At 38.5% G+C, this 115343-nt stretch carries 111 protein-coding genes, 1 tRNA gene, 1 other RNA gene, 1 pseudogene, 1 riboswitch and 2 other annotated features (1 of these 117 only partly in view); of the genes and pseudogenes, 91 read left to right on the top strand and 23 right to left on the bottom strand.

The genetic code is table 11. The annotated features are described in order from the left end of the window. The first annotated feature begins 36 nt into the window (after positions 1-36). Positions 37-1599, top strand: coding sequence for a ribonuclease Y (gene rny, locus AC3B5B_RS01190; protein ID WP_489769102.1), 1563 nt, complete (start codon positions 37-39; stop codon positions 1597-1599). Between the two features lie 98 nt (positions 1600-1697). Next, positions 1698-2831: a glycosyltransferase family 4 protein gene (locus AC3B5B_RS01185; RefSeq protein WP_489757357.1), complete on the top strand. Its 1134-nt coding sequence runs from the start codon at positions 1698-1700 to the stop codon at positions 2829-2831. On the opposite strand, the gene AC3B5B_RS01180 is transcribed toward AC3B5B_RS01185, so the two are convergent. Beyond that, a complete protein-coding gene (locus AC3B5B_RS01180) occupies positions 2800-3426 on the bottom strand; it encodes a YigZ family protein (RefSeq protein ID WP_489769101.1) in 627 nt (208 codons plus the stop codon). The genes AC3B5B_RS01185 and AC3B5B_RS01180 overlap by 32 nt on opposite strands. A gap of 44 nt (positions 3427-3470) precedes the next feature. Here AC3B5B_RS01180 and AC3B5B_RS01175 point away from each other — a divergent pair, with 44 nt between their 5' ends. The 7 genes from AC3B5B_RS01175 to AC3B5B_RS01145 all read left to right on the top strand — a co-directional run bounded on the left by AC3B5B_RS01175 (position 3471) and on the right by AC3B5B_RS01145 (position 12222). After that, positions 3471-4751 (top strand): DEAD/DEAH box helicase family protein, encoded by a 1281-nt coding sequence (locus AC3B5B_RS01175; RefSeq protein WP_489769100.1) that lies wholly within the window; start codon positions 3471-3473, stop codon positions 4749-4751. Continuing rightward, positions 4744-5427, top strand: a complete 684-nt coding sequence (locus AC3B5B_RS01170) for a ComF family protein (protein ID WP_489769099.1) — start codon at positions 4744-4746, stop codon at positions 5425-5427. The genes AC3B5B_RS01175 and AC3B5B_RS01170 overlap by 8 nt, the downstream gene beginning before the upstream one ends. A gap of 80 nt (positions 5428-5507) precedes the next feature. Next, positions 5508-6056, top strand: coding sequence for a ribosome hibernation-promoting factor, HPF/YfiA family (gene hpf / locus AC3B5B_RS01165; RefSeq protein ID WP_489757361.1), 549 nt, complete (start codon positions 5508-5510; stop codon positions 6054-6056). Between the two features lie 154 nt (positions 6057-6210). Further along, the gene (gene secA / locus AC3B5B_RS01160; RefSeq protein ID WP_489757362.1) at positions 6211-8571 is read left to right on the top strand and encodes a preprotein translocase subunit SecA; all 2361 of its coding nucleotides are present in this window, start codon (positions 6211-6213) and stop codon (positions 8569-8571) included. 50 nt (positions 8572-8621) lie between these two features. Then, positions 8622-9750, top strand: a protein-coding gene (gene prfB, locus AC3B5B_RS01155; protein WP_489769098.1) for a peptide chain release factor 2 whose coding sequence is annotated in 2 segments (ribosomal slippage) — positions 8622-8693 and positions 8695-9750 — 1128 coding nt in all. Because the reading frame shifts where the segments join, the coding sequence is not laid out codon by codon here. 7 nt (positions 9751-9757) lie between these two features. Further along, a complete protein-coding gene (locus tag AC3B5B_RS01150; RefSeq protein ID WP_489757364.1) occupies positions 9758-10426 on the top strand; it encodes a response regulator transcription factor in 669 nt (222 codons plus the stop codon). 116 nt (positions 10427-10542) lie between these two features. After that, on the top strand, positions 10543-12222 hold the full coding sequence (locus AC3B5B_RS01145; RefSeq protein WP_489769097.1) for a sensor histidine kinase: 1680 nt from the start codon (positions 10543-10545) through the stop codon (positions 12220-12222). 86 nt (positions 12223-12308) lie between these two features. Here the strand turns inward: AC3B5B_RS01145 and AC3B5B_RS01140 are convergent, their stop codons facing one another. Further along, positions 12309-13151: an SPFH domain-containing protein gene (locus AC3B5B_RS01140; RefSeq protein ID WP_489757366.1), complete on the bottom strand. Its 843-nt coding sequence runs from the start codon at positions 13149-13151 to the stop codon at positions 12309-12311. A gap of 224 nt (positions 13152-13375) precedes the next feature. Between AC3B5B_RS01140 and glmS the strand changes: the two genes are divergently transcribed. The 12 genes from glmS (at position 13376) to ssrA (ending at position 22968) form a co-directional block, all read left to right on the top strand. Next, entirely contained in the window at positions 13376-15187 is a 1812-nt protein-coding gene (gene glmS, locus AC3B5B_RS01135) for a glutamine--fructose-6-phosphate transaminase (isomerizing) (RefSeq protein WP_489757367.1), read from the top strand. A 51-nt stretch (positions 15188-15238) separates the two neighbouring features. Beyond that, positions 15239-15748 carry a VanZ family protein gene (locus AC3B5B_RS01130; protein ID WP_489757368.1) on the top strand — a complete coding sequence of 170 codons (510 nt, stop codon included), beginning with the start codon at positions 15239-15241 and terminating at the stop codon, positions 15746-15748. Between the two features lie 73 nt (positions 15749-15821). After that, positions 15822-16550, top strand: coding sequence for a YebC/PmpR family DNA-binding transcriptional regulator (locus tag AC3B5B_RS01125; RefSeq protein ID WP_489757369.1), 729 nt, complete (start codon positions 15822-15824; stop codon positions 16548-16550). Between the two features lie 107 nt (positions 16551-16657). Further along, positions 16658-17629: a competence type IV pilus ATPase ComGA gene (gene comGA / locus AC3B5B_RS01120; protein WP_489757370.1), complete on the top strand. Its 972-nt coding sequence runs from the start codon at positions 16658-16660 to the stop codon at positions 17627-17629. Then, a complete protein-coding gene (locus tag AC3B5B_RS01115) occupies positions 17598-18596 on the top strand; it encodes a type II secretion system F family protein (protein ID WP_489757371.1) in 999 nt (332 codons plus the stop codon). The genes comGA and AC3B5B_RS01115 overlap by 32 nt, the downstream gene beginning before the upstream one ends. Positions 18597-18599: 3 nt before the next feature. Next, a complete protein-coding gene (comGC, locus tag AC3B5B_RS01110) occupies positions 18600-18911 on the top strand; it encodes a competence type IV pilus major pilin ComGC (RefSeq protein ID WP_489757372.1) in 312 nt (103 codons plus the stop codon). After that, complete coding sequence (locus AC3B5B_RS01105) at positions 18877-19344, top strand: hypothetical protein (RefSeq protein WP_489769096.1); 468 nt, start codon at positions 18877-18879, stop codon at positions 19342-19344. Before comGC ends, AC3B5B_RS01105 begins: the two co-directional genes overlap by 35 nt. Then, positions 19334-19645, top strand: a complete 312-nt coding sequence (locus tag AC3B5B_RS01100; protein WP_489769095.1) for a hypothetical protein — start codon at positions 19334-19336, stop codon at positions 19643-19645. Before AC3B5B_RS01105 ends, AC3B5B_RS01100 begins: the two co-directional genes overlap by 11 nt. After that, positions 19605-20042, top strand: a complete 438-nt coding sequence (locus tag AC3B5B_RS01095; protein ID WP_489757375.1) for a hypothetical protein — start codon at positions 19605-19607, stop codon at positions 20040-20042. The genes AC3B5B_RS01100 and AC3B5B_RS01095 overlap by 41 nt, the downstream gene beginning before the upstream one ends. A gap of 220 nt (positions 20043-20262) precedes the next feature. Beyond that, complete coding sequence (locus tag AC3B5B_RS01090; protein ID WP_489769094.1) at positions 20263-21291, top strand: class I SAM-dependent methyltransferase; 1029 nt, start codon at positions 20263-20265, stop codon at positions 21289-21291. A 4-nt stretch (positions 21292-21295) separates the two neighbouring features. Beyond that, on the top strand, positions 21296-22483 hold the full coding sequence (locus tag AC3B5B_RS01085; protein WP_489757377.1) for an acetate/propionate family kinase: 1188 nt from the start codon (positions 21296-21298) through the stop codon (positions 22481-22483). Positions 22484-22599: 116 nt separating this feature from the next. Then, positions 22600-22968, top strand: a transfer-messenger RNA (tmRNA) gene (gene ssrA, locus AC3B5B_RS01080). A gap of 236 nt (positions 22969-23204) precedes the next feature. On the opposite strand, the gene AC3B5B_RS01075 is transcribed toward ssrA, so the two are convergent. Continuing rightward, the gene (locus AC3B5B_RS01075) at positions 23205-23537 is read right to left on the bottom strand and encodes a helix-turn-helix domain-containing protein (protein WP_489757378.1); all 333 of its coding nucleotides are present in this window, start codon (positions 23535-23537) and stop codon (positions 23205-23207) included. A gap of 272 nt (positions 23538-23809) precedes the next feature. Then, positions 23810-24187 (bottom strand): helix-turn-helix domain-containing protein, encoded by a 378-nt coding sequence (locus tag AC3B5B_RS01070; RefSeq protein WP_489757379.1) that lies wholly within the window; start codon positions 24185-24187, stop codon positions 23810-23812. 190 nt (positions 24188-24377) lie between these two features. On the opposite strand from AC3B5B_RS01070, the gene AC3B5B_RS01065 reads away from it, so the two are divergent. The 5 genes from AC3B5B_RS01065 (at position 24378) to AC3B5B_RS01045 (ending at position 27393) form a co-directional block, all read left to right on the top strand. Further along, positions 24378-25070, top strand: coding sequence for a hypothetical protein (locus tag AC3B5B_RS01065; protein ID WP_489757380.1), 693 nt, complete (start codon positions 24378-24380; stop codon positions 25068-25070). A gap of 237 nt (positions 25071-25307) precedes the next feature. Beyond that, on the top strand, positions 25308-26126 hold the full coding sequence (srtB, locus tag AC3B5B_RS01060) for a class B sortase (RefSeq protein WP_489757381.1): 819 nt from the start codon (positions 25308-25310) through the stop codon (positions 26124-26126). Between the two features lie 142 nt (positions 26127-26268). Then, complete coding sequence (locus AC3B5B_RS01055) at positions 26269-26643, top strand: hypothetical protein (protein WP_489757382.1); 375 nt, start codon at positions 26269-26271, stop codon at positions 26641-26643. 153 nt (positions 26644-26796) lie between these two features. After that, positions 26797-27126, top strand: a complete 330-nt coding sequence (locus tag AC3B5B_RS01050; protein ID WP_489757383.1) for an IS3 family transposase — start codon at positions 26797-26799, stop codon at positions 27124-27126. A gap of 114 nt (positions 27127-27240) precedes the next feature. Continuing rightward, positions 27241-27393 (top strand): IS3 family transposase, encoded by a 153-nt coding sequence (locus tag AC3B5B_RS01045; RefSeq protein ID WP_489757384.1) that lies wholly within the window; start codon positions 27241-27243, stop codon positions 27391-27393. A gap of 63 nt (positions 27394-27456) precedes the next feature. Here AC3B5B_RS01045 and AC3B5B_RS01040 read toward each other — a convergent pair whose 3' ends face one another. After that, positions 27457-28233 (bottom strand): DUF1828 domain-containing protein, encoded by a 777-nt coding sequence (locus tag AC3B5B_RS01040; protein ID WP_489757385.1) that lies wholly within the window; start codon positions 28231-28233, stop codon positions 27457-27459. A 22-nt stretch (positions 28234-28255) separates the two neighbouring features. Next, positions 28256-28699: a DUF6978 family protein gene (locus AC3B5B_RS01035; protein ID WP_489757386.1), complete on the bottom strand. Its 444-nt coding sequence runs from the start codon at positions 28697-28699 to the stop codon at positions 28256-28258. 352 nt (positions 28700-29051) lie between these two features. Here AC3B5B_RS01035 and AC3B5B_RS01030 point away from each other — a divergent pair, with 352 nt between their 5' ends. From AC3B5B_RS01030 to AC3B5B_RS01020, 3 genes and pseudogenes are all read left to right on the top strand, one after another. After that, positions 29052-29999 carry a nucleoside hydrolase gene (locus AC3B5B_RS01030; RefSeq protein WP_489769093.1) on the top strand — a complete coding sequence of 316 codons (948 nt, stop codon included), beginning with the start codon at positions 29052-29054 and terminating at the stop codon, positions 29997-29999. A gap of 477 nt (positions 30000-30476) precedes the next feature. Beyond that, positions 30477-30806, top strand: a pseudogene (locus tag AC3B5B_RS01025) (C40 family peptidase); the annotation flags it as partial. Positions 30807-30813: 7 nt separating this feature from the next. After that, the gene (locus tag AC3B5B_RS01020) at positions 30814-31002 is read left to right on the top strand and encodes a hypothetical protein (protein WP_489757388.1); all 189 of its coding nucleotides are present in this window, start codon (positions 30814-30816) and stop codon (positions 31000-31002) included. An 89-nt stretch (positions 31003-31091) separates the two neighbouring features. Here AC3B5B_RS01020 and AC3B5B_RS01015 read toward each other — a convergent pair whose 3' ends face one another. Next, positions 31092-31565, bottom strand: a complete 474-nt coding sequence (locus tag AC3B5B_RS01015; protein WP_489757389.1) for a nucleoside 2-deoxyribosyltransferase — start codon at positions 31563-31565, stop codon at positions 31092-31094. A 160-nt stretch (positions 31566-31725) separates the two neighbouring features. Between AC3B5B_RS01015 and AC3B5B_RS01010 the strand changes: the two genes are divergently transcribed. The 5 genes from AC3B5B_RS01010 (at position 31726) to AC3B5B_RS00990 (ending at position 39074) form a co-directional block, all read left to right on the top strand. Beyond that, positions 31726-32742: a zinc-binding alcohol dehydrogenase family protein gene (locus AC3B5B_RS01010; protein ID WP_489769092.1), complete on the top strand. Its 1017-nt coding sequence runs from the start codon at positions 31726-31728 to the stop codon at positions 32740-32742. Between the two features lie 47 nt (positions 32743-32789). Further along, complete coding sequence (locus tag AC3B5B_RS01005) at positions 32790-33506, top strand: winged helix-turn-helix domain-containing protein (RefSeq protein ID WP_489769091.1); 717 nt, start codon at positions 32790-32792, stop codon at positions 33504-33506. Continuing rightward, on the top strand, positions 33503-34987 hold the full coding sequence (locus tag AC3B5B_RS01000) for an ATP-binding protein (RefSeq protein ID WP_489769090.1): 1485 nt from the start codon (positions 33503-33505) through the stop codon (positions 34985-34987). The genes AC3B5B_RS01005 and AC3B5B_RS01000 overlap by 4 nt, the downstream gene beginning before the upstream one ends. A 106-nt stretch (positions 34988-35093) precedes the next feature. Beyond that, complete coding sequence (locus tag AC3B5B_RS00995; protein ID WP_489769089.1) at positions 35094-37637, top strand: M1 family metallopeptidase; 2544 nt, start codon at positions 35094-35096, stop codon at positions 37635-37637. Positions 37638-37787: 150 nt separating this feature from the next. Next, positions 37788-39074 (top strand): NCS2 family permease, encoded by a 1287-nt coding sequence (locus AC3B5B_RS00990; RefSeq protein ID WP_489757394.1) that lies wholly within the window; start codon positions 37788-37790, stop codon positions 39072-39074. A gap of 91 nt (positions 39075-39165) precedes the next feature. Here the strand turns inward: AC3B5B_RS00990 and AC3B5B_RS00985 are convergent, their stop codons facing one another. Continuing rightward, positions 39166-41286 carry an LTA synthase family protein gene (locus AC3B5B_RS00985; RefSeq protein WP_489757395.1) on the bottom strand — a complete coding sequence of 707 codons (2121 nt, stop codon included), beginning with the start codon at positions 41284-41286 and terminating at the stop codon, positions 39166-39168. Between the two features lie 71 nt (positions 41287-41357). Between AC3B5B_RS00985 and AC3B5B_RS00980 the strand changes: the two genes are divergently transcribed. Beyond that, positions 41358-41963, top strand: a complete 606-nt coding sequence (locus AC3B5B_RS00980) for a VanZ family protein (RefSeq protein ID WP_489757396.1) — start codon at positions 41358-41360, stop codon at positions 41961-41963. 88 nt (positions 41964-42051) lie between these two features. Further along, the gene (locus AC3B5B_RS00975) at positions 42052-43392 is read left to right on the top strand and encodes a glucose-6-phosphate isomerase (RefSeq protein WP_489757397.1); all 1341 of its coding nucleotides are present in this window, start codon (positions 42052-42054) and stop codon (positions 43390-43392) included. A gap of 87 nt (positions 43393-43479) precedes the next feature. On the opposite strand, the gene AC3B5B_RS00970 is transcribed toward AC3B5B_RS00975, so the two are convergent. Then, positions 43480-44412 (bottom strand): glycosyltransferase family 2 protein, encoded by a 933-nt coding sequence (locus AC3B5B_RS00970; RefSeq protein ID WP_489757398.1) that lies wholly within the window; start codon positions 44410-44412, stop codon positions 43480-43482. A 93-nt stretch (positions 44413-44505) separates the two neighbouring features. Between AC3B5B_RS00970 and AC3B5B_RS00965 the strand changes: the two genes are divergently transcribed. From AC3B5B_RS00965 to AC3B5B_RS00955, 3 genes are all read left to right on the top strand, one after another. After that, positions 44506-44985, top strand: a complete 480-nt coding sequence (locus AC3B5B_RS00965) for a GNAT family N-acetyltransferase (RefSeq protein WP_489769088.1) — start codon at positions 44506-44508, stop codon at positions 44983-44985. A gap of 45 nt (positions 44986-45030) precedes the next feature. After that, positions 45031-46488: a multicopper oxidase family protein gene (locus AC3B5B_RS00960; protein ID WP_489769087.1), complete on the top strand. Its 1458-nt coding sequence runs from the start codon at positions 45031-45033 to the stop codon at positions 46486-46488. Positions 46489-46694: 206 nt separating this feature from the next. Next, complete coding sequence (locus AC3B5B_RS00955) at positions 46695-48134, top strand: APC family permease (RefSeq protein ID WP_489757401.1); 1440 nt, start codon at positions 46695-46697, stop codon at positions 48132-48134. 87 nt (positions 48135-48221) lie between these two features. Here AC3B5B_RS00955 and dapF read toward each other — a convergent pair whose 3' ends face one another. Together dapF and AC3B5B_RS00945 are read right to left on the bottom strand one after the other, a co-directional pair. Further along, the gene (dapF, locus tag AC3B5B_RS00950; protein ID WP_489769086.1) at positions 48222-49190 is read right to left on the bottom strand and encodes a diaminopimelate epimerase; all 969 of its coding nucleotides are present in this window, start codon (positions 49188-49190) and stop codon (positions 48222-48224) included. A gap of 11 nt (positions 49191-49201) precedes the next feature. Then, on the bottom strand, positions 49202-50554 hold the full coding sequence (locus tag AC3B5B_RS00945; RefSeq protein WP_489769085.1) for an aspartate kinase: 1353 nt from the start codon (positions 50552-50554) through the stop codon (positions 49202-49204). Positions 50555-50725: 171 nt separating this feature from the next. Then, positions 50726-50905, top strand: a riboswitch (Lysine riboswitch). 102 nt (positions 50906-51007) lie between these two features. Here AC3B5B_RS00945 and lysA point away from each other — a divergent pair. Genes lysA through AC3B5B_RS00910 form a run of 7 tightly spaced genes read left to right on the top strand, consistent with a single transcriptional unit; the run spans position 51008 to position 58139 of the window. Next, entirely contained in the window at positions 51008-52327 is a 1320-nt protein-coding gene (gene lysA, locus AC3B5B_RS00940; RefSeq protein ID WP_489769084.1) for a diaminopimelate decarboxylase, read from the top strand. 6 nt (positions 52328-52333) lie between these two features. Then, the gene (dapD, locus tag AC3B5B_RS00935; protein WP_489769083.1) at positions 52334-53035 is read left to right on the top strand and encodes a 2,3,4,5-tetrahydropyridine-2,6-dicarboxylate N-acetyltransferase; all 702 of its coding nucleotides are present in this window, start codon (positions 52334-52336) and stop codon (positions 53033-53035) included. A 5-nt stretch (positions 53036-53040) separates the two neighbouring features. Next, positions 53041-54186, top strand: a complete 1146-nt coding sequence (locus AC3B5B_RS00930; protein WP_489769082.1) for an N-acetyldiaminopimelate deacetylase — start codon at positions 53041-53043, stop codon at positions 54184-54186. An 11-nt stretch (positions 54187-54197) separates the two neighbouring features. Continuing rightward, the gene (dapA, locus tag AC3B5B_RS00925) at positions 54198-55112 is read left to right on the top strand and encodes a 4-hydroxy-tetrahydrodipicolinate synthase (RefSeq protein WP_489757407.1); all 915 of its coding nucleotides are present in this window, start codon (positions 54198-54200) and stop codon (positions 55110-55112) included. Continuing rightward, complete coding sequence (gene dapB / locus AC3B5B_RS00920) at positions 55112-55870, top strand: 4-hydroxy-tetrahydrodipicolinate reductase (RefSeq protein ID WP_489769081.1); 759 nt, start codon at positions 55112-55114, stop codon at positions 55868-55870. Before dapA ends, dapB begins: the two co-directional genes overlap by 1 nt. Before the next feature lie 14 nt (positions 55871-55884). Next, complete coding sequence (locus AC3B5B_RS00915; protein ID WP_489769080.1) at positions 55885-57066, top strand: aminotransferase class I/II-fold pyridoxal phosphate-dependent enzyme; 1182 nt, start codon at positions 55885-55887, stop codon at positions 57064-57066. Positions 57067-57089: 23 nt separating this feature from the next. Then, a complete protein-coding gene (locus AC3B5B_RS00910; RefSeq protein WP_489757410.1) occupies positions 57090-58139 on the top strand; it encodes an aspartate-semialdehyde dehydrogenase in 1050 nt (349 codons plus the stop codon). 112 nt (positions 58140-58251) lie between these two features. Here the strand turns inward: AC3B5B_RS00910 and AC3B5B_RS00905 are convergent, their stop codons facing one another. Both AC3B5B_RS00905 and AC3B5B_RS00900 read right to left on the bottom strand, forming a co-directional pair. Continuing rightward, on the bottom strand, positions 58252-59307 hold the full coding sequence (locus AC3B5B_RS00905) for a YdcF family protein (RefSeq protein ID WP_489757411.1): 1056 nt from the start codon (positions 59305-59307) through the stop codon (positions 58252-58254). A gap of 34 nt (positions 59308-59341) precedes the next feature. Next, positions 59342-61753 (bottom strand): Xaa-Pro dipeptidyl-peptidase, encoded by a 2412-nt coding sequence (locus AC3B5B_RS00900; protein WP_489769079.1) that lies wholly within the window; start codon positions 61751-61753, stop codon positions 59342-59344. 283 nt (positions 61754-62036) lie between these two features. Between AC3B5B_RS00900 and AC3B5B_RS00895 the strand changes: the two genes are divergently transcribed. Continuing rightward, a complete protein-coding gene (locus AC3B5B_RS00895; protein ID WP_489769078.1) occupies positions 62037-63419 on the top strand; it encodes an NAD(P)/FAD-dependent oxidoreductase in 1383 nt (460 codons plus the stop codon). 981 nt (positions 63420-64400) lie between these two features. Continuing rightward, a complete protein-coding gene (locus AC3B5B_RS00890) occupies positions 64401-65045 on the top strand; it encodes a hypothetical protein (protein ID WP_489769077.1) in 645 nt (214 codons plus the stop codon). A 469-nt stretch (positions 65046-65514) separates the two neighbouring features. Here the strand turns inward: AC3B5B_RS00890 and AC3B5B_RS00885 are convergent, their stop codons facing one another. Both AC3B5B_RS00885 and AC3B5B_RS00880 read right to left on the bottom strand, forming a co-directional pair. Next, positions 65515-66120, bottom strand: a complete 606-nt coding sequence (locus AC3B5B_RS00885) for a hypothetical protein (RefSeq protein WP_489769076.1) — start codon at positions 66118-66120, stop codon at positions 65515-65517. A 200-nt stretch (positions 66121-66320) separates the two neighbouring features. Continuing rightward, positions 66321-66393, bottom strand: a tRNA-Gln gene (locus AC3B5B_RS00880). Positions 66394-66547: 154 nt separating this feature from the next. Between AC3B5B_RS00880 and AC3B5B_RS00875 the strand changes: the two genes are divergently transcribed. After that, entirely contained in the window at positions 66548-67966 is a 1419-nt protein-coding gene (locus tag AC3B5B_RS00875) for a C69 family dipeptidase (protein WP_489769075.1), read from the top strand. A gap of 80 nt (positions 67967-68046) precedes the next feature. On the opposite strand, the gene glyA is transcribed toward AC3B5B_RS00875, so the two are convergent. Continuing rightward, complete coding sequence (gene glyA, locus AC3B5B_RS00870; protein ID WP_489769074.1) at positions 68047-69282, bottom strand: serine hydroxymethyltransferase; 1236 nt, start codon at positions 69280-69282, stop codon at positions 68047-68049. Positions 69283-69442: 160 nt separating this feature from the next. Here glyA and AC3B5B_RS00865 point away from each other — a divergent pair, with 160 nt between their 5' ends. Beyond that, positions 69443-70099 carry a sugar O-acetyltransferase gene (locus tag AC3B5B_RS00865; protein ID WP_489769073.1) on the top strand — a complete coding sequence of 219 codons (657 nt, stop codon included), beginning with the start codon at positions 69443-69445 and terminating at the stop codon, positions 70097-70099. After that, positions 70092-70898 carry a Cof-type HAD-IIB family hydrolase gene (locus AC3B5B_RS00860; protein WP_489757423.1) on the top strand — a complete coding sequence of 269 codons (807 nt, stop codon included), beginning with the start codon at positions 70092-70094 and terminating at the stop codon, positions 70896-70898. The genes AC3B5B_RS00865 and AC3B5B_RS00860 overlap by 8 nt, the downstream gene beginning before the upstream one ends. 87 nt (positions 70899-70985) lie before the next feature. On the opposite strand, the gene AC3B5B_RS00855 is transcribed toward AC3B5B_RS00860, so the two are convergent. Continuing rightward, positions 70986-71732 (bottom strand): tyrosine-protein phosphatase, encoded by a 747-nt coding sequence (locus AC3B5B_RS00855; RefSeq protein WP_489769072.1) that lies wholly within the window; start codon positions 71730-71732, stop codon positions 70986-70988. Between the two features lie 138 nt (positions 71733-71870). Between AC3B5B_RS00855 and AC3B5B_RS00850 the strand changes: the two genes are divergently transcribed. From AC3B5B_RS00850 to AC3B5B_RS00760, 19 genes are all read left to right on the top strand, one after another. Beyond that, on the top strand, positions 71871-72992 hold the full coding sequence (locus AC3B5B_RS00850) for a uroporphyrinogen decarboxylase/cobalamine-independent methonine synthase family protein (protein ID WP_489757425.1): 1122 nt from the start codon (positions 71871-71873) through the stop codon (positions 72990-72992). A 153-nt stretch (positions 72993-73145) separates the two neighbouring features. After that, the gene (locus tag AC3B5B_RS00845) at positions 73146-73871 is read left to right on the top strand and encodes an ABC transporter ATP-binding protein (RefSeq protein WP_489757426.1); all 726 of its coding nucleotides are present in this window, start codon (positions 73146-73148) and stop codon (positions 73869-73871) included. After that, positions 73868-74977, top strand: coding sequence for an ABC transporter permease (locus AC3B5B_RS00840; protein ID WP_489769071.1), 1110 nt, complete (start codon positions 73868-73870; stop codon positions 74975-74977). Before AC3B5B_RS00845 ends, AC3B5B_RS00840 begins: the two co-directional genes overlap by 4 nt. Before the next feature lie 6 nt (positions 74978-74983). Beyond that, complete coding sequence (locus AC3B5B_RS00835; RefSeq protein WP_489769070.1) at positions 74984-75628, top strand: TetR/AcrR family transcriptional regulator; 645 nt, start codon at positions 74984-74986, stop codon at positions 75626-75628. Between the two features lie 42 nt (positions 75629-75670). Continuing rightward, positions 75671-75780 (top strand) — a sequence feature (ribosomal protein L20 leader region). A 48-nt stretch (positions 75781-75828) separates the two neighbouring features. Then, positions 75829-76341, top strand: coding sequence for a translation initiation factor IF-3 (infC, locus tag AC3B5B_RS00830; RefSeq protein ID WP_489757429.1), 513 nt, complete (start codon positions 75829-75831; stop codon positions 76339-76341). 20 nt (positions 76342-76361) lie between these two features. After that, the gene (rpmI, locus tag AC3B5B_RS00825) at positions 76362-76562 is read left to right on the top strand and encodes a 50S ribosomal protein L35 (protein WP_489757430.1); all 201 of its coding nucleotides are present in this window, start codon (positions 76362-76364) and stop codon (positions 76560-76562) included. Positions 76563-76598: 36 nt separating this feature from the next. After that, a complete protein-coding gene (gene rplT, locus AC3B5B_RS00820) occupies positions 76599-76955 on the top strand; it encodes a 50S ribosomal protein L20 (RefSeq protein ID WP_489757431.1) in 357 nt (118 codons plus the stop codon). Positions 76956-77107: 152 nt separating this feature from the next. After that, on the top strand, positions 77108-77647 hold the full coding sequence (locus tag AC3B5B_RS00815; protein WP_489769069.1) for a YqeG family HAD IIIA-type phosphatase: 540 nt from the start codon (positions 77108-77110) through the stop codon (positions 77645-77647). Then, a complete protein-coding gene (yqeH, locus tag AC3B5B_RS00810) occupies positions 77640-78758 on the top strand; it encodes a ribosome biogenesis GTPase YqeH (RefSeq protein ID WP_489769068.1) in 1119 nt (372 codons plus the stop codon). Before AC3B5B_RS00815 ends, yqeH begins: the two co-directional genes overlap by 8 nt. A 12-nt stretch (positions 78759-78770) precedes the next feature. Continuing rightward, positions 78771-79088, top strand: coding sequence for a YhbY family RNA-binding protein (locus tag AC3B5B_RS00805; RefSeq protein WP_489769067.1), 318 nt, complete (start codon positions 78771-78773; stop codon positions 79086-79088). A 9-nt stretch (positions 79089-79097) separates the two neighbouring features. After that, positions 79098-79748, top strand: coding sequence for a nicotinate-nucleotide adenylyltransferase (locus tag AC3B5B_RS00800; protein ID WP_489769066.1), 651 nt, complete (start codon positions 79098-79100; stop codon positions 79746-79748). Then, positions 79732-80316 (top strand): bis(5'-nucleosyl)-tetraphosphatase (symmetrical) YqeK, encoded by a 585-nt coding sequence (gene yqeK, locus AC3B5B_RS00795; protein ID WP_489757436.1) that lies wholly within the window; start codon positions 79732-79734, stop codon positions 80314-80316. Before AC3B5B_RS00800 ends, yqeK begins: the two co-directional genes overlap by 17 nt. A gap of 9 nt (positions 80317-80325) precedes the next feature. Continuing rightward, on the top strand, positions 80326-80682 hold the full coding sequence (rsfS, locus tag AC3B5B_RS00790) for a ribosome silencing factor (protein WP_489757437.1): 357 nt from the start codon (positions 80326-80328) through the stop codon (positions 80680-80682). After that, positions 80682-81821: a nucleotidyltransferase gene (locus tag AC3B5B_RS00785; RefSeq protein WP_489769065.1), complete on the top strand. Its 1140-nt coding sequence runs from the start codon at positions 80682-80684 to the stop codon at positions 81819-81821. Before rsfS ends, AC3B5B_RS00785 begins: the two co-directional genes overlap by 1 nt. A gap of 9 nt (positions 81822-81830) precedes the next feature. Next, positions 81831-82388: a DUF177 domain-containing protein gene (locus AC3B5B_RS00780; RefSeq protein ID WP_489757439.1), complete on the top strand. Its 558-nt coding sequence runs from the start codon at positions 81831-81833 to the stop codon at positions 82386-82388. A gap of 76 nt (positions 82389-82464) precedes the next feature. Further along, positions 82465-83880 carry an NADP-dependent phosphogluconate dehydrogenase gene (gene gndA, locus AC3B5B_RS00775; protein ID WP_489769064.1) on the top strand — a complete coding sequence of 472 codons (1416 nt, stop codon included), beginning with the start codon at positions 82465-82467 and terminating at the stop codon, positions 83878-83880. A 375-nt stretch (positions 83881-84255) separates the two neighbouring features. Beyond that, the gene (locus tag AC3B5B_RS00770; protein WP_489757441.1) at positions 84256-84945 is read left to right on the top strand and encodes a response regulator transcription factor; all 690 of its coding nucleotides are present in this window, start codon (positions 84256-84258) and stop codon (positions 84943-84945) included. Beyond that, the gene (locus AC3B5B_RS00765) at positions 84942-86441 is read left to right on the top strand and encodes a HAMP domain-containing sensor histidine kinase (RefSeq protein WP_489769063.1); all 1500 of its coding nucleotides are present in this window, start codon (positions 84942-84944) and stop codon (positions 86439-86441) included. The genes AC3B5B_RS00770 and AC3B5B_RS00765 overlap by 4 nt, the downstream gene beginning before the upstream one ends. Positions 86442-86820: 379 nt before the next feature. Then, a complete protein-coding gene (locus AC3B5B_RS00760) occupies positions 86821-90264 on the top strand; it encodes a BspA family leucine-rich repeat surface protein (protein WP_489769062.1) in 3444 nt (1147 codons plus the stop codon). 137 nt (positions 90265-90401) lie between these two features. Here AC3B5B_RS00760 and yidC read toward each other — a convergent pair whose 3' ends face one another. Beyond that, on the bottom strand, positions 90402-91370 hold the full coding sequence (yidC, locus tag AC3B5B_RS00755) for a membrane protein insertase YidC (protein ID WP_489769061.1): 969 nt from the start codon (positions 91368-91370) through the stop codon (positions 90402-90404). A 16-nt stretch (positions 91371-91386) separates the two neighbouring features. After that, entirely contained in the window at positions 91387-91662 is a 276-nt protein-coding gene (locus AC3B5B_RS00750; RefSeq protein WP_489769060.1) for an acylphosphatase, read from the bottom strand. 151 nt (positions 91663-91813) lie between these two features. Between AC3B5B_RS00750 and AC3B5B_RS00745 the strand changes: the two genes are divergently transcribed. From AC3B5B_RS00745 to AC3B5B_RS00680, 14 genes are all read left to right on the top strand, one after another. After that, on the top strand, positions 91814-92581 hold the full coding sequence (locus AC3B5B_RS00745) for a TrmH family RNA methyltransferase (protein ID WP_489757446.1): 768 nt from the start codon (positions 91814-91816) through the stop codon (positions 92579-92581). 12 nt (positions 92582-92593) lie between these two features. Beyond that, positions 92594-93091: an HD domain-containing protein gene (locus tag AC3B5B_RS00740; protein ID WP_489757447.1), complete on the top strand. Its 498-nt coding sequence runs from the start codon at positions 92594-92596 to the stop codon at positions 93089-93091. A gap of 40 nt (positions 93092-93131) precedes the next feature. Beyond that, positions 93132-93342: a binding site (T-box leader), on the top strand. Between the two features lie 54 nt (positions 93343-93396). Continuing rightward, entirely contained in the window at positions 93397-94440 is a 1044-nt protein-coding gene (gene pheS / locus AC3B5B_RS00735) for a phenylalanine--tRNA ligase subunit alpha (protein ID WP_489769059.1), read from the top strand. A 4-nt stretch (positions 94441-94444) separates the two neighbouring features. Then, a complete protein-coding gene (gene pheT, locus AC3B5B_RS00730) occupies positions 94445-96865 on the top strand; it encodes a phenylalanine--tRNA ligase subunit beta (RefSeq protein WP_489769058.1) in 2421 nt (806 codons plus the stop codon). 68 nt (positions 96866-96933) lie between these two features. Continuing rightward, positions 96934-98091, top strand: coding sequence for an endolytic transglycosylase MltG (gene mltG, locus AC3B5B_RS00725; RefSeq protein ID WP_489769057.1), 1158 nt, complete (start codon positions 96934-96936; stop codon positions 98089-98091). 47 nt (positions 98092-98138) lie between these two features. Further along, on the top strand, positions 98139-98780 hold the full coding sequence (udk, locus tag AC3B5B_RS00720) for a uridine kinase (RefSeq protein WP_489757451.1): 642 nt from the start codon (positions 98139-98141) through the stop codon (positions 98778-98780). 38 nt (positions 98781-98818) lie between these two features. Beyond that, a complete protein-coding gene (greA, locus tag AC3B5B_RS00715) occupies positions 98819-99292 on the top strand; it encodes a transcription elongation factor GreA (RefSeq protein ID WP_489757452.1) in 474 nt (157 codons plus the stop codon). A gap of 49 nt (positions 99293-99341) precedes the next feature. Next, positions 99342-99638, top strand: coding sequence for a HesB/YadR/YfhF family protein (locus AC3B5B_RS00710; RefSeq protein ID WP_489769056.1), 297 nt, complete (start codon positions 99342-99344; stop codon positions 99636-99638). 88 nt (positions 99639-99726) lie between these two features. Continuing rightward, entirely contained in the window at positions 99727-101829 is a 2103-nt protein-coding gene (locus tag AC3B5B_RS00705) for a peptidoglycan D,D-transpeptidase FtsI family protein (protein WP_489757454.1), read from the top strand. Positions 101830-101907: 78 nt separating this feature from the next. Next, a complete protein-coding gene (gene rpmG, locus AC3B5B_RS00700) occupies positions 101908-102057 on the top strand; it encodes a 50S ribosomal protein L33 (protein ID WP_249514839.1) in 150 nt (49 codons plus the stop codon). Between the two features lie 134 nt (positions 102058-102191). Then, positions 102192-102866 carry a rhomboid family intramembrane serine protease gene (locus tag AC3B5B_RS00695; RefSeq protein WP_489769055.1) on the top strand — a complete coding sequence of 225 codons (675 nt, stop codon included), beginning with the start codon at positions 102192-102194 and terminating at the stop codon, positions 102864-102866. An 11-nt stretch (positions 102867-102877) separates the two neighbouring features. After that, positions 102878-103078: a YqgQ family protein gene (locus tag AC3B5B_RS00690; RefSeq protein WP_489769839.1), complete on the top strand. Its 201-nt coding sequence runs from the start codon at positions 102878-102880 to the stop codon at positions 103076-103078. Positions 103079-103082: 4 nt separating this feature from the next. Continuing rightward, a complete protein-coding gene (locus AC3B5B_RS00685; protein ID WP_489769838.1) occupies positions 103083-104045 on the top strand; it encodes an ROK family glucokinase in 963 nt (320 codons plus the stop codon). A gap of 67 nt (positions 104046-104112) precedes the next feature. After that, complete coding sequence (locus AC3B5B_RS00680; protein WP_489757456.1) at positions 104113-104514, top strand: rhodanese-like domain-containing protein; 402 nt, start codon at positions 104113-104115, stop codon at positions 104512-104514. 124 nt (positions 104515-104638) lie between these two features. Here AC3B5B_RS00680 and AC3B5B_RS00675 read toward each other — a convergent pair whose 3' ends face one another. Beyond that, positions 104639-104821, bottom strand: a complete 183-nt coding sequence (locus AC3B5B_RS00675; RefSeq protein WP_489757457.1) for a DUF3042 family protein — start codon at positions 104819-104821, stop codon at positions 104639-104641. 96 nt (positions 104822-104917) lie between these two features. Here AC3B5B_RS00675 and miaA point away from each other — a divergent pair, with 96 nt between their 5' ends. The 5 genes from miaA to AC3B5B_RS00650 all read left to right on the top strand — a co-directional run bounded on the left by miaA (position 104918) and on the right by AC3B5B_RS00650 (position 110107). Beyond that, entirely contained in the window at positions 104918-105844 is a 927-nt protein-coding gene (gene miaA / locus AC3B5B_RS00670; protein ID WP_489769054.1) for a tRNA (adenosine(37)-N6)-dimethylallyltransferase MiaA, read from the top strand. Positions 105845-105846: 2 nt separating this feature from the next. Then, on the top strand, positions 105847-107097 hold the full coding sequence (locus tag AC3B5B_RS00665) for a methionine gamma-lyase family protein (RefSeq protein WP_489769053.1): 1251 nt from the start codon (positions 105847-105849) through the stop codon (positions 107095-107097). Positions 107098-107188: 91 nt separating this feature from the next. Beyond that, complete coding sequence (locus AC3B5B_RS00660; RefSeq protein ID WP_489769052.1) at positions 107189-107557, top strand: MerR family transcriptional regulator; 369 nt, start codon at positions 107189-107191, stop codon at positions 107555-107557. A 20-nt stretch (positions 107558-107577) separates the two neighbouring features. Further along, on the top strand, positions 107578-108918 hold the full coding sequence (locus AC3B5B_RS00655) for a glutamine synthetase family protein (RefSeq protein WP_489757461.1): 1341 nt from the start codon (positions 107578-107580) through the stop codon (positions 108916-108918). Positions 108919-109066: 148 nt separating this feature from the next. After that, on the top strand, positions 109067-110107 hold the full coding sequence (locus AC3B5B_RS00650; protein ID WP_489769051.1) for a zinc-dependent alcohol dehydrogenase family protein: 1041 nt from the start codon (positions 109067-109069) through the stop codon (positions 110105-110107). 66 nt (positions 110108-110173) lie between these two features. Here the strand turns inward: AC3B5B_RS00650 and AC3B5B_RS00645 are convergent, their stop codons facing one another. Then, positions 110174-111052, bottom strand: a complete 879-nt coding sequence (locus AC3B5B_RS00645; RefSeq protein ID WP_489769050.1) for a MurR/RpiR family transcriptional regulator — start codon at positions 111050-111052, stop codon at positions 110174-110176. Positions 111053-111062: 10 nt separating this feature from the next. Next, the gene (murQ, locus tag AC3B5B_RS00640) at positions 111063-111959 is read right to left on the bottom strand and encodes an N-acetylmuramic acid 6-phosphate etherase (protein WP_489769049.1); all 897 of its coding nucleotides are present in this window, start codon (positions 111957-111959) and stop codon (positions 111063-111065) included. A 209-nt stretch (positions 111960-112168) separates the two neighbouring features. On the opposite strand from murQ, the gene AC3B5B_RS00635 reads away from it, so the two are divergent. Together AC3B5B_RS00635 and AC3B5B_RS00630 are read left to right on the top strand one after the other, a co-directional pair. Then, entirely contained in the window at positions 112169-113221 is a 1053-nt protein-coding gene (locus AC3B5B_RS00635; RefSeq protein WP_489769048.1) for a MupG family TIM beta-alpha barrel fold protein, read from the top strand. 19 nt (positions 113222-113240) lie between these two features. Further along, positions 113241-115238, top strand: a complete 1998-nt coding sequence (locus AC3B5B_RS00630; RefSeq protein WP_489757466.1) for a glucose PTS transporter subunit IIA — start codon at positions 113241-113243, stop codon at positions 115236-115238. A gap of 39 nt (positions 115239-115277) precedes the next feature. Here AC3B5B_RS00630 and AC3B5B_RS00625 read toward each other — a convergent pair whose 3' ends face one another. After that, positions 115278-115343, bottom strand: partial view of an ImmA/IrrE family metallo-endopeptidase gene (locus tag AC3B5B_RS00625; RefSeq protein WP_489769047.1) — the 3' end only. It continues 360 nt past the right edge of the window; only the last 66 of its 426 coding nucleotides appear in the window; its start codon lies off the right edge, out of view — the gene reads right to left on this strand; it ends in the stop codon at positions 115278-115280.

Here is a 115343-nt window from a genome sequence, read left to right as displayed (position 1 = left end):
GTCTCTGAAGTCATTAGTGTGGCTGGAGGGATTTAAATGGCAGTTTTAATCGCCCTAATAGTCGCGCTGGGGTTATTAGTTATTGGTACTGTAGTTGGTTTTTTGATTAGAAAAAATGTCTACGAAAAAAGTTTAGAGCAGGCAGGACAGTCGGCAGCACAAATTATTGTGGATGCTAAAAAAGCTGCTGCATCTGCCAAAAAAGAGGCATTGATCGAAGCACGTGAGGAAAGTCACAAGTATCGTCAGGAACAAGAAGATGATCTGCGTGATCGCCGTAAGGAATTACAACGGCAAGAAAATCGAATGTTGCAGCGAGAAGAAACTTTAGATCGCAAAGATAACTCGCTGGATCAACGTGAACATTCTTTAGAGAAACGTGAACAAAAGATTGATACTACAGAACAACAATTAGAACAACAGACAAAGCAAATTTCTTCTACCTTAACTCAGCAACAAAATAAATTAGAAGAAGTTGCGGCCATGACACATGAACAGGCCCGTAACTATCTTTTAAAACAAATTGATGAACATTTAGTTCAAGAAAAAGCCCGTTTGATTCGTAATAGTGAAGAAGCAGCCAAGCAAGATGCTGATAAGTGTGCTAAACAAATTATTGTTGATGCTATTCAGCAAAGTGCAGCGGATACTGTTTCTGAATCCACAGTTACAACTGTTTCTTTACCCAATGAAGAAATGAAGGGTCGAATCATTGGGCGTGAAGGTCGCAATATTCGTACTTTAGAATCTTTAACAGGAATTGATGTAATTATTGATGACACACCACAGGCGGTGGCTTTGAGTGGCTTTGATCCCATTCGGCGTGAAATTGCGCGGTTGTCATTGGAAAAATTAATTTCCGACGGACGAATTCATCCAGCTCGTATTGAAGAGATGGTTGATAAGTCACGTAAAGAAATGGATACACGTATTCGTGAATTAGGTGAGCAGACTGTTTACGATTTGGGAATTCATAGTGTTAATCCCGATTTAATTAAGATTATCGGACGATTGAATTTCCGGACTAGTTATGGTCAAAATGTCTTGAGTCATTCAATTGAAGTTGCAAAATTAGCAGGAACTATGGCTGCTGAATTAGGTGAAGATGAGACTTTGGCGCGGCGTGCAGGATTGCTACATGATATTGGCAAAGCATTAGATCATGAAATTGAAGGATCACATGTTGAAATTGGTGTCGATATTACAAGTAAGTACAAAGAACCCAAAGTGGTAGTTAATACGATTGCTTCGCATCATGGTGATGTTGAACCACAATCGATGATTGCAGTATTGGTGGCTGCGGCAGATGCAATTTCTGCTGCTCGTCCTGGAGCTCGTTCTGAATCAATGGAAAATTATATTCATCGATTGGAAAAGCTGGAAAATATTGCTAATAGTTATGATGGCGTTGATCATAGTTATGCAATTCAAGCAGGACGTGAGATTCGGATTATGGTAAAGCCAGAACAAATTTCCGATAATCAAGCAACAATTTTGTCGCGGAAAATTCGCAATCAAATTGAAAAAGAATTAGAATATCCGGGTCATATCAAAGTAACAGTGATTCGTGAAACTAGAAAAATTGCTTATGCTAAATAAGGCATAAGCTTTTTTTAAGTAAAAAATTAATAAAAGTTGTATTCAAGTAGAGCAAATATTATAATTTCCTTTGTATGTGAAAGGAGTCGCTACCAACGATGTTAAGTGTGATTGTAAAATTGGTTTTAACAATGATTATTGCAGCAGTAATAACTCCTTTTGTTCGTAAATTGGCCCTGGTATTGGGAGCTGTTGATAATCCTAATGCGCGGCGAGTTAATAAAAAGCCAATGCCCACACTGGGCGGTTTAGCTATTTTTTTAGCGTTTAATTTTTCGACTTTTGTCTTATTACGTGCCCAATTTCCCACACATGAATTGTTTAGTGTTTTTTTAGCAGAATGTATTATTTTATTGACGGGTTTAATTGACGATATTCGAGAATTAAAGCCGATGCAAAAAATGTTTGGAATTTTAATTGCAGCATTAGTAGTTTATTTCTTGGCCGGAATTAAAATGACTTATGTTGTCTTGCCTTTTGTAGGTTCTTTTCAATTAGGTTGGCTCGGTTTGCCAGTGACAGTGTTTTGGATTTTGGCAATTACGAATGCGGTTAACTTAATTGATGGATTGGATGGGTTGGCCACTGGCGTTTCGATCATTGCACTGTTTACCATGGGTGTAATTGGTTACTTTTTTTCATCTGTGGGTAATACTTATGTGACGATCTGGATTTTTGCGATGGTGGCTTCCTTAGTGGGCTTTTTGCCACATAATTTTCATCCGGCAAAAATTTTTTTGGGAGATACTGGTGCACTGTTTGTGGGCTTTATGATTGCTGTCTTTTCTTTAAAAGGATTAAAGAACGTCACTTTTATTTCTTTAGTCATTCCGATTGTGATTTTAGGAGTGCCAATTAGTGATACGGTCTATGCCATGTTAAGACGGTTTTTGAATAACAAGCCCATTTCTCAGGCGGACAGACATCACTTACACCATCGTTTGATGCAATTGGGTTTGAGCCATCGCCAAACAGTGTTAGTCATTTATGGTTTATCATTAGTCTTTTCTTTTATTGCCTTACTATATCCGGTTTCCTCTTTTTGGGGTAGTATTTTACTAACTATTGCTGTGTTAATCGGTTTGGAGCTCTTTGTGGAATCAATTGGTTTAGTTGGAGAGAATCGCCAACCTCTGTTACATGCAATTCAAAAATTAGTTAAACGTTTGGAAAAAGATGATCTGAAAAAAGATGATGAAGTTACTTTAAATAAGGAATCTCATGAAAAGTAGTAGGTCCCATTTGCACGGGGATTTGTGCGTGTAGTTGGTTATTAAGATCGGTGAGAAAATTCGGAGTCTGTTGTTGATCAAGTAGTAATGTTAGTTGGACTTGAGCGTCATAATTGGTATTAACTAGATTAACAGGTTGCTGTTTGAGCCAGTAATTGATCAGGTCTAGCTGTTTATAAGTTAAGGTAACAAGCAGCTGTTGTTGCAACACAATTTGCACACGTCCTGCTTGATTAATAGCATCTGCAACACTTTGACGATAAGCGCGAATCAAACCACCGCTACCGAGTTTAATTCCGCCAAAAAAACGGGTGACTACGGCTAGTGTATTTTGAACTTGCATAGCTTGTAAAGTTTCTAACATAGGTATTCCAGCAGTGCCTCGGGGCTCACCATCGTCACTGGCGTGTTGCTGTAAATTATCAATAATATAAGCACTACAATGATGACTAGCTTTGCTAGTCTTTTTTTTGATGTCTGTTAAAAAATTTTGCGCTTCATTAACGCTTTGCACGCGTTTCAGTGAAGTAATGAACCGAGATTTTTTAATAACTAGTTCATTCGTAAAGTCCTGTGCGATTGTAATTTTTGGCAAAAAAATTCTCCTTTTTATCGTAATTAATTTAAGGTGATTAATTGATGGATGTAAAACAATTATCTGGACGACTATTAGTTCTAGATTCACCGACAACTTATACTAAAGCTATTCCTGCACTATATAAACTTGATGGAAATCAATTTTGTTGTCGTCGGTGCCAGATGGTTAATGACTGGCGAGTTTATAGTTTGCCAGGTGATAATTTTTATTGTCCAGCCTGTCTAAGCTTAGGACGTTTAACTAATCATAATTATCTAATTGCGATTGCTGAGCAGAATCAATTTCCAGCAATTCAGCAACCGTTGACGTGGACTGGGCAATTAACAGCTGCTCAAACAATCATTTCGCACAAACTTTGTCAAATAGAACGAGCCAAACAGGATCATTTGGTGTGGGCAGTAACTGGTAGTGGTAAAACTGAAATGTTATTTAAAGTTTTACAGCAAGCGGTTATTCAGAAAGAACGGATTGCTTGGGTTGCTCCGCGAGTGGATGTTTGTAATGAAATCTATCCACGATTGCAAGCAGCTTTTCAACCAGTTAGTTTGGCACTATTACATGGACAAGGTGCTAGCCAATATTATTATTCACAAATCTTAGTTTGTACAGTCCATCAGCTATTAAAATTTTACCAAGCGTTTGATTTGATAGTTCTGGATGAATGTGATTCGTATCCATATGTTAATAATTTAATGTTGCATAATGCCGTTAAAAACGCTTTGAAGCCAAAGCATTCACTAATTTCTTTGTCTGCCACGCCTAGTTTAGAATATTTACAATTGATCAAGAAGCAAAAATTATCCTATAGCTTACTAAGCCGCCGATTTCATGGACATGATTTACCAGAACCTAAATATTGTTGGGTCAATCATATTTCGATGCGGCAACTTCATTGGCGCCTAAAACGGCAAATTCGTGAACTTTTGGACAAACAACAACGCTTTTTATTGTTTGTGGATAGTATTCGGCAAGCTGAACAATTATCACAGTTGTTACAGCAAACCTATCCTGACTTACAACAAACTTATGTGCACGCCAAAGATGCAATGCGACAAATCAAAGTGCAAAAGTTTCGCGCTGGTCAGTGGCAAGCACTGGTGACAACCACCGTTTTGGAACGAGGAGTAACGTTTGATAATATTGATGTCTTAGTTTGGCAGGCCGATTCCAAGCGCTTTACCCAACAAGCATTGGTTCAGATTGCTGGGAGAGCCGGGCGCAGTAGTAGTCATCCGGATAATCAAGTTTGGTTTTTTGGAACACATTATACAACTAATATTGCCCAGGCAATTCACCAAATTCGGCGGTTGAATTGTGCTTAAGCAATGTTTATTATGCCAAGAAGCGATTGTTTTTGAGCTGACACCGATGCAAGTTTTAGGAATTCAGCTAATTGATCCACCCGCGATTTGTCAGCGTTGTTTACAAGAATTTGCGCCAATTACGTCACCACATTGTCCGCAATGTTATAAAATGGGTTCCAGTAAACTGTGTTCAGATTGTCAATTATGGCAAAAACAAGGTTATCTAAATGTGCGCCATCGTGCTTTGTTTAAATATAATAATGCCATGCATGATTATTTTAAACGATATAAGCGCTATGGCGATTATGCTTTAAGGGCTTGCTTTCAAAGCCTAATCCACCAAAAATTACGGTCTTTTCAAGGCACAGTAGTTTATATTCCTAGTTCAACGGAGCATTTGCAGCAACGACATTTTGATCCAGTTGTCGGTCTTTTCAAGGAAGTAGTCGATTTAACACCAGCATTGATTAAGTTACCCACCCAGCAAGCACAAGCGCAAAAAAATCGCCGAGAAAGATTGCAAACGACTCAGTTTTTGCAATTTAATCATCAATATGATTCTATCTTATCAGTCAAACAAATCTTAGTGGTGGATGATATTTATACAACAGGGCGCACCATTTTGCACGCCTATGATTGTTTACGACAAGCGGGTTATCAGGGAGAAATTTCTTCGTTTTCTTTGGCCAGATGATTGGCTTTTTATTAATAAAATCATTATAATGTAAGTAGACCAATAGAAGTCTAATTGGCAAATGAAAAGGGGTGCTCTTCATGTTGACAATTAATGTTCGTGGAGAAAATATCGAAGTAACAGAGGCAATTAGAAGCTATATTGAGAAACGTTTAAATAATTTAAATAAGTATTTTAAAGATACTGATCATCCGATTGCTCATGTTAATTTAAAAGTTTATAGTAATAAAAATGCTAAGGTCGAAGTTACTATCCCATTGCCTTATTTGATTTTACGAGCCGAAAAAACGGATAAGGATATGTATAAAAGTATTGATGATGTTTTTGAAAAATTGGAACGACAAATTAGAAAATATAAAACTAGAATCAATCGGAAGTCGCGCGAAAAGGGGATTAAAGATTTTGATTTAACTGGTCCGAGCGATGAATCAGCTAATGATTCACAGGATTTGCCGATTGTCCGGACAAAGCGCGTTGCTTTAAAGCCGATGGATGCTCAAGAAGCAGTTTTGCAAATGGATATGTTAGGACATAACTTTTTTGTTTTTGAAGATGCTCAAACTAATGGAACAAGTATTGTCTATAAGCGAAATGATGGACGCTATGGTTTAATTGAAACTGATGAATGAGTTTGATTGAATTTTAATAATCGTTTTGATTGGTGGTCGGAATCTGAACTTCCGAGCACCTTTTTCGTTAATTAAGTTAGAGTTTAATTATTGCTACTAAAATGATAAGATATTATAGATGTACCAGATTGAAAGTACAGGAGAGATTTAATAAATGACGAATCCAATTAAAAAATGGGTAGAAAGTGACAAACGTGAAGTTAAGCGTATGGGCAAGATCGCGGATAAGGTAGAAGCCTACGCTGATGAATACGCGAAACTTTCGGATGAAGATTTACAGGCTAAAACTCCGGCTTTTCAAGAGCGATTAACCAAAGGTGAAACTTTAGATGATCTGTTGCCAGAAGCTTTTGCTACTGCACGAGAAGCTGCTAAACGCGTTTTAGGATTGTATCCATTTCGTGTACAAATTATTGGTGGTATTACCTTACATGAAGGTAATATTGCTGAAATGAAAACTGGTGAAGGAAAGACTTTAACCGCGACATTACCGGTTTACCTCAATGCTTTGACTGGTAAGGGTGTGCACGTTGTGACGGTTAACGAATATTTATCACAACGTGATGCTACAGAAATGGGGCAATTATATAATTGGCTGGGACTGAGCGTTGGTTTAAACTTAAATTCTAAAAGTGCAGAAGAAAAACGGGCTGCTTATAACTGTGATATTACGTACTCGACGAATAGTGAATTAGGTTTTGACTATTTGCGGGATAATATGGTTGTTTATAAAGAGCAAATGGTGCAACGGCCGTTAAATTACGCCATTGTCGATGAAGTGGACTCCATTTTAATTGATGAAGCGAGAACTCCATTGATTATTTCTGGACAAGCTGAGCAATCGACAGCACTTTATCTGCGAGCTGATCGGTTTGTCAAATCTTTGAATGAAGCTGATTATAAGATTGACTGGCCGACTAAGACCATTGGTTTAACTGAAAGTGGTATTAAAAAAGGTGAACAAACTTTTGCGTTAAAAAATCTTTATGATATTGATAACACTTTATTGAATCACCATATTGATCAAGCTTTACGAGCTAATTATATTATGGAATTAGATAAAGATTATGTGGTTAGTGATAAAAAGGTTATGATTGTTGATTCCTTTACTGGTCGGGTAATGGAAGGACGTCGGTTCTCAGATGGTTTGCACCAGGCTATTGAAGCCAAGGAAGGTGTCCCCATTCAAGATGAAACCAAGACCATGGCCAATATCACTTACCAAAACTTCTTTAGAATGTACGACAAGTTGTCGGGTATGACCGGAACAGCGAAAACTGAAGAAGAAGAATTTCGGGAAATTTATAACATGGAAGTTATTACAATTCCGACCAATAAACCAATTGCCCGGATTGATTATCCCGATGTGTTGTATCCAACACTCAAGAATAAATTCAAAGCGGTTATTGAAGATATTATTGAGCGCCATAAAAAAGGGCAGCCATTATTAGTCGGGACAGTTGCGGTGGAAACGTCTGAATATTTATCGCAGCAATTAAATAAGGCTCACATTCCTCATGCTGTTTTGAATGCGAAGAATCATGCTAAAGAAGCTGATATTATTTCACGTGCTGGTCAAAAAGGCGCTGTGACAATTGCAACGAACATGGCTGGTCGGGGAACTGATATTAAATTGGGACCTGGTGTCCGTGAAGTAGGCGGTTTATGTGTGATTGGTACCGAGCGGCATGAATCGCGGCGGATTGATAACCAGTTACGGGGCCGGTCCGGACGACAAGGTGATCCCGGTGAGACGATCTTCTATATGTCTTTAGAAGATGACTTAATGAAGCGTTTTGGTTCAGAGCGTATCAAGAACTTCTTGCAGTCGATGAAAATTGATGATGATGATGCTATTATTCAAAGTCGCATGATTACTCGTCAGGTTGAATCTGCACAAAAGCGGGTTGAAGGTAATAACTACGATACGCGGAAAAATACCTTGCAATACGATGATGTGATGCGGGAACAACGTGAAGTTATTTATAAGCAACGCATGCAAGTAATTACTGAAGAAAATAGTTTACAAGATGTTTTGGTACCAATGATGCAACGTACCATTGCCAGTGCGATTGATTCACGCACGTACGGGGATGCCAAAGATTGGGATTTAGATGGTATTTACGACTTTGCGATTAACGTTTTAGTTAGTCCAAAACAATTACAACGTTCCGATTTGGATGGCAAAACGGTGGATCAATTAAAAGAGTTGTTTAAACAATTTGTTCAAGAAAATTATGAACAAAAACAACAGCAGCTCCAAGATCCGCAACAAATGTTAGAATTTCAAAAAGTAGTTATTTTGCGGGTTGTTGATGAACACTGGACTAATCATATTGATGAAATGGATCAGTTACGGCAATCAATTGGTTTACGTGGCTATGGTCAGATGAACCCGTTAGTTGAATATCAAGAAGAAGGTTTTCGGATGTTCGAAAGCATGGTTGCTGATATTGAATATGATGTGACACGATTATTTATGAAGGCGGAAATTCGCCAAAATGCACAAAGATAAAAAACAGGCTGCGGCCTGTTTTTTTAGAAATGAAATATAGGAGTTTAAAGATGGAACTTGCGGATATTAAAGAACAACTAAGTCAAGCAGCTACAAAAATTGAGCAATTCGGGAGGTCTCTTTGACTTAGACGAGTTACAAGAGAGTATTGCTTTAAATGAACACGCCATGGCTCAAGCAGATTTTTGGCAAGATCGCGTTCACGCGCAGACCATTATTGCTCAAAATAATGTCTTAAAAGAAAAGTATGATAATTTTCGCCAGATGCAAACGAAATTGGCGGATCTACAGATTGCACTCGAATTACTGCAAGCAGATCCGACCGATCAGGAATTATTGACTACCACTGTTACAGATTTAACGGATTTACAGCAGCAACTGCAACAATATGAAACTGCCTTACTGTTAAGTGAACCTTATGATAGTCATAATGCGATTTTGGAAATTCATCCGGGTGCGGGTGGGACAGAATCCCAAGATTGGGGAGCGATGCTATTGCGCATGTATGAACGATGGGCTAAAAAACATAGTTTTGCCGTAGAATTGGCGGATTACCAAGCTGGTGATGAAGCCGGTCTGAAAAGTGTGACGTTAATTATTAAAGGTCATAATGCCTATGGCCTTTTACGTTCTGAGCATGGAGTGCATCGCTTAGTTCGGATTTCACCGTTTGATGCCGCTGGAAGGCGCCATACGTCTTTTGCTTCGGTAGAAGTTATGCCTGAGTTAGACCAAACGATTAATATTGAGATTAATCCGGATGATTTACGGGTAGATGTTTTCCGATCAAGTGGAGCTGGTGGCCAGCATATTAATAAAACATCCTCGGCAGTGCGCATCACCCATTTGCCAACAGGCATCGTTACGAGCTCGCAAGCTCAGCGCTCCCAATTACAAAACCGGGAGACGGCTATGAATATGTTACGTGCCAAATTGTATCAACGTGAACAGGAACAGCAGGCCCAACAGCAAGCGGCACTCAAAGGTGAACAATTAGATATTGGTTGGGGTTCACAAATTCGGTCGTATGTTTTTCATCCGTATACGATGGTCAAAGATCACCGTACTAATATGGAAACGGGTAATGGTCAAGCGGTTTTAGATGGTGACTTAGATGAATTTATGAATGCTTACTTGCAATGGAAGTTAAGTCAGCAGGATTTAAATGAAAAAGGGTAATTAACTCATGAAGAGAATCTTGGTAGTTGATGACGAACGTGCAATTGTAGAATTAGTGAAATATAATTTGGAACAAAATGATTTTCTGGTGCAAACAGCTACTGATGGCCAACATGCGTTACAAAAAATTGCAGAACAAGCGTTTGATTTAGTGCTACTAGATTTAATGCTGCCCCAATTTAATGGCTTACAGGTGTTAGAGCAATTGCGAGCACAACATAATCAAATTCCAGTCATCTTGATTACAGCGCGTGATGATGCACAAACCAAAGTACAAGGTCTGAATCTGGGGGCAGATGATTATATTACGAAGCCGTTCAACTTATCGGAATTAATCGCTCGGATTAATGCTATTTTGCGGCGGCAATCGACAACGGTAACGTCTGACAAGTTAAAGTTAGATCGGGCTAATTTTCAAGTAATTGTCAACCAACAAGCTATTGCGTTAACTAAAACGGAGTATAAATTATTTGACTATTTCTATAGCAATGCCAATCACACTTTAACTCGAGATCAGTTAAGAGAACATCTTTGGGGAACGGCTGCTGAGCTTGATCGAGATTCTCGAGCAATTGATATCCAAGTAAGTCATTTGCGTGATAAAATTGAACAAAATCCCAAAGAGCCACAATATTTACAAACCATCCGCGGATTTGGTTATCGTTTAACAATTTAAAATTATTCAAGAAGTATTGCTATGATTTCGTTAAATCTTCAATTAATGTCTAATGATTAATAAGTAAAACAGCTGATAATTTTTCGTTTAATCCATGATTAATTCAGGAGAATAATATGAAACGACAGCGGCAGTTGATCTTAGGAACAATGTTTTTTGGTGGCTTAATTTATGGTTTTTGTTTATTTATATTAATTCAATTCAATAAGCAAGAACAAATCAACCATATCACGGCTTTAAAAGCAGATTATCAAGTTTTAAATCAGGATAATAAACCACAATTGCTGGCTACTTGGGCTGACGATCATCAGTTACGGGTGTTGACGATTAAAAAAGGACGACCGCAGAATGATTTACAAAAGCAAGCGCTGACGTTATTGAACCAAGATGTCTTGGATAGTAATCATCTTTACCGGATTCAAAAAGTTCACGGACAAAAATATATTTTTTATTTATTAACACCATCAGCGGTAACCAAGCGAAAAGTGATTGTCAAAAAATATTTTTCTGTGTGGGCTAGATCAAATTTAGTTGGGCTTTTTTCCGGTGGCTATTTGGTTTTATTATTGATTTTGTTGGCTAGTCAACTCCGAGCTGATCGCAATCAAAAAATATATCTGCAGGCCGTGATTGATAAGTTAAAACGCTTAAACCAAAAGCGCCACACACCGGCTTTAATTGCCTTAGATAATACGCCATATACAGATTTAATTAAAACTGTCAATGCCGTGACACAATACACTACCCAATTAGAAGCAACTAATCAACTGTTGGAGCAAAGCTTTTTTAGTTTATTACGCCATTTGCCATTAGGAATTATGTTGCTAGATGCACAAGGAAACGTTATTTTGCATAATCAAGCGCTGGTAGATATTTTAGGCAAAGAGATTGCTGATCAGCCACATCCTTTTGTTGAAGATATTAAAACCTACGCCTTAAGTCGGATGATTGAACACACGCTGCGCAAAAATCAAAATCATCATCAAGAAATTCAATTAATCGGTGATTCCAATTGTTTTGTTGATGCCAATGTTATTGAAATTGCCCGCGATCAAGCATTAACAGAACGCCAAGTCATAGTTATTTTGTATGATTTAACGCATGTGCATCAACTGGAACAACAGCAAAAAAATTTCATTGCGAATATTAGCCATGAATTGAAAACGCCGATTACAGCGATCTTAGGTTTTGCCGAGACGCTATTGAATGGCGCCCAAGATGATCCAGTCAAAAATACCCAATTTATTCAAATTATTCAAGAAGAAGCTCAGCGCTTAGTGGATTTGATTGAAGATGCTCTGACACTAGTTCGTTTAGAACAAACTTCGCAGTTAAATAGTCAACGTGTAAATGTTCAAGCACTAGTCGAACAAATTTTGCGGCAACAACAGCCCCAAATTGCGCAATTACAGTTACAAGTGACGACCAAATTTCAAGGGGATGTTTGGGTGAAGCTGGCTGGGGCGGAGTTACGGCAAATTTTGGAAAATTTAATTACTAATGCAGTGAAATATAACCGCCTCAATGGTCAGATTCATGTTCAAATACAACATGATGCAATTAACAAGCAGTTACGAATAAAAATTGGCGATACTGGCAGCGGTATTGCAAAGCAGGATCAACAACATGTTTTTGAACGCTTTTACCGTGCTGATAAATCACGCAACCACCAGATTAGTGGGACGGGCTTAGGTTTAGCTATTACACAACAAGCCGTCGAAGCATTACAGGGGCAAATCACCCTTACTAGTCGGTTAAATCAAGGAACGACAGTGACCGTATTATTACCATTATGATAAAAAGACGAGGTGGCAATTACGATAAGCTTGTGCAGCTTATTCTCCCACCTCGTCTTTTTAGTTTGGATATTATTTAATGAAAATCAACTCTCAGTTTGTTCCGATGCCGAAGGTTGCTTTTTTTGAATGGCTTGCGCTAACAAAGCAGTTTGACCAAAATCGTTGCTACTGTCGTTAGGCACGACGACTAAGTTAGTATCTGATGTGGCTAATGTTTGATAGGCAGCGATCGATTGGTTTTGAAAGAATTTATCGTCAACATGATCTAATCCCTTTTGAATAGTATCAATGCGATATTGTTCAGCGTCGGCCCGTGTTCTGGTTGCTTGTGCTTTGGCTTTAGCAGTGGCAATTAACGCGTTATTTTCGGCTTCATTAGTTAAACGAATGGATTCTGCTTCACCTTGCGCTTTAGCAATTGCGGCAATCCGTTCCCGATCAGCGGTTAATTGTTTATCCATAGCCTTTTGAATTTCTTGGGAAGGCAACAATTCGTCAATGTTAATACGATCGACTGTAATGCCGTAAATATTGGTTAAGTCACCGATGGCTTTGGAGAGGTCAGAATTAATACGTGCAGTAGAACCTAAAGCGGCGTTTAAATCCATCCGCCCGATAATATCCCGGAGGTGCCCGCGTACTAATTGGGCCATCGATTCAACTGAATCAGTATTGTTGTATTCAAACTTGATCGCATCTGTGACGTGGAAATTTAAAGTTACCGAAGTTGAAACCTCGGCGTTATCACTAGTGATGATGGAGTAGTGGGGCAGTTCGATGGGACGCATGGCCAAACTGACCGAAGTTATTTTTTGAGCTAAAGGTACATAAAAATGTAAACCAGGGGTTACGCTACGTTTATATTTGCCAAAGGTGGTCACTAAGCCTTGACAATTTTGGGCGATAATTTTGATTCCTAAGGGCATAAATCCTTCACCTCACGCAATTAATTAGTTATTTTTAGGTATTAAAGCTTACATTTAAATGATAAACATTTAATTTTAGAAAAGCAACTTAATTTTATCAGCAATCGGTGTATACCAATTTTTCAATAAGTTGACATAATCTTTAAAAAAAGCTATTATTTCAGCTGTTCTAATCAATCAAAAAACGGATTTAGGACTATACCAATTTTTAAGGAGTAACATTTATGTGTGGAATTGTCGGCGTTGCCGGAGCTGAACAAGCAAAAACAATCTTATTAGAAGGTTTGGAAAAATTAGAATATCGGGGTTATGATTCTGCCGGAATTTATTTAACAACCACGGATCAGCAAGACTTTTTATGTAAACGCTCGGGAAAAATTAATAATCTGAAACAAGCAGTTGCCAGTTATCCTCAGGGAACTACGGGGATTGGACATACACGTTGGGCCACACATGGCCAGCCGTCGCAAGCAAATGCCCATCCACAATTTTCTAATGATGAACGCTTTTATTTAGTGCACAATGGGGTCATTAACAATAGTGCAGACTTGAAGCAAAAATACTTAGCTGATGTGGTGTTTCATAGTGAAACGGACACCGAGGTGATTGTGCAATTAGTTGCTTACTTTGTCCAGACCAAACAATTAACAACTTTACAAGCGTTACAACAGACAGTGCAATTATTGTCGGGTTCTTATGCGATTGCTTTAATGGACCGCCAAAATCCCCAACAGATCTTCTTTGCTAAAAATAAAAGTCCATTATTAATCGGCGTCGGAACTACTGCCAACTATTTATGTTCAGATGCCTTGGCAATGTTGAAGCAAACGAGTAATTTTATGGAAATTAACGATGGCGAAACGGGGATTATTACACAAGATCAAGTGCAGTTATTTGATATTGACAATCAACCTATTGAGCGAGCAACTTATCAAGTTCAGATAGCGGCCGATGACTTGTCTAAAGGCACATATGATAGTTATATGTTAAAAGAGATTGATGAGCAACCTGCTGTTTTGCGCCGGATTGTGGCTCATTATTTTGAGCAAAAGCAAATTCAAATGGATTCGCAGTTATTGACAGCGCTCAAACAAAGCGATCGCCTTTATATTGTGGCGGCCGGAACAAGTTATCATGCTGGGTTAATTGGAAAGCAATTATTTGAAACTTTGGCTGATATCCCAGTGGAAGTAGCTTTAGCCAGTGAGTTCGGTTATCATATTCCCAAATTATCTGCCAAACCCTTTTTCTTATTTTTAAGTCAAAGTGGCGAAACAGCTGACAGTCGACAAGTTTTGGTTAAGATTAAAGCCTTAGGTTATCCGACGTTAACAATGACTAATGTTGCCAATTCTACATTATCACGTGAAGCAGACTTTACTTTGTTGTTACATGCGGGCCCTGAAATTGCAGTAGCATCAACCAAAGCTTATACAGCCCAAATTGCCGTTCAAGCCATTTTAGCGCAAGCAGTAGGTGAAAGTAAGCAATTGAGTGCAGCGCAAACTTTTGATGTACAACAACAATTAGCTCTAGCAGCCAATGGCATGCAAACCATTGTCGATGAAAAAGATCAGATTGCCCAATTGGCGCAACAGTATTTTGATCACCAAGCAGCCGCTTTCTTTATTGGCCGTGGTAACGGTTATTATGTTTCTTTGGAAGCCGCTTTAAAATTAAAGGAAGTTTCTTACTTACACGCGGAAGGTTTTGCCGCTGGTGAATTGAAACATGGAACCATCGCTTTAATTGAACAAGAGACCCCCGTTATTGCTTTTATCACGGAAAAAGAGACGGCTAGTCATACGAGAAGTAATATTCAAGAAGTTGTCAGTCGGGGCGCAAAGCCGTTAGTGATTAGTCAAAGTAATTTGGCCTTAGCTACAGATCAAATTGTTTTTAGTGAGTTAAGCGAGCTATTAAATGTGTTGGTAGCGATTGTTCCTGCTCAATTATTGGCTTACTATACTGCTAAAAACCGAGGCAATGATGTTGACCAACCCCGTAATTTGGCCAAGAGTGTGACGGTGGAATAAATCTTGAGAATATATTAAAATTAATGCAGTAAAGCGTTAGTTGAGGTTAAGATGAAAAAAGTACACTCACGACAAATTTGGTGGTTAATTTTAATTATAGTATTGATTATTGGAATTTTTATTAGTTCATCCATGACTTATCATCAGCAGTCACTAGTACCTTTCTTAAAGTACTATTTACCTAATCGCCCGGGCAATCGGTTTTTACAAAACATTGATTTTGTTTATGGTCATAAGCGCCAAGCAGTGGCAACGGTTGGTTATTACAAATTAATTGAATTTGGCATTCGCAAATTAGCACATTTGAGTGTCTTTGGAATGTTAGGCATAGTGGGCACTTTATTTTTAAAAAATGAAGTTAAGCATTGGCACCTAGCCCCGTGGCTGAGTTGGTTAAGTACTACTGGTTTAGCGGGGTTGGATGAATTTCATCAATTGTTGACGAGTGGCCGCAGTCCCTTAATTCAAGATGTCATGTTGGATAGTTTGGGAGCTTTTATTGGCGCCGGATTAACCTATATTTTCTTATGGCTTTGGCAATTATGGAGAAAACGTTGCTGATAGACGTTAAATTTGGTATGATTATAAAGGTTTTGTCTATTAATTATACTAATCGGAAAGAAGGAGTAAGCGAATGTCAGGACATTCTAAATGGCATAACATTCAAGGGCGGAAAAACGCTCAAGATGCAAAGCGTGGTAAAATTTTTCAAAAGCTGTCACGTGAAATCTACATGGCAGCAAAGGGTGGTGATCCTGACCCAGCGAACAATGCTTCCTTACGTTTGGTGATGGATAAAGCTCGTGCAGCTAATATGCCGAAAGATAATATTAAACGGGCGATCGATAAAGCTTCCGGTGCTGGTGGCGCTAACTATGAAGAAATCACTTATGAAGGCTATGCTCCGGGTGGTGTGGCAGTCTTAGTTAATACATTGACTGATAATAAGAATCGGACTGCCACTTCTGTGCGAGTAGCCATTACCCGCAATGGTGGTAGTATGGGCTCTGCTGGCTCAGTGTCTTATTTATTTGATCGTAAAGGTTACATCGTCATTGATCGTTCAACAACGGATGCTGATGAAGATAAGATGCTAGAAGATTTGATGGAAGCTGGCGCTGACGACTTGGAAGTTAGTGATGACGCTTTTGAAATCTATACGGAAGCCAAAGAATTTACGCAGGTCCGGGATGCTTTGGAAAAAATGGGTTACCAATTAGCTAATGCTACTTTAACGATGATTCCTAAGAACACGGTACCAGTTCCCGCAGATAAGCAAGAACAATTTGAACACATGATTGATCAATTAGAAGATGATGATGATGTTTCAGAAGTCTTTACGGCGGCTGCTGAAGAAGATTAAATTATTAATTAACTAAAAATTACAAATTTCCGATAAAAAACTTTTCTTAATTTTAAGAAAAGTTTTTTTGTTTTTCCGGGTATTTTTAAACTGAAAGGAGGTTAAAGATGCAGCCAGAAGTTTATACCCAACAGTTGTTAGAATTTGCTTGTCAACGAGAAGTTTCGGATATTTTTTTCCTGCCCCATGGTTCCAAGTTTGCAGTGAAAATGCGTGAACTTGATGGTTTACATGATTATCAAATCTTAGATGCGGCGTTTGCTCAAGGTGTGATTAATTATTTAAAATTTAGCTCGGATATGGATATCAGTGAGCACCGCCGGCCCCAAGTAGGAGCGCGAAGTTTCTCTTATCGAAAGCAACAATTAAATTTACGATTGTCAACGGTCGGCAATTTTTCCAATCAGGAATCTTTAGTGATTCGCTTACTGTATCCTTTAAAGTCTGATACTAGTCCAACACTTTTACGTAAGCAATGGGCTAAAGTAATGAATCGCCGGGGCTTAATTTTATTTAGTGGTCCAACTGGTTCGGGGAAGACAACGTCAATGTATCAATTAACGAAACAATATGCCGCTCAGAAAATTGTATTGACGATTGAAGATCCCATTGAAATCATCGAACCGAGTTTTTTACAAATTCAAGTCAATAATCAAGCACAAATGAGTTACGCAGACTTAATCAAAACTTCATTGCGACACCGACCAGATGTTTTAATACTAGGAGAAATTAGAGATGAAACCACAGCACGCATGGCTTTAAGGGCTGCTTTGAGTGGACATTTGGTTTTATCAACGGTACATGCACGCAATAAGTATGCCGTCATTGGGCGGATGATGGAACTCGGAATTAGTCAAAGTGAAATGTATTCCGTCTTAAACTGCGTGGTTTACCAGCGGTTAGTGCCCCTAGTTAGTCAAACGGTCAAAGTTTATCAAGATGTTTTGTTAGATGATGACTTGGTGCAAGCCATTAAAATTCCGCAAAGTAATTTTGAAGATTGGCAGCAATTATTACACCATGATTATCAAAAGGGATTGATTAGTGATGAAGTTTTTGAACAATTACAGACCGGTTAAATTGACGGTAGCCCAACAAGCACAATTTTTATCCACATTGGCTAAATTAGTTAAAAATGGCTTTTCGATAGAAATTGCACTACTATCGTTAAAAATAATTTATCCGCAACAAAAGCAGGTTTTGAACCAAGTTTTGCAACGGTTAAACGCGGGAATGCTGTTAGATCAAGCTTTAATTGTGACAGGACTATCCAAAACAATTATTAGTCAAATAACGATTGCGGATATTCACGGTAATTTGGTGCGCTGCTTAGAAGAAAATGCCGCAACCTTAAAGACGCGGCAAAAAAATACTCGGACAATTTTGAATTTATTAGCTTATCCAATATTTTTGTTGATTAGTTTAGCAACATTATTAGTTTTTTTAAAAGTGGAATTGGCCCAACAATTACCTAAAATTCATTTATCTATCTGGAGTAAGGTAATTCTCGGAATTTTAGGTTTAATAATTGTTGGTGGTTTATTAACAGAATTGTTTTATTTACGGCGATTGCCAGAATTAAAGCAAGCTTTGCATAAATTACACTGGCCAATTGTAGGACGTATTTATCAAAATTATTATCAGTATGTTTTGTTGACGTCTTTAGCGACTTTTTTAAAAAGTGGTTTGTCCTTGCAAGAAATTTTGCAAGCAGCCCAAAAGTTAACACCCGGATCGATTCAATATGATTTGGCCCAGCAGATTCAACAGCAAATCATTCACGGTCTTTCTTTGAACGAAATTGTTAAAACGAGTCCGCTATTACCGAAAGAGATTAATATTGCCGTGAATCTGGGGCATGCGACATTACAATTAGCGATTGAATTACAAACTATTGCTGAATTAAAGTATCAACAAGTTCAACAACAAATTCAACGATTAATTAATCAAATCCAGCCCTTCTTTTTCATAATAGTTGCGGTCATGATCCTAGGAACATATTTAAGCATTCTCTTACCAATTTATGCCATGATGAAAGGATTGTAGATCATGAAGAAAAAATTGACGAAAAAGCAGTCTGCCTTTACCTTGATCGAAATGGTGATCGTCTTGTTTATTATTTCGCTATTATTATTAATCATTATTCCAAATATTAATACGCAAAAACACTCGGCGCAGTCCAAAACTGATAATGCCTTTAAATCAACTTTACAAACCCAGGTTGATATGTACGACGATGGTAATAATGTTAGTTGGGATCAATTAGAACAAGATCATTATTTATCAGCAGCGCAAGCTAAAAAAGCCAAGGGAGATGGCTATACCATTGAAAATGGCACCGTTCAAGGACCTAAAAAATAGTCAAGCAGCTTTCACTTTGTTAGAAGCAGTCATCACGTTAGGTTTAGTGTGTACTATTTTGTTAATTCCGACTAATGACTACCATGAACAATTAGTCGATCAGCAAGAACAACTAGCCTTAGCTAAGTTTGAATATAATTGGCACACTGCCTTAAAAACGGTCTTTATAACGAAGCATTCATGTACCATTTTGTTAGATAATCAAGCCCATCGAATTTATTTTCGCAGCCTTGGTTTGCCCAATGGCCAAACAATCATTCAAGACTTTCCGCAGAGTATGACTTTTGAGTTTGATACGAATCATGGACGAGCATTGAAGTTAGAAATCGCTGGTGATGCGATAGTTTCACCAGCAACGATTGTTTTTTTCACCAAAAATAAAAAGTATATTTATAAAATTCAAATGGGATGGGGGCAATTAATTGCCACATAAACGGCAGGCCGCTTTTTTATTACTTGATAGTATGCTGGGGTTCTTCTTAGTTTTGCAAGCAATTAGTATTATCCCCTTGTGCATTTTACCAACGCAAACGAAATTGCATGAAACACAGCGTCAGACGGGTCTGAAAATCGCGCTGTATCAAAAATTACAACAACCAAATTTACAACAAATTACACTTGATAATCGACAGTATACGTTTAATCAACAAACGGATTTAATTAAAGTATCTTGTCAAAATGTAGGTCTAACTTATGATACTCAAACAAAGACATTCCGCTTTTTTACTCAGTGAAGTATTAGTCTCCTTATTTATTTCAATGTTGACTTTTTCTTGCATTGCTTATTTTCTAACAACTTATCATGAACAAAAACTCAGTTTGTTTCGGGCGAGTAGTGATTGGGTGGTAGCGATGCTGGAACTGGAGGAAATTAGCCAGCATGCTAGTATTCAACAAGCAACACCTACCAAAGTAGTGATAAAAACGGATGAGCAAGCTAAATTGCCGCACAAAATTTATCAATTACAGATTTATCATGATATGTTACGACTCACCGGTGTGAGCCAGGGTCACATGCCATTATTAATTAAGCAAAAAAATTTGCATTTAGAAGTTAAAAATCAAATTTTACAAATAAAAGCCATTGACCAGTATCGTCGAAAGTGGGAATATTATGTTGACTTCCAATAAGCAACATCATTTAAAACAGCAGGCTATGGTATCAATTAGTGCAATTTTTTTATTGAATGTTGAATGTTTATTCTTGATAGTCTATTTGAATTTTTACCAGTCGGAATTACACACACAACGTCAATTAGATCAGCTTTATACGGAAAAAATTATAAACTTTGCTAATTGAAGTAACTTCCGCTAAGATATTATGGAAGTGTGAAGTGAAAGGAAGACGACTATGAGTCAAACTCAAGCTCGGATTCAACAAATTTATCAATTTGTGGATCAAACGACGCAAGAATTAAAACAAGATTTACGGGTGACTTATCAAGATGCCTTATCCGAAAATATTTTAAATATTTTGAGTCAAGCAACTTTTATTGAGGATGGTTTTCCGAATGAAGAGCAGGCTAAGAGTTTAAATCAACAATATCAAAGTTTTGATTTAACGACTTTTAGTACTAAGGAAGTCAAGGAAGCACTAGACTTAGCAATTATTAAGGCACAGCGGTTGGATCAAGTCGATGTCAATCATTTAATGACACCTAATATTATTGCCACTCTTTGTTCCTTAGTAATTACCGAGGTGTTTCAGCAGTATCCGAAAAAAGTTTTGCAGACCATGGATCCGGCGATTGGCACGGGTAATTTGCTTTACCAAACTAATCATGAATTACAGCACAGTACAGAGCTGAGTTTACAAATGTACGGCTTGGACAATGATGATCAAATGTTGATGCTGGCTGATGCGGTTAGTCAAGCAATTAAAGTTTCTGTTGACTTATATCATCAAGATGCGGTTGCTGATTGGTTATTGAGCAATTTTGACTTGATCTTGTCGGATTTACCGGTAGGCTATTATCCGGTTGATGATAATGTTGTTAATTTTCAAACTAAGGCCCAAAAAGGACATTCGTATGCTCATCATCTTTTGATGGAGCAGGCAATGAAAAATGTGCAGCCTGGTGGAATCGGTATCTTTGTTGTGCCGTCGCAAATTTTTCAAACAGAACAAGCCAAACACTTGGCAGAGTGGATGGTTCAAGATGTATACTTACAAGCAGTTTTAAGCTTACCTACGAAATTGTTTGCGAGCGCAGAAGCTGCCAAATCACTGGTAGTGTTGCAACGGCACGGTGCTTTGGCACAACAATCTCCCGAAGTTTTGATGGGGCAAATTCCTAATTTAGATGATGCGCAAGATTTAACACAATTTAAACAACAATTGCAAACTTGGAGTCAGAAAACTTTTCAGTGGGGAGATTAGTGTTATGCGTAAAGTCTTAGTAGTTAATTCTGGTAGTTCAACTTTGAAGTTTAAGTTGTTTAATATGCCAGATGAACAAGTTGTTGCGAAAGGAATGGTTGACCGGTTAGGTAGTGATCAATCAACATTTGAAATTACTTATGATGGTCAAAAGCATACGCAACAATTACCAATTAAGTCTCACAGTGCAGCAGTTGATTTACTAATCAAACAATTGTTGGCATTGAAGGTAATTGATAGTATCCAAGATATTTCAGGAGTTGGTCACCGTGTGGTTTCTGGTGGTCCGGTATTCAGTGATTCAGTTGTTTTGTCAGAAGATAACTTGGCTAAATTAGCCACAATTGATGAATACGCGCCATTACACAATCCAGCGGAACGTAAAGGTGTGGAAGCTTTTAACCAAATCCTACCAGGAGTACCGCAGGTGGCAGTGTTTGATACAACGTTCTATCATAACTTACCTGAAATGAATAAGATTTACTCAATTCCCCGTGAATTAGATAAAAAGTATGGTGCTCATCGTTATGGTGCTCACGGAACTAGCCATAATTACGTCTCACACGAAACAGCCAAACTGTTAAATGTTGATTATGATAAATTAAAGATGATTACTTTGCATATGGGGAGCGGTGTTTCAGTCACAGCCATTAAAGATGGGCAAGCCTTTGATACATCAATGGGCTTTACACCAATTGCTGGAGTGACAATGAGTTCGCGCGCTGGTGATATTGATGTATCATTGGTGGCGTTCTTAATGGAAAAATTGCAAATTACTGATATGCAAGAAATGATTAACCTGTTAAATAATGAATCTGGCTTAAAGGGGATTTCTGGAATTTCACCCGATATGCGGGATTTGATCGCGGCGCGCAAGACTAACCCAGATGCCCAATTAGCGATTGATGTCTTTATTAACCGCATTGTGAAATATGTTGGTAGTTATATTGCTGAGATGCAGGGTGTTGATGTCTTAGTCTTTACCGCTGGGATGGGCGAAAATAATCCCCATATTCGTGAAAAAGTTATGAATGCCTTTAGCTTTATGGGTGTCAAAGCTGATCATGACGCTAATTACGATGGTCATGGGGCCCGAGTAATTTCTGCTCCTGATTCAAAGATTAAAGCGTTAGTCGTTCCAACTGATGAAGAGTTAATGATTGCGCGGGAGTTTGCGCGGTTAGTTAAATAGTTATTTAAACATTGAACTTGATGAAAGATGAGATCTTAAGTGGGGTCTCATCTTTTTTGATGTTTGAAAATTGAAATTGGTTCTAAAACATGATAAAATTTGATTATTAAAATTAAGGGGATGTTATGGATTCGACATATGTAGTTGAGCATTGGTTGCATCTCGTAGGTTACGGCTACGTAAAAACGTTACAGTTAAATTATAACTGCAAAAAATAATAACAATTCTTACGCTTTAGCTGCTTAATCACAGTTTAAAGTGTGATCCAGTCAATTTTGCCTAAGGGTTGATCCTGGGTCTCAAATAATTAGGCTACGTTTGATTGTGCTACCTGAGCAATTAAAAAGAGATTAGTAGGTTAGCCGTTAAGGTTAGCCTGGTTACACGGCGCGCTTAACGGTGAACTTTAAATAGTGTAGCTATGGATGTAGAGACTAATGTGGCAGTATGTATGGACAGGAGTTCGATTCTCCTCATCTCCATTGCAACTTTTTCAATTTTATAAAAACACCTTCAATTGAATATTTGAAGGTGTTTTTTTGTTACTTTTATAAGATGTCAATCAGTTTAATTTTATTTCGAATTTTGGGTTACTTTAGTTGGCTATTGATTATTTTCTGATTTGAATGATCAGTCGTTCGGTCAGCTTACTTTAACTTTGGAATTGTCTTAACCGGCAAAGTAGTTATTTTGCAGTATTTGATAATTAGTAACTAATGGCTTATTGTCGCGGTTTAATGCTTTGCAATATACGTTTGATAACTCTTAGATCTTCGTCGGGAATCGGTTGACCTTGAAAAGTCATAATATAATTGTCATCAAGATTGATTTCACGGGTCTGTTTGTGAAAATTAGAGGAGGAAATTTTTGCTGATAATAAGTAGTCAGTGGAAACATCTAAAATTTGAGCAACCTTTTGCAGATTGTTAGTTGAAGGATTCTTATGCTTCCAAGAATAAATAGTATTTTTACCTAACCCTGCCTGATCGTTGATATTACTCAGACTGAGGCCTTTTTGCTTAGCAATGATTCGGATATTGTCAAATAAAGTCATAAGTTATTCTCCTATATTTGACAATTCATTAGTCTAAAATTAAATTTTTGTATTTACAACTTTAGACTTTAGTGTAATAATGAATTCGTCAAATGATTAAATTTTTCTCAAATTAGTTATTAAGTGCCACGGTAATAGAACTTAATTTACTAGTCGCTTTAAAAATTGATTATTTTGTAATTTTAGACTATGTTCTAAATGTAGTACAATTATTTGCTGTTAGAAACTGATTTAATTTGTCTGCAATTAAAAATAGAAAAAAGACGAGAGTCTCATTTCTCGTCTAAGTTGCCACCTCTTAAGAGCCGTTTAATTAAAGTCATATCTTCCTGAGATATTATACGGCCACGGTAAGTCATGATAATGTCATCGTCAATGTCAACTTTTTTAGTTGTTGATGAGGCCTGAGATTGTAATTCATCTGTGTAACCAGCTAAAGTCATTAATTTATCATAATCAGTATGATAAACACGGGCTAAAATTTTTAAAGTTTCTGGTGATGGATTAATTTTATTGCCTCGATGACTGATCCCTTTTTCTAAATCAGCTATATAACTATGGCTGATGCGCCCTTGTGTTCTTTGCGATACACTGCGTAGTGATTCAGAACCGCGCAAAGTGCGTAAAAATTCTCCTAATTTGTCAGACATAGTTTACACCTCTTGATAAAATTGTAAGCTACACTGCTTTGAAGTTAGCGTATTTTATGATTTACAAAGTGTAATACATGTACCACGATTACATATGTAAAACATAGTTGACAGGAGAAAATATTTTAAAGTTGTAAATTATTTTTTTACTTAACTATTTTTACATAAAATTTTGAGGGAGATTGAGAAAATGAAAAAAAGTAAAAAATTAGTTTTGACATCTATGACTGCTATTGCCTTGGCAGGAGTTGGTATGACCGCAGGTTCATTCGTTATTGGTAATTCCGCTACTACTGTTAATGCGGCACAGATTATGGATGGTAGCCAAGTAGTTGATACTGCTAATACTACAAATAATATTATGGCCCATATTAATGGGTATTATCATGTTCCTATTTCTTTAAATCAAGGTACGATAACCGTTAATCAGGGAGAATCTAAAACTATTCCTACGCCAAATGTTGATGGATATACACCAAGTACAACAACTGTAACATTTACTAATCCAACAGGTAATATTGTTGCTCAAAATCCTGAAATGGTATCGTATGTCAAATATAGGGATACAGGGTCGAATGTAGCAACGGGAACAGCTCCAGACGCATCAACTACTAATAATGTTAATACTACACCCACAACTAATACTAACACGACGAAGAATACTGGAACTGCGACCGGCTCTGAGGGGCAGGTCACTGCAACTAATTCGAATAATAATTCTGCCAATGATCCCGTATCATACCATTCAGCAGCCAAACCAACGTCTACTAAACAAGCAGGAGATGTCCAAACGGGTCGTAATGGTGGCTTAATTAGTGCCATTATTGGAGGAATTGCTTCAATTTCCGCAATTTTTGGTTTGATTGCCCGTAAATTTAACTAATCTTTGACTAACATTGCTAGTAAAATGAGGCTAGGACAATAAGGTTAACATTCGGATTTTTTTGAATTTTAATTTCTTATTGCATTCCAAAAGTCAGCAGGTTGTACTTAACGATATTAAAGTTTCCAAACTTAGTTTGGACTTGGAAATTTTATATCGTTAGTGTTCAACTACTAAATGGCTTTTGTCCTAGCTTCATTTTTTTATAATAAAAATTTAGAAAGTGATATGTCTTTTATGAAGAGAACTCAAGGTACTAAATTAGCAATTCAGAATCGAATGCTTCGCTGTATCTTAGTATTAATTGCAATGATAGGTTTAGTTTTTGTAGCTAAGTATGGTTATACGCAATATTTAGAATCTAAAGCTGCGCAACAAACACATCAATTAGTACAAAAAGTTGTCAAAAAATCCAATAATATGCAAAAAATGCCAGCAGAAGGTAATATTCAAATCAATTGGCATCATTTGGCAAAACTGAATCCTCAGATTAAAGCTTGGATTTATATTCCTCGAACTAAAATTAACTATCCAATTTTACAAAGTTCAAACAATACTTTTTATTTAAATCATGACGAAATTAATCAATATTCTCCAGCGGGGCAAATTTTTTTGGATTATCGTAATCAAGCTAATTTTAATGACGCTAATACATTTGTTTATGGGCATGACATGATGGGGTTCTTACCTAGTCAAGGTGCTAAGTTCACTGAGTTAAATCACTATTTAAAACAATCTTTTTATCAAAAACATCATCACGTTTATATTTATACACCACAAAGACGTTTTGTTGGAACTGTTTTAGCAGTACAAGCAAATAGTGGAGTGGCTAAACCACATACTTTGAGTTTTAAGAACAAAGCGCAGTTTCAATCTTATCTTCGTTATATGAAACAACGCAGTGTGATTAAGACGCGAATAAAACCTCGTCAAGTTCGTAGAGTAGCGACTTTATGGACTTGTACGGAAAGACAAGTTCAAGGCGATCATGGTCAAATAATTGGCGCTAGTAAGGCAAGAACTTATGTAACTGTAGCCTTAAAAGTAGCCCATTAAAGGCTGAATTATCTGTCAGTACGGCCTTTATGGGAGAGTGGTTTAACTACTGATTTTGAAAAAATTATAGAAAAATTATTTGTATAAATTTATGGTTTTATGATGTGACCCCCGAAGTTAGGACGACTTTGGGGGCATTTTTATGTCTAAATTATCTAAACAAGACAAAATTGAGATTTACAATTTATGGAAAAAGCACAGTGTTAGTCTCACAGAATTAAGCCGCAGATATAGCGTAGGACTTTCCTTCATTCATTATTTGATTAACCTAATAGATCGTCATTCTCTTACTATGTTAGATCAACCATATACTCATTACTCAGTGGAATATAAGGGGCAGGCGATTAAACGGATAATGACCAACAAAGAGCAGGAAAACGAGCGTTTACGCAAAGAAGTCTCCCGCCTACGCCAACAGAACTTAAAGCTTACCGTCGAAAACGAATTTGTAAAAAAATTGAATGCCTTAGTAAACCAGCGGGTCAAGAACCGCAACCCGAAGAAAAAGCACAGGTAGTTACCAAGCTAAGGCACGAACTTACAGTCAGTGTAACTTTTATTCTTGAAACCATTAATGCCAAACCCCATTTACCGCATTTATCACTCAGTAATTATTACTACACAATTAATAAAATGAATAATGAATAAGGATCAGAAAAATCAAAACTTAATGAATTTCATCAAGTCAATTTATGAACAACACAAACAGCGCTACGGTTACCGGCGCATTACCTTAGAACTCAAGCGTCAAGGATCAAGAGTTAATCATAAGAAAGTTCAACGTTTCGTGCAGCAGATGAAACTCAGTGGCATTACTAGTAAACGGCGCCGCAAATATAATAGTTATCGTGGTACTCAAGGTTGTATCAAGGCTAACTTAATTCAGTGCCAATTTGGCACCTCCAAACCAAATCAAAAATGGTATTGTGACGTGACTGAATTCAATTTAAAAGGGCAAAAGACATATCTTGCTCCTATTATCGATGGTTGTACTCAATAAATTTATTGCCTACAACATCTCACGTAGTCCGAACTTAAAGCAATCCATGTCCCGTAAAGGACATTCCTTAGATAGTGGCTCATGGAAGGTTTCTTTGGCATTCTTAAACGCTAAATGTTTTATGGTTTTGAGGAGCAATTTGAAAGATTAGATGACTTAGAGGTAGCAATCAAGAAATATATTTATTACTATAATCATCAGAGAATCAAGATTAAATTAAAAGGACTAACTCCGATAGAATATCGTAAATTAGTCCTTAACAACTAAATATTAAAAACTTGTCCTAATTTTGGGGTGTACATCAGTGTCTTAGGAAGTGTTTACTTTAAACTAAGCACTTAATTCCTTTACGTAATCCTCTTTTTCACTAAAGGGGATTGTGATTATTTTATTTTCATTAAAGAGATTGAATATTAAATTAGCGTTCTCGGAATGTTCTTGGTCATTATAAATTACATAAAAATCAGTTTTACTGTCTAGAACATCTCTTGTTTGTGATATATCAGTTAAAATAGATTTTGCATACACTTGATTAGATTCATTAGACATTGTTTTTATTAGTTTGTCTGTAACCTTATTTTTAATACCTGGTATTGCAAATTCATATTTATGTGTTAATCCACTTTTACCGACGTACGACATATCTTTTATTGCTCTTATGTTATTAGATGTTAAGAAATCATCGACGTCTTCCAAAAAAATACTTTTAGTCTGCTTTCTGCTAGTCATAAACATGTCATTAATGAATAACATTGCTTGCAGGAGTCTATGTTTGGCTATTGGAAATTCATCTTTTGTAGTCAGTATATATATTTCGTCTTCATTTTTTTCAACGCCATATGCTTTCAATTGATTGGATAAAAGTTTTATTCTTTTTGGAGATGATTCAACATCAACTCCTAAACTTTCTAAGTTATAAAGTGTCCATCCATCATCAGTTATTTTTAATTTTCCGTTATAATCGGTGACATACATAACTATTTCATCTGAAAAATTATCCAAAAAAGGTAAGTCAATTCTAACTGCATCATTAGATATCTGACTATAGTTATATGAGCCTTTAATCCATTCTATATATGCTTTTTTTAAATTTTCAGCGTTTAACATTTATGTCATCACCTTTCTTTTCTTACTTAGTATTTATATGAACGTAGTCTATAAAGCTTTTAAATGAAGATTCTATGTCTTCTATAGATATAGATGGAGCAAATTGACTTAAATCATAAGCATACGTGTGATCTTTTTCTGTTGAATCTTTGTTATATAAGTGTATGTGATTACGTCCAACTCTTGTATTGTCAATATGGTTTACATGGTTAGATCCATTTATGCAAATTCGCACCAAGTGAAAATTGTATGGACTTTTAAATCTCAAGTGCATTGAATATTTGTCTTGGATATTGCCACGGTATATCCCAAACTTATATTCTACTCCACTAATTGTATCAAAAACTTCTTCATCTTGCTTATATTTTCGAACTATGGGAAAAGAGAACGTAGGGTTATTCAAAAATTCTTTTGTATTGATTAATAGTTTTTGTACATCTTTTTTTGGTATATTATCGAAATCCAATACTATTCTCCCTGTCTAATTTTAAGTTACATTTACAGCTTTTAAAGTCAATCAGTTTTGGACTATCATAGTTATTAATTCTAATGATTTTTAGCTTATCATTAATATAATCTAAAATAACGCTTACATGTGAATTCAAATAAAACTCTATTTATTTACCTTAATTCAATTAATTCACGAATAATACAAATGTTTTTGCTAATTACTAATATATCATGATATGTACGTTTAATTCCAGCGCACTTTTTCAGAGCATCTTAATGATCTAAAGTTTAACCTCAAAAAGATTTTACTTGACGATTTTATGAGACCTGTGTCATTCTTATCTTAAATAATTAGGAGGCTTTCATTCATGCGTAATGTTTATTTAAATCACGATGGTAATGTTGACGATTTAGTTTCATTGTTACTGCTCTTACAGATGCCCGATGTTAACGTCATTGGCGTTGGTGTCACTGATGCCGATGGTTATGTGGATCCCGCTGCTAGTGCTTCACAGAAAATTATTGATACGTTTGGGCAAGCTGGACGCCGACCAGCATCAGTTGCTAAATCAGACTCCCGGGCGGCTCATCAATTTCCTAAAGAGTGGCGCTTGAGTGCTTTTTCGTTTGATGATTTTCCAATTTTAAATGAACATGGCGCACCCAAAACGCCCATTGCTGCTAAGCCAGCGCATTTGGATATGATTGATAAGATTCAAGCTGCTAGTGCACCAATTACGTTGGTCATGACTGGTCCCTTATCCGATTTGGCGCGGGCATTAGATGCAGATCCCAGCATTGTTAATAAGATTGACCGGTTATATTGGATGGGCGGAGCTTTGAATAGTCAAGGTAATGTTTTTGAACCCGGCGCTGATGATACGATGGAATGGAATGCTTATTGGGATCCGATTGCTGTCAAAAAAGTCTGGGATTCTGATTTAAAAATTACAATGGTTGGTTTAGATAGTACGGATCAAGTTCCTTTGACAAAAGAGTTGCGGTTACGTTGGGCAAAACAGCGCCAGTATCCAATTTTAGATTTAATTGGTCAGGGCTATTCTTTGGTGCATTCGTTTGAAGCTAATTCAATCTATTACTTATGGGATGTGCTGACCACATTGTTAAGCAATTATCCTGAATTGGCGGATTCTAAAGTGGTTAAGTCAGACGTTTCCACCACTGGAGCTTCCCAAGGTCGAACTTATCAAACGGACCAAGGTCGCGAAGTAACGTTCGTAACGAATGTTGATGCCGAAGCTTTCTACGACAAGATTGATGAATTAGCTAAAATTAATTATTCAGCTCAGAAATAAAGTTCAATCATTTAAGCGTGTTGCTGCGTCGTTTGTAGGCGCTGAACACGCTATTTTGCTGTTAAAGGATCTGTGGATATTTTTAATACAGTGAGCGTTGACATAATCAAAAATTAGCTGCAAATTATTTGTGAAAAAGCTTGCACCAATGCTTGTTAAATTATAAACTGAACTTAAATAAATCATTAAGGGGTTTATGATTTAATGATATTAAAAAAATTTATTAGACAGTCAGTTTTAATCACAATTTTAGGAGTTGCTGGTGTCAGTGGTTCTGTTGTTCATGCAGAGACAGGCACAACACCAATTATTAAAGTTGAAAATACGTTAGCACAAACGCAAACTTTACCAGTTCCGGAAATTAATGTTAATTCGACTGATTATCAAATTCACGAAAAGCAAATGCGTGGCGAGATTACCGATATTCCTAATTTACAATTGCCACCGATGGCGCAAAATAATGAGTTTGTTCAATTAGCTAATCGCTATATTGGAGTGCCATATGTTTATGGTGGCACTACACCTGCAGGATTTGATTGTTCTGGATTAGTTCAATATGTGGGGCGCCAGTTGGGGCTAGCTTTGCCACGAACTTCGCAAGAACAGAGTTTAGTGGGACAGTATGTGCCGTTAGATCAATTACAGGTTGGTGACCTCATCTTTTGGGGCGCACCTGGGAGTGCAGAACATGTGGGAATTTATGCCGGTAATGGTGAGTATATTCATGCCCCTCAGCCAGGAGAAAAGGTTCGGGTAGGCCAATTTAAATGGTTTAAACCAGATTTTGGTCGCCGATTAAGTAATTGAGGCACAGATGTTAAAAATATTAAGTGCAATTTTTATTATTAGTTTAAGCATTTGGCAATTCTACCGGATTTATCAAAATGCTAAGCGGCCTATAGGTAAACAATTTCAAATGATTTGGCGAGTGGCACAAATTGGTAACTTAGTGTTGGCCATTCTGTTATTGATACTGGGTGGTCGAATTTTGTTCATAACTTAATTTACAAAGTAAAAAAAGTCCCTTAATTATTAGATTTGTTGTAATCTAATTACCAAGGGGCTCTTTTAATGTTATGAATTTTTGAAAAGTTAATAACAGGTTCCAGGATAAACTTGATAAGTGATGTTATTAAAGTCAAAGGTTGCTAATTGACTCAACGTAATATAACAAGTGGCACTAGGAATCAGCATTAAGTTGATGGCTTCTTGATTATCGTCGGGAATGACGGCGACAATAGGTTTGTGATTAGCATAGGCATAACCGTATTCAAAAGCCATCCCAGTGTCTGCATGTGTTGGTAAAAACATGCCACAGACTACGTCAGAACGATCAATTCCTGCGAGATCACCACGAAAAGTGCCAATTTGCCATAAAGGATCAGCCAACATTTCTGGTTGTTTGGTCACGTCGACATCATTAAATTGGTGTTCCAGTGGTCGAAAACTATTTTCCCAATCAACCGTTGGGTTTTGTGCTAAAGCGGCTTGGCCTTGCTGCATATATTGTTCTTCTTCCGGACTAAACCAAGAACAAGCCAAGTAGAGTGATTTTTTTTGGGTCATGAGAAAACTCCTATCAAGATAAATTAAGTATAATGAATTAATTATAGCGTATTTTAGTCAAAAAACCATGAGGTTGTGCTAAAAGAAAAATTTGGAGTAGCAATTGTTTAATCAACGTTAGTTATTAAAATTTTAAGTAGTATTTTAAGGAGGAATTGCGATGTTAAGTTTAGCAATGGGTTCAGATAATTATTACCCAGTTACAGATGACCGGTGTTTTCAAAAGACGGAGTTGACTTTGCCAACGATAAAAGCGAATGATTTGTTGGTGGAAGTCTTAGCGACTGCTGTCAATCCGATTGATATTGCGACGCGTAAAACATTACACGCTTTAAAGCAACCTCGCGTTTTGGGATTTGATGCTGTTGGTATTATTCAACAAGTTGGTTCCGCCGTTCGAGATTTTCATCCTGGAGAGCGGGTCTTTTACGCCGGCGATCTGAAGCGACCGGGTAGTAATGCCCAATTACAAGTGGTCGATCGGCGCTTAGTAGCGTTAGCTCCCCAAAAATTGTCCGTGGCTCAAAGTGCTGCTATGCCTTTAACTGCTCTGACAGCCTATGAATTACTTTTTGAAAAATTACATTTAACGTTGAATACCTTAGCTAATCAAGCTAAATCTATTCTTATTATTAACGGTGCTGGTGGTGTTGGTTCAAGTGCGATTCAATTAGCTAAGTTGTGTGGCTTGCAGGTTTGGGCGACGGCTTCACGCCCAGAAGCTGTCGCTTGGGTCCAAAAGTTAGGAGCAGATCATGTTTTAGATCATCATCAAGATTTAGTGTCGCAAGCACACCAGCAACAGTTTGACTATATTTTAGTTTTGAGTGATGTCGATGCGCATTGGCGAGAGATTATTCAGCTCATTCAACCAGCAACTGGCATGATTGGCACAATTACTAATATGAGTCAGCACCAGATTAACGATTTAAAACGGTTAAGTGTTAGCTTTTGCTGGGAGTGGATGTTTGCGAAAAGTTATTATCAAACTCCAAATTTGGCTTCACAAGGTCAGTATTTGCGCCAAATTGCAGCCTGGCTGGATCAAGGCTTACTGCACTCCACGTTAACCAAAGAAATCACTGGATTTGAAGTTGCGAGTTTGCAACACGCAACCCAGCTGGTAGAAAGTCAACATACCACGGGAAAGGTTGTGTTGACGTATGGTAAGCCTTAAACTGTATTCTATAAGTAAGATTTGAATAATTGATGTGGAGATAATTTATGAAATTATTAATGATTGAGGATAATAAATCTGTTTCCGAAATGATGTCGATGTTTTTTCAAAAAGAAAATTGGGACGTTCATTTTGCTTATGATGGTAATGAAGCGGTAGAGATGTTTAATCAAGAGCCAAATTCCTGGGATTTGATTACTTTGGATCTGAATTTACCCGGTAAAGATGGCTTAGAAGTGGCTAAAGAGATTCGCCAAAAATCGGCCAGTGTGCCGATTATTATGTTGACGGCCCGTGATTCTGAAAGTGATCAAGTTTTAGGTTTGGAATATGCGGATGAATATGTCACGAAACCGTTTAGCCCGATTACCTTAATTGCTCGGATTAAAGCCTTGCATCGGCGCAGTGAATTAACTGATACCGAAACTTCCACGGCTAGTGATAAAAATTTTGATATTCAAACTAAATATTTCAAACTGAATAGTAATACTCGTGAAGCTTATTTAATGCAACAAGAAATTCCTAATCTAACTCCTAAAGAGTTTGATTTGTTGAAAACTTTGGCCAATAAGCCGCGCCAAGTCTTTTCGCGGGAACAATTGTTACAACAAGTTTGGGGCTATGATTATTTTGGTGATGAGCGGACGGTTGATGCCCATATTAAAAAATTACGCCAAAAAATTGAACAAGTCGGTCCCCAAGTGATTCAAACTGTTTGGGGAGTAGGTTATAAGTTTGACGATTCGGATTTAGGTGCATCATGAAATTAATCTATCAATATATGTTAGGTTTTTTGATCGTCGTGGGAACTTGTCTAGGAGTTATCTCCATTGCAGTTTATAGCTATAGTGAAAATATGGCTTATCGTCAAACCTGGGTGCAATTGGAGGGCTATTCGGATAACTTACAAAAAATGGCGCTCAAAGTGAATCCCCGCACGGGCAATATTGATAACATTACCGCAGACACTTTAGAATCAATGCAAGAAGTTTTGGCAGACCAAAAGGTTAATTTTGTCATGTTTGATAAAACGGGGAGTGAGATTTATCCGAACCGAACGCAACGGCCGGTAATTGATCACCACACGTTAAAATTATTAAAAGCGGGAAACGTTATTCGCGAGCGCAATAGTCATGAAAACGAACGGCCGCGAGTTTATAATAAGCAGCCGATGACTTATATTATGAAGCCTTGGTTTGATCATAATAATAAATTAGTGGCGGTGTTATTGGCTGGTTCGGAAGTATCAGCGATTCAAACCAGTATTAATACGATTAAACATAACTTATTAATAGCATTATTAATTTCAGTGTTAATTGCTTTGGTTATGAGTTGGTATTTGGCTAATTGGCAAGTCAAACGGATTGATAAATTACGGCGCGCGACTAAACAAGTCGCGGGTGGCGATTTTGATGTTCAAATTGCTGCGGATGGTCAAGACGAACTGGATGATTTGGCTAATGATTTTAATGCGATGACTTTATCATTACAAGAGTCTGATCAAGAAATTAAACGCCAAGAACAACGTCGCAAAGAGTTTATGGCCGATGCTTCGCATGAGATGCGCACACCGTTAACGACAATTAATGGGTTATTAGAGGGCTTGGCTTATGATGCTATTCCCGAGGATCAGCGTGAGCATAGTATCCAATTAATGCGCAATGAAACTAAACGTTTGATTCGCTTAGTTAATGAGAATTTGGATTATGAAAAAATTCGGACTAACCAAATTCCGTTGCATCAACGAACTTTTAATGCCACGGATTGTCTAAATAATATTATTGCGCAATTAAAAGAAAAGGCGGAATCGGCACAAGATCAATTAATTTTGCAAGCACCGGAGAAGTTAGATGTTTATGCGGATTATGATCGGTTTATTCAAGTAGTTTTTAATATTACCCAAAATGCTATTCAATTTACCCAACAAGGTTGGATTAAAATGACGGCTTGGCATGATGACCAACAACAGGCCGTCATGATTACGATTAGTGATAATGGCATTGGCATGAGTGAAGACCAAGTGAAAAACATTTGGGAACGCTATTATAAAGCTGACCCATCCCGCAAAAATACCAAATATGGCGAATCAGGGTTAGGGCTAGCCATTGTGCACCAGTTAATGCAACAACATCAAGGTAAAATCCAAGTCCATAGCCGATTAGAAAAAGGCACGACGTTTACGCTGACTTTTTATGATGAAGATAAGTTGGCTGCAGCCAAGAAAAGCAATCCCCAAGGCGCTTAGTAGCCGACTAGATAACAACTTGGATGAATACCTGAAAAAATTTTTACTAGTTTCTGCAGAATAGATAAATTATAATGAAATTATTCTCATGTTAGGTGGATTAATAATGACAGATAAGACTAGATTATACGCACAATTTCAACCCGAGCATTATGATTTGTATTTAGACATTAATCGAGAAACTAAAATGATTCATGGGCAAACGACAGTGCGCGGTTGGGCTGTGACTTCAACTATTAAATTGCATCAAAAATATTTAACTATTCAAAACGTGACCGCAGCCGATCAAAACTTAACTTTTAGTGTTGATGAACAAAAAGAAACTGTGACGATTGAATTGCCGCAAGCAGGAGCTACGACGGTAACAATTGCTTATGAGGCACCTTTAACTGATTCAATGATGGGCATTTACCCCTCTTATTATCAAGTGGCCGGCCAAACCAAGCAATTAATTGGAACTCAGTTTGAAACGACAGCTGCGCGGCAAGCTTTTCCTTGTGTCGATGAACCAGCGGCCAAGGCAACTTTTAATTTAGCTATTAAATTTGATGAACACCCCGGTGAAACAATTATTAGCAATATGCCTGAAAAACAAGTGCAGCAAGGGGTGCACTATTTTGAAACGACAGTTAAAATGTCGACTTATTTAGTAGCCTTTGCTTTTGGTGAGTTGCAAAAAGTGACGACCACGACGAAAAGTGGGGTAGAGGTAGGCGTCTTTGCTACCAAAGCCCATTCAGCTCAGGAATTAACTTTTGCTTTAGACATCGCCAAACGTTCAATTGAATTTTATGAGGATTATTATCAAACACCATATCCCTTGCCACATTCTTGGCATTTGGCCTTGCCAGACTTTTCAGCAGGTGCCATGGAAAACTGGGGCTTAATCACTTATCGGGAAACCTGTTTACTAGTTGATCCGCAAAACGCCGCTTTAGAAAATCAGCAATATGTAGCGACAGTGATCGCCCACGAATTGGCTCACCAATGGTTTGGCGATTTGGTAACCATGCAGTGGTGGGATGATCTCTGGTTAAATGAAAGTTTTGCTAATATGATGGAATACGTGGCGATTGATGCCTTGCAACCGGATTGGCATATCTGGGAATTGTTTCAAACAGCCGAAGTGCCGGCAGCACTAAAGCGAGATGCCACTGCTGGGGTCCAGTCAGTTCACGTGCAAGTTGAACAGCCCGCCGAAATTGACGCGATCTTTGATAGTGCGATTGTTTATGCCAAGGGGGCACGCATGTTAGTGATGGTGCGCGCTTTGATTGGTGATCAAGCGTTACGGCAAGGTCTCAAAGCCTATTTTGACCAGCACCAGTATGCTAATGCGACTGGCGATGATTTGTGGCAAGCTTTGGGTAATGCTGCCCACATGGATTTAAAAAAGATTATGGATACTTGGTTGGAGCAGCCGGGGTATCCAGTCGTGACAGTTAAACTGCAGGCTGATACATTAGTCTTACATCAACAACAATTTTTTATTGGCGAAAGTCAAGACCAACAGCGGCAGTGGCAAATTCCGTTAAAGAGTAATTTTACAGCCGTACCTCAGTTGATGACGACAGCCACCATAGAAATTCCGCATTATACCGAGTTACGGCAAGCAGCTCAGCAGCCATTACAGTTGAACGTGGAAAATGAATCACACTTTATTGTAGCTTATGATGATCAACTCTTAGCCGATTTGGTTCAAAACGTTAGCGAATTAGATGCGGTGACTCAATTACAAATTTTACAAGATGCGGCGTTATTGGCCGAAGGGCAACAAAAGCCTTATGCTGCAGTTATTCAGATTTTACCGCAGTTTAGTCATAGTACTTCTAATATTGTGAATGCCGAATTTTACCAAATTTTGCGTCAATTGCAAAAATTTGTCCAACCACAAACAGCTGCCGAAACTGCATTAAAACAAGTTTATCGCCAATTTAGTGCGGCGGAAATCAATCGTTTAGGGTGGCTACCTCAAGAACAAGAAAGTCTAGATGATCAGTTAAGTCGCCCAATTTTGATACAAGCGGGTCTTTATGGTGAAAATCCAGCTCTCATTCAACAAGGGCATCAATTATTCGGTCAGTATCAAGCTAATTTGGCTAGTTTTCCAGCTGCCACGCGAGCAAGTTTGTTAGTTAATGAAGTGCAAAACTATGGCAATGCGGCGTTGTTTGAGCAATTAATGACTTTATATCGGCAAACTAGTGTGGCTGATTTAAAGAGTGATATCGCTGCTGCGATGCCCAAAATAGCAGATCCATCATTATTACACCAGATGATCGCTTTATTTGAAGATAGTCAAACAATTAAACCGCAAGACTTACGGGCTTGGTATCGGGGCGTGTTACTTAATCCTCAGGGGCAACAACTAGCTTGGGATTGGTTACGCAGCGATTGGAGTTGGCTGGAACAAAGCTTAGGTGGCGACATGGAATTTACTGCGTTTATTACGGTGACCGCGAATGCCTTTCATACACCAGAGCGTTTAGCAGAATTTCAACAATTTTTTGAGCCCAAAGTGGCTGTGCCCGGTTTAGGTCGAGAAATTACTATGGATGAAAAAGCCATTGCTGGTCGCGTCGCTTTAGTTCAAGAGCAACAACAAGGAGTGCAAACAGCAATCAAGGAATTAATTTTAGCATCATTCTAAAGCTGAAGTTAGAGGCTGAGATCAAAGTCGCTCAAAGCTGATTATTGCGATTCAATTTTGGTGTTACTAACACTTAAGAAAGTTATAATCATACTCAGCGATTTTTTTCTTGGCTTCTTTGCTGTTTTGATGGCATTCCGAAAGAAATTAATGAGGAGTAAGATCATTTTGTTTAAAATATTCAAGCAACCACAGCAATTAAAGACTGAACTGTTAGCGGGGGTTACCAGTTTTTTCGCCATTTCTTATATTATTATTGTTAACCCGCTAATTTTAAAGGATGCCGGCATGCCAGTTAATCTGAGTGTGTTTGCGACGATTATTATCTCGGCAATCGGCTGTTTAATTATGGCTTTTTGGGCAGATGCACCGGTGATCTTGACCCCAGGAATGGGCGTCAATGCCTTTTTTACGTATACCTTAGTAGTTAACCTCAAATTTAGTTGGCGAGAGGCCTTAGCAGTTTCTATCTTAAGCAGTTTGGCGTATTTAGTGATTGCTTTTACACCACTAGTACACTTGTTAGCTAAAACAATTCCAGCTAGTTTAAAAACAGGGATTAGCGTTGGGATCGGCTTGTTCTTGGTCGAGCTGGGGTTAAAAAAGGCGGGACTCATTGTAGCAGGTCATAATGGTTCCTTAGTAGCAGGAGGCAACTTAGCTGCGCCAATGACGTTACTGGCCTTATTTGGCTTAGTATTAACGTTAGTTTTATATTTAAAAAAAGTTCCAGGTTATTTTATTATCGGTATTATTACGAGCAGTATCTTAGCGGTTATTTTTCATTTACAAGCAGCTGCTCCCCCAGTCAAATTAAGTCAATTAACCCAAATGTCACAGTTAATTAATCAAGCTAATTTTAGTCAAATTGGAAATTTGAAATTTTGGTTGGCGGTCTTTTCTTTGACCATGATTTTAGTATTTGAATCCATGGGGCTATTGACTGGCATTTTACCTGACCAGAAAAAATTTCCGCGAGCCTTTCAAAGTAGTTCCATTACAGCTGTATTATCTGGAATTCTAGGCAGTAGTCCGACTGTTGCCGCGGCGGAAAGTGCTGCGGGAATTGAAAGTGGGGGTCGCAGTGGGATTGTATCTTTAGTAGCAGCTATTTTATTTAGTGCTTCGTTGTTTGTAGTCGGTGGTTTAAAATATATCCCTCAAGCCGCGATTGCACCGGCTTTGATCTTGACAGGGGCTATGATGATGCAACAATTGCAAACTTTAAATTTACAAGATTTTAGTGAATGGTTTCCGGCGTTTTTGATTATTACGTTGATTCCGCTAACTGGTAGTATTGCCACGGGGTTAGCTTTTGGTTTTGTGAGTTATCCTGTGGTTAAATGGGCCACTAAGCAAGGTCAGCAATTAAATGCCACATTGCTAGTTTTAAGTGGTTTATTTTTATTAGATTTAATTGTGAATGCTATTTTATAGTTAAGTTGAGAATAAAACAAAAAGCATTGGTTCAACTGTGAATTCGTTACTAGAATGTTGAACTAATGCTTTTTTAGTTAGTTTGTTTAGCTTATTTTTGGGGAACTTCATAGAGAAAATTATCATTACCATCTAGTTCAGGGGCATTGCTCTTATATAAATCAGTAGTCGTTTTATTATTATTTTTGGAATAAAGACTCGTTGATTTATCCCCCAAAGCATCGCGTGTTTTCATTAAGTGTTGAAATTCGTTTTGATAGTTATAGTCCTTAGGATTGACAGGGGTAAAGCCCTTGGGAGTATAAAAACGCAAGAGATTAGTTTTATTGACGGAATCTGATAAACTCAGTTCAGTATCCTTCTTTTGGGCAATTTGGCGTAGTTTACTTTTCAATTCTGGTGTTGGATCAGTGATTAATTGACCATTACTGTTTTGATAAATGATCATTTTGTTATTACTATTATTAATCACGGTATACTTAGGTGTCACAAACGTATGGTTACGGAAAATGACATTTTGGTCATGTTGCTTAGATAAGAGGTCATTGCCCATGAAGATATAGGGCTTAGTATTGACGCCCAAGAGATTTAATAAAGTGGGCAAAACATCGATTTCTCCACCATATTGTTTTTGAATTCCTCCCTTCAATCCGGGCATATGAATCATAAACGGAACACGTTGCAGTTGAATATGATCGAATTGACTCCAAGTTTTCGGATCATGCCCAATGACCGGCGCAACGTCTTTTTCATCACCTTCACTTAGTCCGAAGTGATCACCATAAAGAATGATAATCGAATTGTCATACAAACCACTAGCCTTTAAATAGTCGAAGAATTCGTGAACAGCTTCATCAAGATAATGTGCAGTGCCAAAATAATTATTGACCATTGTATTATTAGTATCCGGTTTTTGAAAACCACCGAGGTCATCATTGGCTAATTCAAAGGGGTTGTGATTAGTGACTGTCAAAAATTTAGCGTAAAATGGCTGTTGCAGCTGTTCTAAATATTTGGTACTTTCCGCAAATAACAGTTTATCTTTGCTGCCCCAATAAGTGTTACTATCGGCAGTTTGTTGAAAATACTTTTGATCAAAGAAATAATTGTAGCCCATATTTTTGTAAACAGTGTCGCGACTCCAAAAAGAACCAATATTACCATGAAACGCCGCCGAGGTATAACCTTGTTGTTGATTTAAAATGGCCGGTGCGGCTTGGAAGGTATTGTTAGATCCTAAACTAGTAAAAAAAGATCCTTCAGGTAAGCCAAAAAGCCCCGTTTCTAACATAGTTTCTGCGTCACTTGTCTTGCCTTGACCAACTTCGTGGAAGAAATTGGAAAAAGCTAGGGTATTATCGGAATGATAAAGACTATTTAAAAAGGGAGTTACTTCTTGACCCTTCACTTTACTATCGATCAGGAATTGTTGAAAACTTTCGAGATGAATGATGATAACATTTTTGCCTTTAGCAATGCCTTGATACTTTGGATTAGGTGTGGCGTAATGTTGTTTGACGTAAGATAAGACCGGATCCATATTAGCTCCTTGCGCTCCGGAGCGGAGATTGTTACTTTGGGCGGTTTTAAAACTATCATATGCTAAAAAAGAATTCAGTCCCAAATATTTAACAATATAGGTGCGATCAAAGGTCCGCATTAATAATTGTGGTCGACTTAATTCGGCTAAAAAAACGTTAGCGGCTAACATGGTTAAACTCAGACTGGTAATTAAAAAAGCTTGTAACTTACTAGTGGGCTTGGGGTCGGCAGTAACTTTTTTAGTAATCCATAACAAAGCAAAAATTGGAAAATCAATAAAATAAATCCAATCGTGTACTTTAATCATGGCAATGGCACTGCTGCCAAGGCCTTTAGCAACTTTGCCCACACTTAAAATGGTGTTAATACTAATAAAATCACTAAATTCGCGGTAATATAAAATATTGCTATATAGTAATATTGTTTCTAAAACATAAATGGCTAGAGTGGTCCAATAATATGGTTTCGCTTTTTTGAAATAAAGTGGCAAGCTCAATAAGAGTAAACTTGTAGCAATGGGATTCATAATGAGTAAAAAATGCTGAAAAGGATCAGCGGCGCCCATATTAAAATCTAAGTAATAAGCAATGACGGTTTTTAACCAGAGACCTCCGGTTAAGATTAATAACCAGCCACTGCGCCGAGTGTTCATTTGGTTGTGCATTTTCATGAATTAATTTCTCTCCATAATAGTATCATTCATAATTTTACCATTTAATTATGGTAACAGTGAGGTTAGACATGATTTTCTTAAATTCAATATATCAACAAGTTTATCAGCATTTGGCAGGACGTATTAATCATTTTCCGTTAATTCGGCTGATTTTTTTAAGCCTTGATAAAACTATTTTTTATTTTTTAGTATTCTTACTTTGTCGAATACTGTGGTTAGCTATTTTTCGGCAGGCGACCAGTTTGGGGCACGAATTATTAGTTAATCTGTTTGTGATTTATTTTTTGTTACTGCTCTTTTTGACGGTTTTTCGGCAGGGTTATTTTCCGTGGGATTTTCATTTTTATTGGCACCGTTCCTTAACGGCCATCAATTGGGTGCCCTTAGTGGAAACGTGGAAATTAACTGCTGGTAAATCAATGATTGATTTTTTATATAATTCATTAGGCAATATTTTGTGGTTTGTTCCGTTTGGATTATTGCGTCCTTTAATTAGTCGGGGGCAATCTGCAGCTTTGAAAACAATTATTGAAGGCAGCTTATTATCGATTGGAATTGAAAGTTTACAATTTGTTTTGTTGACGGGTGTGAGTGATGTTGATGATGTTATTTTTAACACTTTGGGGGTGATTTGTGGTTATATGATTTACTGGTTGGGTCAGAAAATTTTCTGAAATCGCAAGGCTTGTTCGCAATTGAATATGCTATAATTTGTTCGTAGTACTTATTAAGAAAATTAAGCAAAATTTGGAGGAATGTACATTGACACATATCAAATTTGATGACTCAAAATTGGGCAAATTTGTTCATGAAAATGAACTATCTGAAATGCAACCGTTAGTGACTGCTGCAGATCAAGAATTGCGGCAAGGAACTGGTGCTGGCAATGACTTTCGGGGTTTTTTAGATTTGCCAGTTGATTATGATAAAGAAGAATTTGCCCGGATTAAAGCCGCCGCAGCAAAGATTCAAAAAGATTCCGAAGTTTTCGTAGCTATTGGGATTGGCGGTTCTTATTTAGGAGCGCGGGCAGCGATTGATTTTTTGAGTAGCAGCTTTTACAATATCAAAAATGAAAAAGCAGTACCAGAAATTTACTTCTGTGGTAATTCTATTAGCCCTAATTATTTAAGTGACTTGTTAGCGGTTATTGGCGATCGGGACTTTAGTATTAATGTTATTTCCAAATCGGGTACTACGACCGAACCTTCAATTGCTTTTCGAGTTTTGAAAGCAAAATTAATTGCTAAATATGGTGAAGCCGAAGCTAAGAAGCGGATTTATGCAACGACTGATCGGCAAAAGGGTGCTTTAAAGACAGAATCTGATGCTCAAGGCTATGAAGAATTTGTTGTTCCGGATGATATCGGTGGTCGTTTCTCAGTCTTAACAGCGGTCGGCTTGTTACCAATTGCAGTGGCTGGCATTGATTTAGATCAATTGATGCAAGGTGCAGCTAGTGCACGTAATGACTATCAAAATCCTGATGTGCAACAAAATGAAGCTTATAAATATGCTGCTTTGCGCAATATTTTATATCGTAAAGGCTATACGGTTGAATTATTGGAAAATTATGAACCCAACTTACAGTACTTTGGTGAATGGTGGAAGCAATTAGCTGGTGAGTCTGAAGGTAAAGACCAAAAAGGTATTTTCCCTGCTTCTGCTAATTTCTCCACGGATTTACATTCTTTAGGCCAATATATCCAAGAAGGTAAGCGTAACTTGATGGAAACAGTGATTATGATTGACAAGCCACGTCAAGACGTTGCTATTCCACAAGAAAGCGATAATTTAGATGGTTTACAATACTTGGAAGGTAAGACCATGGATTACGTTAACAAGAAGGCCTATGAAGGGGTCGTCTTAGCGCATACTGATGGTGGTGTGCCTGTAATGAGTGTGCATATTCCAGAACAAGATGCTTATACTTTAGGTTATTTAATTTACTTCTTTGAAATTGCGATCGCTATTTCAGGTTATTTGAACGGTATCAATCCGTTTAATCAACCAGGTGTTGAAGCTTATAAGAAGAACATGTTTGCTTTGTTAGGTAAACCTGGTTTTGAAGAATTAGGCCAAGAATTGAATCAACGGTTATAAAATTTTTAATGTTTTTGCGTCAACAAAAAAAGTCTAGAATTTTCTAGGCTTTTTTTATTGCATAAAAAAAGTGGTTTTATTTGCAATCTACTTTTTTTCTTTCACAATATATAGCGGACGGCGTTTAACTTCCAAGAAGATTTTGCCAATATAATTACCAATAATCCCTAGGAAAAATAATTGCATACCGCCTAAAAAGAGGATGATGGAAATTAAAGAAGACCAACCTTTGGTCGGGTTGCCAAAAATCGAAGAACGCACGACGATAAATAATAGAGCTACAAAAGCTAAGAACATGACAATTAAGCCGAGCCAAACCGCTACAATTAAGGGCACTGTGGAAAAATCAGTAATGCCTTCGACAGAATATTTAAATAAACTCCAAAAATTCCAACTAGTTTTGCCAGCAACTCGTTCGACATTTTTATATGGTAAATATTTAGTTTTAAAGCCAACCCAAGAAAAAATTCCTTTCGAAAAGCGATTGTATTCAGTCATCTCTAATATAGCATTGACCATATCGCGGCGCATTAGGCGAAAATCGCGGGCACCCGGAATGATTTGCGTGTCGGAAATTTTATTGATGATGCGGTAAAAAAGGTTGGAAAAGAAGGAACGAATCGGTGGTTCACCACTACGATCTTGGCGCATAGTACCAATACAATCGTAATCCGTGGTTTCTAAGAGGTGGACCATCTGAATCAACATGCTGGGGGGATCTTGTAGATCAGCATCCATAATTGTCACTAATTCGCCGTCAACGTTTTTCAGCCCTGCATAAATGCCGGCTTCTTTCCCAAATTGCCGGGAAAAAGATAAATAGTGGCTTTCAATGGTTGGCTCTTCGTGTAATTGGCGTAATTTTTGTAAGGTGTGATCGGTTGAGCCATCGTTAATAAATAAAATATCCGGCTCATATGCTGGTAATTTTTGAAAAGTATGGACGATAGCTTGATAAAATAGCTCCACCGTTTCTTCTTCGTTAAAGCATGGTACAATAATGCTAATTTTTGTCGCCATCAAAGAACCCCCTTGAATATCAGTAATATTTTAACTTTAAAAAAATATAAAAGCTACTATTTATTTAGAATTTGGCAAGGAAGGTCAATGAATATGACAGATTTAGTATTAAAGACAATGGATGATCAACAATTTCAAAGCTTTTTTAGTTCGCAAACAAAAGAATATGCACAGCAAAAGATGTTAAATCACGCTTGGACGAAGCAGGAAGCATTATTTCGGGCGGAGGAAGAGTTTAAATTATTGCTACCGGATCAACAACATACTTACCACAATTTTTTGTATGTGGTGCAAAATATTGAGCAAACAGTGGGTTACGTTTGGCTAGCGGAAGTCATGGATAGTGATTACTCAGCACAACCGTATTTGTTTTTATATGATTTTGCCATCTTGGATACTTTTCAAGACCAAGGTTTGGGGCAAGAAGCTTTAAACTTGGTGATTCATCAGGCACATGATTTGGGTTATCAAGAGCTCGGCTTGCACGTATTTGGAATTAATCATAAGGCACAGCATCTCTATCAAAAGTTGGGCTTTCAGGTAACCGATGTCACGATGAAGCGTTCAGTTTGATTTCTCCTAAATGCAGAGTGTGTTATGATCAAATTGTGAAAAGGAGTGATTAATTTGAGTCAACGACCATTTTATCAAGAATATTTTTATGATGAAAATGTCTATGACCTACATGATGGTGGTTATAAAAAACTGACGTTGCCGCAGGTGCCTAGTAAGGCGCTTAGGATTCCGCCAATTTTAAAGCCAGATAAAGTTCAAGATCATGAGGTATGGTATACCATAGTGGCTCAGGAGTCACAAGCTGCGATTTTACCAGGTGAATTAACCAAGACCTGGGGCTATAATGCTGAGATTTTGGGACAAACGGTTGTCTTGCATGATGGTTGGCATTATCATGTGCATATTGAAAATCACTTACCCGAAACCACGACGTTACATTGGCATGGGTTAAACATTCCGGGTCCCATTACTGATGGTGGTCCCCATGCTCCTATTTTGCCTGGTCAAGCACGTGATATTGAATTTACATTGCATCAAGAAGGGGCGCAAACAGATTGGATGCATCCACATCCGTGTCCCAATACAGCCCGCCAAGTCTGGAATGGTTTAGCAGCCATGGTAATTGTTACTGATGAACATGCTAAAACCTTACCACTGCCTCAAGAATACGGTGTCGATGATTTACCACTAATTCTGCAAGATCGCTCCTATCATGATAATCAATTGGATTATCAAGCCGATTATGATGTGGATGGGACTTTAGGTGAGTATCCGTTAGTGAACGGTACGATCAATGGTGTGTTTAAGGTGACGACTCCGCAAGTGCGGTTACGCTTATTAAATGCTGCTAATCGACGTGAGTTTCGGTTGCACTTTAATGATGGGCGCCGTTTTACGCAAATTGCGGGAGACTGTGGTTTCTTAAAACAAACTATTGATTTAGATCGTTTAATGTTAACTGTTCCTGAACGAGCTGAAATTGTGGTTGATTTTAGTGATTGTCAAGTTGGCGATCAAGTACAGTTGCTGTCTGATGATACGGTTTTATGTACTTTTGAAATTGGTGCCATGACTAAAGCTAAACAAACTATTCCCGATCAGTTATTCGATGTTCCGCAGTGGCAAGCTGATGAACAAGCTCCGGTTCAAAAGGTTGTAATGTCGGGAATGGATGATGAGGTCTTGCTTGATGGTCGGCGCTTTGATATGACGCGAATTGATCGCAAACAATTATTAGGACAAACCGTTGATTGGGAAATTACGAATACTAATGATACTTGTGGGGGGATGATTCACCCATTTCACATGCATGGTTGTCATTTTCAAGTAATTAGTCGTAATGGTCAAGCCCCGTATCCTAACGAAACCGGTTTTAAGGATACAGTGGGTGTTAATGCTGGCGAAACGGTGCGCATTCGAGTTCGCTTTGATGTTTTAGGTATTTTTATGTACCACTGTCATATTTTGGAGCATGAAGATACCGGCATGATGGCGCAAATTGAAGTTTACGATCCTAAGCAACCACGAACTTACCATTTACACGCAATGCACGAAATGTAAAGAAGTTAAGAATTAATCTCAGAAAGGCCTAATAATTAGGCCTTTCTCTATGCTTCAGGCACATTAAATTATCTGTAAAATACTATTTTTGAATAAATAGCTAAAAGTGGAAATGAAAGATTGACAAATTTATATTTTTGTTAGAAAATGTTAACCATACTCTAATGAAGTTTCATTAAAGCAACAAAGTTATGGGAGGCATTTTTATGGCGAGTATTAAGGAGCGGATTTTTCGAAAAGAAGATCCGAGTGTTTATGAATCAAAGGATTCACACTTAGTTAAATCTTTAACAACAAAGGACTTTTTGGCTCTAGGAGTGGGAACCATTGTATCGACGGCCATTTTTACTTTACCTGGTGATGTGGCAGCTTTACATGCTGGACCGGCGGTAGTGTTATCGTTCCTAGCAGCGGCGATTGTTGCTGGATTAGTGGCCTTTGCTTATTCAGAAATGGCTTCAGCCATGCCCTTTGCGGGTTCCGCTTATTCGTGGATTAATGTGATTTTTGGTGAATTTTTTGGTTGGGTTGCCGGTTGGGCATTATTAGCAGAGTATTTCATTGCGGTGGCCTTTGTTGGTTCTGGTCTTTCGGCCAATTTTCGGGGATTGATTGAACCTTTAGGTTTGCAATTGCCCAAATTTTTGGCGAATCCGATTGGAACCGCCGGTGGCGGCATTGACTTAATTGCTGCTGTGGTAATTATTGCGGTTGCTCTTTTGTTATCGTTAGGTGCATCTCAAGCTTCTAGAGTAGAAAATGTGTTAGTCGTGTGCAAGGTTTTAGCAATCTTGTTATTTATTGTCGTTGGTTTAACTGCAATTCATCCGCACAATTATGTACCATTTATTCCTAAGTATCACTTAAACCCTGATGGTAGTGCCTTTGGCGGTTGGCGTGGTATTTATGCGGGTGTTTCGATGATCTTCTTAGCTTATATTGGTTTTGATTCAATTGCGGCTAATTCAGCCGAAGCTAAGGATCCACAAAAAACTATGCCGCGGGGCATTTTAGGCTCGTTATTAATTGCGGTGTTTTTGTTTGTTTGTGTTTCGTTAGTTTTGGTGGGGATGTTTAAGTATACTGCATATGCTAATAATGCTGAACCGGTTGGTTGGGCGTTACGGCATAGCGGTCATAGTTTAGTGGCAGCTATTGTGCAAGCCGTGGCGGTTATTGGTATGTTTACCGCTTTAATTGGAATGATGATGGCCGGTTCACGGTTATTGTATTCTTTTGGCCGTGATGGTTTGTTACCTAAGTGGATTGGTCATTTGGATCAAAAAAATCGGCCTAATCATGCTGTTTTAGTCTTGACGATTGTTGATGTAATCGTGGGCGCTATTTTCCCATTTGGTATTTTGTCACAATTAGTTTCGGCCGGAACTTTAATTGCATTTATGTTTGTTACATTAGGAATTTACGGCTTACGGAAGCGCGAAGGCAAAGATTTGCCGGAACCTGGATTTAAGATGCCCTTTTACCCAGTTATGCCATTACTAGGCTTTTTAGGTTCACTCTTAGTCTTTTGGGGCTTGAGTAAAGAAGCTAAGTGGTATGCCTTAGGTTGGTTTATCATTGGCTTAATTGTTTATTTCTGTTATGGTATTCGGCATTCGTATTTGAACCAAAAAGCCAAATCTTAAAAACTCAATTATTTTAAATTAAAACAAAAATAAGGCTGGAATAATAAGAGCGTAATCTTATTGTTCTAGCCTCATTTTATTGTTATTTTAAAGTTTTAGCTGTTGAGTCCAATTACGGTATGCAATGGCTTCACTGTCATTTTGCAAACTAATCTTGTCCGTAGCTTGGGGCTGATGTAACCAAGCTTCTGACAACTGCGTTTGGCCCATGATGGTCGCATTACCAATTAATTCCATCCAGTATTGATCGGCTTGGTGATGAACTTTGGTTTGAACCATACCGCCCGGATTGTAAACTTGAAGTAGTTGTTCTAACTGGGCTTTTTGCGGATAATTTAAGACTAAAGCTAAGCTGGCCGCAGACATTGCGGTCCCACACGCGTTGGTTAAACCGACACCGCGTTCAAAAGTTTGCACAAAAATTGTTTGCGGTCCCAAAATTTTAACAAAGCTTAGATTAACTCCGTCAGGTAATTCAGGATTGTGGTCATTTAATTGTTGACCGAGCTGTTGCAAACGAGTTGTATCAATTTCTGGTACAAAAGTAATCAAGTGCGGATTGGGAACAGCTAAAGCGGTAAATTTTAAGTCAGGATCAATCGTGGGAATAACCTGATTGATGACCGGCTCTGTTGGAGTAGTTAAACCGACAGTCTGTGGTTTAAAACTTACGGGGGAGATTTCCACACCAAAGGCCGGTACGTTAGGTGCCAAATTGGGATAACGTTTAACGTGTAAACTTTTTTGTGAAGTTTCCACAGTGAAATCATCTTGCTGAAATTTATCTGCTAAATAGCGGGCCACTGTTCGTAAACCATTGCCGCACATTAAAGCTGTTGAACCGTCCGCATTAAAAATTTGCATTTGACCTAAGGCTGTTGGCTCAGTTGCTTGGTCCACGACAAGCAAACCGTCAACCGGCTGCAAAGCGGGAATCTGGGTTAAAGTTTGGACTAATAATTGTAATTCTTGAGTAGTTAATGGTTGTTGTAAAAGGGTTTGGTCCAGCAATAAGAATTGATTGAGTGAACCATGAACTTTGAGTAATTGCACCATATTAAAGTCTCCTATTCGAAAAAACTACGATAAATGGCCCGCACGGCCTTATCAGCGTCTGATTGTTTGGTACCGATCATAATGGAAATACGGGAAGCCCCCTGATTAATCATGTGTAAACCAATATGGGCGTGTGCTAACGGATCAATAATCTTTTTTAAGACCCCAATTTTTTGGCGGAAACCTTCGCCAACAATCATTGTAATGGCGTAATCATCGATCCATTCTAATTGATCGGGATGAAGCGTGTCTTGAATTTCTTGACACATTTGTTTGGCGATTTGAGGTGTAAATTGGCGTTGATCAAAGATGATTGTAACATCATCAATTCCAGAAGGCATATGTTCGTAAGAGATATGATATTTATAAAAAATTTGTAGTAATTTGAGTGTGAAGCCCACTTCTTTGTTGAGTAAATAACGGTGCAAATAGAGAGCCACAAAATGGTTGGACGTGGCCACCCCCGTCATTAATTGTTGAGGGTGAAAGTCTTTTTCAGGTACAATTAAAGTTCCTGGTAAATCGGGATGATTAGTATTTTTGACATTAATCGGAATTTGGGCTTGAATGGCCGGAATGAGCGCTTCATCATGAAAAACAGAAAAACCAGCATAGGATAATTCACGTAATTCCCGGTAAGTCATAGTTTTGATAGCTTGAGGATGCTCAACGATTTGGGGATTAGCCGCATAGATAGCGTCAACATCTGTGAAATTTTCATAAAGATCAGCTTGAAATCCCTTAGCTAAAATGGCCCCAGTAATATCAGAACCGCCGCGGGAAAAGGTCGCAATTTGTTGCTTTTCCGTGAGGCCATAAAAACCGGGCACAATATAATATTGGTGTTGGAGCTTAATTTTTTTGAGGTTAAGATAAGTTTGCGGTAAAACTTCAGCATCATGAGGTTGATCACTAACTAATAAACCGAGATCTTGCGGTGATATGTATTGGGCATCAAGATTTTGATGTTGCAAGATCAGGGCTAATAATTGGGCGGTTAACTTTTCACCATGGGCTTTAAACGCGGCGGTTAAATAATCATTATTGGCGAAAGTGGTAGTGGGTAAAATGTCTAATTGGTGCTTTAAGTCAGCAATTTGCAGACTCGATAAACCAAAAGTTTGGGCAATTTCGACGTAACGTTGCCAAATTTCGGTCACAATGGGGGTAAAATCCTGATGGTTAATAACTAATTGACTGTATTTGATTAGCAAATCGGTTACTTTGGTATCTTGGGAAAATCTTTTACCGGGAGCGGAAGTAACGATAATGCGGCGCTGAGGATCAGCTCGAATAATGGCAATAATTTTTTGAAATTGTGAACCAGTGGCTAGCGAACTACCACCAAATTTAATAACTTTCATAACTAACGAATTCCTCTCTGCTTGATCAATTATTACCCAATTATTAAAATTATTAGGGGATTAATTTGCATTCTAACATTTATTTTTTAATCTGCAACTACTTATTTTTTAACTATCTGCCGAAATAAATTAAAATAGCTTGACAAATATTTTAATTAATTATAATATTTTACATATCGAAGAGGTCGCAATCAACAAGAGTAACTATAGGAGCTGGTCAGCTGAGAATATAGTGAAAGGGGCGATTGCCGAAGGATTAAGTCCAAAGGCCGGGGCTTAAATTCTGGGACATAATTGAATAAATTATGGACTGTCGTAGAAAAATATCTCTACGGAGCGCTTACGACAAACTAATGCCATAATTTTAGCAATGAATGATGGGTTCTTTTGTTCGAAAGCGAGCAAAAGGACCTTTTTTATTATTAATTTTTATTTTTACTGGAGGTCGCAATCATGCAGTCAGCAATGGCATTAAACGCGCAAGGACATTTGACAATCGGGGGCTGCGATGCCCTGGATTTAGCACATAAATATCAAACACCATTGGTTGTGTATGATGTCGCCCAAATTCGGCAACAAGTTCATCAATTTAAGCAAGCTTTTCAACAAGCCGGCGTTAACGCCACGATTAGTTATGCCAGCAAAGCTTTTGCTGTGAAAGCTATTTATCAAGTGATGCAACAAGAACAAGTACATGTTGATGTAGTTTCTTTAGGAGAAATGATGACGGCATTACAAGCCGGATTTCCCGCCGCGCAGATTAGTTTTCATGGTAATAATAAATCATTAGCAGAATTAAATTACGCCGTGCAAAATCAGATTGGAGTCATCATTGTTGACAATTTTGATGAATTAAACATGTTGACACAATTGCTACACGAAAGTTATCCTCAGCGAAAAGTGGCGATTATGCTACGCATTACGCCCGGCATTTCAGCACATACCCATGAATATGATCAAACTGGGCAAATTGACAGCAAGTTTGGCTTTGATGTGCAATCACAGCAAGCACAAGCTGCCTTACAACAGGCTTTGGCAGAACCACAATTACAAGTTATTGGTTTACATGCCCATATCGGTTCCCAAATCATGGCTGTTGAAGGTTTTGAATTGTTAGTTAAAAAGTTATGTCAGTTAGTCGCCAGTTGGTACCAAAAATTTCAATTTGTACCACAAGTCTTAAATCTTGGCGGCGGCTTTGGTATTCAGTATGTTGCAAGTGACGAGGATTTGGCGCCTAAGCAATTTGTTCAAGCCATTGTTCAAACATTACAACAAGCTTGGCCATTAGCTTCACAACCTTTACCAGAAATTTGGATTGAACCGGGACGTTCTTTAGTCGGGGCCGCCGGAGTCAGTCTTTATTCAATTGGAACCCATAAAAAAGTGGCTGGGATTTGTAATTTTGTCACGGTAGATGGGGGCATGGGTGATAATATTCGCCCCGCTTTATACCAAGCGGATTATACTGCTGTGTTAGCTAAAGCACCACAAGCTAAAACGACGCAAACGGTAACTATTGCAGGACGTTATTGTGAATCTGGTGATATCTTAGTTAAGAATCAACCTTTACCGCCAACGCAGCCGGGCGATATTGTAGCAATCTTAGATACGGGTGCTTATGGTTATTCAATGGCTTCCAACTATAACCGCGTAGCACGTCCGGCAGTGGTTTTTGCCGAACGTGGGCATAGCCAAGTAGTTGTCAAACGAGAAACACCGATGGATTTACTTCGTTTAGATCAAGATTATCAAGTAACTGGAGAAGAGTGATTTGTGATGAATACACAAGAAATTATTAATTTTATTAGTCAAGCACCCAAGAAAACGCCGGTGCAAGTAGTAATTAAGGGCGATTTATCTAAGTTACAAGCGATAGCTGGGGTTGAAAGTTTTGTTGGCGAGCAAGTCGGAGTTATTTATGGCGATTATGCTCAGGTGCAAGAATTTTTACAAGTTAACCAAAGCGTCATTACAGCTCAACATTTAACAGTAACAGCGCGTAACTCAGCGGTGCCTTTGTTAGATATTCAGAATGTTAATGCGCGGATTGAACCTGGAGCTTTGATTCGTGATCACGTACAAATTGGTGATCAGGCCGTGGTGATGATGGGTGCCGTGATCAATATTGGTGCTCAAATTGGTGCCGAAACCATGATTGATATGGGCACAGTCATCGGTGGGCGCGCTCAGATCGGTCAACGGGTTCATGTCGGAGCCAACGCTGTGATTGCTGGTGTGATTGAACCGGCTTCTGCCCAGCCCGTTGTTATCGGTGATGATGTTTTAATTGGTGCTAATGCTGTAGTTTTAGAGGGGGTGAAAATTGGATCGCATGCAGTTGTAGCAGCCGGAGCAATAGTGACCCAGGATGTGGCTGCCAATAGTGTGGTAGCGGGAGTACCGGCGAAAGTGATTAAACAAGTTGATACTCAAACACAGCAAAAAACCGGTTTAGAATCTGACTTACGAAAGTTGTGAAATTAATGCTATTAAATGAAGATTTAATTCAAATTCGGCGCCACTTGCACCAAATCCCCGAACTAGCTTTAAAAGAAACGCAAACGTCTGCCTACTTAAGACAAATTATTGCGCAATTACCACAGCAATATCTAACAGTACAAACGATTAGTCAATTACCAACGGCCATTTTGGTTCATGTTCAAGGTACGGATCCGAAAAGAACTTTGGGTTATCGGGCAGATATGGATGGCTTACCATTGACCGAAGCAACTAACTTAAGCTATCAATCTAAGCATGCTGGTGTCATGCATGCTTGTGGGCATGATTTTCATTTAACGATTGCTTTGGGGATTTTAGCATATTTTGCGGAGCATCAACCACAAGATAATTTAGTATTCTTCTTTCAACCAGCGGAAGAAAGTGATAGTGGTGCAGTTATAGCAGAAAAATCAGGTGTATTTACCGGGCAATTTCGGCCAGACGAATTTTATGCCTTGCATGTTAATCCCGATTTGAAAGTCGGCCAAATCGGTTGTTGCCAGGGCACATTATTTGCTGGAACTACCGAGGTTGATGTTGATTTTATTGGCGAAGGTGGGCATGCAGCTGCTCCCCAAAAAGCTCATGATGCGATTGTGGCGGCCGCAGAGTTTGTTAACCAAGCTCAAACAATAGTAGCTCGCAATATTGATCCCCTAGCCAGTGGGGTAGTTACTTTTGGTCAGCTGAACGCTGGAACAATTCGGAATATTATTGCTGGTCGTGCCCATTTAGCTGGGACAATTCGGGGGTTGGATCAACCCATGATTGTAAAAATTGGGCAACGGCTAGATGATATAGCTCATGGCATTGCGCGAAGTTTTGATGTGCAAGTTCAGTTAAAACTTAATCAAGGGGGCTATTTGCCAGTAGTCAATGATCCGCAGTTAACCAAATTGTTTATGGATTCTTGCCAAAGCGATTCACAGATTGAATTGGTAGAAACCAAACCAGCTATGACTGGTGAAGATTTTGGGTATTTGTTGCATCATTTTCCTGGTGTAATGTTTTGGTTGGGAGTGCAGAGTTCTGCGAGTTTACATACTGCCCAATTGCAGCCGAATGAAGCGGCTTTGGCAGTAGGTGTACGCGTGGGCCGGAAGTTTTTGGAACAGAGAATGGGACAATAGGAGGAAGAATAATGTTTGAACAAGTAGAATTAATGACAGCGATTGTGACACCTTTTACTGAAGATAATCAAATTGATTTTGACGGTTTGGATCAATTGATTGAGCATTTACTACAGACTGGTAGTCAAGGTTTCATTGTTGGCGGAACTACGGGCGAAGTAGCTACGATGTCTAATGAAGAAAAATTAGCTTTGTACCGACATTTTAGTCAGACCATCAATGGTCGCGTACCGATTGTGGCTGGTAGTGGTTCTAATGACACACAAGCGACGATTGATTTTACCAAGCAAGTCGGGCAAATTCCCGGAATTGATGCCGTTTTAGTAGTAGTTCCTTATTACAATAAGCCTGACCAACGCGGCATGATTGCCCATTATGAGGCCATAGCAGCTCAAAGTCCGTTACCAATTGTGATTTACAATATTCCAGGGCGGACTGGTGTTAGCATGCGACCAGAAACCGTTATTCATTTAGCACATAATAAGAATATTATTGGCGTTAAGGAATGTGAAAACTTAACGGATTTACAAGCCATTATTCAAGCAGTACCCCAAGACTTTGCCGTTTACACTGGCGAAGATGAACAAGCTTTGACAGCAAAAGTATTAGGCGCCAAAGGAGTTATTTCAGTAGCCAGCCATTTATATGGAAGAGAAATGACAAAAATGTATGCGGCTTTAGCTGCGGGTGATGTGGCGCAAGCTGGAGCTTGGCAACGGTTGTTAACCCCTAAGATGCATGCGTTATTTATGTATCCATCACCGTCTGCTGTTAAAGCTAGTTTAAATGCTCAAGGTTTTACAACGGGGAGTTGTCGGTTACCAATTGCAACTTTAACGTCTGATCAAGAAGCGCAGGTGGCCCAAGCGTTAGGAGTTCAGCAATTAAGTGATAATTTAAGTTTTGACTTGGAAGAGGATAAATAATGTATAAAGTTTTAGTAGCTGGTGCGACGGGCAAAATGGGTCAACAAGCAGTTCAATTAGTTCAAAATAAGTCCAATTATGAAGTGTCGGCCATTTTGGCGCCCCAAGCTGACACAACTGATTTAGAACTCAGTTCCACGACGCAACGCTTTACTAAATTGGAACAAATTGACCAAACTTATGATTTATGGCTAGATTTTACGACGCCGCAAGCCGTCTTTGAAAATACGCAATTTGCATTAAATCACCAAATGCGACCAATTATTGGAACTAGTGGTTTAGATGAACAACAAGTTCAAGAACTCACAAATTTAGCACAACAACAAAGTTTAGGCGGTTTGATTGCCCCTAATTTTGGTTTATCGGCGGTGTTGTTGTTACGTTTTGCCCAAATGGCGGCTGAATATTTCCCAGACGCAGAAGTGATTGAACTGCATCATGCAGATAAAAAAGATGCTCCTTCAGCCACCGCTTTGAATACGGCACGCAAGATTCAAGCTGGTCGTAAAGTAGCACGTTCTAATCCAACTTTTGCCCAAGCGGCTCGAGGGTTAGATCATGAGGGCGTAGCCATTCATGCAGTTCGCTTACCGGGTTATGTAGCTCACGAGGAAGTTTTATTTGGCGGACCAGGTGAAGCTTTGAGTATTCGTCAAGATTCGTTTGATCGCAGTTCATTTATGCGCGGCGTTGATGTGGCCTTAGACAAGGTGCCACAATTGACTCAACTAGTTTGGGGCTTAGAAAATATTTTATAGAGGAAGTTAATAGCATGCCACAATTAGCAGATGATTTACAATCAGCAGGTAATCAAACCTTAGCGGCCATTGAACCTTCAGCAATTCGACAATTTGATCAAGAAATTTCCGATATTCCGGGAATTTTGAAATTAACGTTAGGCGAACCAGATTTGGATACACCATTGCATGTACAACAAGCGGCAATTGCTAGTATTCAACGAAATGAATCACATTATTCGCCACAAAAAGGGACAGTTGCATTGCGGCAAGCTATTAGTGCATATTTAAAACGCAAATACGAATTAGAGTACGACCCAGAAACGGAAATCATTGCCACAGTTGGGGCAACCGAGGCGTTGACAGCAACGATTTTTGCTTTAGTTAATCCAGGTGATGAAGTCTTAATCCCAACACCCACATACGCATTGTATTTTCCACTATTAAAATTGGCAGGAGCCAAGATGATAGAAATTAACACTGCGCCCACTAATTTTACTTTGGCAATGGAGCAATTAGCAGCTACTCTAAATAAACATCCGAATGCTAAATTTTTAATTTTAAATTACCCGGGAAATCCTACTGGTCAAGAATATTCACATCAACAATTGCAGCAATTGGCGCAGCTTAGTCGCAACTATCATCTAGGGATTATTGCTGATGAAATTTATAGTGAATTGACGTATGACCACTGTCAACACGAGTCAATTGCCCAATTTGCTAGTGAACGCACCGTGTTAGTTAATGGTTTATCAAAATCACATGCGATGACCGGTTACCGGGCTGGATATGTGGTAGCACCAGCACCTTGGATTCAATTAATTGCCAAAATGCACGGCTTTTTAGTAACTTGTCCGCCCAATCCGTCACAAGCGGCGGCGACTGAAGCACTGCAAATTCAAGGCGATGCAGATCCCCAGCAAGCAGTAAACTTGTACCAACAGCGGCGCGATTACTTGTTCCAAGAGTTAACTAATTTGGGTTTTACCCCAATCAAACCGCAAGGAGCATTTTATATGTTTGCCAAAATACCGGCTCGCTTTGGTGATGATGATTTAGCATTTGCGCGGTTGTTAGCGCAAAAAGCCAAAGTTGGCTGTACGCCCGGGCGAGCATTTGGCCAAGCAGGTCAAGGCTACATTCGCTTTTCCTTTGCTGCTAGTCAAGAGAAATTACAGCAAGCGGTCCAGCAAATGCGTGATTGGTTACTGAAGTAAAAAGTAATTAGGAGATTGAAAAGATGAAAGAGTACAATGTAGCAATTTTAGGAGCTACTGGTGCCGTGGGTACCAGAATGATTGAACAATTAGCACAAACACAAATTCCAGTAAAAAATTTAAAATTATTAGCTTCTAAACGCTCAGTTGGTAAAAAATTACATTTTCGTGAGACCACATGTTCCGTTCAAGAAGCGACCGAAGATTCGTTTAAAAACGTTGATTTGGTTTTATCTTCAGCTGGTGGCGCAGTCTCCAAACGTTTACTGCCGCATGCGGTAGCTGCTGGAGCGATTTGTGTAGATAATACCAGTGCCTTTCGGATGGATCCCGAGGTACCTCTGGTGATTCCAGAAGTTAATCGAACTGCTTTGGCGCATCACCATGGCATTATTGCTAATCCTAATTGCTCCACGATTCAAATGTTAATGGCTTTAGCTCCCATTGATCGAAAATTTGGTTTGCAACAAGTGATTGTTTCCACTTATCAAGCAGTTTCTGGTGCGGGACAATCCGCTTTAAATGAGTTATTAACCCAAACTCGACAGTATTTAAATAATGAACCTTTAACCGCGGAAATTTTACCAACCAAGGGTGATCGTAAACATTATCCGCAAGCGTTTAATTTATTACCACAGATTGATGTATTTGAGGACTCTGGTTATACCCATGAAGAATGGAAAATGATTCATGAAACTAAAAAGATTTTACGAGAAGATATGGACGATTCTCAACTCAAAGTCACAGCAACTTGTGTTCGGGTACCGGTAGCGATTGGTCATGGTGAATCAGTCTATTTCACTGTCAAAGATACAAGTGCTACTGCGAACCAATTACGTGAACTGTTAGTACAAGCACCCGGTGTGGTTGTCCAAGATGATCCTCAACAGCAACTTTATCCGCAGCCACTTACGGCTGCTGGTAAGCGGGAAACGTTTGTTGGACGCTTGCGTGCAGATTCAGAAAATCCGGGAGCCTTTAACTTGTGGGTGGTTGCTGACAATCTATTAAAGGGTGCTGCTTGGAATGCTGTCCAAATTGCGCAATGTTTGATTGAAGATCAATTGTTATAAGTTAAGCGATAAAAAGTAGCTAGTAACAGTCACAGGATGATGATTGTTACTAGCTACTTTTTATTACATATGATTAAATGTTCAGCTTTGAAGCAAATATTTGGGTTAATGGTTAATTGGTTAGGACTGCCCAAACATCAAAAAGTGAACCTACTAAAATCAAACTCAAACAAATAATATGAAATTTTTTATGATTATTTAACAGGGCCAAATATTCCCGTAAAAAAGCATTTGGCACAAAAAAGTGACTCGTTTTCGCACCAATACCAGTGATATTTAAGCCAACATAACGAGCGTAACCGGCTGCACGAAAGGTATGATAGTCACTGGTGGCAAAAATACCATTTTGTAAATTGATGTGTTTGGCTTGTAAAATTTTTTTCGAAAAAAGCATATTCTCATACGTAGTACGTGATTGTTCCTCACTCAGCACATTTTGCGGCGCAATACCTTGGTGTAAAACATAATTTTTCATAGCACGACCTTCAGGGATCGTTTCGTCTGTTCCTTGGCCGCCGGAACAAATGATTAACGGAAAGTAGCCTGTTTTTTGAAATTGTTTCTGCGCAAAATTTAAAGCTACATTGATTCGCGCTGCTAACAGGGGCGAAACTTGATCACCGTGTAATAATCCCGCACCTAAAATAATAATGTAATCTTGATTGAAGCGTGGTCGATAGAGCCTTGTGATTAAAAAAGAAGTTACAAAGGCTAAAAACCAAAAAACAACATAGCCAACGATGGGTATAACAATGTGCTTATATAAATTAAAGAAAGTCGGCGATAGAAAATGGCGCGTACATAATTTAATAATAGGAATGCTAACAAGTACTAGTCCTAAAATTAATGTCAAATTATTAGCCAATGAATGACTTTCGTGTTGCCAGACAATAACCGCATTCCAAAGGAGTAACAATCCTAAAGAAGCGTAAAAGATCAGAATTGCAGTAGTGATAGCAGCGACAATCCAGTAGACGATTTGGTACAGCAAAGGGTTATGCATGGTTTCAACGGTTAAGATTAAAGCAATTCCGAGCGTAAAAACGAGAATATTAGCCAAGGCACCGTTTAATAAGCGAAACTTATTTTGAGCCAGACTAATACTTAAGCCGACTAGACTGCCGACAACAATCAACCAGAGACCCCAAAGCAAGTAATGAGTTGGCATACTAAATGACCCCTTTAAAATATAATTATCATTATTATAAGTGGGGAATATCTAAAGAGCAATGACTTAACTCAAAGGTATAGTCAATAATACTATTAGGACGATTGGTCATTTCAAAATCACTGGAATAAATTATTAATCCCAGTTGATGAAATTTGCTTAATTTATAATGAGTAGGTTGCAACTGCACGTCAATATCATAAAAATGATTGGGAGTTACTCTTTCGACTTGGCTCGGGCTGTGGCGGTTTTGTAAATTAATATGTGCTAAAGAAATTAATTGATAGTCGCTTCGTTGGGAATCTAATTCGTATTCTTTTAAATCTTCTGAATGATAATGATAACCCTGATCATAGGCTTGGGCAGCCAAAGTAGTGGGGAGTGGTTTGAGCCGTTGTGCGGTGCCAAAATCGACTAAGCGCAAACTTAAGAAGCCTTGCTTATCAGAACTAGCAACCCGTAAGTGAACTGTGGGACGACCATCAATAATTAGTTGATCATTAGGGTTATCGCTCAAAAAGATTAGTCGGTTGTTGGCTAAGGTCGAATAGTTGAGATTCATTAAGTTGTCATGCCATTGTTTGGCATTATTGTAATAGGTCAAAAAACAATGTGAACGATCAGTAAAGCTTGCTTTTTCAATGGCTTGTGGTTGGTGCTTGGTTAAATAATGATCTAATAAATAGTAAGTTTGTACAGGATTAGCTGGACTGCACCAGTCTTCATAGGTGTGCCACGTTTCTGGAACTGTATTATCTTGAATGAGCACAGTTGGTAAAATCTGGTCAGCTTGATTATCCACATCATAAAGTTTGTAGGATAACCAGAGATTCATCATATCGTTAAAATCTAGCGAACGATTATTATTGATATAAATGTGGGGTCCCTGATGTAAAATCAACTTCTTGGTAATTGGCAAATCACGTAATTTGGCCCACAATTTTTGTACATTTTTAGGTTTGACATTCCAATCATTTAAGCCGTGCACTAAAATAACGTCAGCTTTAATATTTTGGGCTTGATGGCGGTAATTGCGTTGTTCCCAAAAATCAGTATAATTACCAGTTTCGCGTTCTTGACCCTGGGTGATTTGTTGTAAATGTTGTTGCCAGCGCTGTTGAACTTTGTGATAATCACCCGCTTGTTTTTGCCGAGAAAAAGTTTCCTCAGCTAAAACGTCACAATCTTCGCCTTGAAAACCGCCAGGAGCCACGACCAGACCGTGTTCACGGTAATAGTCATACCAGCTGGAAATTGCAGCTTCACTAATAATGGTTTTTAGGCCTTTAACGCCAGTGGTGGCCGCAGCAGTCGCTAAGGTTCCTAAATATGACCGGCCCGTCATGGCAATCTTATGGTTGGACCACCAAGCTTTAATTTGAATTTGGTCTGTTTTATTGGTGAAAGCAGTACGTGTTTCGGTAAGCCACTCAATTACAGCAGTGGTCGAGATGGTTTCTTGTTGATCACCGCAGGTGCGAAAACCATCGGAATCTTTGGTGCCAATACCAGCAGCATAAACAACCGCAAAGCCGCGTGCCAGAAAATAATCATTTAAACTGTACGTAAAATGGTTACCGAAACTCTGTTCCGCTTGAGTAGTGTGGCCCAGGATTTTACGGGGGGCAGGAATGGGCGGATTTTGGGGTAGAGTATTTGAAAGCGTAGATTTTTGTGGCTGTTTGGGTTCTTGATAGCCCATATTTTCGTGCGTTAATTTTTGACCGGCGGCATCATTAGTACCTTGGTTGTAAGGTGAAGCCGTGTACAAAACAGGGACTTTAAGTCCGTGATTGGTTTCTGCAGGGCGCGTAATTTCGACTTTGAGTAAATCGCGCTGGCCATCGTGGTCGGTGTCTTGACTGGATTCGACATAAACGACTTCGTTAATTAATTGTGTTGTGTCAAATACAGGCTGGGCTTTGCCGTTAAAAAATAACGGTTGGGGCACTTGCTGCTCCTTCATTAATTCAACAAAGTACCCCCGACTAGCTAATTCATCGAGATACGTTTGCCCGTTGACGGTATGTGTAATTAACAGTTGGTAAAAGCCATGAATAACTTCCGCAGTGGTTAAATGATTGTGCGCAAAAGCAGGGTAATTTAATTTGACTGTCGTTTTTTGCGGTGTCGCTAAGGTGAAATCTTGGTCAATTTCTAAGCCTAGTAATTGAAAGTAGACGTTATAAAAAACATTGGGTGAGACAAAATCGTACTGCTGAAGATATTGGGCAACAGTCAAGTTAGGGGTGGCCATGAGGTTCTCTAATTGTTGCACTTTTAATTTAGGATTAGTTAATTCGGGAAAGCAGTTACCGATTAATTCTGCAAAAAGTGTAGCTGCTGGTTTTTGTAGTTGACTGTTGGACAGAAATTTGATTTGTTGCAGTTCTTTAATTTCTTGTTCAGTAGTAGTAGGTTGAATACCAAATTGATTAAGTTTCATTGCCAAAATTCCTTTCAAGTTAGTTATGCTTCTTATTATAGAGTAACAGTGAAATAAGCTAAATGAATTTTTAAAAATAAAAATCAAGCTATTGTTTTTACTGGTTAATTTAGCTTTTAAATGGTCCTATTTAAATTGTTAGGCCAATTTAACTTTGAAAACTATAATTCAATGTGCTAACTTTAATGGTGGTGTTCAAATTGTTATTAAATTGAATAATTATTGCTACAATAATAGCAATTTGATGGGATCACTAATTTGATTTTTCAAAGGAAGATTTTTTATGGAAAAGAAGAGAGTTGTAATTGTTGGTGCTTCTCATGGTGGTCATCAGTCCATCTTGGAATTACTCAATCGTTATCATGATCAGGTCGAGATTACGTTATTTGAGGCCGGCGATTTTATTTCGTTTATGTCTTGCGGTATGGAATTGTATTTGGAAGACAGCGTGACTGATGTTCATGATGTCCGCAACTTTAGCGCGGAGAGTTTCCCGCAAGATAACGTGCACATTTTAAGTAATCACCAGGTGACTCAGATTAATAGTGATCAAAAAACAGTAGCAGTAACAGATGTAACAACGGGGCAAAGTCAAACGGTTGCTTATGATAAACTAATCTTGAGTTCCGGTGTCCAACCCAAATCACTGCCAGTTCCAGGAACTGATTTAGATAATGTTTATTTGATGCGGGGCTTAGATTGGGCTACCAAAATCAAGGCTAAATTAGCAGATCCAATGGTTAAAAATGTAACGGTCATTGGTGCCGGTTATATTGGGATTGAAGCTGCGGAAGCCGCCACGAAAGCTGGTAAAAAAGTTACTTTATTAGACGTGATTGCGCGCCCTTTGGGAATGTATTTAGATGCCCCGTTAACAGATATCTTAAGTCAACATTTAGCTGATCAAGGTGTTAATGTTCAAACTAATGTCCAGATTACGGAATTTAGTGGTCAAGCGGGTCAAGTTCAGGCCGTCAAAAGTAAGCAAGCTACTTATCCCAGTGATTTAGTCATTCAAGCAGCAGGCGTCAAACCTGTAACTGACTGGTTACAAGATACGGTTGCTTTAGATGAACGCGGTTTTATTCAAACGGATGAATATTTGCGGACTAATTTGCCAGATGTTTATGCAATCGGGGATGCAACCTTAGCTTACTCGGTAGCTGCTAGACAAAAAATGCCCATTGCCTTAGCGACGGTAGCCCGGCGCGAAGCTCGTTATGTGGTGCAACACTTATTTGAAGAACAACCGGCACAGCCGTTCAAGGGCGTAGTGGGTTCGTCAGCTTTGAGTGTGTTTGACTATCATTTTGCCCAAAGTGGTTTGAATAGTAGCACGGCCGAGCGTGCAGGAGTTCAGCTAGCTAGTTCATTTTACCAAGATACTTTGCGGCCAAGTTATGTCCCTAGTGGTGTCGACAATCCAGCTGTCTACGTGCAATTATTCTTTGATCCGCAAAGTCATGTGCTATTAGGAGGGGCAGTCTTGTCAACTTATGATATTACAGCACAAGCTAACGTCTTAGCCTTAGCCATTCAACACCAATTGACAGTCGAAGACTTAGCGGAAGCGGACTTCTTCTTCCAGCCCGGATTCGATCGGCAATGGAGCTTACTCAATCTAGCTGCCCAACATGCTTTAAATGAACCAGAATTTACTAAATAATAATGGCTGTAATAAAAAGCATGACACAATTGAGTGTTAAGTATTGAGCCATAGAATATTTTCTTAATTTAAAAATGATATGCTTTGCAAAGGAAGGCTGATATTTGCAAAACATATCATTTTTTGGTTGCGCGTTATTGAGGTTAGGAATAAAAGTTGCTTAACAGAAATGCTTGTTGCCAGTTGCAGAGTAAGGTTGAAGGTAGATCGATGCAAACAGGTGCTCTTTGGAGGACTTAACGAATACTTTTTTTTGTCTCTCTGACTAGGTCGCCGTGATTCAGTGGAGCTTTGATGATAGAATAATCAATAGATCAAAGCTCTTGCTTAGCTAACAAGAATCTGATTTAGCAGTAAGTGTGACTACACACCCCTAATCATTCAAACTGTGGAGGTGAAAGTTATGCTGATTGGAGTTGTCGGTGGCATCTGATAACTCCTTTGCATAAATGATTTGAATTGATTAGAAGCTTCAATGCAAGGGCTTGGATGAAGGGGAGCTTAGTGCAAGAAATTTAGCAATTTGGTAATTAATGTTTATCGCGTTAACCTTGAAATTATGATTGATCTGACTGGAATATCTTACTTTTTGGGTTTTAATTGCTGAACGGATTTACCACAATTTAATTTTGGTGTGAATGATGTAAAATCAGTGTGATCAGGCATTAATTGGATTCTTTGAAGTTTACCGAAACGGCAGGTTGTTAGTTTTTAAATAATCGTGTTATAATTACCATGTAGATAAAGATGTCTGCACGGTGACACGAAAGCCATTCCTATGCTGGTAGGAATGGCTTTTTTTGTGCTGTTGTAATTAGCAACTCACTTTTTATTGTGTTTGCTGTGAAACAGTTCAGCAAACAACAGGCTGGTTATACTCACAATTATTGGTGCAATAATTGTGATAAAGACGTCTTTAAACATGATGGTCCCCTTATTTTTATTGCCTCGACTATATGATTGTGTTGGTGGTGAAAATATATGAAAAAGATTTTTTTTAAGCGGAGCAATAAAACAATATTAACTATTGCTGCTATTTTTACCATTATTGGAATAATAATCGGTGTTGTAGGAACTTGTTTATTTAATATAAAAAGTCACATTGATATTGGTAGTTTAGCTGATTGGACAAGCGGTTTAGGCTCTTTGAAAGCTATTTTAGGAGTTTATTATCAAGTTGACGAGCAGAGAAAAGAGTTTAGGGAAAGCTTAACTGCTAGTCTTAAAATTGCAATATGTAAAAAGCCGATTGTACATATATCAAAGGGAAATAAGTTTATTTCTAATGATCAGCAAATGGAATTTTGGGCTACTAATTTTGGTAATAAAGCGGGAAGTTTTAGGTATATTGGCTTTTGTAAATTTGATGATTTTGACAAAATAAAAAACCCGGATAAAGAAAAAACTGAGGATCTTAGGAAAAAATTAATATTAGTTCCATCAGCAGATATTTGGAATATTGATCATGAAGAAAAGTTCGAAAGAATAGATGCAGGTGGTGTATCAAATGTTAAAAGTATTCCTATGTCAAATATATATCGATGTTTCGGACATACTGCACATATTTGTTTACTCTATTCTAATCTAATCCCGTTGGAACTTTATATGAGAAAGAAGTTATATTAGATGAATAGCACCTAGCAGTTTTCTTTTTTGTAACAAAAATTAGGAGATGTAGTTAGTTGACGTAAAATATAAATTAGCAGTTAAACAGTTGAAGAATATAATGATAAAGCTTACGGTCATGAATATCTTGGTGAAGTTACGAGGACTGTTGTGGAAGTATTTAACAACATTACGATTAGTGAAATTACTGATAAAAAAATCAACAGTTGGAAAAGATTTATCATGGCTTAGATCCAGGTACTATCATTTTATGATTTAGTAATGTTCTGATAACTAATTTTGCAAATTATTACTTCTGTAATTCAAAATCATTTGTATTTGGATTAACAGGATGTAAAATAACACCATCATATTGAACTTGATGATAATAATAAATATTAACCAATTTTATGGACCTCTAATTATCATTTAATTTAAAAGGCACCATAACATAAAGAATGCCAATCTCTTGACTGGCATTTTAACGTTTTTAATTTTTTGTATACCTTATATCGATTTTATTTTGATTAATGATAGCATTATCTAATAATTTTTTTAGTATATAATTATTACTTGCTTGATAAAACAAGTATACTGTTGAGAAGATAGTTACTGTAAATGTATATTCAAATATAGTCATTAAGTCATCCATAGTTTTTTGAGTTGTATTCATTGCTCTAACGTTAATCATTGATGTTGACATAAATGTAAGAGTTGCTATAACTATTGAAACACATGTGGATATAATTGCAACTATAATGGGGGTGTTAGAACTACCCTTTGCATTCTCTTGTAGTAAATTAAATAATTCGGGATTGTTTATCCTTATTTCAGATAGTTTTTGAACTGCATGTTTAGTCGTTCTAATCTTACTTATTGTAGTATAAAGTGATATTAAGAATGCTATTATCCAAAATATCGCAATAACTACTATAAAATTACTCTTGACTTTGCAATTATTAATTTTTATGAACCAAATTGGAAATAAAAGGAATATAATTGCAAGCCCATATATTGCATACCATCCTATTATCGGATTTGTAAACTTATTTCTTAATTTTTTGTAAGATGAAAGTTTTATATCAGAATTATTCATTTATTTCTCTCATTTGAATTTTATTATTAGATTGATAATAATTTTATTATAAATAATACATATAATGCATAAAAAATTGTAGGGTAACAAAGTTAAGTTTTAAAACGAAAATATTAAGACTGTGAAATAAAAGTAGTGTTTTTGTAGTCAAAATAAAAATACCAGCCTCAAAGACTGGTATTTTGACGTTTTAGAACTGATTGGGTATGTAGGGCTCGAACCTACAAATTACGGATTCAGAGTCCGTTGCCTTACCGATTTGGCGAATACCCAATGAATCAACATTAATATACTATCGAAATATGGCGTTTGTGTCAATAGCAATTTGAAAAATTAAAGATTAATTGGGGGATTAGTTGCACTGCTGCATAAACATGCCTACAATTAAAATAAGTTGATTAAATAATGTTAGATAGAAGGTCAAACAATGGAAACCCCACATAGAACCAGTGCTTGTACTAGTATTTTAATTGGTAAAAATGCTAGCCTGGATGGTTCAATTATTATTGGACGCAATGAGGATGCTAATACCGCGTTACCGAAACATTTTCTGGTGCATCAGCATCAACAGTTTACGACTGCACAACAATTTGTTTCACAAGCCAATCATTTTCAAATGCCGTTGCCTAAAGAACGCTTTAAATATACAGCGACTCCAGAATGTACCTCAAAGAACGGTCTATTTGAAGAGGATGGTTTTAATGAATTTGGGGTCGCTATGAGCGCCACCGAAAGTACTTATACCAATGCGACCGCTTTAGGAGCCGATCCCTTGGTGACTGATGGTATTGGTGAAGAAGCAATGGTAACTTGTGTCTTGCCATACGTCAAAACCGCCCGGGCAGGAGTAGAACGTCTAGGCAGTATTGTGGAAAAATATGGCACTTGTGAATCCAATGGCGTTTTATTTGCTGACCAACAAGAAGCTTGGTATATGGAAATTGTTTGCGGTCATCAATGGGCCGCCCAACGAATTCCTGATGATAGTTATGCTGTTGTCGCCAATCAAGTTGCCATTCAAGAAATTGATTTTGAAGATAATTATAATTTTATGTTTAAAGATGATCTCAAAGAGTTTGTGATTGAGCATCAGTTGAATCCTGCAAAATCTGGATTTAATTTTCGGCAAATTTTTGGGACACAGACCGCTTTTGATGAACATTATAATACACCCCGTGTTTGGTGGGGGCAGCAACAATTTTCCGGAGTTACTGATGAACAGCCTACGAGTGAAAACTTGTCCTTTTTACATCACCCACAACATAAATTGAGTATTGATGACGCAAAAATGTATCTCTCTTCGCACTATGAAAAAACACCGTATGACATTTTAAATCAGCAGGAATATCCATTCCGCCCAATTAGTTTGGCGAAAACTCAAGAATCCCATTTACTGCAAATTCGTCCCAATTGGCGTCCAGCCATTGCTTGTGTTCAGTGGTTGGCTATGGGAGTTAGTGCTCAAAGTGTTTATGTGCCATTTTATTTAGGAATGAATGAAACACCCGATTTTTATCAAGTAGGCGATCTGAAGTATGATAGTGTGTCTGCTTATTGGCTTTATAAATTGGCAGGTGTCTTGGTTGATAGTCACTATCATGAATTTGGTTCACTTTTAAAAGATTATCAAACAAAGATTACAGCCCACTTGAATTATGCTTTACACCAAAGTGACCGTACGGCGCAGGAGTTTAGTGATCAGTCCATGTTAGCAAATTATTTAACCAAGTGTTCACAAGAAAATGCGCAGTATGCGGCGCAACAGTATCGACAATTGATTGCCGAATTAGTGACGCGCTCTACCGCTTTGTCACCATTAAATTATCAAACTGATTTGAATTTATGATAAAAATAAAAAACTACTTAGTAATCGTTCAATGAGGAGCAATTCCTCCTTACTAAACTAAGTAGTTTTTTATTTTAAAATTAACGTTGAATTGGATGCTTGGCAGTCAATGCTTGCACTTGTTGTTTAACTTGGTATAATTGTGCGGAATCATCAGCATTGTGAATGACCTGCAAGATTAATTTGGCGGTTAATTGGCTATCTTGTTCATCAAAACCGCGACTAGTAATCGCTGGTGTCCCTAAACGTAGACCCGATGTTTTAGAAGGTGGCAGCGGATCATTAGGAATTGCTTCTTTGTTAGTAGTAATGCGTACTTGATCCAATAAATCTTGAACTTGGGCACCATTTAACTTGGTTTGACTTAGATCTAAGGTCATTAGGTGATTATCGGTACCGCCGGTTAAGACTTTGACTTGTTCATCAGCATTAAAGACAGCTGCCATGGCTTGGGCATTATTGAGAATTTGTTGCTGGTAAGTTTTAAAACTCGGTTGACTGGCTTCACCAAAGGCTACTGCTTTAGCAGCAATGACGTGTTCTAATGGACCACCCTGGGTTCCTGGGAAAACCGCACTTTTAACCTTTTTGGCATATTGTTCCTTGGCTAAAATAAAGCCGCCTCGTGGACCACGTAACGTTTTATGTGTAGTTGAAGTTACAATGTCGGCTACGCCAACCGGGCTAGGATGTAAGCCCACCGCTACTAGGCCAGCAATGTGGGCCATATCGACCATTAATAAGGCACCGACTTGATCGGCAATATCGCGGAATTTTTGAAAATCAATTACGCGACTATAGGCGGAAGCGCCAGCAACAATTAATTTGGGCTGAACTTCTTGTGCAACTTTTAGGACTTGGTCATAATCTAAAAAGCCATTGTCATCGACACCATAACTATAGAAGTCATAAGTTTTACCAGAAAAATTAACTTTCGAACCATGAGTTAAGTGACCGCCCGCATCTAAGTCCATGCCTAGGACGCGATCACCAGGTTTAATTAAGGCACGATAAGCAGCTTCATTAGCCTGGGAACCGGAATGTGGTTGGACGTTAGCGTAATCAGCGTGATAAAGCTTTTTCACGCGGTCAATGGCCAATTGTTCAATTTGGTCAATGTATTCATTGCCACCATAGTAGCGTTTACCTGGATAACCTTCGGCGTATTTGTTGGTTAAAACGGATCCTTGTGCGGCTAAAACTCCTTTTGAAACAATATTTTCCGAAGCAATCAGTTCAATATTGTGTTCTTGACGATCTTGTTCTTGAGCAATGAGCTGCCATAACTGGGGATCTTGTTCTTGATAAGTTGTCATCATAATCCTCCTTACTATTTATGATTAATATCATTATATTATATAATAAAACGCAAAACGGTTTTCTAAGAAAAAAAGATTAAGAAAGTATTAATACTACTATAATGACGTTTTCATAATGCCTCAATCTATGCCATAATTAGCCACAGGAGGTGTAAAAATGCAATCTGATTTTGATTATGAACAATTACAGCAAGGTAAACTTTATCGTTCTGATCAAATTTTACCAGAACATCAATCCATGGCGGGCAAATTGATTGCTCAAAAAATTAATCAAGTTCCTTTAAATCAAACTGAACAAATTGTGGCCTTAGAACATCAGTTGTTTGGCAAAGCCGGACAGAATCTGTATGTTAATCCGCCAGTTTATGTTGATTATGGGCGCCATGTCTTCATTGGTGATAATTTTTATGCTAATCAAAATTGTACTTTTTTAGATGTTAATTCGATTACAATTGGTAATGATGTGCTAATCGGACCAAATACCAGCTTGTACACTGCAGGGCATCCAGTGGATCCGGCAGTACGTAAAGAAGGACTGGAGTTTGGTCAACCAATCGTTATTCAAGACAATGTTTGGTTGGGTGGGAGTGTTAGTGTTTTACCTGGAGTAACCATTGGCAAGAATTCTGTGATTGGTGCGGGTTCAGTAGTTACGAAAGATATTCCAGAAAATAGTGTCGCGGTTGGTAATCCCGCTCGCGTGCTGCGAACGATCAATGCGCAAGACTATCAGTATTGGCACCAACAGCGCAGTGACTATTGGCAAGCACAAAAGCAGATGCAAAATACAATTCAAGGAGAAAGCAATGATTAAATTAGTCGCAATTGATGTTGATGATACGTTATTAAATAGTAAAGGAGAATTATTGGCGTCAACGATTCAAGTGATTGGTCAAGCAGTTAATAACGGCGTGAAAGTTGTCTTATGCTCGGGCCGCCCCTTAGCTGGTGTGCAAGGATTTTTAAACCAATTAAAGATTCAACAACCAGATCAATATGTTATTACATTTAATGGTGCGGTGATTGAATCGGTAACTGGTGAAAAACTTAGTCAAAAAGGTTTGACGAAAGCTACTTATCAACTGGTCGATACTTATTCCCAAGAACATCACTTGGCCTATAATGTCCTGGATGCTGATAGTCAGATTTACACTAGTAACCAAGATGTAAATTGGGTAACTGTCATTCAAGCTTGGGAAAATCAGGCGGGAATTTTAATTCGTCAACCGCAAGCGGTTTCGGATGATACTACGATGATTAAAGCAGTGTTTGTGGGTGACAAATCTGAATTAGATCGCCAGGAAGCTGAAGTTAAGCAAACTTTTGGTCAGGATAATTATGTAGTACGGGCTGCAGCTAACTTTTTAGAAATAATGCACGCTGATGTTAATAAAGGGATTGCTTTAAAGACTTTGAGTCAAAAATTAGGTTTTACTCCGCAAGAAGTAATGGCAATGGGTGATGAACAGAATGATATACCGATGTTCGATTTTGCGCAAACAGCAGTGGCGATGGGGAATGGTTCGGACTTAGCCAAACAACACGCTACTTATGTTACCCAATCTAATGATCAAGATGGCATTGCGCAAGCCTTTGAAAAGTTTGTTCTATAATATTTTAGTGATTAAAAAAGCCAACTTTTGGTTAAAAGTTGGCTTTTTTAATTGCTTAATTGTGAGCTCAGTGTCTTTTGAAATATTTTAGGATTCTACATATAGTTTTCGAAATTGAGTGATATAATCTGCAGGTAAATTCAAACCTTCTTGAAGATAGTTATCAAAATTACCATATTTGGCAATCAAAACCGTTTGGGCATGTTGTAAATATTCTGGTGCCACTTGCAGAGCAATCAATAATTGTTGTACTTGGTAATCAGTAATTTCATCGCGATGCTGCTCCACAATTTCTTGGTTGGCTTCTTTTCGTAATTCGTTGGTTTTTAAATAGTCATCCATAATGGCTTCGTCACTAGCACCAGCCGCTTTTAAAATTAAAGCAGCTGCAAAACCAGTGCGATCTTTGCCAGCAAAACAATGAAAAATAATTGGTTGTGGCTGTTCAATTAAATCCATCATAAAAGCGTGATAACCAACTTGAGCAGAATGACTGGTAACCAATTGCTCGTAAGTTTCGAGCATATGTTGGTGGGTATCACCAGAGTTTTCTACCATCTTATTCATAGAAGCGTAATTGGCCGTGGCGTCAGCCAAGATGTCCAAATGTTTCCAAGTAATAGCTTTAATTGGAGTATCCGGCATTTGTTCTGTTTCTTTAGTACTGCGAAAATCGTAAATTGTTTTGATTTGACAAGTATTGGCCAAAAAAGCACTTGTTGCTGGTGTTAAATTAATTAATTGGCCACTACGAAAAAAAGTATTCTTTTTTAAATGACCGGTTGCCGTTGCAATACCGCCGATGTCACGAAAATTAACTGGTTCAATTTGCATACTTAATTGTTTCCCTTCAAAGTTACATTAATAGTCTTAATATAAAATAAAACTCATATTTGTCAACAACATTTCTAGAATTTTAATGCAACGGGTGTAGACTAGAATTAAATTAAGCAAAAGAGGTCTGAAGCAATTATGAAAATCAATAAGTATCCTTATCATGCTGATGTTGTGGGGAGCTTTTTACGACCAGCAACTTTAAAAGTGGCTTACCAACAAGCAAAAGATCACAGTTTAACACCAGAAAAATTTCAAGCACTGCAACAACAAGCAGTCAAACAGTTAGTAACCAAGCAACGCCAGCATCATTTGGCGGTGCTGAATGATGGTGAATTTAACCGTGAAAATTTTTTCTTGGATTTTTTGGCGGGGTTAACCGGAATTGCAGTTGTGCCACAAGGTTTTCAATTGAACTTTAGTGGGCAACAGTTAGTTGATGATGGTTTACAATTGGCTGGTAGAATTCAGTACAATGCGCAACATCCTTTTTTTGCGGATTATTTGTATTTAAATAGCCTCTTACACGATGATGAACAAGCCAAGGTGACCATTCCAGCACCAACGCCACTCTTATTTACAGGTAATTTTGCAGTAATTAATAATGTAGAACAATTTTATGCGACGCGCGCAGAATATTTGCACGATATTTTGATTACGTATCAACGCACAATTCAGCACTTCTATGATTTAGGTTTACGGTATTTACAATTAGATGATCCTTGGTTATTGGGAATTACATTGCCGTTTGCTGGGTTACAAGAGCAACCAGAAGCAGCACAAAAATTAACACAAGAAATCGTGCAACTGCTGCAAGATTTACTAGCCAGTTTACCGGCCGATTTAATCGTAACAACTCATATTTGTCGCGGTAATTTTCATTCAGCACCGTTAGGTGGGGGAACTTATCAAGATATTGTTGATATTTTGACACAATTACCCTATGATGCCTTTTTCTTAGAATATGATGATCAGCAAGCTGATGGGGATTTTGCTCCCTTAGCGCAAATTCATCAAGAACAACCGCAAGCCGTTTTTGTTTTGGGATTAATTACGACAAAAACTGGGCAAATGGAAACAGCGGCAGAACTTATTGCGCAAATTCAAACCGCGGCCCATTTTGTGCCATTAAATAATTTGGCGTTGTCACCACAATGTGGCTTTGCTTCAACTAAAGAAGGCAATGATTTAACTGGAGAACAGCAATGGGCCAAAATTGATTTGATGAATCACGTGGCTAGTCAAGTATGGTCCGAATAAAGTCAAATTAATAGTAGCAATAAAAAAAGAGGTTGGAACAATCATCGTTGTTTCAGCCTTTTTTAGTGAGTTAACTTGTAAATTCCAGTGACAATGCTACAATAAATTTTGTAAGTAAGTAATTACTAACTTACTAAAATTATGGAGGTTGCCATGACTCAAGAAGTTATTCAATTAATTGATATTCAAAAAAAGTTTGGCCCACAAACAGTTTTGGATGATGTGAGTTTTCAAGTACAAGCTGGTGAAATAGTGGGCTTGATCGGTCCCTCTGGTGCTGGTAAATCCACGATCATTAAAATTACTTTAGGTATGGAAAAAGCCGATGCCGGCCAAGCCACGGTGTTTGATACTGTTATGCCCAATCGCGTTTTACTAAAAGATATTGGTTACATGGCTCAGACGGATGCGTTATATGATTCTTTAACCGCTTATGAGAATCTACAATTTTTTGCACAGATGAAAGGCATTGTGAAACAACAAATTGATGAACAAATTCAACATGCGGCGGCAGTAGTTGATTTGACGTCAGATCTAAAGAAACGAGTTAGTGGTTATTCTGGCGGGATGAAGCGGCGGTTATCTTTAGCGATTTCTTTATTAGGTAATCCGCCATTATTAGTTTTAGATGAACCGACAGTGGGGATTGATCCAGCATTGCGCCAGCAAATTTGGCAGGAATTGATGCGCTTGCGCGATAGTGGTCGGACCATTTTAATTACCACTCATGTCATGGATGAAGCGGAATTGACGGATCGAGTAGCTTTATTATCTGATGGGCAAATTATTGCTAATGATCATCCCAGGAATTTAGAAAAACAATACAATGTTCAAACAGTAGAAGAAGTCTTTTTGAAAGCAGAAGGTGACTTGAAATGAGAACATGGGCTATTACCAAACGTGTATTAAAGGAATTATTTCGTGATAAAAAGACTTTGGCGCTCATGTTTATTGCGCCGTTAATTGTCTTAGCTTTAATGAATTATATTTTTAATGTTAATACTACAACTAATGTTACAATTGGCACCGTAGAAGTTTCGCAAAGTTTAAAACATAATTTAAATCAGGTCCAGCATGTTCATGTTAAAACTTATCAGTCCTCTCAATCAGCTAAGGCTGCTTTGAAAAAAGAACAGGTGGATAATATCATTGTTCAACGTAAAAATAAGTTGGTGGTCACTTACGCGAATGTTGATGCGGGCAAAACCAAATTAGCTAAGTCAGCTTTACAAGTGGCCTTGAATCAAAAAAATATAAATCAATTAAAATCATCATTTCAAACTCTTCAAAAAGTTTTGCCGCCCACATTGCAACAACCAACAGTGCTAGGTCAATCTAAAAAACTAAAAATTCATAATGCTTATAACTACGGTACGAAAGATTCGACATTTTTTGACAAATTAATGCCGATTCTGATGGCAGCCTTTGTCTTTTTCTTTGTTTTCTTGATTTCAGGAATGGCGTTGTTAAGTGAACGGACCTCAGGAACGTTGAATCGCTTGTTAGCCACTCCAGTAAAGCGTTCCGAAATCGTTTGGGGTTATATGTTGAGTTATGGACTAATCGCTATTTTGCAAACTATTTTAATTGTTTTGTTTACGGTAGGTATTTTGAAAGTGCAAGTCGTTGGTTCTTTATGGTTAGTTTTATTAATCACTCTACTTTTGGCTTTAGTGGCTTTGTCATCCGGAATTTTTATGTCCACTTTTGCCAAATCCGAATTTCAAATGATGCAGTTCATTCCAGTAATCGTCATTCCCCAAATTTTCTTTTCCGGAATTGTACCATTAACTTCCATGGCTAAATGGGCGCAATGGTTGTCTGATATTTTACCATTAAAGTATGCTTCTGAAGCCCTGACAAATGTGATTATGAAAGGATTTACTTTGAATCAGATTAGTGGTGATCTTTTAGTTCTCGTTGTCTTTCTTTTAGCACTAACTGTTGGTAATATAATAGGATTAAAACGTTACAGAAAGGTTTAAAGTCATATGACTCAAAAAATTGTTGATTCTTGGTTAGCTGATGAAAAGATTCCGGCTGGTAAAAAGAAAATCTTTCAAGCAGCAGTTAAGCTATTTGCACAAAAAGGTTATCAAGCAACCACGACTGCGGCTATTGCACGAGAAGCCGGTCTAAGTGATGCAACGATGTTTAAACATTTTAAAAATAAATCTGACTTGTTGCAGGCAATTATTACGCCGTTGATGCAACAAATGGTTCCCAAGATCAGTGATCATTTTTTGCAACAAATTCAGCAGCAGGCCACTAATGTTAGAGATTTGATAGCATATATTATGCGTGATCGTTATCAGTTTATGGCTAATAACTGGCAAATTATTTTGATTGTGTTGGATCAAATTTTAGTCAATCAGAACTTTCGCACGCAGGTGTTAGACATAGTGCAGCCTAAGTTAAACAAAGCGTTAGAGATCTTAACACAATTGTTAAAAACGGATCAGCAGGTCAGTTCAGAAGTGACGGCTACTGATTTAACCCATTTAATCGTTGGCCAATTGTTAGTTACTTTTATTCAAAATTACAAATTGCAAGATCCTAATGGCATTGATGCTCGTCAAGAAGAACAAACAATGGAAAAGATGATTTTTTGGATTCAACAAGCAGTTAAAAAATAATTCTTGACTTCTGCTTAAATGAAAACTATACTGTTTAAGTGTTGAAACAAGCAGAAGCTCCCGCTTCTCACCCAAGCTTGAAGCCACTGGGTTAGATAATAATAATCGATAATTGATTGCGGGTGCTTCGGCACCCGCATTTTTTGTGAGTGATAATTTTTCGGAGGTGGATACCCATAGCTAATAATAGCAAAAACAATATGATCGTGAATGATCGCATTCGTTCACGTGAATTGCGTGTAATTTCAGTTAATGGAGAACAATTAGGTGTTAAGACTAAGCAGGAAGCATTACGCTTGGCCGAACAAGCAGACTTGGATTTGGTATTGGTTTCGCCTAATGCCAAACCTCCAGTAGCTAGAATTATGGATTATGGAAAATATCGGTTTGAGTTACAAAAAAAGGACCGCGAATCTCGTAAAAAACAGAAGACTGTTAGCATCAAAGAGATTCGCTTGAGTCCAACTATTGAGCAAAATGATTTTGATACCAAACTCAAGAATGCTCGTAAATTTCTCGAAAAGGGTTCAAAAGTTAAAATCTCGATTCGCTTCCGTGGTCGTGCTATCACTCACAAAGAAATCGGTCGGGATGTTTTGGAACGTATGGCAGATGCAACGAAAGATGTTGCAACCGTAATTACGCGGCCAAAGATGGATGGTCGTAGTATGTTCTTAATGCTTGCTCCAATTAATGACAATAAGAAAAAATAACAACGCAGGAGGATTTTATTATGCCTAAGCAAAAAACACATCGTGCATCAGCAAAACGTTTTAAATTTACTGCTAATGGTGGTTTGAAGCGTGATCATGGTTATACTAGTCACCGTTTCCACGGTAAGACTAAGAAACAACGTCGTCAATTAGCTAAATCAGCAATGGTCAGCTCCAGTGATATGAAACGTATCAAACAAATGTTGACTACTTACAAATAACATTATTTTATTTAATAATTTTTAGGAGGAATCTTTATGCCACGTGTTAAAGGTGGAACAGTAACTCGCAAACGTCGGAAGAAAGTTCTTAAGTTAGCCAAGGGTTACCGCGGTTCTAAACATATTCAATTTAAAGCAGCATCAACACAGTTATTTAATTCTTATCATTATGCTTTTCGGGATCGTAAGCAAGTTAAGCGTGATTACCGCAAATTGTGGATTGCCCGGATTAATGCTGGTGCTCGGATGTATGATCTGAGTTATAGCAAATTAATGCATGGTTTGAAGTTAGCTCAAGTTGATATCAATCGGAAGATGTTAGCAGATTTAGCAGTTAATGACCAACGTGCTTTTAAGAAGTTAGTTGATTTAGCTAAAGATGCGTTAAAATAAACACGTAACTAGCTTAGCTAGTTACGTGTTTTTCATCGAATGAGTTTAAAAATAAAAAAGTTACTAAAAGTTGAGTGTTATGTAGAGTTTATTATGATAGATAATTGATATCTACGTTAAATCTCAACTTTTTTACGGATAATATAGAGGAAGTGAACACTCTGGGAATCTTCAAGCCAAACATGATGATTGAACAAATCACACAAATTCTCCCTGAAGAATTTATGGCGGCAGGGATTAAAGTGATTTTATCGGATTTAGATAATACTTTGATTCCTTGGAATCAAAAGGATCGCCAAAATGCGCAGTTAGCCAATTGGTTAAAGGCATTGACCGCTCATGGAATTCAATTAGTTATTGTGTCAAATAATAATGAAGAGCGGGTTAGTCGGGCCGTGGCGGGATTACCAATTAAAATAGTTGCACGAGCCTTGAAACCATTACCGTTTGCTTTACGCAAATATCTCAAATTTAACTCTTATCGTAAACAAGAAGTAGTAATGGTTGGTGACCAGTTAATGACTGATGTTTTGGCAGGTAATTTGGCCGGAGTGCAAACAATCTTAGTCAAACCGTTAGTGGCGACGGATTCTAAAAAAACCCGGATTAATCGGATGATTGAACGTCCCATTTTAAGGATTAATCATTTTCTGTATCCACAACTAGATTGGAGGCGGCATTTACGTGACTGATGAAGTATTATCTTGTGTAGGCTGTGGGGCACAATTACAAAGTACTAATGCCCAATTAGCCGGTTTTGTTCCTAGTAGTGCCCTGAAAAAGGCCGAATCAGCTTTGGATGACCAAGAACTTTATTGTCAACGTTGTTTTCGTTTGCGACACTATAATGAAGTAGCGGAAGTTCCGTTAGATAATCGTTCCTTTCAAAAACTGTTAAAAGGCATTGGTCAAAAAGCGGCGCTAGTTGTTTACGTGATGGATATTTTTAATTTCTCGGGAAGCATTGTCAGCAACTTAAAATCGTATATTAAAAATAATCCTGTGTTAATTGTTGGTAACAAGCTGGACTTAATTCCTAATTCTTATAATCAAAATAAATTGGTTAATTGGTTACAACAACAGGTCAAACAAATGGGTTTGCATCCCGTTGGTACGCAACTGGTTAGTGCCCAAAAATTAACGCATGTTGATCAATTGATGCACCAAATTGACCAATTGCGTCATGGTCAAGATGTCTATGTCGTCGGTTCTACTAATGTTGGCAAATCAACGCTGATTAATGCCATTTTACAATCTAACAGTGAACTAAAAAATTTAATTACGACCTCTAGTTATCCGGGAACTACTTTAAATGAAATCCGAATTCCGTTAGCTGGTGGTGGTGATTTGATTGATACGCCAGGAATTATCCATCCTGGCCAAATTGCTAACTTGTTAACGGCCAAAGATCTCAAATATTTAGCACCACAAAGTGAATTGCATCCGAAAGTTTTTCAATTAAAGCCCCAGCAAACCTTGTTTTTAGCGGGATTAGGCCGGTTAGATTTTTTAGAAGGTGCTGCTGGTTCCTTTGCGGCTTTTGTCAATAATCAATTGTATGTTCATCGCACTAAGTTAAGCCATGCAGATGAATTTTATCAAGCCCACCGAAGCGACTTGTTGGCGCATCCCCAAACGAAGGAGCCAATTGAACAATTAGTAGCTCACACAATTCAAACTACCGAAAAAAGTGATATTGTGTTTTCTGGTTTGGGCTGGGTTTGTGTCCCGGCTCATGTGGTCGTTAAAGCTTATTTGCCCGCTGGGATTAAAGTTAATGTGCGGCCCGCTTTGATTAATTAAGTGGAGTAAATTATGTTAAATAAAAAGCAATTAAAATTTTTGAAAGGTCAAGCGCAATCCTTGACACCTAGTCTTCAAATCGGTAAGAATGGTCTCAGTGCTAATTTTCTGAAACAGTTACAAGACCAAATAGAATTACAAGAATTAATTAAAATTAATTGGTTACAAATGGCACCAGTTAATCGGACTGAGGTCGTTGCCACAATTACCCAAGTGGATAGTCAAATTACTTTAGTGCAACAAATCGGTCATACTGCGGTTTTTTATCGACCTGCTACACAAAAAGAACACCAACAATTAAGTCTTGAGGTGGCAAAAATCAAAGGATAGGTGATCAAAATGGCGCAGACCTTGACTACTAAGCAAGTAGTTACCAAGCCACAAACCAAAATGGCTTCCACAACGAAAAAAAAGCGCATTGGTATTTTAGGCGGAACTTTCAATCCACCACATATTGGGCATTTGATGATTGCGGATCAAGTTTTTGCCCAATTGGGCTTAGATAAGATTTTGTTTATTCCGGATGCTAAACCACCACATGTTGATGTGAAAACCGCTATTTCGATTGAACATCGTGTTGAGATGGTGCGACGAGCCATCATTGATCATCAAAATTTTGATTTGTGTTTGATTGAAGCAAAACGGGGTGGTATTAGTTATACCTATGATACGATGCGTCAATTAAAATTAATGCACCCAGAAAATGAATATTATTTTATTATTGGCGGCGATATGGTCGAATATTTACCGAAATGGCATAAAATTGATGAATTAACGAAAATGGTGCAATTTGTCGGTGTTTGTCGCAAAGGTTATGAAAAAAGTTCACCATATCCGCTGATTTGGATTAATATGCCCGAAATTGATGTTAGTTCCACGTGGATTCGCCAAACAGTGCAGACCCAAGGCTCAATTCGGTATTTTGTTCCTGATTTAGTACGTCAATATATTGAAGAAAAGGGGCTTTATAGTAATGATCGTTCAAACTGATTATGATTTTGTTGCTTTAAAACAGCAAGTTCAAGCTAAATTGTCACCTTATCGTTTTGAACATTGTGTGCGCACGAGTCAACGCAGTGTAGAGCTGGCCCAGTTAAATCACAGTGATGTAACCAAAGCTAAAGTGGCGGGACTAGTTCATGATTATGCCAAAGAACGTAGTGCCGATGAATTTATTCAAGTGATTAAACAAGAAAATTTGGATCCTGATTTGTTAAATTATGGGAACGCGATTTGGCATGGCGTTGTAGGTGCTTATTTTATTCAAAAAGAACTGGGCATTTATGATGAAGAAATTCTAAACGCGGTGCGTAATCATACTACGGCAGCCGTGAAAATGACGACTTTAGATAAGATTGTTTTTATGGCTGATTATACAGAAGCAGGGCGGGATTTTCCGGGAGTCGAAGAAGCTCGGCAAATTACCGATCAAGATTTAGATGCCGGGGTTAGTTATCAGATTGAACATACCTTGCAACTGTTATTGAGTCAGAAACAGCAAATTTATCCGAAAACAATTGATAGCTATAATCAATGGGTTGTAGCAGCCAAAAAGTGAGGTTTACGATTGAATAGTCAACAAATAATGCAAATTGCAGTTCAAGCAGCAGATTCCAAACACGGGCATGCGATTACTGTTTTAAACATGCAGCAAGTTAGTTTGGTTGCGGATTATTTTGTCATCGTGGATGCTAATAGTCAGCGCCAAGTTGATGCTATTGTGGATGCGGTGGTTGAAGCCGAAGAAAATCACGGTTTAACGATTAAACAAATTGAGGGCTCAAAAAATTCACCGTGGATTTTGTTGGATTTAGGTGATGTCATTGTGCACGTCTTTACTCAAGAAACGCGTGAATTTTATCAATTGGAAAAGCTATGGTCACAAGCACCAGTTGTTGAAGTTGCTCCCTTACTGAAAAAATAATGCGCGTTTGTGGAGTAATCGCTGAGTATAATCCGTTTCATAATGGTCATTTATGGCAGCTGCAACAAATTCGCCAGCAGTTACAGCCTGATGTGCTAATAGTGATTATGTCAGGTAATTTTGTTCAACGTGGCGCGATTGCACTGGTTGATAAATGGCAGCGGGCGCAAATGGCGTTGGCAGCGGGAGTAGATTTGGTGGTTGAGTTGCCGTTTTATGGTGCCGTTCAACCAGCGGATATTTTTGCCCGAGAAGCTCTGAAACTGTGTCAACAATTAGCAGTTTCGCACTTAGTTTTTAGTACAGAGAATGCACAATTAGATTATCAAACATTAGGTCAAAGAATTGCTCAAATAAATCCATCCAAAGAGACGTTTACAGATTATCGTCAGACCTATGCCACACAATTTAATCAAGTCTTACAATCACAGTTGGGTTTAACATTAACTAATCCCAATGAGCTACTAGGTGTTGCTTACGCCCAGGCGGCGTTTGAGTTAAATTATGCGTTGCAACTGGTTGCTCTGCCGAGGCAAGGCTTAGGGCAACATGATCAAAGTGATTTGTCGGGGAAGTTTTCTAGTGCTAGTGCCATTCGCCAAGCAATATTGCAAGACCAGTCTTATCAATTAGCAATTCCAGATTTCGTGACTGACTTTTTAAAGCCACCATTTCTGAGTTGGCAGCAGCTCTTTCCGTATTTAAAATATCGGTTGTTGACGAGTAGTTTGGAAGAATTGGGGCAAATTTACCAGATGAATGAGGGCTTGCAGTATAAGCTCAAACAAGCAGTAGTTACCAGTGCAAACTTTTCAGATTTTTTGTATCGTATTAAGAGTAAAAGGTATACGTTTGCGCGCTTGCGCCGGCTATGCCTGTATGTATTATTGAATATTTCTACTAGTCAAATGCAGCAAATGTTGGCGCAACCGTATTTGCAGGTTCTGGGCTTTAATGCCAGTGGTCAACAACATTTGCATTATTTACGCAAGCAAGTGAGTTGGCCGTTAATTACGAAAGTTACGCAAAAACTGGGTAACAAGCCGGGAATTATGGCTGATGCTGTGCAAATAGATCGTTTGTTAACGTTATTTGATTTACCGGAGCAAAACTTTGGACGACAACCATTACGAAAGTAGGTGATTATAATGTTAGTTTTTAAAACTCGAGAATTAGAAAAGTATCGCCAAGAACCATTAATTTTAAAACAAACGCTGGATGTTAGTGCCGATCTAAAGCAACGTGACCCACAAATCATGGAAGTGAGCCCAATTCAGGTTCAAGGCGCGATTAGTTTAGATGGGCAATTTATTTTCGGAGATCTTCACCTGACAGGTTCTATGACTTATCCGTCAACACGGAGTTTAGAGCCGGTTGTTTTACCAATTGATTTTACTTTTCATGAAACATATACGAATTTAACAGATGATCAAATTACCCCAGAACAAAAAGAGCAATACGATTTAATTATTTCATTGACGGACCAAACTTTAGACTTACAACAAGCGATTGAAGATAATCTATTATTGAATATTCCAACTCAGGTTTTAACGCCCCAAGAACAAGCGACCGGGGCTATGCCACAGGGCAATGAGTGGACGGTTATTTCAGAAGATGATTATGAAAAAAAAGCCACACCCAATCTAGAAGCTAGTGAAGAATTATCCAAGTTAAAAGATTTTTTTGCTGATGATAAGCAAGATTAAATAATTAAGGATTATCAATCGTTGCGAGTTGTGATAGGGTATTGTTAGACAAATGATCAACAGGAGGCACATGAAGATGAATAAACCAACCATTGGTGTCATTGGTATGGCTGTCATGGGTAAGAATTTAGCTTTAAATATTGAAAGTCGGGGATATACGGTTGCTATTTATAATCGGACCACGGCGAAAACCAAGCAAGTAATTGAAGATCATCCGGACAAAAGTTTAGTTCCTAGCTTTACGATTGAAGATTTCGTCAATTCTCTGGAAAAACCACGCCGGATTGTGATGATGGTGAAGGCTGGTAAGGCGACGGATGCTGTGATTGATGAATTATTACCATTACTTGATCAAGGTGATGTCTTAATTGATGGTGGTAATACATTCTTTGAAGACACTATGGCACGTAATAAGCGACTTGATAAGTCTGGCATTAACTTTATTGGCATGGGCACTTCTGGTGGTGAATTAGGTGCTTTGAAGGGTCCTTCTTTAATGCCTGGTGGCCAAAAAGAAGCTTACGATTTGGTAGCGCCAGTTTTGGAACAAATTGCGGCTAAAACCGATGATGGTCAGCCATGTGTTACCTATATTGGTCCAAATGGTGCGGGACATTACGTCAAAATGGTGCATAACGGCATTGAATATGGCGATATGGAGTTGATTGCTGAAAGTTATAACTTGATGCGTAATTTAGGTCAATTAACACCAGAACAATTAGCAGAAATTTTTAGTCAATGGAACGAAGGCGAACTTTCTAGTTACTTGATTGAGATTACTGCTGATATTTTGACGCGTAAAGATGATTTAGGTAGTGATCAACCGATTATTGATGTAATTTTAGATGCTGCAGGTAATAAAGGTACGGGTAAATGGAGTTCACAAAGTGCTCTTGAATTAGGTGTGCCGCAATCATTGATTACTGAAGCTGTTTATGGCCGTTATATCTCAACCTTTAAGGATGAACGGGTTAAAGCCAGTGAACAGCTACCAGCGTCCAAGTTAGAAATGAAAGTTCCAGATGACTTTACTGAAAAAATTCGGGAAGCTTTGTACTTTAGCAAGATCATGAGTTATGCGCAAGGCTTTGCGCAGTTAAAAGCAGCTTCTGATCATTATGATTGGAATTTGCAGTACGGTAAGATCGCTAATATTTGGCGTGAAGGTTGCATTATTAGAGCGCAATTTTTGCAAAAGATAACGGCGGCTTATCAGAACCAACCTGATTTAGATAACTTATTGTTAGACGATTACTTTAAAGATATTTGTGCTAAATATCAAGATTCTGCGCGTCAAGTCGTAGCTTGGGCCGTACAAGCGGGAATTCCGGTTCCAGCTTTATCTGCGGCGATTGCTTATTATGATTCTTATCGCGCAGCTGTTTTACCAGCTAGTCTGATTCAAGCACAAAGAGATTACTTTGGTGCTCATACTTATCAACGCGTTGACCGTGCTGGTATCTTCCATTATCCATGGTATGAAGAGCAATAATCTGTAGTATTAAAATGTAATTAATATAGAGATAAGTTAGAAAACTCGGTAATTTTATTGCCGAGTTTTCCTACTGTTTAGCTTCTTTTTGAGCATTAAAATAGCGCAGATTGTATAAATGTATTATTATAGTAGTCCTGTTCCCAATAGTTAATACTTGAAAGTAATAAAATTAATCATGCTTATTAGAAAAATGAGCACTTGCTGGTATTGGTGAGCAGATAGTCAGAGTGTTTTAAAATTAGTGGTATCGTTAAAATGTTAATCATAGATTTTAAGTTTCTGTATTATTAGCCAAAGGTTAAATAAACGTGATACACTAATGATAGCGAGATTTAGAAAAAATTAATCTAATTAAGAACTGGAGTCTTATAAATGTCAAAAATATTAATCATTGAAGATGAAAAAAATTTAGCCCGCTTTGTAGAATTAGAGTTACAACACGAAGGTTATGATACCCGCGTGGAACTAGACGGGCGCAAGGGTTTAGACGCCGCTTTAGGTGAAGATTGGGACGCTATTTTGTTAGACTTAATGTTACCAACTTTAAATGGTCTAGAAGTTTGCCGCCGCATTCGTCAAGAAAAGAGTACCCCCATTATTATGATGACGGCACGGGATTCTATTATTGATCGCGTATCTGGTTTAGATCATGGTGCTGATGATTATATCGTCAAACCGTTTGCGATTGAAGAATTATTGGCACGTTTACGAGCATTGTTGCGGCGGATTGATATCGAAGACCAGAAGATGGCGCCACATTCAACCAAGATTGAATACCGTGACTTAATTATGGATAAAGAAGCACATACTTTGAGTCGCAACGGTCAAGTCATTGAATTAACTCGGCGCGAATACGATTTATTCTTAACTTTATTGAATAACATGGGAAAAGTTTTAAGTCGGGAACAATTATTGAAGAGTGTTTGGGGCAGTGAATCCACGCAAAGTGAGACCAATATTGTTGATGTTTATGTGCGTTATCTACGTAATAAAATTGATGTACCTGATAAAGAAAGTTATATCCAGACGGTTCGTGGTACTGGTTACGTTGTTCGCCCATGAAGCAAAAATTAGCTAATTTACGAATTACTATTCAATTTAAGTGGACGTGTTTTTTGAGTTTAGCTATTTTTTTAGTGTTTGGTCTTTTTTCAACTTTAATCTATACTTCAGTCAATCAAGCTTTATTACGTAGTGAAGAAAATAATGTGCGGGATACTATTTCCGCAGTGGATAGTCGCTTTAATGTTTACCAAGGTCCTTTGAATAAGCAGCAAGTGCAAAATCGTTTAGCACCGCGCTTAAATCAAAAAACGGTGGAACGGGATGCCAATGGGAATTTAGTGGCTGAAAATCCAGAAAAATTTTACCATGACAGTTTATCCAAGCAATTGGCGCGTGGTGATTTAGCCATTGTGTTATATGATTTGCACGGGATGGTTTTGTTTAAAGATGGGGCAATTGATCCTAACTTTACTGGTACCACGAAGATTACGGTCAAAAAAGTTCCCAGAAAATTGAGTTTTTTAGAAACGACGGTGCCGATTCACTCAAGCCGCAATCATAAAGTGATTGGCTACGTCAAAATTAACGACGGTCTGCGCGATTATCACCGTGCTTTTCGGGAACTTAATCGCTGGATGATTGTGGTCATTATTTTTGCATTATTGTTAAGCGTCTTTTTGGGTTATATTTTAACGCAACCGTTAGTGCGGCGCATTAACCAAGTTAACCGTACGATTGATGAGATCAACGAAGATCCTGATTCGCAATCGCGGATTCCCAAGCAGTCGTCTAATGATGAAATTACGGACTTGGTCGACCGCTTTAACCATATGTTAGACCGCCTGCAAGAGTATACCAATCAGCAAAAAGAGTTTGTGGAAGATGTTTCACACGAATTACGGACGCCCGTGGCGGTCATTGAAGGCCATCTCAAGATGCTTCAACGCTGGGGCAAAGATGACCCCAAAGTGCTTGATGAATCCATTGAAGCATCTGTGAGTGAAATTTCGCGGATGAAAAAATTGATTCAAGAAATGTTGGATTTAACGCGGGCAGAACAAATTGAAGTCAATTACACCAATGAAGTCACAGAAGCTAATGAAACGATTAAGCAAGCCTATGGCGATTTTGTGATGTTACACCCTGACTTTGAAATTGATTTTGATGATACGGTGCCAGATCATACCATGGTACAAATCTACCGCAACCATTTGATGCAAATCTTGGTCATTTTATTAGATAATGCTGTCAAATATTCTAAAGATCGCAAAGAGATTAACTTGTCGGCTTCGACCGAAGATGGCATGTTAAATATTGCGGTACAAGATTTTGGTGTGGGCATTACCCAAACAGATTTACAACGCATTTTTAACCGCTTTTACCGTGTTGATAAAGCTCGCTCACGCGAAAGCGGGGGCAATGGTTTGGGCCTGTCAATTGCCAAAAAGATTGTGGAAATGTATAAAGGAACCATTACGGCCGAAAGTGCGGTGGGTTCAGGTACCATTTTCCGAATCAATCTGCCGCTGGTTGAATCAAAAAAATTAAAGTAGTTTTAGAAGACTGAAAGCCTTGTAAATAACATTGGTTGTTTGCAAGGCTTTTTTATGTTGATTTCAAAAATCAAAAGCAACATTAACTGGTTGTAAAAAATAAGATGTTAATTTTTATTAAATTGATTTAATTTTAAAAAATATTATCTTTGCACAAAAAACAATGTTAATAAGCATAAAATATCAAACCAATTATTCTTCTTTTGTTTTAATTAAATGGATAAATCAAAACTAACTGCTTCTTGATTAATAATTAATTAAAGCACTATAATAATCATACAAATGTTCTAGAATATTTAGCAATTAAAACGGCGGTTTAAAGTGTAATGTAAGCGCTTGTTGATTTGGGCGTGGAGTACTAAAGAAGGGTCTTTTGGTGATGAAGGTTAAATATTCGCAAGCTGTGATCTTGGTAATGGAACTTTTTAGTTTGTGGTTAGGATTAAGTCAGATAGCTCAAGCCACTACTATGCAGTCGCGTAACGATTTTAGTCAAATGCTTAATCAAAATAATGACCTCTTGACCAATCCGAAGAGTTTGGATTTGCTAACTCAGAACCCAGCAAAGCAGAGTAATAATCTCTTAAAAAAACAACCGACCATTAGTAACTTTACAACTTTAACAGCGCCAGTCAGTGGGGTAGCGGGGAGTTGTCCGTGGACCCTTGATGTTGATGGTACACTAACAGTGGGTCCGGGTACTTTAGATTATTATAGACAATATAATGACGTTGAAGGTGGAAACTACTATATCTATGGCGAAAATTGGCTGGAGTATGCAAATCATATCAACAAAGTGGTTTTGAAACAAGGAGTCAAATTACCAACTAACTGTAGTTATGTTTTTGAGTACTTATATAACTGTACTGAAATTGATGGCTTAGAAAATTTGGATACTAGTCATGTTACTGATATGCAGAGTATGTTCTATTATTGTCCAAAACTAATAAATTTAGATGTCAGTCACTTTAATACTAGCCAAGTCATTGATATGCATCGTATGTTTTATGGTTGTAGTGATTTACCAAGTTTAAATTTAAGTAGTTTTGACACGAGTCAGGTTACTGATATGTCTGAAATGTTCTATGGATGTTACGATTTAGCAAATTTAGATGTCAGTAGCTTTAAAACTAGCCAAGTAAAAAATATGTCTATGATGTTTGGTACGTGTTATAAGCTAGGTATCAGTAAACTCGATTTGAGTAGCTTTGATGTCAGTCACGTGACTGACATGAGTCTGATGTTCTATGGTACGGCTGGGGGCAATGTATTAGATGTTAACTTAAGTGGCTGGCACACTAGTCAATTAAAAAATGTTTCTAACATGTTTTACAATGTTGATTTGACTGATTTTGATTTTAAAAATCTTGATACTTCTAATGTCACTGATATGAGTTATATGTTTGAACATAGTAAATGTACTGGACCATTAGATCTTAGTTCTTTTGATACTTCTAATGTTATTAGTATGTACCAAATGTTTTATAGATCCAAGATCAGTACTGCTTGTTTATCGCACTTTGATACTAGTAAAGTGAATAATATGAATCAAATGTTTGACTCATCGGAATTTCAAAATTTATATTTAAATAATTGGGATACCAGTCAGGTATTTGATTTGAGCTCAATGTTTAATAATTGCAGTCAATTGACGGAGTTAAATGTTGGTGGAAAGTTTGGGATATTTAGCAGTAGTCATCCGGTAAATACTACTTATTACTATGGTTTATTTTCAAATTGTCCTAAGTTAGACAACTTAGACCTAACCACGTGGCGAACAAAAAACATGATTAATATGAAAAGTTGGTTTCAAGGATGTTCTGCTTTGCAATCTGTTACTTGGGATAAGGAATTGTTTAATACTAGTAAAGTTACTGATATGTCTAACATGTTTTATGGTTGTAGCAGTTTATCAAGTTTAGATGTTAGTGGTTTTGATACAAGAAATGTTACTAATATGAATACTATGTTCTCTGGCTGCAGTAGTTTATCAAGTTTAGATGTTAGTGGTTTTGATACTAGACAAGTTACTAATATGACGGGAATGTTTTCTGGCTGCAGTAGTTTACCTAGTTTAGATGTTAGTGGTTTTGACACAAGTAATGTTACTAATATGAATGCTATGTTCTCTGGCTGCAGTAGTTTACCTAGTTTAAATGTTAGTGGTTTTGACACAAGTAATGTTACTGCTGTGAACTATATGTTCAATAGTTGTAGAAAATTATCAACCTTAGATATAAGTAACTTTAATACTACTAAAGTTCAATACAAAGAAGATGCTTATAATTTTATTGCGAATGATCCCGCTTTGTGGAAGATTAAAGTGAGTTCTAAGTTAATGCTTGCTCCTACTAAATGTAATAGTAAGTGGGATGTTGGTAGATTTCAATATGATACGGATATTCAGATGCCAACAGCAGGGGCTACTTTCCAAGATGGCACTTATCAATATGAAGTTCTAGGTCAAGCTGGGCAAAAGACTGGCGCTTGGCAAGCAGTGGGTGCGGGAAGTGATCATCTCCCCAGTGGTACGGTGTACGCGACGCAAGATTCGTTGAACACTGATTTCCTAAGTAATGCCAGTCGTCCGGGGATAGATCAAGATCCCGACGCTAGTGCAGGTAAGCAGACACAGACGTTGGTGTTGAAGCACGTTCTAGCTAATCAAGTGCCACAAATGACATTGACGAAGGATTCAACCACAAATTTGTCGACCATGGATTTAGATTATTGCCATAATTATCAAGACTCTACTTTCCCAACTTTGACGTTGAATGGTAGTGTTAGCGATAATGATAGTTCCCAAGTCCAGTTGTATTATGCCATTGATCCAGTGGATACGACACCAACTTTGGCTGAAATTCAACAAAATTATCAAAGATTACAGCTCACACCTTTGACTATTCAAGATTCATCATTGGCCCAACCTTGGACAGCAGATATTGATGTTCAAGCTGACTTAAAGACCTTGGCAACTCCTAAAGCTGGCGGTCATCAAATTAAAATTTATGCTGTGGATAGTGGTGGACAATTTACTAGTGAAAATCCGCAGGCTTCAACAGCAGCGACAGTTAACGTAGCAGAGAATAGTGTGGTTCAGCTTAATTATTTGGATAATAATACGAATCAACCGGTTTTTAATACTGATGAAGATGGACACAAAGTTGCCCAGACGCTTGTCGGTGTGGTTGGCAAGCCGATAGTTACGACAGATCAAGCTAATTTTCCAACTGCGATTAAAACAAAGCATTATCGTTATACCTTAACTAATGCTGCAGAAATACCACAAGTTTTCCCAGTTATTACTACAGATCCCTTGTTACCATTAACACCTTATCAATTAGATTTGAAATATAATTCAGGGACGATGAGCTTGAGCGTTCCGGATACGCTAGACTTTGGCACCAAGATTGTACAAACGGCTAAGCAAGCTTACGATTTACCATATGATGCCGCACGAACAGCATTAAAAGTAACGGACACGACGGGAGCACCAAGTTGGCAACTTAGTTTAGCAATTGCAGATTTCACTAGTGATCAAACGACAACGCCATTAACAAACATTTTCCAATATTTACCTGCTGATAGTAGTACGCCAACTGCCATTTCGCAAACGCCGGCGCTAATTGATCAGTATAACAAGCATCATACGTTTGTTGATGGTTCTGGTAAGGCAGTTACCGATATTTCAACAGGTTGGTGGGATACTAGTCATCACCAAATCGCGGGTCCAAAGCTCGATTTGCGGCAATTACAAGTTCCAGTCCATAAAGCAGATTATCATGCTACAGCAAAATGGGCGTTAGTCAATTCACTACAATAAAAATGCGGCGAGTAAAGTCGCTTAAGATTTGAGTATAGCTTAGAATAATCATCAAATAGTCAATCAAAAATGCTCCTCACCATTAGATGCTAAATCTAACGATGGGAGCATTTTTAATAAGATACTATTGCAAAAATTTACTTATGATGCTGTTGCTTACCAGCATTACGTTGGCGATTTTTTTGATGTTGTTGCTTAGTCTGACCAACTTGTTTGGCGTTGTCCTTTGTTGTTGCTGCTTGTTGGGCAAAAGTTTTTTCGGTTACTACTTGCACAATCGGCTTGTCTTTTAATTCTTGGTCGACTTGCTTACGCACCTTCGGCGTGATGATATAATCGCTAATCAATTGCTGTAAGACGACGATGATTCCGCCAATTAAGAAGTACAGACCTAAAGCAGCCGAGGATGCAATACTAATGAAGAAAGTCATGGCTGGACTGAGCCACATCATAGTTTGCATTTGCTTCTTTTGTTCTGGTGGCACACTCTTTAAAGTCATCCAGCTTTGAACCACGTAAAAAATTGTCGCCACGACTGAGATCAGAATGCTAGGTTTTGATAATGGTGCTCCTAAAAAGTTAGCTTTTGAAATTTCCGGTGAATATTGCACAGCTTGATAAATGGCAATAAAAATTGGAAATTGTAATAACAAAGGTAAGCAACCCAGCCCGCCAGTTAATTTGATATCGTTTTTGGAATAGACTTGCATCATTAACTGGCTAACTTGCGTTTGTTCTTCTTGCGTAGTTGCCTTTTTTTGCTGTTGTTGAATTAATTGCAGTTGGGGTTGAATGCCCTTCATTTTTTCTTGTTGCACGATTGATTTCTTTTGTTGGATTAAGCTTAATGGTAATAAAACTAAGCGAACCACAAAGGAAATCAGGATAATACCCCAAGCATAACCGCTTTTGCCACCAATGGTCTTGGAAACATAGAGCATTAAGTTTTGGAAAGGTACACCAATATATTGGTAAATCCAGCCGTAAGGGCCATGAGTTGGTGGCTTAAGATTTGCATTGATACCACTGCGGGAGCAGGCGGTGACTAAGAGTAATAGACTTAAACAACCACCCCATAAAAGTAAACGTTTAGTTGTCTTTTTCATAAATTTCTCCATCTCGTTACATCATTGAAAATTTAGAATAATTAGCGAGAGGTTTGTCTTGCCAATTAATATGATCAATCTTAGCAAATTTACTCGGACTTTGTTGCATTACTTTCATAAAATGTTCCAAGTCTAAAGTGTCGCCTTGAGCTTCTAAATGGACGCTACCATCGTCACAATTTTTGACAAAGCCAGTAATTTGGTAAGTTTGTGCGACGGAGTAGGTTGCATAACGAAAGCCCACACCTTGTACATGACCATAAATATCTGCTGCAACATGTTTTTGAGTCAAAATCAAAACCTCCTTCGTCCTTGTTCTAAATGATACTTCTCTAGTATAGCGGAAAATATAGTTGAAGCCAAAAGCATTCTATTAATTTTGCCAAGAAAATGTTCAAAAAATGATATGATAAGTAAGAAGATTAGATTTAGAGAGGTTAGCTATGGAATATATTAGTTCAGGACAAAATAGTAAAATTAAAGATTTGAAGAAGTTACAAAGTCATCGAGGACGTAAAAAGCAACAACGTTACTTGTTAGAAGGCGAGCACTTGATTTTTGAGGCGTTGGCCCATCAAGTTAAGCTAAATGCTATTTATGCAACGACGGATTATCTCAATCGTGATCCCAAACATTTAGTGCGTGATCACATGGACCAAGTAGTGGAAATCACTCCGGAAATTGCGCAGGCGATTACCGACACCGTGTCACCCCAAGGCATTGTTGCGGAATTACCAATACCGCAACCGGAAACTATTGACTTAAGCCATGGAAAGTGGTTATTATTATCACAAATTCAGGACCCGGGTAACGTGGGAACCATGATTCGCACAGCTGATGCTGCTGGGTTCAGTGGCGTCTTACTCAGCGAAGATTCGGTCGACTTTTATGCACCAAAAGTGCAACGTGCTATGCAAGGTAGTCAATTTCATTTACCCGTTCAGTCATTGGATTTACAGTCAGCAGTCAGTGAGTTCAAAGCACAACAAATTCCAGTATACGGAACTTTGGTGAATGATCAGGCCCAAGAGTATCAAACTGTAGCCAAGCCAAAAGATTTTGCTTTAATTATGGGCAATGAGGCGCACGGCTTGGCGCCTGAATTAGCAGCTTTAACGGATACAAATTTATATATTCCCATTTTAGGATCCGCAGAATCATTGAACGTGGCAGTAGCAGCTGGTATTATTATGTATAGACTCAGTCTTTAAGGAGGATACTTTTTGGCTCGAGAATTAAATTGGCAGACTGATGCAGCTTATTTAGCTCAAGTTTCTGATTTATTAGCTAAACCCGAGGTGCAAAAGTTAAGTCAAATTCCACAACATCATTATTCTAATCGTTTGGATCATTCAATTAGCGTTTCTTATCGCAGTTATTTAATTGGCAAGAAGTTGCATTTAGATACCCGCGCTTTGGCACGTGGCGGTTTGTTGCATGACTTGTTTTATTACACTTGGGATCGCAAGCAATTGAGTTTTCGGGCGCACGCCGATATTCACGCACATGTTGCGCTAAATAATGCGCAACAATTAACCGATTTAAGACCAATTGAAGCTGACATTATTGTCAAGCATATGTTTGGTGCGACGTCCACGCCACCGAAATATCTCGAAAGCTTAATTGTTAACTTAGTTGATGATCAGTGTGCCGTGCAGGAAGCTTGCTTGCCCAAGTTGGCATTGTGGCGCCAAAAATTACATTTGAAGCAATCGAATTAAAATTTAATTGAAATTTATGCATGAAAGTTTTAAACTGGTTTTAACGACGATGAAAGAAAGTAGTAGCATCAAGGTCTGGATTCACAGGGACAATTGGGTAAGTGAGAACAATTGAAGCCAGATGATGTGAATTCACTCTGGAGTCTAAACGTCATTAGTCAGCGTTATATGACAGATAAGTGGAGTTTAGGTGCAGCTATCAAGCTGGACTGAACTCAAGCAGGGTGGTACCGCGAAGCTTCGTCCCTTTTAGGGATGGGGCTTTTTTTATTGTTGAAATTATTTATTTAGAGGAGCAGGTAGTGATGGATTTAAAAGATTTATTAAACGATTTGCGGCAAAAAGGTCTACAACAGATTCATGATGCACAAAAAATCGAACATTTAAATGAAATTAGAATTCATTTTTTGGGTAAAAAAGGTCCGTTGAACCAAGCTTTACGGGGAATGAAGGATTTAAGCGCGGAACAACGCCCTAAGGTTGGTGCTTTAGCCAACAGTGTCCGCGATGATTTACAAACAGCTTTGGATCAAGCCAAGGAACAATTAGAAAGTCAAGCGACTGCAGCCAAATTAGCCAATGAAAAAATTGATGTCACTTTACCTGGACACCAACGCCACATTGGAACCAAGCATGTGATTTATCAGGTCATGGATGATATTGAAGCCTTGTTTATTGGTTTAGGTTATGAAGTGGTCAATGGTCCCGAAGTCGAAGAAGACCACTACAATTTTGAAATGATGAACCTTCCCAAAGATCATCCTGCGCGTGATATGCAAGATACCTTCTATATTACGGATGAAATTTTGATGCGGACGCAGACTTCACCTGTGCAAGCGCGGACTTTGGAAAAACATGATTTTTCGAAGGGTCCTTTGAAGATGATTAGTCCGGGTAAAGTTTATCGTCGCGATACTGACGATGCCACACATTCACACCAATTCAATCAAATTGAAGGCTTAGTCATTGATAAGCATATTACGATGGCAGATTTGAAAGGTACTTTGGAATTAACAGCGCGTCATATTTTTGGTAAGGAACGTGAGATTCGCTTACGTCCGAGTTATTTTCCATTTACGGAACCATCAGTGGAAGTTGACGTTTCCTGCTTTGCCTGCGGTGGTGAAGGCTGCAAAGTTTGCAAATATACCGGTTGGGTAGAAGTGTTAGGTGCGGGCATGGTGCATCCGAACGTTTTAGAAAATGCTGGCGTTGACTCGACTGTTTATGGTGGCTTTGCCTTTGGTCTAGGACCAGATCGGTTTGCCATGTTAAAATACGGCATTAATGATATCCGCGATTTTTATCAAGATGATGTTCGGGTTTTAGAACAATTTCAGGGGGAATAAATTAATGAAGATTTCTACTAATTGGTTAGCAGAATATGTTGATCTACCAGAAACACCAGAACAATTAGCTGATCGGGAGACGGTTACTGGCATTGAAGTTGATGAAATAATTAAACCAGGCGCTGGGTTAAAGAATTTAGTCACTGGTCAAATTAAGACGGTCACCAAGCACCCCGATGCGGACCACTTAAACATTTGTCAAGTGGATGTGGGTGCCGAAGAATTGGCCCAGATTGTCTGTGGTGCGCCGAATGTGGCTGTGGGTGAAACGGTTATTGTGGCTTTACCCGGTGCCAGAATTGCTAACAACGAAAAAATTAAAAAAGGTAAATTCCGTGGTGTGGCCTCCAATGGTATGCTGTGTGCCTTGCAAGAAATTGGCTTCGATGATTCCGTTGTGCCTGATGCTTTTAAAAATGGAATTTATGTTTTTCCAGAAACCGAAAATATTCCCTTAGGTCAACCGGTTTATTCTTATTTAGGCTTGGATGACACTGTTTTAGATTTTGATATTACGCCTAATCGGGCGGATACACTTGGAATGCATGGTGCCGCTTGGGAAGTGGCTTCAATGTATGATGAACAGCCCCATTTTGAACAGCCCAGTGTTAGTGAGGCTGCAGCTTCAGCAGAACAACAATTAAGTATTGACGTGACTGATGAACAATTGGCCCCGACTTATCGGACACGGGTGATTAAGGATATTCACATTAAACCAAGCCCGCTCTGGTTGCAAGTTCATTTGTGGAATAACGGTATCAAACCAATTAATAATATTGTCGATATTACTAATTACATTATGTTAGATTATGGTCAACCATTACATGCTTATGATTACGACAAATTGGGCTCCAAAAAATTAACCGTGCGCCTAGCGGCTGCGGGAGAATCTTTTACAGCGTTAAATGAAAAACAATATGATTTAACGGATCAAGATATTGTGATTTCTAATGACGAACAAGCCGTTGGTTTAGCTGGAGTTATGGGTGGTTTGGCTACTTCGGTTACTGAGCAAACCCACACAGTAGTTTTAGAATCAGCCGTGTTTAACCCTACGAAAATCCGCAAAACTGCGCAGCGTCATAATTTACGAACGGATGCTTCGGCTCGCTTTGAAAAAGGGGTGGATCTATCCGCCATTGCTGAAGCATTAGATATGGCAGCGCAATTAGTGCAACAATTAGCTGACGGAACAGTATTAAAAGACCAAGTAGTTGGTAGTCAATCAGTTTTGAAGCCAACGGTAGTCAAAATAACCACGGATCGGATTAATCATGCTTTGGGGACGGAAATTTCACAAGCGGAAATTATTGCGATTTTTGAACGGTTAGGCTTTGAGGTAGAGGTTAAAGATTCAGAGTTGATTGTCACGGTACCATTACGTCGGTGGGATATTTTTATTGATTCAGATTTAATTGAAGAAGTGGCTCGAATTTATGGTTTCGATAAAATTCCGAGCACTTTACCAGCAGTTACCCAAACGATTGGTGGCTATACCCCTAGACAAAAATTCATTCGCCAAAGTCGGCAAACTTTGCGGTCATTGGGTTATGATGAAGCCATCAGTTATTCTTTGACCACTCAAGAAAAAGCGGCAGCCTTCTGCTTGAAGCCCGCAGTGTTAACCAAAGTTGATTGGCCAATGACCCAAGATCATGAGTATTTACGGGCCAACTTAGTTAGCGGTTTGTTAGATGATTTAGCTTATAATGCTGCGCGTAAGCAAACGAATGTAGCCTTGTTTGAGCAAGGACGTGTGTTCTTGAAGAATGACGCAAACGTAGTGCGGCCTAAGGAAGTCGAAATGATTGCCGGTGCTTATAGTGGGCAAGTCATCCAGGATAGTTGGGATCAAACGGCCCGCGATGTTAATTTTTATGACATTAAAGGTGATGTGGAGCGCTTATTACAAAGTTTCCAAAGAAAAGCCACAATTGTTTACCAAGCCACGAGTGCGATTAAGCAATTGCATCCTGGACAAACGGCAGCTATTTTAATGGATCAACAGCCGGTTGGGTTTATCGGTACGCTACATCCAACTTTAGCCAAAAAATTACGCTTAGCGCCAACGGTAGTTTTCCAAATTGATTTGGAAAAAGTCATGGCCTATCCTAAAGCTTCCGAAATTTATGTTCCAGCTGGTAAGTATCCCGCAATTAGTCGTGATATTGCGGTAATTGTTCCAGAAGTTATTACTAATGAAGCGTTAGAATTAGCCATTCAAAAAGCGGCTGGTAAATATTTGGCTGATATTAAACTATTTGATGTTTATGCAGGCAAAGGCATTGCTGCGGGTCATAAGTCATTGGCTTATAATTTGACTTTCCAAAATCCGCAAGCTACATTAACAGACGATGAAGTTAATCAGGATTTTGCTAATGTGCAACAAGCTTTAATTGATTTGTTTAACGCACAAATTCGTTAAAAAATCCAGCATTTAAGAAAAAGTTGTGTATAATTAACAGTTGAGATTAAATGTTGGAGGAACCATTCTTGACTAAGTCAGATAAAAATCGTAGTCAGTATCGTGATGATCAGGAATCTATTCGTCACAAAAAGCAAGTGCGCGAGTCTGAACAAAGAGTAGTTAACCATATTGTTTATTGGATTGTTGGTATTTTGGCAATTCTGATTTTAACGTTTGGTGTTTTAGGCTATAATTATGTGCAAGAATCACTGCAGCCTTATAACCACAAGGATCATCAGGCTGTAGAAGTGAAAATTCCGATTGGATCTTCTAATAAAGAAATTGCTTCAAAGTTGCAGAATAAACATATTATTCGTAGCGCGACAATTTTTAATTATTATGTTAAATCCCATAATTATACCGACTTTCAAGCCGGTTACTATACGTTTAAACCGTCAATGACGTTGACTCAAATTGTTGCTCGTTTGCAAAAGGGTGGCAGTTTAGATCAAGTTGGTCAACCCGGTAATACAGTGCTAGTGCGCGAAGGGGTGACCATTGATCAAATTGGTAGTGTGATTGCGAAAAAGACGCCGTACTCAAAGGCTGATTTTCTGCATTTGATGAAAGATCAAGCCTTTATGCAGCAATTAGAGCAAAAGTATCCGAAATTGTTGGCTTCTTCGTTACAGTCTAAGCATGTTCGTTATCACTTAGAAGGCTATTTGTTCCCAGCAACTTATCCTTATTATTCCGGGACATCTTTGAAACGACTAGTGAGCGAAATGGTTGGTAAAACTAATCAAGAACTTGCACCTTATTATGAGCAAATTAAGGCTAAAAATCTGACCGTGCAACAACTGTTAACTTTAGCTTCTCTAACAGAACGCGAAGGGGTAACAAATATTGATCGCCGCAAGATTTCGGGCGTGTTCTTTAATCGTTTAGATGCAAATATGCCACTACAATCGGATATTTCTGTTATGTACGCTTTAAACAAACATAAACACAGTTTGACAAATAAAGATACGAGTGTAAAATCGCCTTATAACCTTTACAAGAATAAAGGTTTTGGGCCTGGTCCATTTAACTCACCTAGTTTAGGCTCGATCCAAGCAGTTTTGAATCCTGCTGATCGTGATAAAGGGTATCTCTATTTTGTAGCTAATTTGAAGACTGGTAAAGTTTACTATTCAACAAATTACTCGCAACATTTGGATACCAATTCAAAAATTGGTCAATAATTTAGTGGACTGACGCAAAGTCAGTCCCTTTTGATAAGGAGAAATAAATGACTGCAGGTAACAAGCCGTTAATTATTGGAGTTAGTGGAGGCTCTGGAAGTGGTAAAACCACTATTGCCCAACGCTTAATCACAGAATTACCACAAGAATCAATTGCTTTATTACAAATGGATTCTTATTATAAACAACTAGACTTACCTTATGAACAGCGTAAACAACAAAATTTTGATCATCCGTTATCATTTGATACGGACTTATTAGTTGCTGATTTAAAGAAATTGCGGGCTTTTCAAAGTATTGAGGTGCCAATTTATGATTTTGTCGATAGTAATCGAACGAATCGCACGCGGCACCAAGAACCTGCCGATGTCATTGTTCTAGAAGGAATCTTGACTTTATATGAAAAAGATTTACGTGATCTGATGGACATTAAGGTTTTTGTTGATACTGATGATGATATTCGCTTAATTCGGCGTATTAAGCGGGACGTCGAAGAACGGGGTTATACTTTAGATACAGTGTTTACCCAGTACTTGGATCACGTGCGTCCAATGTATCAACAATTTATCGAACCCACCAAGCGTTTTGCTAATGTGATTATTCCTGAAGGTGGCGCCAATGAAGTGGCAATTGATTTATTAACTTCCAAGATTAAGTATCTTTTGCATCAAAAACGACAACAGCAGTAAACTTTGTTGTCTAATCAATCTTAAATGAGGTGTTAGTTGTGGCTGAACAAAGATATCCAATGACAGCTGAAGGTAAAAAGAAATTAGAACAAGAACTGGAAGATTTAAAATTAAAAAAGCGTCCGGAAATTATTGAACGTATTAAAATTGCTCGTGGTTTTGGGGACTTATCTGAAAACTCAGAGTATTCTTCTGCTAAAGACGAACAAAGTGTTGTGGAATCACGTATCTCGGAAATTAATACCATGTTGCAGTACGCCGATGTAGTAGATGTTAGTCAAGTTGATGCGAATGAAGTTTCGGTCGGCAAAACGGTGACTTTTCAAGAAGAAGATGATGATCCGGAAACCTATCAAATTGTTGGTGCCGCTGAATCTGACCCCATGCAGGGTAAGATTAGTAATGATTCACCAATTGCCAAGTCTTTATTAGGCAAAAAAGTTGGCGATGATGTGGTTATTGAAACACCAGGTGGCTCTTTCACTGTGAAAATTACAGCTGTCGAAAACTAATTGCTAGCGTTAAAGAGGAGCATAGGTTATCATAATAATGGTGATGAAGATGAAATTTATGATAACGCCCCAGGCACATCAATGGTATCAAGATAACTTGGACTTAAAACCAGGTGATGGGTTACATTTTTATGGCAAAGTTTACGGTAAGACCAATGTGCATCAGGGTTTTTCGCTAGCTTTTATTAAAGAAAAACCACATGATGAATATTACTCTTTAACAAATCAAGAGATCACATATTTCTTCACGGATAATGATGTTTGGTTTTTTAAGGATTTAGACTTGCAAATTGATTATGACCCACAAATTGATAGTCCAGTTTATACTTTTGTGGCTGCGGATTAAAAAGTAGTTTACTGATAAATTGTTGTCAGGTAAGCTGCTTTTTTTGATATAATAATTCAGTAACGTCAAATTGAGGAGAACTATTATTTTGAAATTTTTTCAACGATTAAATCGATCAAAATCAACACAATCAATTTTGCCTTTTCGGTTGAATGTGCTGTTATTGATTGTCTTTGCCTTATTTGCTTTATTAATCGGGCAATTAGCTTATCTACAATTATTAAATGGCAATAAATTTCAAGCGGAAGTTGACCGTTCGGATAAGACCATTATTAACGGTGACGTCCCACGGGGCTTGATCTATGATTCTAAGGGACGCTTGATTGTTGATAATCAAGCCAGCAGTGCGATTACTTATACAAGAAGTTCTTCGGTTAAGACTGCTGATATGTTACAAATTGCCAATCGTTTGCAAAAATTTATCACTATTGATGATGCCAAGTTGACGCCACGAGACAAAGCTGATTATTATTTGGCTAATACGAAAAACTATAATCGCGTCTTAAAAGTAGTTAATAAGGGACTAAGTGATGAAAAAGTTCAAGAACAAAGTCAAAGCCAGCAATATAATAAGGCTGTGAATTATGTCAAAAAAATGCATCTTAATTTAACTTGGGCTCAACAACAAGCAGCCAGCATTTTTCAACGAATGAGTTCGGCCTATCAATATTCAACGGTGTATATTAAGAGTTATAATGCGACACCTAAAGAAGTGGCGGAAGTTAGTGAGCACCAAATTGAATTACCCGGAGTGCAAGTCGGTATTGATTCGCAACGTTCCTATCCAATGGGCGATTCGATGACGAGTATCATTGGTCAGGTTTCCACGGAAAAACAAGGTTTGCCGGATAGCCAGGTTAATGAATTGTTGGCCCAGGGCTATTCCCGTAATGATCGTGTGGGAACTAGTTATTTAGAGCAAGAATATGAACCCATCTTAAAGGGTAGTAAGTCACAAACGCAGATTGCGGTGAGTCCAAATAATAAATTAACGGATTCGGTCCAAAAGTATGCGGGAGCCAAGGGCGATAATCTTAATTTGACAATTGATGCTGATTATCAAAAGAAGGTCGATGCTGCTTTACGTAGTACCTTTGCGTCCGCCCAAGCAAATGGTGTTGCACAGTATTCCGATGGGGCTTATGCGGTGGCAATGAATCCCAAAACGGGGGCTATTTTGGCCATGTCAGGAGTACACTATAATCCTAAAACGGACAAATTGTCGGACGATTCGTTGGGTGTGATTAATCGGACTTTTGTTATGGGGTCAGCAGTCAAGGGTGCGACGGTTTTGGGCGGCTTGATGAGTAATGCGATTACGCCTGATAATAATGTTTTATCAGACGATCCCATTTATTTACCAAGTACACCAGTTAAAAAATCCGTGTATCCAGTAGGAACCTTTGGTGCCCTTGGCGCTGAGCAAGCGCTCGAAGTGTCTTCGAACATTTATATGATGCGCTTAACGATGCGTGAAGGTCATGCCAAGTATGTGCCCAATAGTTACATTCATATTGATCAAGATATTTTTCAAAAAATGCGAGCTAACTTTAACCAATTTGGCTTAGGTGTGAAAACTGGAATTGATTTGCCTGGTGAAGCTAGTGGGATTGAAGGTCCAAGTAAGTCGGGCGGTTTAGTGAAAGTTGGTTCAGCTTTAGATGAATCATACGGTAACTACGATGCTTATACGTTAATGCAGATGGCCCAATACGTTTCCACGATTGCTAATGGCGGTTATCGGATGCGTCCTTATGTGGTCGGTTCGATCCAAAAAACCAATCGGGATGGCTCTAAAGGTGCGGTCGTGCACACAACGCAACCACAAGCGTTAAATCGCGTTGGTTTTACCAGCAGTCAATTAAATGTTGTGCAAACTGGTTTCTATAATGTTGTTCATGGCTCCGGTGGTTGGACGACAGCGAAGCCATTAGGGAATGTAACACCGTCGATTTCTGCTAAAACGGGAACCGCACAGTCCTTTTATTATGATGCCGAGCATCCGAATAATCCTAATCCGCCACAAACTATTACGTTAAGTATGGTTGGCTATGCGCCATCTAATAATCCACAAATCGCCTTTGCCGTTGTTTTCCCTAATTTGAGTAGTGAAAAAGGCGACTATAACTTAGATTTAGTGCGCAGTATGGTGACGAGTTATTTCGGGACGAACGCGAAAGATTCCCAGTAAAACCCTGGTCAAATTAGTAACTAAGTGGTATCATGAGAGAGTCGTTTAGCAAATGTAGACAAAAGGAGTTCATGAATTATGCGCGTAAATATTACACTTGAATGTACTGAATGTCACGAACGCAATTATTTAACTAGCAAGAATAAGCGGAACAATCCTGATCGCTTGGAATTAAAGAAATATTGCCCTCGTGAACGTAAAACAACTTTACATCGGGAAACTAAGTAAAACAACAGCAGGTTTAACCTGTTGTTTTTTCTTTTTGAGAATTGTAATCGCTATCTAATTAGAATAATTAAATTATTGTGCTCATTCTATGCTAAACTATTGATAGTCTGGAAATAATAAATGAGGTAACTATCTTGAAACCAAATTGGCGGCAGCTTACATGGGCAACTTATGGTCTACTGACTGTGCAGATTGGTGTTTTTTTATGGGAAACATTCAATGGTGGAAGCTTTAATACGCAAACTCTGATCAGTGCGGGAGCACGGTTTAACGGTCTCATTGCCCAAGGCCAATGGTGGCGTTTGCTAACACCCATTTTTGTCCATATCGGCTGGTCACATTTAATTATTAATTCGTTAACACTCTATTTTGTAGGGGTTCAGTTAGAACGCCTCTATGGTTCAGGACGTTTTTTAATAATGTACTTAGTGAGTGGAATTGGTGGCAATTTATTTGGTTGGGCCTTTGGTAATGCTAATGCTCTAGCTGCAGGTGCTAGTACGAGTTTATTTGGTTTGTTTGGAATTTTTGCAGCCTTGGGCTTTATTTTTGCCAATAATCCGGCTGTGAAATCGTGGTCTAAACAATTTATCGTTTTAATTGTTTTGAATTTAATTACGGATCTGTTCATGGGGCAAATTGATCTCTGGGGTCATATCGGCGGCGTGATTAGTGGTATTTTATTAGCTGGATTGATCCCCGTGCCTCATCAGACCAGTGGTTTAGCACTCAGTAAAAGATTATTTTGTGGTGGATTGTTAGTTATTTTGGCCCTTGGTTTGAGCTATTTAGGAGTGCAACGCGGATGAAGGAAACGAATATTCAAACACTGTACGATGTGCAACAAGTGTTAAAACGTTTTGGCATCTATGTTTATGTTGGTAAACGGATTTGGGATATTGAGTTAATGGCAATTGAATTGGATCGTTTATACCATGAACAAGTAATTGATCAACCAACTTTCATTACTTGTAAAGCAGTTTTACATCGGGAACATCGAATTGAAGAAGGGAAAGGCTAATATGATTGATCAAAAGGTAATTGGCGTGGATTTAGGTGGTACGACTATCAAGTTTGCTATCTTAACGCCACAAGGTGAGATTCAACAACGTTGGAGTATTCAGACCGATATTTTGAATGATGGTAATAATATTATTCCGAGTATTAGTGCTTCCATTAATGAGCATTTGCAGTTATATCAAATGTCCGTTGATCAATTTTTAGGAATTGGCATTGGCACGCCGGGTAGTGTCAATTATGAGACTGGTCAAGTTGATAGTGCGTTTAACTTAAATTGGGACCGTCCCATGCCGTTAAAGGAACAGCTGGAACGGGAAACGGACTTAAAAGTCGTTGTTGAAAATGATGCTAATGTGGCAGCTTTAGGCGAACGGTGGCAAGGAGCAGGTGATAATGCAGCTGACGTGGCGTTTGTTACTTTAGGAACCGGTGTTGGCGGCGGCATGATCGTTAATAATCAAATCGTGCATGGTGTTGGTGGCGCCGCTGGTGAAATTGGCCACCTAACAATTGATCCGAACGGCTTTTTATGTACTTGTGGTAAAAAAGGTTGCTTGGAAACTGTGGCTTCCGCCACGGGAATTGTGCGCACGGCGCAAAAGTTATCACAAGAGTATGCGGGTCCTGCGCAGTTAAAAGCTTTAATTGATGATGGGCAAATGATTTCTTCTAAAGATGTTTTTGATTTAGCCCAGAAAGCAGACCCTTTGGCACAAATGGTTGTCCACCAAGTGTGTGAACAACTGGGATTAGCTTTGGCCAATGTTGCAATGACGTTAAATCCCAAGTATATTATTATTGGCGGTGGTGTTTCTAATGCCGGTAATTATTTATTAGAACAAGTGCAAGCTGCTTATGAACGGTTTGTTTTTCCGGCTGTTAAAAGGACTACTTCATTACGGTTAGCTACTTTAGGCAATGAAGCTGGGGTTATTGGTGCGGCATCGTTAGTTGTGCAACCACATTAGTTTAGTTAATGTGTGCTTGTAACAACATTATTAGTGTTTAATCATAATTATTGTGTGAGGTGTAGATGTGTCGTTTTTAAATTCATTACTGTTAGTTATTGTTGTTATTGCTCTATATTATGGAATCTCATGGTTGTATTATTGGTTGCGCGCCCGACAATTAGGTGGTGCCTTGGAAGAAGAAGAGTTTGAAGCCACTATGCGTAAAGCACAGCTGATTGATTTGCGTGAAAAAAAATATTTTGATTCAGGACATATCTTGGGAGCGCGCAATTTACCTTATACACAGTTAAAAATGTTAATTTCAGAATTACGTCCCGATTTACCAGTTTATCTTTATGAACAAGGAAACACGTTAAGCATTCGGGCGGCTATTAAACTTAAGAAACAAGGTTTCAGCAATGTTAAATGGTTGAAACATGGCTTTAATGAATGGAATGGCAAAACCAAAAAGACTACGAAGTTGTAATAGTTTTAGGTTGATACTTAAGCCAGGAGGTTCAGATTAGCTTTTGTCTAGGATAAAAAAATAAAGCTGGTACAAAAAAATGCTCGTATTGCTACGAACATTTTTTCTTTATAATAGTTCCTTTTTAACTAATATGGGCAGAATGTGCTTTGCGGTTGGCTTTACGCCGGTTTTCATCAATTCGATCTTCTGCTTGATCGATCGGTTGGATAACTTTATGATGATAAGTTAATGCTGAACCCACCACGGCTCCTGCAGTGGCTAAGGAACCAATTATAATACCTGGAACGATACCTTTTCTTTTCATCAGCTTGACCTCCTTTTATCTACTCTTAATTATTAACAAACTCTGTTGCAATTTCAACTAAAATTCCTGATTAATTTTGGAGACCAAGGAGTAATAATGGTTCAAAAAGCAATCGTCATTGTCGGTCCTACTGCGGTGGGGAAAACTGATCTGAGTTTACAGTTAGCCCACCAAGTTCATGGTGAGATTATTTCTGGTGATTCGATGCAAATTTATCGGCATTTGGATATCGGTACCGCTAAAATTTTACCAGAGCAACAGCAGGGAATTCCGCATCATTTATTGAATATTCGTGATGTGCAACAAAGTTACACGGTTTACGAGTTTCAACAAGCTGCGCAACAGTTAATTACTGAAATAAATCAACGGCAGCATGTTCCAGTGGTGGTAGGCGGAACTGGTTTTTATATTAAAGCCTTGACACAGAACTTACAATTGGGAGGAGCAGCGAGTCGGGAGCAGTCTTTGAAGATTAGACAGCATTATGAGCAACTACTAGCGCGTTTTGGAGCTACATATTTGTGGGACTTGTTGGCACAACGAGATCGACTGGCTGCCAAACAAATTGCTCCGGCTAATACTCGTAGAGTCATCCGCGCTTTGGAGGTTTATGATTTAACTGGGCATCAGTTTAGTCAGCAACAGCAAGCAGCTGTGCCACAACGTTTTTTAATTATTGGCTTGACGACGGCCCGTCCGGTTTTGTATCAACGAATTAATCATCGGGTTGATTTGATGGTTGAGCAAGGTTTAGAACAAGAAGCTGACTGGTTGTATCAACAAAAAGAACAGGTGCCACAGGCGCAGGCCGCTATCGGTTATAAAGAATGGTTTGCTTATTTTCAAGGTGAAATTTCCCGACCAACGGCGATTGAGTTAATTAAGCGTAATTCACGGCGCTTTGCCAAACGCCAATTAACCTATTTTCGGCATCAATTAACGCTACAGTGGTACGATTTGTTGCAAAATCCACAACAAGTATCGGTGGTACAACAAGTAATACAACATTTTTTGGAGGAATGAGAATGAATTGGACAGAAGAATTACCACAAAAAGTTCAAAGCGCAATACAACAAGTTGATCAAAAAATTCAACCATATTTACAAGTCATTGATCAACGCATGGAAAATAACCAAGCCAAAGTTTTGCAGGCTTTTCAAGACCAACAAGTTGCTGAGAGTCATTTATTCGGTTCCACGGGGTACGGCAATAATGATGAAGGGCGCGAAGTCTTGGATGCTGTTTATGCGCAAGTTTTTCAGGCGCCAGCAGCTTTGGTGCGTCCCCAATTTGTTTCGGGTACGCATACGTTAGCAGTGGGGCTCTTTGGCTGCTTAAAGCCAGGACAAAAGTTATTGTATATCACGGGTAAGCCCTATGATACGTTGCAAGAAGTAGTGGGCTTAACGGGCGGTGGCGTTGGCAGTTTAAAAGAGTACGGTGTGGAATTTGATTATGTGGCCTTAACTGCAGAGGGAAAAGTTGATTATCAAAAGTTGGCGCAAAAGTTAACAACATTTCAACCAGATGTGGTTGCGATTCAACGCTCACGGGGTTACGATCCGCGGCCAAGTTTTTTAGTTGCGGAAATTAAGGAAATGATTGCCTTTGTCAAACAACGACTTCCAGAAGTAATTGTTTTTGTGGATAATTGTTATGGTGAATTTTCGGAAGAAATTGAACCTACGCAAGTCGGTGCCGATTTAATGGCAGGCTCTTTATTTAAAAATGCTGGTGCGGGCTTAGCAACGACAGGTGGTTATTTAGCGGGACGTGAAGATTTAATTGAACGCAGTGCCATTCGCTTAACTGCTCCGGGCATTGGGCGCCATGAGGGCGCCACGGGGAGTAATTTACGTTGGATGATTGAAGGCTTTTTCTTAGCACCACAAGCAACTGGTAATGCGATTAAAGGGGCGATTTTTGCGGCAGCCTTGCTAGAAGAATTAGGTTTTCAAGTGACCCCGCGCTTTGATGAACCGCGCACGGATTTGATTCAAACGATTATCTTAGGTAGCCCTGAGAAAATGGTCCAATTTGCGAAAGCGATTCAAAAATATTCACCGATTGATTCCTTTGTTGATCCAGTACCGAGTGCCATGGATGGCTATGAAGACCAAATTGTGATGGCCGCAGGAACTTTTGTACAAGGATCAACGATTGAACTATCAGCTGATGGCCCTCTACGGCCACCGTATGCGATTTATTTACAAGGTGGTTTGACTTATGCGCATGCGAAGATTGCCATTGCGCATGCTTGTGCCGAAATTTTGTAATATTTTTAATAGATGTAAGCTTTGCTAACATGAAATGTTGACAAGGCTTTTTTTAATTGATAAGGTAGCTATATGTTCGAGGTTGTAAAGCATGAGTGAGAAAAGTATTCGGCGCAACTTAGCAGTATTAACGGTAGGCACAGTCACTAAGTTAACAGGATTAACACCACGACAGGTACGATACTATGAAGATTTTCAATTGGTTAAACCACAGCGAAGTGCGGGAAATCAAAGACAGTATTCGCTTAATGATGTTGATCGCTTGCTAGAGGTCAAGGATTATTTGGCTTCGGGGATGAATATGCACGAGGTGGTTCGTGTCCTAACCAAAAAGGAACCGGAAAATTATTGCTTATCTGCTACTGAGACAATGAGTGATTCAGCTGTCCGCAAAATCTTGTCACAGGAAATGTTACAAGTGGGTCGCTTGAATAACCAAGACTCGAATAATTCATTTTAATTAAGGAGACGATTGGTTTTATGGTGTCAAAGAAGTATACTGCTCAAGATATTCGCCAAATGGCAAAAGAAGAACATGTCGAATTTTTACGATTAATGTTTACGGATATTAACGGTATTTTAAAAAATGTGGAAATGCCAGTTGATCAATTGGATATGATTTTAGATAATAAGGCCACTTTAGATGGTTCTTCAATTGATGGCTTTGTGCGCATTGAAGAGAGTGATATGTTACTATATCCTGATTTGGACACTTGGTTAGTTTTCCCTTGGGGATCAGAACATGGTAAAGTAGCACGCTTAATTTGTGACGTTCATACGGCTGATGGCGAAGAGTTTGCTGGTGATCCACGCAATAACTTACGCCGCATTGTCCAAAAAATGCATGATATGGGCTTCACAAGTTTTAATATTGGACCAGAACCAGAGTTCTTCTTATTCAAATTAGATGATCAGGGCCAACCGACGTTGAACTTAAATGATAACGGCGGCTATTTTGATTTTGAACCGGTAGATTTAGGTGAAAATTGTCGGCGCGAAATTGTGCTGGAATTAGAAAAGATGGGCTTTGAAGTTGAGGCTAGTCACCATGAAGTTGCTCCTGGTCAACACGAAATTGATTTTAAATATGCTGATGCTATTGAAGCAGCAGATAACATTCAAACTTTTAAATTAGTTGTGCGTACCGTTGCCCGGAAACATGGCTTACATGCCACCTTCATGCCAAAACCACTTGAAGGCATTAATGGTTCCGGTATGCATATTAATATGTCTTTGTTTAATCAAGATGGTAATGCCTTTTACGATCCAAGTACGCAAAATCAATTGTCACAAACTGCAATGTATTTCTTAGGTGGCTTGTTGCAACATGCCCAAGCACTAACAGCGATTAATAATCCAACAGTTAATTCCTACAAACGCTTGGTTCCTGGTTTTGAGGCCCCAGTTTATATTGCTTGGTCTGGAAAGAATCGTTCACCATTAATCCGGGTACCAATGGCTCGTGGTAATGGAACTCGCTTAGAAATGCGGAGTGTTGATCCAACAGCTAATCCGTATTTAGCGATTGCTGCTATTTTGTATAGTGGTTTATCAGGTATTCAAAAGCAAACGACACCAGTTCCGCCAGTGAACCGTAATATCTACAAAATGACGGAAGCCGAGCGGCAGGATAATCAAATTTTTGATTTGCCATCAACTTTGCATAATGCAGTGAAGGCATTGAAAAAAGACCCAGTGGTTAAGCAATCAATGGGTGATCATTTATATAAGAGCTTTATTGATTCCCGTGAGTTAGAATGGGGCGCTTATCGCCAAACAGTTTCGCAATGGGAACGTGATCAATACCTGAAACGCTTTTAAATTTAATATTAAATCTCGAAAATGTCCGCAAAAGTGTTGCGGGCATTTTTTGCCTTTAAAATGAAGTCCAAAGCAGAATAATAGTTGACTTGGAGCCAGCTCTAAGGTTTAAACTATCATTAATTATAATTAAAGGAGAATGGCGTTTATGAAAACAACAATTTTTGTGAAACCAGGACACGTGGAAGTGCAAGAGGTACCCACACCTCAAGTTCAAGCGGATGATGATGTTTTAATCAAAGTTAAACGAGTTTGTGTTTGCGGTTCGGACTTGTGGAAATATCGCGGTTTAGATCCTCGGCCAGCCAATTCTGATAATACTGGTCATGAAGCTTTAGGCGTGGTGGAAGCTACGGGTAATGCTATTACGACTGTTAAACCTGGTGATTTTGTTATTGTGCCGTTTACGCATGGTTGTGGCCATTGCGCTGCTTGTTTAGCCGGTTATGATGCTAGTTGTCAAGTTAATCACGGGCAATTAAGAAACGGAATGCAGGGGCAATATATTTTAAGTCAGCATAGTGAATGGAATTTGATTAAAGTTCCAGGTAAATATGAAGATTACAGTGATGGAATGTTGAATTCCTTGTTAGCGTTGGCTGATGTCATGGCGACCGGTTATCATGCTGCCAAGAGTGCGCGGGTTAAACCGGGTGATAGCGCTGTGGTTGTTGGTGATGGTGCGGTCGGTTTATGCGGTGTGATTGCGGCCAAAATGCGAGGTGCTAAGCAGATTATTGCTATGAGTCGTCATGAAGATCGGCAAAAATTAGCTCTAGAATTTGGCGCTACGGATATTGTGGCCGAACGTGGTGAGCAAGCTGTGGCGAAAGTGCTGGAATTAACTCACCAAACGGGAGCTGATGCTGTTTTAGAATGTGTCGGAACTAAATTATCAATGACGACAGCCATGCAAGTTGCGCGTCCCGGGGCAACTGTCGGCCGCGTTGGGGTACCACATGACGGTGATTTACAGTTTTCTGATTATTTCTTTAGTAATGTTAATGTGGCTGGTGGTCCGGCATCCGTAACCACTTATGATAAACAATTCTTATTAAAAGCAGTCTTAGATGGGGATATTCATCCAGGAAAAGTGTTTACCAAGCGATTTGATTTGGATCAAATTGATGCAGCTTATCAGGCGATGGATCAACGCCAAGCTATTAAATCATTAGTGATTGTTGATTAATTAAAGTCAGCTAATAAAAAAGGCAACTTTCAAGTTTGAAAGTTGCCTTTTTTAGTTAGGCAGAATTTATCTTTTTAAAGTATATTTGACGGCAGCCTTATATGTATCAATAGCTGTCCGTGAACGCTCCACACTTAATTTAGCTGGGGTATAATTTTGACTGACATAAGCGTAATAAATGATATTGACCAAAAACAGCTGAGTTTGCAGTGAATCGGTGGCAGCAATCCGCATACTACTTTCAATCGGATGCGAAGTTTGCAGCCCAATATCGGCATATTTAGTCAAAGTGTTTTTGCCAAAAGCCGTCATCGTGACGACAGGAATGTGCGATTTGCGGGCATACTGCGCCATGGCAATGGCTTCTGGTGATTCGCCTGAATTGGAAACTAGCCAGAGTAAACTATTTTGCTCGTTAGAGTTAACGACCAGTGGTAAAAATTGGTTAATATCATCGTTATAACTGGTGGCAATGCCTAAGCGCGCCCATTTCTGGGCAATATCTTGAGCCACTAAATTAGAAGCGCCAACACCAAAAACCATAATTTTTTGAGTTTTACTTAATTCTTCAACTAAGTTTAAGACTACTTTACTGCGAATCTGCTCAACGGTTTCTTTCAAAGAACGCTGTGTATCGTGTAAGAGCTTATTTTTAATGGAAAGAATACTTTCGTTTTCTTGAATATCAGCCTGAATAATTTGGTCAGCATCAACATCTTGTGAGAGATCATAGGCTAATTGTAATTTTAACTGATTATAATTGTCGAAACTTAGATTCCGAGCAAAGCGGCTGACGGTAGCGGGACTAGTCTGTGCGACTTGCGCAAAGTCGTGCACATTCATCGTGACGACCTCTTGGGGAAATTGTTTTAAATAATCAGCTAATCGGCGTTCAGATTTAGACAGTTTAGAATAAATTCCATCAATATTTCTTTGGACACTCATAATGTTCCCCCTAATTTAAAATTGCTTGCACTGTTTTGGCAATCCGCCCCTCGTTAGCTTTGAGCGCTTTTAAGGCAGCCATTTCATCTAAGCCAGTTAAGATCATGACAATAGCCACTTTGGGGCGATGGTGCGCCTGTTCAAAGGTCTGGATGGCGGTTTTTTGGTCACAATCGGTGGCTTCGCAGATAATTCTTTGAGCGCGATCGACTAACTTTTCATTGGTTGGTTGCACGTCAACCATTAAGTTGCCATAAACTTTGCCCGCTTCAATCATGGCCGTGGTTGAAATCATATTTAAAACCAACTTTTGGGCAGTGCCCGCTTTCATTCTGGTGGAGCCGGTGATGACTTCTGGTCCGGTGACCACTTCAATGGGAAAGTCGGCATGTTGACTAATGACTGCATCGGGATTACAGGATAGAGATCCAGTTTGAGCACCGATTTGCCGGGCATAATCCAATCCGCCAATGACATACGGCGTGCGACCTGAAGCAGCGATTCCTAAATAAAAGTCTTTCGGTCCAAAGTTTCGCTCAATTAAATCTTGTCGCCCCAGTTCGGGATTGTCTTCGGCACCTTCAACCGCTGTTAACATAGCTTTTTGTCCGCCAGCGATCATCGCCTGAAAAACAGTCGGTGCTACTCCATAGGTCGGGACAGTTTCGGCTGCATCTAAAACGCCTAAGCGTCCACTAGTACCAGCCCCCGCATAAAAGACGTGCCCTCCTTGGGTAAGGCTTGTTTTGATAGCAGTGACTACTTGGACTATTTGTTGGAGAGTTTCCGGTTGACCGATGATGCTGGGAACCGTTTGGTCTTCTTGGTTAATTAACTGTAAGATTTCATAGGTTGAAAGTTGGTCAATATTAGTTGTTTTTTGATTACGTTGTTCAGTTGGTTTCAATTAAAATTTTTGCCCTTTCACATAAATAATGAAAATGGATATCAAATATTATTTCATCAGATTGAAATTATATTTCATTCAGTTATAATTTAACTGAAATCGTTAACTAAGTCAAATACAAATAGCCAGAACAAAAAGTTTTTAGATTATTTTATAATTTTGTAATAATTTTATAGTATTTTGAATTATAATGAAGGAGAACATTCCAAATGTTAGGTTTTTCAGTTTATTTGTCCCAGCCATTGGATGCCCGAGTGCAACATTATCTGCAAACGATGTCTCAAATTGGTTTTCAAGGTGTATTTACTTCATTAAATTTACCGGAGGATGATGCTGCCGTTTTGGCCCAGCGCTTACAACAATTAGCTAGTTGGTGTCAGCAAAATAATCTGGCTTTAATGGTAGACTTATCTGATTTTGCATTAAAACGCTTAGGTTGGTCGCTAGCAGATCCGCACAGTTTACAAAAACTGGGTTTAACGGGAATTCGTGTTGACGCGGGATTAACTTGGCGCCAAGTCGCTTGGCTGAGTCATTATTTCACTGTGGCTGTGAATGCTAGTACCTTTAATGAGGCCGATTATCAGGCCTTGTGTGCAAATAATGCTGATTTGGCGAATATTGAGGCGTGGCACAATTATTATCCGCGTCCTGAAACCGGCTTGGACAGTGCATGGTATCAGCACCAGAACCAATTTTTGCAGAACTTAGGTTTAAAGACAATGGGCTTTATTGCCGGAGACGGTAGTTTGCGTGGCCCTTTGTATCAACATTTACCGACGATTGAAGCGCAGCGTGAACAATTACCGTTAGCTAGCTTTTTACAATTACGGCAATTAGCGACGGATCATGTTTATATTAGTGATAACTCGTTGAGTGCTTTGAGTCAGGCAATGTTTGCGGCGTATTTAAAAGAGCAAGTCGTTGAATTATATTTTGCCGATTTACCACCTGTTTTGCAAAAAACATCCTGGCATAATCGTCCAGATGTTGCTCAACAGGTAGTTCGTCTGCAAGAAAGTCGACAACGGCAATTACTTAATTGTGCTGTAAAACAAGTCGCTCAGCGTCCGCGCGGAACATTGACCTGTGATAATGAGCGGTATCAACGTTATGCTGGCGAATTACAAATAACAAAATGTGATTTGTCCGAAAATCCAGCGGTAAATGTGATTGCCCATTTGATACCAGCGCAATTAGACTTGTTGCCATACATTGGCGCAAACCAAAAACTACAGTTGCTAGCCGCAACTGTGAACTAAACTTTAGGAGGAGAAACCCATGGCGAAAGATAACTATCAAGCAATTGGTCAAGGTATTTATGACCACGTTGGCGGTCCAAATAATGTTGTTAAATTAATTCATTGTATGACAAGAGTCCGTTTAACAATTCGTGATGAAGCTCAAGTAGATTTAGAAGGGCTAAAGAAAGTTCCAGGAGTGTTGGGAGTTGTTCAAGAAGACACTCTGCAAGTAATTGTTGGTCCTGGTACTGTTAATAAAGTGGCGCAAGCTATGGTTGATCAAGTAGGGGTCAAATTAGGAGATCCTTTTCCGCAGACAGCGGCTAAGTTTGATGGTAAAAGTGCAGTTGAAGCTAAGGCTGCGCAGGTACATGCTGAGCATAAGGCGCAACAAAAGCAGACTTGGTGGCGTAAAGCCCTAAAACATATTAGTGCCATTTTTATTCCATTAATTCCAGCCTTTGTTGGTGCGGGGTTAATCTCGGGCATTGCGGGGATTTTAGGTAATCTGCAAGTTGCAGGCACTTTGAATCAGCAATGGACGCCGTTTATTACAGTTCTAAAAGTAATTAATAGTGGTTTATTTACTTATCTAAATATTTATATTGGCATTAATGCAGCGCAAGAGTTTGGTGCCACTCCGGGTTTAGGCGGGATCTTGGGCGGTCTAATTTATTTACCAGGAGTTGTCGCACCGATTACCTTACCGAATATTTTTACCGGTAAAGCCTTAGTAGCTGGTTCCGGCGGGGTACTTGGTGTGTTATTTGCTGTTTGGGTCATGGCTTATTTAGAAAAATGGTTGCATAAATGGATTCCGGATGCCGTAGATATTATCTTTACGCCGTTTTTAACCTTATTGGTGATGGGCTGTTTCACGATCTTTTTAATTATGCCCGCAGCCGGCTGGTTATCAGCATCGCTTGTCGGGGGCATTAATTGGATCTTGAAAGTCGGTGGTGCTTTTGCTGGTTTTGTATTAGGCGCCGTCTTCTTACCAATGGTTATGTTAGGTCTACACCAAATTTTGACGCCGATTCATTTGGAAATGATTAAAAATACCGGTTCCACGCCACTATTGCCGATTTTAGCCATGGCCGGTGCCGGGCAAGTCGGTAGTGCCATTGCATTATGGATCAAATGCCGAAAAAACAAACAGTTAACAGGAATGATTAAAGGTGCTTTGCCTGTGGGAATTCTTGGTGTGGGCGAACCGCTGATTTATGGTGTGTCATTACCATTAGGGCGACCGTTTATTACTGCCTGTATCGGTGGTGGAATTGGTGGCGCAGTGATTGGGGCGTTTCATGTGGGTGCAACGTCCATCGGTCCTTCTGGTGTGGCTTTAATTCCGTTAATTGCGCATGGCAAATGGTTACAATATATTCTTGGATTATTAGCAGCATATCTTGGTGGTTTTGTGATGACCTATTTCTTTGGTGTTCCTAAGACAGCGATGGCCGCCACCAATGTTGATGGTAGTTTAGTTACTGAGGCAGACACTGCAGAAGCCAAAGAACAATCGAGTGCACCCACAGCAGTAGAACAAGCTTTGGCGCTGCAACCTCAAGTAGGCGCAGTTAGTCAACTGGTCGCACCAGTGGCTGGTGAATTATTAGCTTTAAGTGATGTCCATGATGATGTCTTTTCACAAAAATTATTAGGTGATGGCTTTGCTTTAGAACCGACGCAAGCACAGATTGTGGCACCGGCCACAGGAACTTTAGTTAGTTTGACGGAAACTAAACATGCATTTACTTTAAAATCCGAAACGGGACTAGAAATTTTGGTCCATTTAGGCATTGATACCGTAGAATTAGGTGGTCAACCCTTCGAATTCACGGTTAAAGCCGGGCAACAAGTGCAAGCAGGACAAGAATTAGGAACAATGGACTTAGCGCAAATCAAAGCGGCTAACAAAGAAGCAACAGTGATGACCGTAATTACCAATATGGCTGCGGTGCAAGAGTTAAGTGAACTATCTTTTAATCAAGTCACTGCTGGTCAAGCCGTGCTACAAGTTAAAAATAAGTAAAATAATAGATACAATTGAAAAATAAAAAAGCGGACTGCATCAAGTTAGTCCGTTTTTTTTGTTTAAATAAGACTTGAATTCTTGTTGAATCATACTTTTTAAATA

The organism is Bombilactobacillus sp. ESL1187 (genome assembly GCF_058107155.1).
The sequence above is the reverse complement of the archived record's forward strand: the minus strand, read 5'-3'. Positions and strand labels throughout refer to the sequence as shown.

What these genes read in the sequence shown, in the direction of transcription:
- rny (WP_489769102.1), top strand. Translation starts at nt 37, where the DNA reads ATGGCAGTTTTAATCGCCCTAATAGTCGCGCTGGGGTTATTAGTTATT.
- AC3B5B_RS01185 (WP_489757357.1), top strand. Translation starts at nt 1,698, where the DNA reads ATGTTAAGTGTGATTGTAAAATTGGTTTTAACAATGATTATTGCAGCA.
- AC3B5B_RS01175 (WP_489769100.1), top strand. Translation starts at nt 3,471, where the DNA reads ATGGATGTAAAACAATTATCTGGACGACTATTAGTTCTAGATTCACCG.
- hpf (WP_489757361.1), top strand. Translation starts at nt 5,508, where the DNA reads ATGTTGACAATTAATGTTCGTGGAGAAAATATCGAAGTAACAGAGGCA.
- secA (WP_489757362.1), top strand. Translation starts at nt 6,211, where the DNA reads ATGACGAATCCAATTAAAAAATGGGTAGAAAGTGACAAACGTGAAGTT.
- AC3B5B_RS01150 (WP_489757364.1), top strand. Translation starts at nt 9,758, where the DNA reads ATGAAGAGAATCTTGGTAGTTGATGACGAACGTGCAATTGTAGAATTA.
- AC3B5B_RS01145 (WP_489769097.1), top strand. Translation starts at nt 10,543, where the DNA reads ATGAAACGACAGCGGCAGTTGATCTTAGGAACAATGTTTTTTGGTGGC.
- AC3B5B_RS01140 (WP_489757366.1), bottom strand. Translation starts at nt 13,151, where the DNA reads ATGCCCTTAGGAATCAAAATTATCGCCCAAAATTGTCAAGGCTTAGTG.
- glmS (WP_489757367.1), top strand. Translation starts at nt 13,376, where the DNA reads ATGTGTGGAATTGTCGGCGTTGCCGGAGCTGAACAAGCAAAAACAATC.
- AC3B5B_RS01130 (WP_489757368.1), top strand. Translation starts at nt 15,239, where the DNA reads ATGAAAAAAGTACACTCACGACAAATTTGGTGGTTAATTTTAATTATA.
- AC3B5B_RS01125 (WP_489757369.1), top strand. Translation starts at nt 15,822, where the DNA reads ATGTCAGGACATTCTAAATGGCATAACATTCAAGGGCGGAAAAACGCT.
- comGA (WP_489757370.1), top strand. Translation starts at nt 16,658, where the DNA reads ATGCAGCCAGAAGTTTATACCCAACAGTTGTTAGAATTTGCTTGTCAA.
- AC3B5B_RS01115 (WP_489757371.1), top strand. Translation starts at nt 17,598, where the DNA reads ATGAAGTTTTTGAACAATTACAGACCGGTTAAATTGACGGTAGCCCAA.
- comGC (WP_489757372.1), top strand. Translation starts at nt 18,600, where the DNA reads ATGAAGAAAAAATTGACGAAAAAGCAGTCTGCCTTTACCTTGATCGAA.
- AC3B5B_RS01095 (WP_489757375.1), top strand. Translation starts at nt 19,605, where the DNA reads ATGATACTCAAACAAAGACATTCCGCTTTTTTACTCAGTGAAGTATTA.
- AC3B5B_RS01090 (WP_489769094.1), top strand. Translation starts at nt 20,263, where the DNA reads ATGAGTCAAACTCAAGCTCGGATTCAACAAATTTATCAATTTGTGGAT.
- AC3B5B_RS01085 (WP_489757377.1), top strand. Translation starts at nt 21,296, where the DNA reads ATGCGTAAAGTCTTAGTAGTTAATTCTGGTAGTTCAACTTTGAAGTTT.
- AC3B5B_RS01075 (WP_489757378.1), bottom strand. Translation starts at nt 23,537, where the DNA reads ATGACTTTATTTGACAATATCCGAATCATTGCTAAGCAAAAAGGCCTC.
- AC3B5B_RS01070 (WP_489757379.1), bottom strand. Translation starts at nt 24,187, where the DNA reads ATGTCTGACAAATTAGGAGAATTTTTACGCACTTTGCGCGGTTCTGAA.
- AC3B5B_RS01065 (WP_489757380.1), top strand. Translation starts at nt 24,378, where the DNA reads ATGAAAAAAAGTAAAAAATTAGTTTTGACATCTATGACTGCTATTGCC.
- srtB (WP_489757381.1), top strand. Translation starts at nt 25,308, where the DNA reads ATGAAGAGAACTCAAGGTACTAAATTAGCAATTCAGAATCGAATGCTT.
- AC3B5B_RS01055 (WP_489757382.1), top strand. Translation starts at nt 26,269, where the DNA reads ATGTCTAAATTATCTAAACAAGACAAAATTGAGATTTACAATTTATGG.
- AC3B5B_RS01050 (WP_489757383.1), top strand. Translation starts at nt 26,797, where the DNA reads ATGAATTTCATCAAGTCAATTTATGAACAACACAAACAGCGCTACGGT.
- AC3B5B_RS01045 (WP_489757384.1), top strand. Translation starts at nt 27,241, where the DNA reads ATGTTTTATGGTTTTGAGGAGCAATTTGAAAGATTAGATGACTTAGAG.
- AC3B5B_RS01040 (WP_489757385.1), bottom strand. Translation starts at nt 28,233, where the DNA reads ATGTTAAACGCTGAAAATTTAAAAAAAGCATATATAGAATGGATTAAA.
- AC3B5B_RS01030 (WP_489769093.1), top strand. Translation starts at nt 29,052, where the DNA reads ATGCGTAATGTTTATTTAAATCACGATGGTAATGTTGACGATTTAGTT.
- AC3B5B_RS01020 (WP_489757388.1), top strand. Translation starts at nt 30,814, where the DNA reads ATGTTAAAAATATTAAGTGCAATTTTTATTATTAGTTTAAGCATTTGG.
- AC3B5B_RS01015 (WP_489757389.1), bottom strand. Translation starts at nt 31,565, where the DNA reads ATGACCCAAAAAAAATCACTCTACTTGGCTTGTTCTTGGTTTAGTCCG.
- AC3B5B_RS01010 (WP_489769092.1), top strand. Translation starts at nt 31,726, where the DNA reads ATGTTAAGTTTAGCAATGGGTTCAGATAATTATTACCCAGTTACAGAT.
- AC3B5B_RS01005 (WP_489769091.1), top strand. Translation starts at nt 32,790, where the DNA reads ATGAAATTATTAATGATTGAGGATAATAAATCTGTTTCCGAAATGATG.
- AC3B5B_RS01000 (WP_489769090.1), top strand. Translation starts at nt 33,503, where the DNA reads ATGAAATTAATCTATCAATATATGTTAGGTTTTTTGATCGTCGTGGGA.
- AC3B5B_RS00995 (WP_489769089.1), top strand. Translation starts at nt 35,094, where the DNA reads ATGACAGATAAGACTAGATTATACGCACAATTTCAACCCGAGCATTAT.
- AC3B5B_RS00990 (WP_489757394.1), top strand. Translation starts at nt 37,788, where the DNA reads ATGAGGAGTAAGATCATTTTGTTTAAAATATTCAAGCAACCACAGCAA.
- AC3B5B_RS00985 (WP_489757395.1), bottom strand. Translation starts at nt 41,286, where the DNA reads ATGAAAATGCACAACCAAATGAACACTCGGCGCAGTGGCTGGTTATTA.
- AC3B5B_RS00980 (WP_489757396.1), top strand. Translation starts at nt 41,358, where the DNA reads ATGATTTTCTTAAATTCAATATATCAACAAGTTTATCAGCATTTGGCA.
- AC3B5B_RS00970 (WP_489757398.1), bottom strand. Translation starts at nt 44,412, where the DNA reads ATGGCGACAAAAATTAGCATTATTGTACCATGCTTTAACGAAGAAGAA.
- AC3B5B_RS00965 (WP_489769088.1), top strand. Translation starts at nt 44,506, where the DNA reads ATGACAGATTTAGTATTAAAGACAATGGATGATCAACAATTTCAAAGC.
- AC3B5B_RS00955 (WP_489757401.1), top strand. Translation starts at nt 46,695, where the DNA reads ATGGCGAGTATTAAGGAGCGGATTTTTCGAAAAGAAGATCCGAGTGTT.
- dapF (WP_489769086.1), bottom strand. Translation starts at nt 49,190, where the DNA reads ATGGTGCAATTACTCAAAGTTCATGGTTCACTCAATCAATTCTTATTG.
- AC3B5B_RS00945 (WP_489769085.1), bottom strand. Translation starts at nt 50,554, where the DNA reads ATGAAAGTTATTAAATTTGGTGGTAGTTCGCTAGCCACTGGTTCACAA.
- lysA (WP_489769084.1), top strand. Translation starts at nt 51,008, where the DNA reads ATGCAGTCAGCAATGGCATTAAACGCGCAAGGACATTTGACAATCGGG.
- dapD (WP_489769083.1), top strand. Translation starts at nt 52,334, where the DNA reads ATGAATACACAAGAAATTATTAATTTTATTAGTCAAGCACCCAAGAAA.
- AC3B5B_RS00930 (WP_489769082.1), top strand. Translation starts at nt 53,041, where the DNA reads ATGCTATTAAATGAAGATTTAATTCAAATTCGGCGCCACTTGCACCAA.
- dapA (WP_489757407.1), top strand. Translation starts at nt 54,198, where the DNA reads ATGTTTGAACAAGTAGAATTAATGACAGCGATTGTGACACCTTTTACT.
- dapB (WP_489769081.1), top strand. Translation starts at nt 55,112, where the DNA reads ATGTATAAAGTTTTAGTAGCTGGTGCGACGGGCAAAATGGGTCAACAA.
- AC3B5B_RS00915 (WP_489769080.1), top strand. Translation starts at nt 55,885, where the DNA reads ATGCCACAATTAGCAGATGATTTACAATCAGCAGGTAATCAAACCTTA.
- AC3B5B_RS00910 (WP_489757410.1), top strand. Translation starts at nt 57,090, where the DNA reads ATGAAAGAGTACAATGTAGCAATTTTAGGAGCTACTGGTGCCGTGGGT.
- AC3B5B_RS00905 (WP_489757411.1), bottom strand. Translation starts at nt 59,307, where the DNA reads ATGCCAACTCATTACTTGCTTTGGGGTCTCTGGTTGATTGTTGTCGGC.
- AC3B5B_RS00900 (WP_489769079.1), bottom strand. Translation starts at nt 61,753, where the DNA reads ATGAAACTTAATCAATTTGGTATTCAACCTACTACTACTGAACAAGAA.
- AC3B5B_RS00895 (WP_489769078.1), top strand. Translation starts at nt 62,037, where the DNA reads ATGGAAAAGAAGAGAGTTGTAATTGTTGGTGCTTCTCATGGTGGTCAT.
- AC3B5B_RS00890 (WP_489769077.1), top strand. Translation starts at nt 64,401, where the DNA reads ATGAAAAAGATTTTTTTTAAGCGGAGCAATAAAACAATATTAACTATT.
- AC3B5B_RS00885 (WP_489769076.1), bottom strand. Translation starts at nt 66,120, where the DNA reads ATGAATAATTCTGATATAAAACTTTCATCTTACAAAAAATTAAGAAAT.
- AC3B5B_RS00875 (WP_489769075.1), top strand. Translation starts at nt 66,548, where the DNA reads ATGGAAACCCCACATAGAACCAGTGCTTGTACTAGTATTTTAATTGGT.
- glyA (WP_489769074.1), bottom strand. Translation starts at nt 69,282, where the DNA reads ATGACAACTTATCAAGAACAAGATCCCCAGTTATGGCAGCTCATTGCT.
- AC3B5B_RS00865 (WP_489769073.1), top strand. Translation starts at nt 69,443, where the DNA reads ATGCAATCTGATTTTGATTATGAACAATTACAGCAAGGTAAACTTTAT.
- AC3B5B_RS00860 (WP_489757423.1), top strand. Translation starts at nt 70,092, where the DNA reads ATGATTAAATTAGTCGCAATTGATGTTGATGATACGTTATTAAATAGT.
- AC3B5B_RS00855 (WP_489769072.1), bottom strand. Translation starts at nt 71,732, where the DNA reads ATGCAAATTGAACCAGTTAATTTTCGTGACATCGGCGGTATTGCAACG.
- AC3B5B_RS00850 (WP_489757425.1), top strand. Translation starts at nt 71,871, where the DNA reads ATGAAAATCAATAAGTATCCTTATCATGCTGATGTTGTGGGGAGCTTT.
- AC3B5B_RS00845 (WP_489757426.1), top strand. Translation starts at nt 73,146, where the DNA reads ATGACTCAAGAAGTTATTCAATTAATTGATATTCAAAAAAAGTTTGGC.
- AC3B5B_RS00840 (WP_489769071.1), top strand. Translation starts at nt 73,868, where the DNA reads ATGAGAACATGGGCTATTACCAAACGTGTATTAAAGGAATTATTTCGT.
- AC3B5B_RS00835 (WP_489769070.1), top strand. Translation starts at nt 74,984, where the DNA reads ATGACTCAAAAAATTGTTGATTCTTGGTTAGCTGATGAAAAGATTCCG.
- infC (WP_489757429.1), top strand. Translation starts at nt 75,829, where the DNA reads ATGATCGTGAATGATCGCATTCGTTCACGTGAATTGCGTGTAATTTCA.
- rpmI (WP_489757430.1), top strand. Translation starts at nt 76,362, where the DNA reads ATGCCTAAGCAAAAAACACATCGTGCATCAGCAAAACGTTTTAAATTT.
- rplT (WP_489757431.1), top strand. Translation starts at nt 76,599, where the DNA reads ATGCCACGTGTTAAAGGTGGAACAGTAACTCGCAAACGTCGGAAGAAA.
- AC3B5B_RS00805 (WP_489769067.1), top strand. Translation starts at nt 78,771, where the DNA reads ATGTTAAATAAAAAGCAATTAAAATTTTTGAAAGGTCAAGCGCAATCC.
- AC3B5B_RS00800 (WP_489769066.1), top strand. Translation starts at nt 79,098, where the DNA reads ATGGCGCAGACCTTGACTACTAAGCAAGTAGTTACCAAGCCACAAACC.
- yqeK (WP_489757436.1), top strand. Translation starts at nt 79,732, where the DNA reads ATGATCGTTCAAACTGATTATGATTTTGTTGCTTTAAAACAGCAAGTT.
- AC3B5B_RS00785 (WP_489769065.1), top strand. Translation starts at nt 80,682, where the DNA reads ATGCGCGTTTGTGGAGTAATCGCTGAGTATAATCCGTTTCATAATGGT.
- AC3B5B_RS00780 (WP_489757439.1), top strand. Translation starts at nt 81,831, where the DNA reads ATGTTAGTTTTTAAAACTCGAGAATTAGAAAAGTATCGCCAAGAACCA.
- gndA (WP_489769064.1), top strand. Translation starts at nt 82,465, where the DNA reads ATGAATAAACCAACCATTGGTGTCATTGGTATGGCTGTCATGGGTAAG.
- AC3B5B_RS00770 (WP_489757441.1), top strand. Translation starts at nt 84,256, where the DNA reads ATGTCAAAAATATTAATCATTGAAGATGAAAAAAATTTAGCCCGCTTT.
- AC3B5B_RS00765 (WP_489769063.1), top strand. Translation starts at nt 84,942, where the DNA reads ATGAAGCAAAAATTAGCTAATTTACGAATTACTATTCAATTTAAGTGG.
- AC3B5B_RS00760 (WP_489769062.1), top strand. Translation starts at nt 86,821, where the DNA reads ATGAAGGTTAAATATTCGCAAGCTGTGATCTTGGTAATGGAACTTTTT.
- yidC (WP_489769061.1), bottom strand. Translation starts at nt 91,370, where the DNA reads ATGAAAAAGACAACTAAACGTTTACTTTTATGGGGTGGTTGTTTAAGT.
- AC3B5B_RS00745 (WP_489757446.1), top strand. Translation starts at nt 91,814, where the DNA reads ATGGAATATATTAGTTCAGGACAAAATAGTAAAATTAAAGATTTGAAG.
- pheS (WP_489769059.1), top strand. Translation starts at nt 93,397, where the DNA reads ATGGATTTAAAAGATTTATTAAACGATTTGCGGCAAAAAGGTCTACAA.
- pheT (WP_489769058.1), top strand. Translation starts at nt 94,445, where the DNA reads ATGAAGATTTCTACTAATTGGTTAGCAGAATATGTTGATCTACCAGAA.
- udk (WP_489757451.1), top strand. Translation starts at nt 98,139, where the DNA reads ATGACTGCAGGTAACAAGCCGTTAATTATTGGAGTTAGTGGAGGCTCT.
- AC3B5B_RS00710 (WP_489769056.1), top strand. Translation starts at nt 99,342, where the DNA reads ATGAAATTTATGATAACGCCCCAGGCACATCAATGGTATCAAGATAAC.
- rpmG (WP_249514839.1), top strand. Translation starts at nt 101,908, where the DNA reads ATGCGCGTAAATATTACACTTGAATGTACTGAATGTCACGAACGCAAT.
- AC3B5B_RS00675 (WP_489757457.1), bottom strand. Translation starts at nt 104,821, where the DNA reads ATGAAAAGAAAAGGTATCGTTCCAGGTATTATAATTGGTTCCTTAGCC.
- miaA (WP_489769054.1), top strand. Translation starts at nt 104,918, where the DNA reads ATGGTTCAAAAAGCAATCGTCATTGTCGGTCCTACTGCGGTGGGGAAA.
- AC3B5B_RS00665 (WP_489769053.1), top strand. Translation starts at nt 105,847, where the DNA reads ATGAATTGGACAGAAGAATTACCACAAAAAGTTCAAAGCGCAATACAA.
- AC3B5B_RS00660 (WP_489769052.1), top strand. Translation starts at nt 107,189, where the DNA reads ATGAGTGAGAAAAGTATTCGGCGCAACTTAGCAGTATTAACGGTAGGC.
- AC3B5B_RS00655 (WP_489757461.1), top strand. Translation starts at nt 107,578, where the DNA reads ATGGTGTCAAAGAAGTATACTGCTCAAGATATTCGCCAAATGGCAAAA.
- AC3B5B_RS00650 (WP_489769051.1), top strand. Translation starts at nt 109,067, where the DNA reads ATGAAAACAACAATTTTTGTGAAACCAGGACACGTGGAAGTGCAAGAG.
- AC3B5B_RS00645 (WP_489769050.1), bottom strand. Translation starts at nt 111,052, where the DNA reads ATGAGTGTCCAAAGAAATATTGATGGAATTTATTCTAAACTGTCTAAA.
- AC3B5B_RS00635 (WP_489769048.1), top strand. Translation starts at nt 112,169, where the DNA reads ATGTTAGGTTTTTCAGTTTATTTGTCCCAGCCATTGGATGCCCGAGTG.
- AC3B5B_RS00630 (WP_489757466.1), top strand. Translation starts at nt 113,241, where the DNA reads ATGGCGAAAGATAACTATCAAGCAATTGGTCAAGGTATTTATGACCAC.